The 111,746-nt window shown below is 70.2% G+C and carries 112 protein-coding genes and 3 pseudogenes (2 of these 115 cut by a window edge); 80 read left to right on the forward strand and 35 right to left on the reverse strand.

The genetic code is table 11. From position 1 onward, the window contains the following. The 3 genes in view from FG385_RS02270 to FG385_RS02280 are tightly spaced (each overlapping or abutting the next) and all read left to right on the forward strand, a layout consistent with a single transcriptional unit that may run on beyond the window. On the forward strand, window positions 1-751 hold the 3' portion of the coding sequence (locus FG385_RS02270; protein WP_139094908.1) for an MCE family protein. 506 nt of this gene lie to the left of the window's left edge; the window shows 751 of its 1,257 coding nt (coding positions 507-1,257); its start codon lies off the left edge, out of view; the stop codon is at window positions 749-751. Continuing rightward, on the forward strand, window positions 751-1,245 hold the full coding sequence (locus FG385_RS02275) for a hypothetical protein (RefSeq protein WP_139094909.1): 495 nt from the start codon (window positions 751-753) through the stop codon (window positions 1,243-1,245). Before FG385_RS02270 ends, FG385_RS02275 begins: the two co-directional genes overlap by 1 nt. Next, window positions 1,242-1,835, forward strand: coding sequence for a hypothetical protein (locus FG385_RS02280; protein WP_327436812.1), 594 nt, complete (start codon window positions 1,242-1,244; stop codon window positions 1,833-1,835). Before FG385_RS02275 ends, FG385_RS02280 begins: the two co-directional genes overlap by 4 nt. 2 nt (window positions 1,836-1,837) lie before the next feature. Here the strand turns inward: FG385_RS02280 and FG385_RS02285 are convergent, their stop codons facing one another. Then, the gene (locus FG385_RS02285) at window positions 1,838-3,640 is read right to left on the reverse strand and encodes an AMP-dependent synthetase/ligase (RefSeq protein ID WP_139094910.1); all 1,803 of its coding nucleotides are present in this window, start codon (window positions 3,638-3,640) and stop codon (window positions 1,838-1,840) included. A gap of 93 nt (window positions 3,641-3,733) precedes the next feature. Here FG385_RS02285 and FG385_RS02290 point away from each other — a divergent pair, with 93 nt between their 5' ends. Genes FG385_RS02290 through FG385_RS02320 form a run of 7 tightly spaced genes read left to right on the forward strand, consistent with a single transcriptional unit; the run spans window position 3,734 to window position 8,805 of the window. Then, window positions 3,734-4,147, forward strand: coding sequence for a polyketide cyclase / dehydrase and lipid transport (locus tag FG385_RS02290; RefSeq protein WP_139094911.1), 414 nt, complete (start codon window positions 3,734-3,736; stop codon window positions 4,145-4,147). Between the two features lie 49 nt (window positions 4,148-4,196). Then, on the forward strand, window positions 4,197-4,988 hold the full coding sequence (locus FG385_RS02295; protein WP_139094912.1) for a metallophosphoesterase family protein: 792 nt from the start codon (window positions 4,197-4,199) through the stop codon (window positions 4,986-4,988). Window positions 4,989-5,016: 28 nt separating this feature from the next. Further along, entirely contained in the window at window positions 5,017-5,460 is a 444-nt protein-coding gene (locus FG385_RS02300) for an SRPBCC family protein (protein ID WP_139094913.1), read from the forward strand. Between the two features lies 1 nt (window position 5,461). Continuing rightward, window positions 5,462-6,604, forward strand: a complete 1,143-nt coding sequence (locus FG385_RS02305; RefSeq protein WP_139094914.1) for an ArsA family ATPase — start codon at window positions 5,462-5,464, stop codon at window positions 6,602-6,604. Beyond that, complete coding sequence (locus FG385_RS02310) at window positions 6,604-6,981, forward strand: hypothetical protein (RefSeq protein WP_139094915.1); 378 nt, start codon at window positions 6,604-6,606, stop codon at window positions 6,979-6,981. Before FG385_RS02305 ends, FG385_RS02310 begins: the two co-directional genes overlap by 1 nt. Before the next feature lie 15 nt (window positions 6,982-6,996). Beyond that, window positions 6,997-7,932 carry an ROK family protein gene (locus FG385_RS02315; protein WP_139095184.1) on the forward strand — a complete coding sequence of 312 codons (936 nt, stop codon included), beginning with the start codon at window positions 6,997-6,999 and terminating at the stop codon, window positions 7,930-7,932. A 15-nt stretch (window positions 7,933-7,947) separates the two neighbouring features. Then, window positions 7,948-8,805 carry an NUDIX domain-containing protein gene (locus FG385_RS02320; RefSeq protein WP_139095185.1) on the forward strand — a complete coding sequence of 286 codons (858 nt, stop codon included), beginning with the start codon at window positions 7,948-7,950 and terminating at the stop codon, window positions 8,803-8,805. A 37-nt stretch (window positions 8,806-8,842) separates the two neighbouring features. Here FG385_RS02320 and FG385_RS02325 read toward each other — a convergent pair whose 3' ends face one another. Next, entirely contained in the window at window positions 8,843-9,490 is a 648-nt protein-coding gene (locus FG385_RS02325) for a dihydrofolate reductase family protein (protein ID WP_139094916.1), read from the reverse strand. 105 nt (window positions 9,491-9,595) lie between these two features. On the opposite strand from FG385_RS02325, the gene FG385_RS02330 reads away from it, so the two are divergent. Then, a complete protein-coding gene (locus tag FG385_RS02330) occupies window positions 9,596-10,495 on the forward strand; it encodes a LysR family transcriptional regulator (protein ID WP_139094917.1) in 900 nt (299 codons plus the stop codon). On the opposite strand, the gene FG385_RS02335 is transcribed toward FG385_RS02330, so the two are convergent. Beyond that, window positions 10,476-11,288 carry a class I SAM-dependent methyltransferase gene (locus FG385_RS02335; RefSeq protein WP_235022335.1) on the reverse strand — a complete coding sequence of 271 codons (813 nt, stop codon included), beginning with the start codon at window positions 11,286-11,288 and terminating at the stop codon, window positions 10,476-10,478. The genes FG385_RS02330 and FG385_RS02335 overlap by 20 nt on opposite strands. Before the next feature lie 52 nt (window positions 11,289-11,340). Here FG385_RS02335 and FG385_RS02340 point away from each other — a divergent pair, with 52 nt between their 5' ends. Continuing rightward, on the forward strand, window positions 11,341-12,171 hold the full coding sequence (locus FG385_RS02340; protein WP_235022336.1) for a DMT family transporter: 831 nt from the start codon (window positions 11,341-11,343) through the stop codon (window positions 12,169-12,171). 1 nt (window position 12,172) lies between these two features. Here the strand turns inward: FG385_RS02340 and mftR are convergent, their stop codons facing one another. Next, window positions 12,173-12,763 carry a mycofactocin system transcriptional regulator gene (gene mftR, locus FG385_RS02345; protein ID WP_139094919.1) on the reverse strand — a complete coding sequence of 197 codons (591 nt, stop codon included), beginning with the start codon at window positions 12,761-12,763 and terminating at the stop codon, window positions 12,173-12,175. A gap of 82 nt (window positions 12,764-12,845) precedes the next feature. On the opposite strand from mftR, the gene mftA reads away from it, so the two are divergent. From mftA to FG385_RS02420, 15 genes are all read left to right on the forward strand, one after another. Next, a complete protein-coding gene (gene mftA, locus FG385_RS02350) occupies window positions 12,846-12,944 on the forward strand; it encodes a mycofactocin precursor MftA (RefSeq protein ID WP_139094920.1) in 99 nt (32 codons plus the stop codon). Window positions 12,945-12,948: 4 nt separating this feature from the next. Then, window positions 12,949-13,215 carry a mycofactocin biosynthesis chaperone MftB gene (gene mftB / locus FG385_RS02355; RefSeq protein WP_139094921.1) on the forward strand — a complete coding sequence of 89 codons (267 nt, stop codon included), beginning with the start codon at window positions 12,949-12,951 and terminating at the stop codon, window positions 13,213-13,215. A gap of 10 nt (window positions 13,216-13,225) precedes the next feature. Next, window positions 13,226-14,398: a mycofactocin radical SAM maturase gene (gene mftC / locus FG385_RS02360; RefSeq protein ID WP_139094922.1), complete on the forward strand. Its 1,173-nt coding sequence runs from the start codon at window positions 13,226-13,228 to the stop codon at window positions 14,396-14,398. Then, entirely contained in the window at window positions 14,395-16,272 is a 1,878-nt protein-coding gene (locus tag FG385_RS02365) for a mycofactocin system FadH/OYE family oxidoreductase 1 (RefSeq protein ID WP_139094923.1), read from the forward strand. Before mftC ends, FG385_RS02365 begins: the two co-directional genes overlap by 4 nt. Then, complete coding sequence (locus tag FG385_RS02370) at window positions 16,269-18,227, forward strand: mycofactocin system FadH/OYE family oxidoreductase 2 (RefSeq protein ID WP_139094924.1); 1,959 nt, start codon at window positions 16,269-16,271, stop codon at window positions 18,225-18,227. Before FG385_RS02365 ends, FG385_RS02370 begins: the two co-directional genes overlap by 4 nt. After that, window positions 18,227-19,114, forward strand: a complete 888-nt coding sequence (locus tag FG385_RS02375; protein WP_139094925.1) for a mycofactocin-associated electron transfer flavoprotein alpha subunit — start codon at window positions 18,227-18,229, stop codon at window positions 19,112-19,114. Before FG385_RS02370 ends, FG385_RS02375 begins: the two co-directional genes overlap by 1 nt. Then, on the forward strand, window positions 19,111-20,463 hold the full coding sequence (locus FG385_RS02380; protein WP_139094926.1) for an FAD-dependent oxidoreductase: 1,353 nt from the start codon (window positions 19,111-19,113) through the stop codon (window positions 20,461-20,463). The genes FG385_RS02375 and FG385_RS02380 overlap by 4 nt, the downstream gene beginning before the upstream one ends. Continuing rightward, window positions 20,460-20,759, forward strand: a complete 300-nt coding sequence (locus tag FG385_RS02385) for a ferredoxin family protein (protein ID WP_139094927.1) — start codon at window positions 20,460-20,462, stop codon at window positions 20,757-20,759. Before FG385_RS02380 ends, FG385_RS02385 begins: the two co-directional genes overlap by 4 nt. 2 nt (window positions 20,760-20,761) lie before the next feature. Beyond that, window positions 20,762-21,589 (forward strand): mycofactocin-associated electron transfer flavoprotein beta subunit, encoded by an 828-nt coding sequence (locus FG385_RS02390; RefSeq protein WP_139094928.1) that lies wholly within the window; start codon window positions 20,762-20,764, stop codon window positions 21,587-21,589. Continuing rightward, window positions 21,586-22,368 (forward strand): mycofactocin-coupled SDR family oxidoreductase, encoded by a 783-nt coding sequence (locus tag FG385_RS02395; RefSeq protein ID WP_139094929.1) that lies wholly within the window; start codon window positions 21,586-21,588, stop codon window positions 22,366-22,368. The genes FG385_RS02390 and FG385_RS02395 overlap by 4 nt, the downstream gene beginning before the upstream one ends. Continuing rightward, window positions 22,365-23,636, forward strand: a complete 1,272-nt coding sequence (mftF, locus tag FG385_RS02400; protein ID WP_235022337.1) for a mycofactocin biosynthesis glycosyltransferase MftF — start codon at window positions 22,365-22,367, stop codon at window positions 23,634-23,636. The genes FG385_RS02395 and mftF overlap by 4 nt, the downstream gene beginning before the upstream one ends. Continuing rightward, a complete protein-coding gene (gene mftE, locus FG385_RS02405) occupies window positions 23,636-24,304 on the forward strand; it encodes a mycofactocin biosynthesis peptidyl-dipeptidase MftE (protein ID WP_235022338.1) in 669 nt (222 codons plus the stop codon). Before mftF ends, mftE begins: the two co-directional genes overlap by 1 nt. Before the next feature lie 38 nt (window positions 24,305-24,342). Further along, window positions 24,343-25,458, forward strand: coding sequence for an NDMA-dependent alcohol dehydrogenase (locus FG385_RS02410; RefSeq protein WP_139094931.1), 1,116 nt, complete (start codon window positions 24,343-24,345; stop codon window positions 25,456-25,458). A gap of 103 nt (window positions 25,459-25,561) precedes the next feature. After that, window positions 25,562-25,933, forward strand: a complete 372-nt coding sequence (locus FG385_RS02415; RefSeq protein WP_139094932.1) for a cold-shock protein — start codon at window positions 25,562-25,564, stop codon at window positions 25,931-25,933. A gap of 138 nt (window positions 25,934-26,071) precedes the next feature. Then, a complete protein-coding gene (locus FG385_RS02420; protein ID WP_139094933.1) occupies window positions 26,072-27,139 on the forward strand; it encodes a DNA polymerase ligase N-terminal domain-containing protein in 1,068 nt (355 codons plus the stop codon). Between the two features lie 47 nt (window positions 27,140-27,186). Here FG385_RS02420 and FG385_RS02425 read toward each other — a convergent pair whose 3' ends face one another. After that, complete coding sequence (locus FG385_RS02425) at window positions 27,187-28,344, reverse strand: carotenoid oxygenase family protein (protein ID WP_407645449.1); 1,158 nt, start codon at window positions 28,342-28,344, stop codon at window positions 27,187-27,189. A gap of 124 nt (window positions 28,345-28,468) precedes the next feature. On the opposite strand from FG385_RS02425, the gene FG385_RS02430 reads away from it, so the two are divergent. Together FG385_RS02430 and FG385_RS02435 are read left to right on the forward strand one after the other, a co-directional pair. After that, window positions 28,469-28,642, forward strand: a complete 174-nt coding sequence (locus FG385_RS02430; protein WP_139094934.1) for a hypothetical protein — start codon at window positions 28,469-28,471, stop codon at window positions 28,640-28,642. A gap of 88 nt (window positions 28,643-28,730) precedes the next feature. Beyond that, the gene (locus FG385_RS02435) at window positions 28,731-29,438 is read left to right on the forward strand and encodes an MBL fold metallo-hydrolase (RefSeq protein WP_139094935.1); all 708 of its coding nucleotides are present in this window, start codon (window positions 28,731-28,733) and stop codon (window positions 29,436-29,438) included. 80 nt (window positions 29,439-29,518) lie between these two features. On the opposite strand, the gene FG385_RS02440 is transcribed toward FG385_RS02435, so the two are convergent. From FG385_RS02440 to FG385_RS02450, 3 genes are read right to left on the reverse strand one after another with little or no spacing between them, the layout of a single operon-like run. Further along, a complete protein-coding gene (locus FG385_RS02440; protein WP_139094936.1) occupies window positions 29,519-30,601 on the reverse strand; it encodes a glycerate kinase in 1,083 nt (360 codons plus the stop codon). A gap of 20 nt (window positions 30,602-30,621) precedes the next feature. Continuing rightward, on the reverse strand, window positions 30,622-31,098 hold the full coding sequence (locus tag FG385_RS02445; RefSeq protein ID WP_139094937.1) for a hypothetical protein: 477 nt from the start codon (window positions 31,096-31,098) through the stop codon (window positions 30,622-30,624). Continuing rightward, window positions 31,095-31,850, reverse strand: a complete 756-nt coding sequence (locus FG385_RS02450; protein WP_139095188.1) for an alpha/beta hydrolase — start codon at window positions 31,848-31,850, stop codon at window positions 31,095-31,097. The genes FG385_RS02445 and FG385_RS02450 overlap by 4 nt, the downstream gene beginning before the upstream one ends. A gap of 181 nt (window positions 31,851-32,031) precedes the next feature. On the opposite strand from FG385_RS02450, the gene FG385_RS02455 reads away from it, so the two are divergent. Both FG385_RS02455 and FG385_RS02460 read left to right on the forward strand, forming a co-directional pair. Beyond that, on the forward strand, window positions 32,032-32,787 hold the full coding sequence (locus FG385_RS02455) for a lysophospholipid acyltransferase family protein (RefSeq protein ID WP_139094938.1): 756 nt from the start codon (window positions 32,032-32,034) through the stop codon (window positions 32,785-32,787). Between the two features lie 14 nt (window positions 32,788-32,801). Beyond that, window positions 32,802-33,284, forward strand: a complete 483-nt coding sequence (locus FG385_RS02460) for a polyadenylate-specific 3'-exoribonuclease AS (protein WP_139094939.1) — start codon at window positions 32,802-32,804, stop codon at window positions 33,282-33,284. A 66-nt stretch (window positions 33,285-33,350) separates the two neighbouring features. Here FG385_RS02460 and FG385_RS02465 read toward each other — a convergent pair whose 3' ends face one another. Continuing rightward, on the reverse strand, window positions 33,351-34,433 hold the full coding sequence (locus FG385_RS02465; RefSeq protein ID WP_139094940.1) for a 3-deoxy-7-phosphoheptulonate synthase: 1,083 nt from the start codon (window positions 34,431-34,433) through the stop codon (window positions 33,351-33,353). Window positions 34,434-34,680: 247 nt separating this feature from the next. On the opposite strand from FG385_RS02465, the gene FG385_RS02470 reads away from it, so the two are divergent. Continuing rightward, window positions 34,681-35,706 (forward strand): 6-phosphofructokinase, encoded by a 1,026-nt coding sequence (locus FG385_RS02470; RefSeq protein WP_139094941.1) that lies wholly within the window; start codon window positions 34,681-34,683, stop codon window positions 35,704-35,706. Here FG385_RS02470 and FG385_RS02475 read toward each other — a convergent pair. Beyond that, the gene (locus FG385_RS02475) at window positions 35,676-36,155 is read right to left on the reverse strand and encodes a group II truncated hemoglobin (RefSeq protein WP_139094942.1); all 480 of its coding nucleotides are present in this window, start codon (window positions 36,153-36,155) and stop codon (window positions 35,676-35,678) included. The genes FG385_RS02470 and FG385_RS02475 overlap by 31 nt on opposite strands. Window positions 36,156-36,225: 70 nt before the next feature. Between FG385_RS02475 and FG385_RS02480 the strand changes: the two genes are divergently transcribed. The 5 genes and pseudogenes from FG385_RS02480 to FG385_RS02500 all read left to right on the forward strand — a co-directional run bounded on the left by FG385_RS02480 (window position 36,226) and on the right by FG385_RS02500 (window position 40,052). Continuing rightward, window positions 36,226-36,573 carry a winged helix-turn-helix transcriptional regulator gene (locus FG385_RS02480; protein WP_235022340.1) on the forward strand — a complete coding sequence of 116 codons (348 nt, stop codon included), beginning with the start codon at window positions 36,226-36,228 and terminating at the stop codon, window positions 36,571-36,573. Between the two features lie 119 nt (window positions 36,574-36,692). Then, window positions 36,693-36,933: pseudogene (locus FG385_RS34650) on the forward strand (hypothetical protein); the annotation flags it as partial. A gap of 54 nt (window positions 36,934-36,987) precedes the next feature. Next, entirely contained in the window at window positions 36,988-37,653 is a 666-nt protein-coding gene (locus tag FG385_RS02490) for a DUF2461 domain-containing protein (protein WP_139094944.1), read from the forward strand. 56 nt (window positions 37,654-37,709) lie between these two features. Continuing rightward, window positions 37,710-39,134, forward strand: a complete 1,425-nt coding sequence (pyk, locus tag FG385_RS02495; protein WP_139094945.1) for a pyruvate kinase — start codon at window positions 37,710-37,712, stop codon at window positions 39,132-39,134. Between the two features lie 9 nt (window positions 39,135-39,143). Then, window positions 39,144-40,052, forward strand: a complete 909-nt coding sequence (locus FG385_RS02500; protein ID WP_139094946.1) for an acyl-CoA thioesterase — start codon at window positions 39,144-39,146, stop codon at window positions 40,050-40,052. Here the strand turns inward: FG385_RS02500 and FG385_RS02505 are convergent, their stop codons facing one another. Continuing rightward, the gene (locus FG385_RS02505) at window positions 40,053-40,409 is read right to left on the reverse strand and encodes a hypothetical protein (protein ID WP_139094947.1); all 357 of its coding nucleotides are present in this window, start codon (window positions 40,407-40,409) and stop codon (window positions 40,053-40,055) included. It lies immediately after the preceding gene. 228 nt (window positions 40,410-40,637) lie between these two features. Here FG385_RS02505 and FG385_RS02510 point away from each other — a divergent pair, with 228 nt between their 5' ends. From FG385_RS02510 to FG385_RS02525, 4 genes are all read left to right on the forward strand, one after another. After that, the gene (locus tag FG385_RS02510; protein WP_139094948.1) at window positions 40,638-41,492 is read left to right on the forward strand and encodes a helix-turn-helix domain-containing protein; all 855 of its coding nucleotides are present in this window, start codon (window positions 40,638-40,640) and stop codon (window positions 41,490-41,492) included. 40 nt (window positions 41,493-41,532) lie between these two features. After that, a complete protein-coding gene (locus FG385_RS02515; protein WP_139094949.1) occupies window positions 41,533-41,724 on the forward strand; it encodes a DUF397 domain-containing protein in 192 nt (63 codons plus the stop codon). Window positions 41,725-41,890: 166 nt separating this feature from the next. Further along, a complete protein-coding gene (locus FG385_RS02520) occupies window positions 41,891-42,085 on the forward strand; it encodes a hypothetical protein (protein ID WP_139094950.1) in 195 nt (64 codons plus the stop codon). 88 nt (window positions 42,086-42,173) lie between these two features. Then, complete coding sequence (locus FG385_RS02525) at window positions 42,174-45,188, forward strand: helix-turn-helix transcriptional regulator (protein WP_139094951.1); 3,015 nt, start codon at window positions 42,174-42,176, stop codon at window positions 45,186-45,188. A 102-nt stretch (window positions 45,189-45,290) separates the two neighbouring features. Here FG385_RS02525 and FG385_RS02530 read toward each other — a convergent pair whose 3' ends face one another. The 3 genes from FG385_RS02530 to FG385_RS02540 all read right to left on the reverse strand — a co-directional run bounded on the left by FG385_RS02530 (window position 45,291) and on the right by FG385_RS02540 (window position 48,231). Continuing rightward, the gene (locus FG385_RS02530; RefSeq protein WP_139094952.1) at window positions 45,291-46,895 is read right to left on the reverse strand and encodes a succinic semialdehyde dehydrogenase; all 1,605 of its coding nucleotides are present in this window, start codon (window positions 46,893-46,895) and stop codon (window positions 45,291-45,293) included. 55 nt (window positions 46,896-46,950) lie between these two features. Continuing rightward, window positions 46,951-47,565: a hypothetical protein gene (locus FG385_RS02535; protein WP_139094953.1), complete on the reverse strand. Its 615-nt coding sequence runs from the start codon at window positions 47,563-47,565 to the stop codon at window positions 46,951-46,953. Window positions 47,566-47,637: 72 nt separating this feature from the next. After that, window positions 47,638-48,231: a TetR/AcrR family transcriptional regulator gene (locus FG385_RS02540; RefSeq protein WP_139094954.1), complete on the reverse strand. Its 594-nt coding sequence runs from the start codon at window positions 48,229-48,231 to the stop codon at window positions 47,638-47,640. 71 nt (window positions 48,232-48,302) lie between these two features. Here FG385_RS02540 and FG385_RS02545 point away from each other — a divergent pair, with 71 nt between their 5' ends. From FG385_RS02545 to FG385_RS02570, 7 genes are all read left to right on the forward strand, one after another. Then, complete coding sequence (locus tag FG385_RS02545) at window positions 48,303-49,451, forward strand: acyl-CoA dehydrogenase family protein (protein ID WP_139094955.1); 1,149 nt, start codon at window positions 48,303-48,305, stop codon at window positions 49,449-49,451. Between the two features lie 93 nt (window positions 49,452-49,544). Then, entirely contained in the window at window positions 49,545-49,772 is a 228-nt protein-coding gene (locus FG385_RS35540; RefSeq protein ID WP_407645450.1) for a hypothetical protein, read from the forward strand. 89 nt (window positions 49,773-49,861) lie between these two features. Next, entirely contained in the window at window positions 49,862-50,029 is a 168-nt protein-coding gene (locus tag FG385_RS34240) for a hypothetical protein (RefSeq protein WP_200834266.1), read from the forward strand. 285 nt (window positions 50,030-50,314) lie between these two features. Then, window positions 50,315-50,797 (forward strand): helix-turn-helix transcriptional regulator, encoded by a 483-nt coding sequence (locus FG385_RS02555; RefSeq protein ID WP_139094956.1) that lies wholly within the window; start codon window positions 50,315-50,317, stop codon window positions 50,795-50,797. A gap of 69 nt (window positions 50,798-50,866) precedes the next feature. Beyond that, the gene (locus FG385_RS02560) at window positions 50,867-51,721 is read left to right on the forward strand and encodes a lysozyme family protein (RefSeq protein ID WP_139094957.1); all 855 of its coding nucleotides are present in this window, start codon (window positions 50,867-50,869) and stop codon (window positions 51,719-51,721) included. A 26-nt stretch (window positions 51,722-51,747) separates the two neighbouring features. Next, window positions 51,748-52,131: a hypothetical protein gene (locus FG385_RS02565; protein WP_139094958.1), complete on the forward strand. Its 384-nt coding sequence runs from the start codon at window positions 51,748-51,750 to the stop codon at window positions 52,129-52,131. Between the two features lie 12 nt (window positions 52,132-52,143). Then, a complete protein-coding gene (locus FG385_RS02570) occupies window positions 52,144-52,485 on the forward strand; it encodes a DUF3817 domain-containing protein (protein ID WP_139094959.1) in 342 nt (113 codons plus the stop codon). Here FG385_RS02570 and FG385_RS02575 read toward each other — a convergent pair. The 5 genes and pseudogenes from FG385_RS02575 to FG385_RS02590 all read right to left on the reverse strand — a co-directional run bounded on the left by FG385_RS02575 (window position 52,451) and on the right by FG385_RS02590 (window position 56,803). Continuing rightward, window positions 52,451-53,341, reverse strand: a complete 891-nt coding sequence (locus FG385_RS02575; protein WP_235022371.1) for a spermidine synthase — start codon at window positions 53,339-53,341, stop codon at window positions 52,451-52,453. The two genes, FG385_RS02570 and FG385_RS02575, sit on opposite strands and share 35 nt — an antisense overlap. Then, a pseudogene (gene speD, locus FG385_RS35410) lies at window positions 53,327-53,731 on the reverse strand (adenosylmethionine decarboxylase); the annotation flags it as partial. The pseudogene speD and the gene FG385_RS02575, both read right to left, overlap by 15 nt. Next, window positions 53,658-54,764 (reverse strand): type III PLP-dependent enzyme, encoded by a 1,107-nt coding sequence (locus tag FG385_RS02580; RefSeq protein ID WP_139094961.1) that lies wholly within the window; start codon window positions 54,762-54,764, stop codon window positions 53,658-53,660. The gene FG385_RS02580 and the pseudogene speD, both read right to left, overlap by 74 nt. Window positions 54,765-54,777: 13 nt before the next feature. Further along, window positions 54,778-56,373, reverse strand: coding sequence for a solute symporter family protein (locus FG385_RS02585; protein ID WP_139094962.1), 1,596 nt, complete (start codon window positions 56,371-56,373; stop codon window positions 54,778-54,780). Between the two features lie 4 nt (window positions 56,374-56,377). Continuing rightward, window positions 56,378-56,803, reverse strand: coding sequence for a DUF485 domain-containing protein (locus FG385_RS02590; RefSeq protein WP_139094963.1), 426 nt, complete (start codon window positions 56,801-56,803; stop codon window positions 56,378-56,380). A gap of 788 nt (window positions 56,804-57,591) precedes the next feature. On the opposite strand from FG385_RS02590, the gene FG385_RS02595 reads away from it, so the two are divergent. From FG385_RS02595 to icmF, 5 genes are all read left to right on the forward strand, one after another. After that, window positions 57,592-61,287: a nitrate- and nitrite sensing domain-containing protein gene (locus tag FG385_RS02595; protein WP_456061867.1), complete on the forward strand. Its 3,696-nt coding sequence runs from the start codon at window positions 57,592-57,594 to the stop codon at window positions 61,285-61,287. Further along, entirely contained in the window at window positions 61,284-61,727 is a 444-nt protein-coding gene (locus FG385_RS02600; protein ID WP_139094965.1) for a roadblock/LC7 domain-containing protein, read from the forward strand. Before FG385_RS02595 ends, FG385_RS02600 begins: the two co-directional genes overlap by 4 nt. Before the next feature lie 7 nt (window positions 61,728-61,734). Beyond that, window positions 61,735-62,475, forward strand: coding sequence for a DUF742 domain-containing protein (locus tag FG385_RS02605; protein WP_139094966.1), 741 nt, complete (start codon window positions 61,735-61,737; stop codon window positions 62,473-62,475). Next, window positions 62,456-63,073: a GTP-binding protein gene (locus FG385_RS02610; protein ID WP_200834267.1), complete on the forward strand. Its 618-nt coding sequence runs from the start codon at window positions 62,456-62,458 to the stop codon at window positions 63,071-63,073. The genes FG385_RS02605 and FG385_RS02610 overlap by 20 nt, the downstream gene beginning before the upstream one ends. Window positions 63,074-63,196: 123 nt before the next feature. Next, window positions 63,197-66,430 carry a fused isobutyryl-CoA mutase/GTPase IcmF gene (icmF, locus tag FG385_RS02615; protein ID WP_139094967.1) on the forward strand — a complete coding sequence of 1,078 codons (3,234 nt, stop codon included), beginning with the start codon at window positions 63,197-63,199 and terminating at the stop codon, window positions 66,428-66,430. Between the two features lie 40 nt (window positions 66,431-66,470). Here the strand turns inward: icmF and FG385_RS02620 are convergent, their stop codons facing one another. After that, the gene (locus FG385_RS02620; RefSeq protein WP_235022342.1) at window positions 66,471-67,193 is read right to left on the reverse strand and encodes a class I SAM-dependent methyltransferase; all 723 of its coding nucleotides are present in this window, start codon (window positions 67,191-67,193) and stop codon (window positions 66,471-66,473) included. 88 nt (window positions 67,194-67,281) lie between these two features. Here FG385_RS02620 and FG385_RS02625 point away from each other — a divergent pair, with 88 nt between their 5' ends. Continuing rightward, window positions 67,282-68,103 (forward strand): LLM class F420-dependent oxidoreductase, encoded by an 822-nt coding sequence (locus tag FG385_RS02625; RefSeq protein WP_139094968.1) that lies wholly within the window; start codon window positions 67,282-67,284, stop codon window positions 68,101-68,103. On the opposite strand, the gene FG385_RS02630 is transcribed toward FG385_RS02625, so the two are convergent. Further along, window positions 68,093-69,019: a serine hydrolase gene (locus tag FG385_RS02630; protein ID WP_235022343.1), complete on the reverse strand. Its 927-nt coding sequence runs from the start codon at window positions 69,017-69,019 to the stop codon at window positions 68,093-68,095. The genes FG385_RS02625 and FG385_RS02630 overlap by 11 nt on opposite strands. 117 nt (window positions 69,020-69,136) lie before the next feature. Beyond that, entirely contained in the window at window positions 69,137-69,766 is a 630-nt protein-coding gene (gene kstR, locus FG385_RS02635; protein WP_139095192.1) for a cholesterol catabolism transcriptional regulator KstR, read from the reverse strand. A gap of 94 nt (window positions 69,767-69,860) precedes the next feature. On the opposite strand from kstR, the gene FG385_RS02640 reads away from it, so the two are divergent. The 3 genes from FG385_RS02640 to FG385_RS02650 all read left to right on the forward strand — a co-directional run bounded on the left by FG385_RS02640 (window position 69,861) and on the right by FG385_RS02650 (window position 75,766). After that, window positions 69,861-71,879, forward strand: a complete 2,019-nt coding sequence (locus FG385_RS02640; protein ID WP_139094969.1) for an acyl-CoA dehydrogenase — start codon at window positions 69,861-69,863, stop codon at window positions 71,877-71,879. Between the two features lie 81 nt (window positions 71,880-71,960). Further along, on the forward strand, window positions 71,961-74,693 hold the full coding sequence (locus FG385_RS02645; protein WP_139094970.1) for a DEAD/DEAH box helicase: 2,733 nt from the start codon (window positions 71,961-71,963) through the stop codon (window positions 74,691-74,693). After that, window positions 74,690-75,766: an SWIM zinc finger family protein gene (locus FG385_RS02650; RefSeq protein ID WP_139094971.1), complete on the forward strand. Its 1,077-nt coding sequence runs from the start codon at window positions 74,690-74,692 to the stop codon at window positions 75,764-75,766. The genes FG385_RS02645 and FG385_RS02650 overlap by 4 nt, the downstream gene beginning before the upstream one ends. Here FG385_RS02650 and FG385_RS02655 read toward each other — a convergent pair. Beyond that, window positions 75,752-76,985 (reverse strand): annotated as a pseudogene (locus FG385_RS02655) (alpha/beta hydrolase fold domain-containing protein). The gene FG385_RS02650 and the pseudogene FG385_RS02655 sit on opposite strands and share 15 nt — an antisense overlap. Before the next feature lie 137 nt (window positions 76,986-77,122). Between FG385_RS02655 and FG385_RS02660 the strand changes: the two are divergent. From FG385_RS02660 to FG385_RS02685, 6 genes are read left to right on the forward strand one after another with little or no spacing between them, the layout of a single operon-like run. After that, window positions 77,123-78,517, forward strand: a complete 1,395-nt coding sequence (locus FG385_RS02660; RefSeq protein ID WP_139094972.1) for a WS/DGAT/MGAT family O-acyltransferase — start codon at window positions 77,123-77,125, stop codon at window positions 78,515-78,517. A gap of 56 nt (window positions 78,518-78,573) precedes the next feature. Then, window positions 78,574-79,587 carry an acyl-CoA dehydrogenase family protein gene (locus FG385_RS02665; protein ID WP_139094973.1) on the forward strand — a complete coding sequence of 338 codons (1,014 nt, stop codon included), beginning with the start codon at window positions 78,574-78,576 and terminating at the stop codon, window positions 79,585-79,587. Then, a complete protein-coding gene (locus FG385_RS02670) occupies window positions 79,572-80,717 on the forward strand; it encodes an acyl-CoA dehydrogenase family protein (protein WP_139094974.1) in 1,146 nt (381 codons plus the stop codon). Before FG385_RS02665 ends, FG385_RS02670 begins: the two co-directional genes overlap by 16 nt. Further along, window positions 80,714-81,577: a bifunctional MaoC family dehydratase N-terminal/OB-fold nucleic acid binding domain-containing protein gene (locus tag FG385_RS02675; protein ID WP_139094975.1), complete on the forward strand. Its 864-nt coding sequence runs from the start codon at window positions 80,714-80,716 to the stop codon at window positions 81,575-81,577. Before FG385_RS02670 ends, FG385_RS02675 begins: the two co-directional genes overlap by 4 nt. Continuing rightward, window positions 81,559-81,954: a MaoC family dehydratase gene (locus FG385_RS02680; protein WP_327436813.1), complete on the forward strand. Its 396-nt coding sequence runs from the start codon at window positions 81,559-81,561 to the stop codon at window positions 81,952-81,954. The genes FG385_RS02675 and FG385_RS02680 overlap by 19 nt, the downstream gene beginning before the upstream one ends. Then, window positions 81,951-83,120, forward strand: coding sequence for a lipid-transfer protein (locus FG385_RS02685; protein WP_139094976.1), 1,170 nt, complete (start codon window positions 81,951-81,953; stop codon window positions 83,118-83,120). Before FG385_RS02680 ends, FG385_RS02685 begins: the two co-directional genes overlap by 4 nt. 38 nt (window positions 83,121-83,158) lie before the next feature. Here the strand turns inward: FG385_RS02685 and FG385_RS02690 are convergent, their stop codons facing one another. The 5 genes from FG385_RS02690 to kstD are packed head-to-tail and all read right to left on the reverse strand — an operon-like array spanning window position 83,159 to window position 88,128. Then, window positions 83,159-84,016, reverse strand: a complete 858-nt coding sequence (locus FG385_RS02690; protein WP_139094977.1) for a MaoC/PaaZ C-terminal domain-containing protein — start codon at window positions 84,014-84,016, stop codon at window positions 83,159-83,161. A 9-nt stretch (window positions 84,017-84,025) separates the two neighbouring features. Beyond that, window positions 84,026-85,033 carry a ferredoxin--NADP reductase gene (locus FG385_RS02695; RefSeq protein WP_139094978.1) on the reverse strand — a complete coding sequence of 336 codons (1,008 nt, stop codon included), beginning with the start codon at window positions 85,031-85,033 and terminating at the stop codon, window positions 84,026-84,028. After that, the gene (locus FG385_RS02700; protein WP_139094979.1) at window positions 85,026-85,292 is read right to left on the reverse strand and encodes a hypothetical protein; all 267 of its coding nucleotides are present in this window, start codon (window positions 85,290-85,292) and stop codon (window positions 85,026-85,028) included. Before FG385_RS02700 ends, FG385_RS02695 begins: the two co-directional genes overlap by 8 nt. Then, complete coding sequence (locus FG385_RS02705) at window positions 85,289-86,419, reverse strand: Rieske 2Fe-2S domain-containing protein (protein WP_139094980.1); 1,131 nt, start codon at window positions 86,417-86,419, stop codon at window positions 85,289-85,291. The genes FG385_RS02700 and FG385_RS02705 overlap by 4 nt, the downstream gene beginning before the upstream one ends. Continuing rightward, window positions 86,416-88,128, reverse strand: a complete 1,713-nt coding sequence (kstD, locus tag FG385_RS02710; protein ID WP_139094981.1) for a 3-oxosteroid 1-dehydrogenase — start codon at window positions 88,126-88,128, stop codon at window positions 86,416-86,418. Before kstD ends, FG385_RS02705 begins: the two co-directional genes overlap by 4 nt. A 113-nt stretch (window positions 88,129-88,241) precedes the next feature. On the opposite strand from kstD, the gene FG385_RS02715 reads away from it, so the two are divergent. The 6 genes from FG385_RS02715 to FG385_RS35240 all read left to right on the forward strand — a co-directional run bounded on the left by FG385_RS02715 (window position 88,242) and on the right by FG385_RS35240 (window position 93,952). Further along, window positions 88,242-89,834, forward strand: a complete 1,593-nt coding sequence (locus FG385_RS02715) for an FAD-binding protein (protein WP_407645447.1) — start codon at window positions 88,242-88,244, stop codon at window positions 89,832-89,834. 45 nt (window positions 89,835-89,879) lie between these two features. Beyond that, window positions 89,880-91,055 carry a 3-hydroxy-9,10-secoandrosta-1,3,5(10)-triene-9,17-dione monooxygenase oxygenase subunit gene (hsaA, locus tag FG385_RS02720; RefSeq protein ID WP_139094983.1) on the forward strand — a complete coding sequence of 392 codons (1,176 nt, stop codon included), beginning with the start codon at window positions 89,880-89,882 and terminating at the stop codon, window positions 91,053-91,055. Between the two features lie 4 nt (window positions 91,056-91,059). Next, window positions 91,060-91,908, forward strand: coding sequence for a 4,5:9,10-diseco-3-hydroxy-5,9,17-trioxoandrosta-1(10),2-diene-4-oate hydrolase (gene hsaD / locus FG385_RS02725; RefSeq protein WP_139094984.1), 849 nt, complete (start codon window positions 91,060-91,062; stop codon window positions 91,906-91,908). Continuing rightward, complete coding sequence (gene hsaC, locus FG385_RS02730; RefSeq protein ID WP_139095194.1) at window positions 91,908-92,807, forward strand: iron-dependent extradiol dioxygenase HsaC; 900 nt, start codon at window positions 91,908-91,910, stop codon at window positions 92,805-92,807. The genes hsaD and hsaC overlap by 1 nt, the downstream gene beginning before the upstream one ends. Beyond that, window positions 92,804-93,343 carry a 3-hydroxy-9,10-secoandrosta-1,3,5(10)-triene-9,17-dione monooxygenase reductase subunit gene (hsaB, locus tag FG385_RS02735; protein ID WP_139094985.1) on the forward strand — a complete coding sequence of 180 codons (540 nt, stop codon included), beginning with the start codon at window positions 92,804-92,806 and terminating at the stop codon, window positions 93,341-93,343. Before hsaC ends, hsaB begins: the two co-directional genes overlap by 4 nt. A 477-nt stretch (window positions 93,344-93,820) precedes the next feature. Further along, the gene (locus FG385_RS35240) at window positions 93,821-93,952 is read left to right on the forward strand and encodes a hypothetical protein (RefSeq protein WP_268815895.1); all 132 of its coding nucleotides are present in this window, start codon (window positions 93,821-93,823) and stop codon (window positions 93,950-93,952) included. Window positions 93,953-94,323: 371 nt separating this feature from the next. On the opposite strand, the gene FG385_RS02740 is transcribed toward FG385_RS35240, so the two are convergent. Further along, the gene (locus tag FG385_RS02740) at window positions 94,324-95,349 is read right to left on the reverse strand and encodes an Lrp/AsnC family transcriptional regulator (protein WP_139094986.1); all 1,026 of its coding nucleotides are present in this window, start codon (window positions 95,347-95,349) and stop codon (window positions 94,324-94,326) included. 108 nt (window positions 95,350-95,457) lie between these two features. On the opposite strand from FG385_RS02740, the gene FG385_RS02745 reads away from it, so the two are divergent. The 7 genes from FG385_RS02745 (at window position 95,458) to FG385_RS02775 (ending at window position 102,366) form a co-directional block, all read left to right on the forward strand. Continuing rightward, complete coding sequence (locus FG385_RS02745; protein WP_139094987.1) at window positions 95,458-96,648, forward strand: M20 metallopeptidase family protein; 1,191 nt, start codon at window positions 95,458-95,460, stop codon at window positions 96,646-96,648. Window positions 96,649-96,669: 21 nt separating this feature from the next. After that, window positions 96,670-96,867, forward strand: coding sequence for a hypothetical protein (locus FG385_RS02750; RefSeq protein WP_139094988.1), 198 nt, complete (start codon window positions 96,670-96,672; stop codon window positions 96,865-96,867). Then, the gene (locus tag FG385_RS02755; RefSeq protein WP_139094989.1) at window positions 96,864-98,303 is read left to right on the forward strand and encodes a sodium:solute symporter family protein; all 1,440 of its coding nucleotides are present in this window, start codon (window positions 96,864-96,866) and stop codon (window positions 98,301-98,303) included. The genes FG385_RS02750 and FG385_RS02755 overlap by 4 nt, the downstream gene beginning before the upstream one ends. 518 nt (window positions 98,304-98,821) lie before the next feature. Further along, on the forward strand, window positions 98,822-99,550 hold the full coding sequence (locus tag FG385_RS02760) for an LPXTG cell wall anchor domain-containing protein (protein WP_235022344.1): 729 nt from the start codon (window positions 98,822-98,824) through the stop codon (window positions 99,548-99,550). A gap of 83 nt (window positions 99,551-99,633) precedes the next feature. Then, the gene (locus FG385_RS02765) at window positions 99,634-100,677 is read left to right on the forward strand and encodes a zinc-dependent alcohol dehydrogenase (RefSeq protein ID WP_139094990.1); all 1,044 of its coding nucleotides are present in this window, start codon (window positions 99,634-99,636) and stop codon (window positions 100,675-100,677) included. A gap of 10 nt (window positions 100,678-100,687) precedes the next feature. After that, window positions 100,688-101,704 carry a DUF2235 domain-containing protein gene (locus FG385_RS02770; protein ID WP_139094991.1) on the forward strand — a complete coding sequence of 339 codons (1,017 nt, stop codon included), beginning with the start codon at window positions 100,688-100,690 and terminating at the stop codon, window positions 101,702-101,704. A gap of 41 nt (window positions 101,705-101,745) precedes the next feature. Continuing rightward, window positions 101,746-102,366: a TetR/AcrR family transcriptional regulator gene (locus FG385_RS02775; RefSeq protein WP_139094992.1), complete on the forward strand. Its 621-nt coding sequence runs from the start codon at window positions 101,746-101,748 to the stop codon at window positions 102,364-102,366. Between the two features lie 15 nt (window positions 102,367-102,381). Here FG385_RS02775 and FG385_RS02780 read toward each other — a convergent pair whose 3' ends face one another. Next, complete coding sequence (locus FG385_RS02780) at window positions 102,382-103,263, reverse strand: NAD-dependent protein deacetylase (protein ID WP_139094993.1); 882 nt, start codon at window positions 103,261-103,263, stop codon at window positions 102,382-102,384. Between the two features lie 98 nt (window positions 103,264-103,361). Here FG385_RS02780 and FG385_RS33750 point away from each other — a divergent pair, with 98 nt between their 5' ends. Further along, entirely contained in the window at window positions 103,362-103,505 is a 144-nt protein-coding gene (locus FG385_RS33750; RefSeq protein ID WP_160148706.1) for a hypothetical protein, read from the forward strand. Window positions 103,506-103,515: 10 nt separating this feature from the next. Here the strand turns inward: FG385_RS33750 and FG385_RS02785 are convergent, their stop codons facing one another. Then, entirely contained in the window at window positions 103,516-103,938 is a 423-nt protein-coding gene (locus FG385_RS02785; protein WP_139094994.1) for a hypothetical protein, read from the reverse strand. Window positions 103,939-104,031: 93 nt separating this feature from the next. Between FG385_RS02785 and FG385_RS02790 the strand changes: the two genes are divergently transcribed. Beyond that, window positions 104,032-104,763 carry a TetR family transcriptional regulator gene (locus tag FG385_RS02790; RefSeq protein ID WP_139094995.1) on the forward strand — a complete coding sequence of 244 codons (732 nt, stop codon included), beginning with the start codon at window positions 104,032-104,034 and terminating at the stop codon, window positions 104,761-104,763. Between the two features lie 195 nt (window positions 104,764-104,958). Next, a complete protein-coding gene (locus FG385_RS02795) occupies window positions 104,959-106,311 on the forward strand; it encodes a M14 family zinc carboxypeptidase (protein ID WP_160148707.1) in 1,353 nt (450 codons plus the stop codon). On the opposite strand, the gene FG385_RS02800 is transcribed toward FG385_RS02795, so the two are convergent. Then, the gene (locus FG385_RS02800; RefSeq protein ID WP_139094997.1) at window positions 106,296-107,099 is read right to left on the reverse strand and encodes a DUF1295 domain-containing protein; all 804 of its coding nucleotides are present in this window, start codon (window positions 107,097-107,099) and stop codon (window positions 106,296-106,298) included. The two genes, FG385_RS02795 and FG385_RS02800, sit on opposite strands and share 16 nt — an antisense overlap. 9 nt (window positions 107,100-107,108) lie before the next feature. Then, a complete protein-coding gene (locus tag FG385_RS02805; protein ID WP_139094998.1) occupies window positions 107,109-108,224 on the reverse strand; it encodes an alpha/beta fold hydrolase in 1,116 nt (371 codons plus the stop codon). Window positions 108,225-108,271: 47 nt separating this feature from the next. Between FG385_RS02805 and FG385_RS02810 the strand changes: the two genes are divergently transcribed. Next, complete coding sequence (locus FG385_RS02810; protein WP_139094999.1) at window positions 108,272-108,766, forward strand: EXPERA domain-containing protein; 495 nt, start codon at window positions 108,272-108,274, stop codon at window positions 108,764-108,766. On the opposite strand, the gene FG385_RS02815 is transcribed toward FG385_RS02810, so the two are convergent. Together FG385_RS02815 and FG385_RS02820 are read right to left on the reverse strand one after the other, a co-directional pair. Beyond that, window positions 108,750-110,105 carry a uracil-xanthine permease family protein gene (locus FG385_RS02815; RefSeq protein ID WP_139095000.1) on the reverse strand — a complete coding sequence of 452 codons (1,356 nt, stop codon included), beginning with the start codon at window positions 110,103-110,105 and terminating at the stop codon, window positions 108,750-108,752. The genes FG385_RS02810 and FG385_RS02815 overlap by 17 nt on opposite strands. Window positions 110,106-110,122: 17 nt before the next feature. Then, a protein-coding gene (locus tag FG385_RS02820) for a xanthine dehydrogenase family protein molybdopterin-binding subunit (protein ID WP_139095001.1) crosses the window boundary here: on the reverse strand, window positions 110,123-111,746 show its 3' portion. Its footprint extends 683 nt past the window's final position; the window shows 1,624 of its 2,307 coding nt (coding positions 684-2,307); its start codon lies off the right edge, out of view — the gene reads right to left on this strand; the stop codon is at window positions 110,123-110,125.

Raw genomic sequence — 111,746 nt, forward strand, 5'->3', positions numbered from 1 at the left:
CGCCGGCACGGGCCTGGACCTGCAGCAGCTGCTCGATTCCGCGGGCTCGTTCACCTCGGCCGCGACCGAGAACCTGCCGCAGACGACGAAGCTGCTCTCCGACGGCCGGCAGGTGCTCGCGACCCAGGAACGGCAGTCGCAGAACATCACGTCGTTCGCGACCGGCCTGAACCGGATCGCCGGGCAGCTCAAGACCTCCGATCCGGATCTGCGCAAGGTGATCGACGAGACCCCGCAGCTGGCCCAGGATGTGGACAACATCCTGTCGGTGTCGGGGAGCGATCTCGGGGTGCTGATCGCGAATCTGCTGACCACGATGCAGATCACCTCGGTGCGCACCGACGCGATCGAGGAGGAGCTGGTCGCGCTGCCGGTGATCTCGGCGTTCTCGCGGTCTGTCGCGTCGAACGGTGAGGGGCATCTGGGGCTGGTGCTCGACTTCTTCGATCCGCATTCGTGCACGAAGGGCTACGAGACGACGAAGCAGCGTCCGGCCAACGACACGAGTAACCAGCCGGCGAACACGCAGGCCTACTGCGCCGAGCCGCCCGGCAGCCCGACGGACGTGCGTGGCGCGGAGAACGCGCCGTACGCGGGCAAACCGGTCTCGCCGGCGCAGGCGCCCCAGCAGCAGCCCGCGCCGGGGTCGTCGTCTCAGCAGCCGCAGCAACAGTCCCAGTTGCCCGGTTTGCTCGGCTTCGTGCAGGGGCCGGGTGCGAAGGGAATCGGGCAGCTGCTGGGATTGCCGTGATGAAGTCTCGGGAAATGGTGGCCATGGGCGCGCTGGCCGCCGTGTCGGTGCTGGTCGCGGCCTGGTTCGGCTGGTCGTGGTGGAACGCCGCGCACGACGACGCCGCGACGCGCGCGCAGGAACGGGACGCCGTGCTGTCCGCCGCGGATGACGCGCTGACTGCGCTCAACACGATCGACTATCACGATCCCGATCCCTCGGTCGACCGGTGGGTCGACTTGACGACCGGGCAGTTGGGTAAGACGCTCAGCGGCGACCGGCAGCTCCAGCTGGACCGCGCGACGCAGAGCAAGACGGTCGCGAGCGCGCGGGTGAACCAGTCGGCCGTGGCCGAGCTGGACCCGGCGGCCGGGACGGCGCGGGTGCTCGCGGTGCTGGACGTGCAGCTGAGCACGAACGGCTCGCCGTCCGCGCCGTCGCGAACCCGGCTCAACGCGACGCTGGCGCGGACGGACCGCGGGTGGAAGGTCGATTCCGTGCAGGCGGCGTCGTGACCGGGCGGCGGCGCGCGGGCCAGGGCATCGTGCGTCCCTCACCGCGGCCCCGCCCTTCCCCCCATCCGCGCGCCGAAGAACCCGTTGCTCCGCGCGACCGCCGGGCCACCGTGCTGGCGGCGCTGATGGCCGTGGTGGTGCTGATGGCCGGGTTCGCGGTGTTCGCGGCGCTGCGGGTGGGTTCGCTGCACGGGGGGAACCGGGCGCTGGCCGACACGGCGGCGACCACGCAGGTCTCGGACCAGGTCGGCGCCGGGATCAAGGCGATCTTCTCCTACGACTACGACAATCTGGGCCGCACGGAACGCGCCGCGGCGAGCGTGCTCGTCGGTGACGCGGTCGGGCAGTACCAGTCCGGGTATGCGGCGGCCGAACAGCAGGCGGTGGACCAGAAACTCGTCCGCACCACGACGATCAGCTCGATCGCGGTCTCGCAGCTGAACGGCGACACGGCGCAGCTGCTGATCTTCGTCGACCAGCAAACCCTTGCCACGACGTCGAACCAGCAGTCCTCGGCGTCGGCCGCCCTGTCGGTCTCGGCCAGAAAGATCGACGGCACCTGGAAGATCTCGAACCTGACCGCCCTCTGACGTCAGCGCTGGTAGAGGGCGTCGATCGTTTCGGCGTAGTTCTTGCTGACGACGTTGCGCTTCAGTTTCAGGCTCGGCGTGATCTCGCCCGTCGCCTCGCTGAAGTCCCTCGTCAAGATCACGAACTTCTTGATCGACTCAGCGTGCGAGACCTGCTTGTTCGCCTCGTCGACCGCCGACTGGACCGCCGCGTCGAGGTCCGGGTCACCGGCCAGCTCGGCCACCGTCGCCGAGGCGGGCTTACCGTGCTGCGCCTTCCACGCCGGGAAGAACTCCTCGTCGATCGTGACCAGCACGCCGATGAACGGCCGCCGGTCGCCGACCACCATCGCCTGGCTGATCAGCGGGTTCGCGCGGATCGTGTCCTCGAGCCCGGATGGCGCGACGTTCTTGCCGCCCGCCGTCACGATGATCTCCTTCTTGCGACCGGTGATCTTGAGGAATCCCTCCGCGTCGAGTTCGCCGAGGTCGCCGGTGTGGAACCAGCCGTCGTCCAGCGATTCCTTCGTCGCCTGCTCGTTGTTGTAGTAGGCGTCGAACACCACGTCGCCCTTGAGCAGCACCTCGCCGTCCTCGGCGATGCGAACCGACGTCCCGGCCACCGGGCGGCCGACCGTCCCCACGCGGAAGGCGTTCTGCGTGTTCACGTTCGCCGCGGCCGACGTCTCGGTCAGCCCGTAGCCCTCGAACACCGGGACCCCGATGCCGCGGAAGAAATGCGCGAGCCGCGGCCCGAGCGGGGCGCCGCCCGACACCGCCGCGACACACCGCCCGCCCAGCGCCGCCCGCAGCTTCGCGTACACCAGCTTGTCGAGCACGAAATGCTGCGCCTTGAGCGGGAGACCCGCGCCGCCACCGTCCTGCGCCTGGCTGTACTGCACAGCGACCGACTCGGCGAGGTCGAAGATCCGCCCCTTGCCTTCGCCGTGCGCCTTCTGCTTCGCCGTGTTGTACACCTTCTCGAACACGCGCGGCACGGCCACCACGAACGTCGGGCGGAAGGTGCCGAGGTCCGCGACCAGGTTCTTCACGTCCGGCGTGTGGCCGAGCGTGACCCGGGCGGCGATCGCGGTCAGCGCGATCGCGCGGGCCAGCACATGCGCGAGCGGCAGGAACAGCAGCAGCGAGTTCCCCGCGTCCATCAGCTGCGGGAACGCGTTGATATCGGCGCGGATCTCGGCGAGCAGGTTGCGGTGGGTCAGTTCGACGCCCTTGGGCCGGCCGGTGGTGCCCGAGGTGTACACGATCGAGGCCAGCTCGCCGGCGCCGACCCCACGGCGCCGCTCGTGCACCACGTCGTCGGCGACCTTCGAGCCGAGCGCGGTCAGTTCCGCGATCGCGCCGCCGGTATGCGTGCTCTCGATCTGCCAGGCGAACTGCAGCGCGCCGAGCCGGCCGCGCACCTGGTCGACCTCCGCGAGATGTTCGTCGGTCTCGACGAACACGCCCTTGGCGCCCGAATCGGACAGGATCCACTCGACCTGCTCGGCGGAGGAGGTCTCGTAGATCGGGACGGTGGCCGCGCCGGCCGCCCAGATCGCGAAGTCGAGGAGCGTCCACTCGTACCGGGTCTTGGACATCAGCCCGACCCGGTCACCGTGTTCGATCCCGGCCTCGATGAGGCCCTTGGCCACCGCCATCACCTGCGCGGCGAACTCGCGGGCCGTGACATCCAGCCATGAGCCCTGCGACTGGCGGCGGAAGCTGACCGAATCCCCGAAGCGCTCGGCGTTCGCCCACAGGATGTCGCTCAGGTTCTCGTTGTCGGCAACCGGCCGCATCGCCGGGGCGCTGTACTCGCGCACGGGGAACCTCCGCGTTCTGGGTGTTACTCGCCGGTTAACTTACGTCAGTACCACCTTACGACCAAGGGCCATAAGGCATGACATTCTGGACCAGTGAGTACCCGAGGCGGCGCCCCACCCGCGGTCGACGTGGTCGACGAGACCTTCCTCGCTGTGCCGCCGAGCACGGTCAAGGCGGCTTTCGGCGATCCGGCGGCCTGGCGGCGGTACTGGCCTGACCTGCTGCTGGAGGTCTACAAGGACCGCGGTGACGAGGGCCTGCGGTGGACGGTCCGGGGCGCGCTCGTGGGCACCATGGAGGTGTGGCTCGAGCCGATGCTCGACGGCACCCTGCTGCACTACTTCCTGCGGGCGACCCCGCCGGCCGCGCTGCGCCCGCCCCAGCTGCGCCGCGAGCTGGACCGGCGCTCCCGGGCGGCCAAGGCGATCGCGCTGGAGCTGAAGGAGGTCCTCGAAGACGGCCGCGAGCCGGGCCTCCCGCCCCGAACGTCGAACTCACGGTCCTGAACGCAGATCTCTGCGTCTTGGGTGTAGATCTCGGGGATAGGGTCGGGGTATGCGGGTTCATGTCGTCTCCGACGTGCATGGCAACGCCGAGGCGCTCGCCCGGGCCGGGGAGGGCGCCGACGCGCTGGTCGTGCTGGGGGACCTCCTCGACTTCGTCGACTACAACCAGTACGACAAGGGCATCCTCGGCACGCTGTTCGGCGAGGAGAAGGTCTCGACCTTCGCCCGCCTGCGCCGTGAAGGCACCCGCGACGAGACCATCGCCTTCTCCCGTTCGCTGTGGGCGAGCCTCGACGATCCGGGCGCGGCCGTGGAGGAGGCCATCCGCGCGCAGTACGCGGAGCTGTTCGCCGCGATGAGCGCCCCGACGTACGCGACCCCGGGCAACGTCGACTCCCCGAACCTGTGGGCGGAGTTCGCCGGCGGCGGCGTGACGGTCGTGGACGGCGAGGTCACCGAGATCGGCGGCCTGCGGTTCGGGTTCGTCGGCGGGGTCGTCCTGCCCGAGGGCGCGACGCTGCGCCGCACCAACCCGGTGTGGCGGCCGTACCTGCGCACGCGCGACGAGTTCGACGACGCGGTGGGCAAGCTCACCGACATCGAGGTGCTGTGCTCGCATATGCCGCCCGCGTTTCCCGAGCTCACCTACGACGTGGTCGCGCGGCGGCACGAGATGGGCTCGGCCGCGCTGGCCGGGCTGATCGCCACGCAGCAGCCGCGCTGGTCACTGTTCGGTCACGTGCACCAGCCGCTCTCGCCGCGGCTGCGGGCCGGCCGGACCGAATGCCGGAATGTGGGACACTTCAAGGTCACCGAGCGCCCGTACGTCTTGCGCTGGTGACCGCCGGGGGCCCTGTAACCTCTGCGCCATGGCCGACGAGTCCACGCAGTCCATCGAGGTCGACGCGCCGCCTGAGCGGGTCATGGCGGTGATCGCGGACTTCGCCTCCTATCCCGAGTGGGCGAAGCAGGTCCGCGAGACCGAGGTGCTCGTCACCGGTGACGAAGGCAGGCCCAAACAGGTTCGGCTGACACTGGACGCCGGGCCGATCAAGGACGTCTACACCCTCGAGTACGACTGGGCGGCCGACGGCCGCGCGGTGAGCTGGCACCTGGTCAAGGGCCAGATGCAGAAGGCGCAGGACGGCCGGTACGAGCTCACGGACACCGCCTCCGGCGGGACGAAGGTGACGTACACGTTGTCGGTCGAGCTGGTGCTCCCGATGATCGGCCTGCTGCGCCGCAAGGCGGAGAAGATGGTGATGGACACCGCGCTCAAGGAGCTCAAGCGCAGGGTCGAGGATCTCCGCTGACATGCGGCTGCTGCTGTTCACCGGCAAGGGGGGCGTCGGGAAGACGACCCTCGCGGCGGCGACCGCGGCCGGGCTCGCGGCACGGGGGCACAAGACGCTGGTGGTCTCGACCGATCCGGCGCATTCGCTCGGTGACGCGTTCGCGAAGCGGCTGGCCGCCGAACCGGCCGAAGTGGATCATCTCCTGCACGGCGCGCAGGTGGACTCGCGCGGTCTGGTCGACGGCATGTGGCAGGAGCTGCGCGGCAAACTGCGCGCCGCGCTCGCCGGGGCTGGTATCGACGCGCTCGACGCCGAGGAGCTGACCGTGCTGCCCGGCGTGGACGAGTTGCTCGCGCTCACCGAGGTGCAGCGCCTGGCCGAGTCCGGCCGCTGGGACACCGTCGTCGTCGACTGCGGGCCGACCGCGGAAACACTGCGGCTGCTGGCGCTTCCCGAGGCGGTTTCCGGGTATCTGAACCGGATGTGGCAGGTGAAGCTCGCCGGCCCGCGCGGCACCGTCGAAGCCGTCCGGCGCCTCGGCGCGCATCTGGAGTCCCTGCGGGAGTTGCTCACCGATCCCGCGGTGACCGGGGTTCGGCTCGTGCTGACGCCGGAACGGGTGGTCGTCGCCGAAGCGCGCCGCACGCTCAGTTCCCTTGCCCTGCGCGGGATCCGGATCGAGGGCGTGATCGTGAACCGCCTGATGCCCGCGCCCGGGATGTGGCGCGGCGCCGCCGCGTCCTGGCTGCGGACGCGGCGGCGCCAGCAGGATCAGGTGCTGGACGAACTGGCCGGTTCGGGGCTCTCGGATTTCGCGCGGGTGGAGCACCGGGCGACCGAGCCGGTCGGCCTGTCCGCGCTGCTGGAGATCTCGCGCGAACTCTACGGCGAGTCGGATCCGTTGTCCCCCAACGAGACCGCAGTCACACCGCTGCTCGACGTGTCCGAGCGGGACGGTGGGTTCGAGCTGCGGATCGCGCTCCCGCTCGGGCCCGAAGCCGCGGTGGATCTGGCCAGAGTGGACGATGACCTGGCGATCACCGTCGACGGGTTCCGCCGCCTCGTCGCGCTGCCCGAGGCTCTGCGTCCCTGCCGCATCACCGGTGCCGTGTCGGACGTGCGCGGGCTGGTCGTGTCCTTGACCCACCCCGGGAGGCCCTGATGACCGACACCGAGGCCACGAGTCTGGCCGAGGAGATCCGGTTGCTGGTGGAGATGGTCGCCGAACGGGCCGCGCCGTGGCTGGAGGGGATCGTCGCCGCGGGGCATGGCACTGACGAGCGCGCGGAAGGCGCGGGCTGCGGGTGGTGCCCACTGTGCGCGGTGGTCGCCGTCGTGCGCGGGGAACGGCCGGAGTTCGTGGCGCGGCTGGTGGAGCAACTGGCGCAACTGGTCGCGTTGCTGCGGGCGGTGCTCGCGGACCGCTGGGACCCCGAGCACGGCTTCCACATGCCGGGTTTCTCCCCGGAGCCCAAGCCCGAGCCGGCCTCGCCCCGGGTGCAGCACATTCCCGTGCAGTGGCGCGGCGAGGAGCCCTGAGTGCCGGCGATCGGACTGGACGTCGGCGGAACGAGCGTGCGCGCCGCGGTGGTCGACGCGCAGGGGTCCATTCTGGACACCGCGAGGGTCGGCACGCCGAGCGACGAGAATGCCTTGGAAGACGCCATTTCCGGCGTGATCGACGAGCTGCGCAACCGGCACGACGACGTGACGGCGGTGGGGCTGGCGGTGGCGGGCTTCGTCGCCAGCGACCGGCGCACGGTGATGTTCGCGCCGCATCTGGCGTGGCGGGCGGCGCCGGTCTCCGACCGCATCGCGAAACGCGTCGGCCTGCCGGTGACCCTCGAACACGACGCGAACGCCGCGGCGCTCGGCGAACACCGGTTCGGCGCGGCGCGCGGCGCGCGGGTGGCCGCGCTGGTGGCGATCGGCACCGGGATCGGCGCGGGCCTGCTGCTGGACGGCGAGATCTACCGCGGCGCCTACGGGGTCGCGCCCGAACTGGGGCATCTGACGGTCGTGCCGGGCGGGCGCGCGTGCCCGTGCGGCAAGTACGGCTGCTGGGAGCGGTACTGCAGCGGCACCGCGCTGGCCGCGACGGCGATCGAACTGCTCGCCCGGTATCCAGGGCAGTCGACGGTGCTGGCGCGCGAGATGTCGGAAGATCCGGGCTCGATCACCGGCCGCCGCGTCGCCGGTGCCGCCCGCGACGGCGATCCCATCGCGCAGCGTGCGGTCGCGGAGCTGGCGAAATGGCTCGGGGAAGGGCTCGCGCTGGTCGCGGACGTGTTCGACCCGGAGATCATGGTGATCGCGGGCGGGGTGTCCGGTTCGGCGACGCTGTTCCTCGACGAGGCTCGCGAGCATTACACGGCGGCGATCACCGGAGCCCGGCACCGGCCGCTGGCGCGGATCCGTACCGCGCATCTGGGCGAGGATGCGGCCATGGTCGGTGCCGCCGCGCTGGCCCTGGACGCCCCGTCCATGTGACAAGGTGGGGGAATGCTGAGGCCGGACGACGGGGACGGGTTCGTCGAATGCCTCGGCGGGCACCGGCACTGGGGCCGGTTCGGCGCGGCGGGACTGCTGCTGGCCGATCCGGAGCGCGGAGTGCTGTTGCAGCGCCGGGCGTGGTGGACCCATCACGGCAGTACCTGGGCACTGCCGGGTGGCGCGCGGCAAAGCCACGAAAACGCCTGGCAGGCCGCGACCCGCGAGGCCGGGGAGGAAGCCGGGATTCCCGGTGACGCCGTGCGGCCGCTGTCCTCGTGGACCGTCGATCACGGTGGCTGGACTTACACGACGGTGCTCGCGCGGACCGTGCGGCCGGTGCGTGAGCAGGTGATGAACACCGAGAGTGAGGAGCTGCGGTGGGTGCCGCCGGCGACGGTGGCGGACTACGAACTGCACCGGGACTTCGCTTCGGCCTGGCCGCGGTTGCATCCGGAACTGGGCCGCGAACTGGTCCTCGTCGTCGACGGCGCGAACGTCGTCGGCGCTCGCCCGGACGGCTGGTGGCGTGACCGGGCGGGAGCGGCCGGCCGGTTGCGGGATCAGCTGGCCGGCCTGGTGTGTCAGGGCTTCGCCACGTCCGTGGACTGGTCGTGGTGGCCGCGCATCGTGCTGGTGGTCGAAGGGCAGGCGCGTGGTGTCGGCGCGGTCGAGAACGTGGAGATCGTCGCCGCGCCACGGGACGGCGACACGGCGATCGTCGAGACGGTCCGGGCCCTGCGCGCCGACCGGCCGGAAGACCGCGTCGCGGTGGTGACGGCCGACCGCGAACTGCGCGGCCGGGTCAGCGCGGAGGGCGCGGAGTACCTGGGCCCGCGCACCCTGCTGACCGCGCTGGACCTCCACCACTGACGGGCGGGCTGTCCCAAGGTACCCGCCCTCATCGCGCTCACCGGTTCTTCGCCGTGAAGGTGAGGTGCGTGACGCCGCTCGGGGTCGAGACCGCCTCGATGTCGTAGCTCTCCTCGAGGGATTCCAGGCCGTCCCACAGCCGGACACCGCGGCCGAGCACGATGGGCACCTGGACGACATGCATGCAGTCGACCAGCCCGGCGGTCACGAAGTCGCGCACGACGGTGGGCCCGCCGCCGATCCGCACGTCCTGCCCGTCGGCTGCTTTACGGGCCTGCTCGAGCGCCTCGCCGGGGGTGGCGTCGAGGAAATGGAAGGTGGTGCCGCCCTCCATCCGCATCGACGGCCGCGGTCGGTGGGTCAGCACGAAGACCGGAGTGTGGAACGGCGGGTTGGGCCCCCACGCGCCCTGGTAGCCGGGATCGTCCTGCCAGCCGGGCGGGCCGAACTTTCCGGCACCCATGATCTCGGCGCCGATACCCGGGCCGTACCGTTCGGCGAACGCGTTGTCGGCGCCGGCGCTCCCGCCCGGGCCGCCGACCATCTCATGCCAGAACCGGGTGGCGAACATCCACTCGTGCAGCCGTTCGCCGGCGTGCCCGAACGGGGCGTCGGCGGCCTGCCCTTCGCCGGTGGCGAAGCCGTCGAGCGAGATCGAGAAATTGTGGATGCGGACCTGGGACATCGCAACGCTCCTTCCGGCGAACTGGCTGTCGGAGACCAGCCTGGATCCTCAGACCCATGACGTCTAATGCCAATAACCGGACAAAAGCATTGATAATCTCGATGCATGCTGAACCTGGTCCATCTCAAGGTGCTGGCCGTGGTGGCGCGCCACGGGTCCGTGACCGGAGCGGCGAAGGAACTGCACTACTCGCAGCCGTCGGTCAGCCATCACCTGTCCCGCTTGGAAAAGGCCACCGGCGCCAAGCTCGTTCAGCGCGTCGGCCGTGGGATCCGGTTGACCCCGGAGGGGCGGCTGCTGGCCAACCGCGCCACCGAGATCGTGGGACGGGTCGACGCGGCGACCAAGGAACTGGCATCACAGGTCGGGTTGCAGGCGGGGCGGGTTCGCCTGGCCGCGAACGCGTCGACGCTGAGCACGATCGTGCCGACGGCCGCCGCCACGCTGGCCGGCGCGTACCCAGGACTCGAGCTGCACCTGATCGACCGGCACCCGGTCGAGGCGTTCCAGATGCTGCGACAGGGCGAGATCGACATCGCACTCGTCTTCCGGCACGCCGGGGACCCGGCCGACGAAGAAGGGTTTCGCCTCCTCCACCTCGGCGAAGACCCGATCTACCTGGTGAGCCGACGACCGGGCGACAGCCTCGCCAACCATCGCGAGTCCCCCTGGATCGGCGGATGCGAACGGTGCCAGCAGGAGCTGATCACGGTGTGCCGGCACGAAGGCTTCGCCCCGCGCACGGCCTCGCTCAGCGACGACATGGTCGTCGTGCAAGCTTTCGTCGCGGCGGGCGTCGGCGTCGCGATCCTGCCCGGGCTCGCGCTCCAGGCTCACCACCGGCCCGACGTCCACGCCGCCGAACTCACCGGCCACCCGCGCCAGCTTTACGCCGCCACCTACGGCGAGCCACCAGACCCGCCCGCCGTCGCCGCCGTACTGGCCACGCTGGCTGAGGCGGCCACCTCGGCCATACGCCGCGGCATCACGTCCACGCGTCGATGACGTGCACCATCTTCGCGCCGGGGTCGTCGGTGCCCGCGGGCATGAGGTCCGCCGCCGGGAAACCAGCCGCGCGCAGTGCGGTCGCCGCCTCCTCCGGCGTGTCGAAATGCAGGTGCACGCGGCCGCGGACGGTCGCCGCGATCAGGCCGGCGCCGACCCGCGAGGGAAACGAGTCACCGTGCGGGCGAAGGACGACGTCCGCGAAGTAGGCGCCGGTGGGGAAGCGCCGGAGCACCTCGGCGAACCGGTGCCACATCCCGGTGACCGTGTCGAAGTCGAAGTAGTTCAGCAGGCCCTCGGTCACGATCGCGGTCCCGGTCGACGGATCCAGCGAATCGGCCAGTGCGCCGATGCTCGACGGGCCGTCCGTGGCGAGTGCGTCGACCGTGGCGACGCGCGGGGCGGGGCCGTTCAGCCGCTCGAGGAGCCGTTGTTTACGCGCGGCCATCCGAGGCAGGTCGGCCTCCACATAGGTCAACCCGTCGTAGCGCCGCGAAAACCGCCAGCCGCGCGCCGACAGCCCGGCCGCGATCTCGATGACCTGCCCGACCTCGCCGCGCTCGATGGCGCCCGCGAGCAGCCGGTCCAGCATCCGGTGCCGCGCCACGAGCAGACCTTCGAACGTGGGCTGCCCCAGCAGCCGGCTGACCCGCATCGCCGGTTCGACGGCGTGGAACAGCACCCGCCCCTCCGGGGTCGCCAGCTGCCGCGGAGCGAGCCCGTTGCGCACCCAGACGTACCCGGTGTAGTGGCCGGTCGGGCTGATGGCCTCGGAACCGCGCGGGAGCAACACACGGGGGATCCTAGAGATCGGGACGGCCCGGCGCGATGGAAGGCGGTCGAGGATGCTGCTCGGTGTGGTGTTCGCGGTACTCGCCGCGGCCACGAACGCGGCCGGGTCGGTCATGCAGCGCACGGGGGCCCGCAAGCAGCCCGAGGGCAGCCGTCTCTCCCGGGACATGCTCCTGCATCTGGTGACCCAGCGGGTGTGGATCGCCGGGGTGCTGACCACGCTCGCGGGCCTGGGCCTGCAGGCACTCGCACTGGCCAACGCGCCGATCGTGGTGGTCCAGTCGTTGCTGGTCAGCGAGCTCGGGTTCGTCCTGGTGCTCTCCAGCGTCGTGTTCCGCACCCGCCTGCCGGCGCGGGAGTGGGCCGCGCTCGCCGGGCTGGGCGCCGGGGTCGCGCTCCTGCTGGTTTCGCTCTCGCCGGGCGGCGGGCGGCCGCACGTGCCCGTGCCGACGTGGCTGCTCGCCAGCGGGGTGACGGTCGCGACCGTCGCGGTGCTCGTCGCGATCGGCGTCCGGTATCGGCATGTGCGGCGGGCGGCGTACCTCGGCATCGCGGCGGGAATGTGGTTCGGGTTCACCGCCGTGCTCATCGACGGGATCACCGCGGACGGGCTGTTCTCGGCCTGGCAGACCTACGCGATGGTGGTGGCCGGACCGGCGGGATTCTTCCTGCTGCAGAACGCCTTGCGGGCCGGGCCGCTCGTCGCGTCGCAACCGGGGCTGACGCTCGCCAACCCGCTCGTCGCGCTCGGCTGGGGCGTCGCGGTGTTCGGCGAGCAGGTGCGCGGCGGCCCGTGGCTGGCCGGTTCGCTGATCGCGGCGGCGCTCATCGCCGCCTGCACGCTGCAGCTCGCCGGTTCCCACCTCCTGGACGATGCCGAATGAGTCACGCGACGGCGGCGCTCAGCTCGAGCACGCCGGCGTCGAGCAGCTCCCGCAGGTCGCTGCCGGGGTTGCGCAGCCACTGCTCGTACGCCGCCAGGGCAACCCCGAGCGTGGCGTACGCGATCGCTTGCGGCGCAAGGGAATCCGGCGGTGTCCCGAGCCGCTTCGCGACGAACTCGGCGAGCACCTGGCGCCAGTCCGCGTAGCGCAGCGTCGAATGCGCCTGCAGCGCGGGCGTGGTGAGGATCAGCTCCATCCGGCGGCGGTGCCACGGCGCCTCCGCCGGGTCGACCCGGTTGAAGTCCACCAGCGCGCCCCGGATCGCGTCGACCAGCGGCACGTCCGGTGGGTACTCGGCGAGTTGCCGGCGCATCCGGCGCAGCTCGCGGTCGAAATCGCCCCAGGCGACGTCGTTCTTCGACGGGAAGTACCGGAAGAACGTGCGGCGCCCGATCCCGGCGGCCTGCGCGATGTCGTCGACCGTGGTGCGCTCGAAACCCTGGCGTGCGAACAGTTCGAACGCGGCGTGCTCCACTTCGGAGCGCGACGTGATCGGCCTGCGCCCGGCACGCGGGGTGCCCTGATCGGTCATTGCCTCTTCCATTCGGCACTCGGTGCCATTATTGTCTGTGGCGCGGGCCGCGCCGTGGCGGCCGTCACGAAGGGAGCATCCCATGTCCGAGGCGCAGCAGGTTTCGCAGGACGAGGCTGTGGTGGAAGACGAGCTGCTCGTCGAAGAGGTCTCCATCGACGGTATGTGCGGCGTGTACTGAGCTCGTGTTCGCACCCGAGAAGCCCTACCGGTGCTCGCCGCGGGTCGCGCTCCGGCCGGAACCCTTCGGCGCGCTGGCCTACGACTTCGGCACCCGCAGGCTCTCCTTCCTCAAGACGAAGCTGCTGGTCGAGGTGGTACGCACGCTCGAGGCCCAGCCCAACGTGCACACCACCCTCGCCGCCGCGGGCGTGCCGGACGAGCAGCGGTCGTCGTACCTGAAGGCCCTCGAAGGCCTGGCCGAGAACGGAACCATCGAGCGACGGAACTGAAGGGCGTGCGATGAAGCTCGTCGAGCATTTCAAGGAAGGGCTCACCTCGCCCATCTGCCTGACCTGGGAACTGACCTACGCCTGCAATCTCTCGTGCGTGCACTGCCTCTCGTCGTCCGGGCGACGCGACCCGCGCGAGCTGAGCACCGGGGAGTGCAAGGCGGTCATCGACGAGCTGCAGCGGATGCAGGTCTTCTACGTGAACATCGGCGGCGGAGAGCCCACCGTGCGGCCCGACTTCTGGGAACTGGTCGAGTACGCGGTCGCGCACCAGGTGGGGGTCAAGTTCTCCACGAACGGCGTGAAGCTGACCCCGGAGCGGGCCCGCTGGCTCGCCTCGACCGACTACGTGGACGTGCAGATTTCGCTCGACGGGGCGACCCCGGAGGTCAACGACGCGGTTCGCGGGCCGGGTTCGTACGACACGGCGATTCGCGCGATGACCAACCTGCGCGAGGCCGGGTTCCGCGGCTTCAAGCTCAGCGTCGTGATGACCAGGCAGAATGTGGGCCAGCTGGACCAGTTCGCCGACATCGCGGACACCTACGGCGCGCAGCTGCGGATCACCCGGCTGCGGCCCTCGGGTCGCGGCGCCGACGTCTGGGACGAGCTGCATCCCACCGCCGAGCAGCAGCTGCGCCTGTACGACTGGCTGGTCGCCCGTGGCGAGAAGGTGCTCACCGGCGACTCGTTCTTCCACCTCAACGCGCTCGGCTCGGATCCGTTGCCCGGCCTGAACCTCTGCGGCGCCGGCCGCGTGGTGTGCCTCATCGACCCGGTGGGCGACGTCTACGCCTGCCCGTTCGCGATCCACCAGGAGTTCCTGGCCGGAAACGTCCGCGACGAGGGCGGGTTCGCTCGCGTGTGGACGGATTCGGAGCTGTTCACCGAGCTGCGCGGGCCGCAGACCGGCGGCGCCTGCACGTCGTGCTCGGCGTATGACGCGTGCCAGGGCGGGTGCATGGCCGCCAAGTTCTTCACCGGCCTGCCGCTCGACGGGCCGGATCCGGAATGCATCAAGGGCCACGGCGAGCTGGCGTTACAGGGCGCCGGCGCGGCGCCTCGGTCCGATGTGGACCATTCACACCGGAAGAGCCGCAAGGTTCCTGTGAGCATCGGCTTCGGCCCGCCTTCGCGGCCGGATCGTGCCTGCGACACGAGTCCCCTCGCTGATCTGCGATGAGCGACATCACCGGCCCGGTCGAGATCGCGGGACGGACCGCACCGAGCCGCGTCCTGTTCGGACCGCACGAGACGAACCTCGCGCGCGGGCGCGTACTGTCCGACCGGCACGTCGCCTACTACGCGGCACGAGCCGCGGGCGGGGCGGGCGCCATCGTCACCGAAACGGCGAGCGTGCACGACTCCGACTGGCCCTACGAGCGCGCGCCGCTGGCCGCGCTGTGCGGGCCCGGTTGGTCGGCAACGGTCGAGGCGTGCCGCCCGCATGGCGCGCTGGTGCTCGCCGGTCTCGGGCATGCCGGTTCGCAGGGGTCCTCGGCGTTCGGGCAGTCCGCCCTCTGGGCGCCTTCGCGGGTGCCGGACGTGGCGAGCCGCGAGCTGCCGATGGAAATGGAGGGCGGCGAGATCCGGGCGCTCGTCGATGGCTTCCGGGAGGCCGCCGCACTCGCGACGGAGTCCGGAATGGACGGTGTCGAGCTGGACGCCGGGCAGTACTCGCTGCTGCGGCAGTTCTCCTCGGCTCTGACGAACCAGCGCGCCGACGACTACGCCGACAAGACCTTGCTGCTGAAGGAAGTCCTGGCCGCCGTGCGGGAGGCGGTCGGTGACCGCATCATCGGGCTGCGCCTGTCGTGCGACGAGCTGGCGCCGTGGGCGGGGATCACGCCGGAACAGGCCGCCGAACTCGCCGCGGGGCTCGCGCCGGGCGTCGATTACCTCGTGCCGGTCCGGGGCTCCGCGATGAGCGCGTCGGCCACCCGGCCGGACCTGCACACCGAACCGGGGTTCAACCTCGACCTGTGCCGCCGCATCACCGAAGCCGTGGCTGGGCGGACGCTGACGGTGCTGCAGGGCAGTGTGGTCGATCACGCGCAGGCGCAGCGGGCGCTCGACGACGGTGTCGCGAACCTGGTCGAGATGACCCGCGCGCAGATCGCCGAACCCGGGCTGGTCGCGAAGGTGCGCGCGGACGAGAAGCCGCGCCCGTGCGTGCTGTCCAACCAGAAATGCCGCGTACGGGACAACCGCAACCCGATCGTGAGCTGCGTCGGCGAGCCCCGCAGCGGGCACGAGACCGAGGACCCGGCGCTCGAAGGCCGTGACACGCCGCGCGACGTCCTGGTGATCGGTGGCGGCCCGGCCGGGCTGGAGGCCGCGCGCGTGCTCGCGATGCGCGGGCACCGGGTCGAGTTGCGGGAGCGCGCCGATCGCCTCGGCGGCATGCTGCGGCTCGCGGCGAACGTCGGCGGCCGGGCGCGGCTCGGGCGCCTCGCCGACTGGCTGGAGAGCGAAGTTCTCCGGCTCGGCGTCCGGGTGGTGACCGGGGCCGAGGTGACCGCGGTGCCCGGCGGGGCGATCGTCGCGACGGGATCCGTTGCGGGGCCTCGCAACTACTCCGTGCACGGTGGGACGGTGATCGATGTCGTCGATCTGCTGGCGGGGGCGTCGCTGCCGGACGGCCCGGTCGTGGTGGCCGACCCAGTCGGGGACTTCGTCGGTGTGGGCGTGGCGGAACTGCTGGCCGCACAGGGGAAAGCGGTCACGATCGTGAGCCAGGACCAGGTGATCGGCACGCAGCTGGCGCTGACCGGCGACCTCGCCGACGCGAACACGCGGTTGCAGCAGGCCGGGGTCACCCTCGCCAAACGGTCGGTGCTGCGGGAGGTGCACGCGGGGCACGTGGTGGTCGAGGACGTGTTCACCGCCGAGCGCCGCGAGCTGGAGGGTGCCGCCGTGGTCCACTGTGGACATCGGTTGCCGAACCCGCTGCCCGGTGAGCGCCGCGCGGGTGACTGTGTCGCCCCGCGGACGGTGCACGAAGCGATTCTCGAAGGGCGTCGCGCGGCGATGGCACGGGAAAGAGTACTGGCATGAGCGGCGGACGGTACCGGTACCTGTTCTCGCCCCTGCGGGTCGGGCCGCTGGTGGTGCGCAACCGGATCGTGTTCTCCGCGCACCTGACGAACTACGCGCGGGACGGGCTGCCGAGCGAGCAGCACGCCGAGTACTACGCGGCGAGGGCGGCCGGAGGCGCGGGCCTGATCATCACCGAGGAGCACTCGACCCACCGCACGGACTGGCCGTACGAGAAGCTCATCCACGGTTTCCACCGCGAGGTCATCCCCGGCTACCGGCGCATCACCGAAGCGGTGCACGCGCACGGCACGCCGATCCTCGCCCAGCTCAACCACAACGGTGGCCAGGCGTCCTCGATGTACTCGCGGCTGCCGGTATGGGCGCCGTCGCCGGTGCCCGATCCGATGTTCCGCGAGGTGCCCAAGGCGATCGACACTCGTGAGATCGCAGAAGTGGTCGCGGGCTACGGCACCGTCGCGGGTCACTGCGCCGAGGGCGGGTTCGACGGCGTCGAGCTGCAATGCTCGCATTCGTCGATCGTGCGCGGTTTCCTTTCGCCCGCCACGAACAAGCGCACCGACGCCTACGGCGGTGCGCTGGAGAACCGGGCTCGGATCCTGCTGGAGATCATCGATGCCGTCCGCGAGGCGATCGGGCCGCAGCGCGCGCTCGGCGTGCGGATCTGCGGCGACGAGCTGATCGAGGGCGGCACCACGATCGACGAGGCCGTCGAGGTCGCGAAGCTGGTGGAGGCGACCGGGAAGGTCGACTACATCAACACCTCGATCGGGGTGGCCACCTCGACGCTGTTCATGATCGAGGCGTCGATGGCCATCCCGCCGGGCTACGCGCTGTTCATCGCGAACGCGATCCGCGACGCGGTGCGCCTGCCGGTGATCGGCGTCGGCCGGATCAAGGACCCGGTCCAGGCCGAACGCGCGCTGGCGGAAGGGCACTGCGATCTCGTCGGGGTGGTGCGCGGCCAGATCGCGGACGCCGATTTCGTCGCGAAGGCCCGCGCCGGGCATGCCACGGAGATCCGAACCTGCCTGTCCTGCAACCAGGAGTGCGTCGGCCGGATGGGCCTGAACCGCTGGCTCGGCTGCATCGAAAACCCGCGCACGGGCAAGGAGGCAGTGCCGTTACCGATGCCCGGCCCGCAGCCGAAACGGGTGCTCGTCGTCGGCGGCGGACCGGCGGGCCTGCAGGCCGCGTCCACCGCCGCGCAGCGCGGGCACCACGTCACGTTGTTCGAGCGGAACGACGCCACCGGCGGACAGGTCGCGCTCGCCGCGAGCGTGCCCGGCCGCGCGGAATTCCTTGACGTGGTACGCAATCTGCTCGCCGAATGCCAGCGGTACGGGGTCGATGTCAAGACCGGCGCCGAAGCCTCAGCCGAGCTGCTGCTGGCCGAGTCGCCCGACGCGGTCGTGCTGGCGACCGGGGCCAAGCCGCAGTCGCCGTACTGGGCGGGCGATCTGGATCGCGTCGTGGACGTGCGCGACGTGCTGGACGGCCGGGTGTCGCCCGAAGGCGAGGTCGTCCTCCTCGACGATCTCGGGTTCCACCAGGCGACCTCGGTCGCCGAACTGCTCGCCGACCGCGGCTGCTCGGTGCGGATCACCACGTCGGGCATGGTCGTCGGGCAGGATCTCGGGGTGACGCTCGACATGGAGACGTTCAACGTGCGGGCGCACGCGAAGGGCATCCGGCAGCACACCGACGAGGTGATCCTCGGTGCGTCCGAAGTGGACGGCCGGATCACCCTGCAGGTGCTGACCCACACGACCGGTGCGATGCGCGAGGTCCGCTGTGACTGGGTGGTGTGCGCGACTCATCAGGAGCCCGAGGACGAGCTGTGGCAGGAGCTGAAGGGCGCACCGTTCGAGGTGTACCGCGCGGGTGACTGCGTGACGCCACGCCGGGCGCACGCCGCCGTCATCGAGGGCCACCGGATCGGGGTGGCGTTGTGATGATCGCGGTGATCGTGGTCCGGGACGGGATGCTGCCGCTCGGCGCGGACGAGACCGTCGCCGAGGCCGGTGGCGCGGCTGTGCTGGTCGGCACCGGGGTGAAGGAGGCGGCCGGCGAGCTGCCCTCGCTGAGCACCGGGCGCCTGGCCGAGAACGGGACGTTCGCGCCCGGCCGGTGGGCGCGGCAGCTGGCGGCGGTTCTCGACGAGGAACAGATCCTGCTCCCGTCGTCGCCCGATGGACGTGATCTCGCGCCACGCCTGGCCGCCGAACTCGGCCGCCCGCTGCTCGCGGGCGCGATCCGAATGACCGAGCAGGGCGCCGAGGTCGCGCGCTGGGGCGGCCGGGTCTGCGTCGATCTCATCGCCGGAGGACCGTTCGTCGCGACCCTGCAACCCGGCGTGCGGGGCAGCGCGCCCGTTCACCAAGCGATGCTGACCGAGATCGAACTGCCCGACGCCGAGGCGCCGGACGTGACCGTGATCGAGGTGCTCGACCCGGAACCAGGCACGGTCGACCTCGCCGAAGCGCCGAGGATCTTCGGCGCCGGTGCCGGGCTCGGCCGCGCGGAAGCCGTGGACCTGCTGGGAAAGGTTGCGAACGCGATGGGTGCGTCCCTCGGCGCGACCCGCGTGGTGACCGACGCGGGCTGGACCGGCTACCAGCGCCAGATCGGCACGACCGGCGTCGTGGTGCGTCCCGAACTGTACGTCGCGTTCGGGGTTTCCGGTGCCGCGCAGCATCTCGGCGGGCTCGGTGACCCGGCGCACGTCGTCAGCGTGAACACCGATCCGTCCTGTCCCATGACCGCGATGGCCGATCTGGGCATCGTCGCCGACGCGCAGGCGGTGCTCGCCGAGCTGGCCCGGACGCTGGAGGTGCGATGACCCACACCGGACCCGGCTCACAGTCCACTGTGGTGGATGAATCGACAAGGACCTTCGACGTCGTCGTGGTCGGTGCGGGTCCCGCCGGCTCGGCCGCCGCTCTCGAAGTCGCGCGGGCAGGGCATTCGGTCGCGCTCGTCGAACGCGGGCCGTTCCCCGGGGCGAAGAACGTGTTCGGCGGGGTGGTCTACGGGCGCATCCTCGACGAGCTGGTGCCGAACTGGTGGGAGCACATCCCGGTGCAGCGCTGGGTGACCCGCCGCCAGACCATGGTGATGACCCCGGCGCAGGCGCTCACCATCGACTTCCGCACGCAGGACTGGGGGAGCCCGCCGTACAACGGGGCCACCGCGCACCGTGCCGACCTGGACTCGTGGCTGGCCGAGCAGGCCGTCGAAGCCGGTGCCGTGCTCGTACCGTCCACTGTGGCCACCGGGCTGCTGCGCGATCACGCGGGCGCGGTGGCCGGGGTGCGCACCGACCGGCCCGACGGCGACCTCACCGCGGGGGTGGTGATCGCGTGTGACGGGGTGAACTCGTTCCTGGCCAAGGAAGCCGGGATGTACCCGACCGGTCACGAGGCCGAGCACCTGACGCTGGGGGTCAAGCAGACCCTCGCGCTGCCACGGCAGGTGATCGAGGACCGGTTCGCCGTCACCGGGCGCGACGGCGTGGACATAGAGATGCTCGGCTGCACCCGGGGCATCCCCGGCGGCGGTTTCCTCTACACCAACCTGGATTCGATCAGCATCGGCGTGGTGCTGGGACTTTCCGCGGTGAGCAAGGCGAAGACGCGGCCCGAGGAGCTGATCGCCGAGCTGAAACGGCATCCCGCGATCGCGCCGCTGATCAAGGGCGGGGAGCAGATCGAATACTCCGCGCACCTGATCCCCGAGGGCGGTTACCACGCGATGCCCGAACTGGTCGGTGACGGGATGCTGGTCGCGGGCGACGCGGCCGCGATGTGCCTCGCGGCCGGGATCTGGCTGGAGGGCGTGAACTTCGCGCTCGGCGCCGGGATGTACGCGGGGCGTTCGGCGGTGAAGGCACTGGAGTCCGGCGACGTGTCGAAGCGCGGGCTCGCCGGGTACCGCACGATGCTCGAGGAGTCGTTCGTGCTCACCGACCACCGGAAACTGCGCGACTTCCCGGACCTGGTGCTCTCGGACCGGGTGCAGCGCAACTACCCGGGGCTCGTCTGCGATCTCGTGCAAGGACTGTTCCAAGTGGATAATCCGCTGCCGAAACCGGGACTCCGCAAGCTCGCCATGCGCAGCGCGAAGGACAACGGGGTGCGCTGGCGTGATCTGCTGCGCGACGGCTGGACCGGACTGCGGGGGTTGAAATGACCGATCAGCGATACCAGGAACGGGCCTTCGAGGACGTGATGTCCACGGTGGAGTTCCGGGTCTCCGAGCGCCCGCACATTACCGTGGACACCGAGGTGTGCCGCTCGTGCACGACCCGGGCCTGCGTGTACGCGTGCCCGGCGGACCTGTTCGTGCCGACGAGCGAGGGCGGCATCCTGTTCAACTACGAGCAGTGCTTCGAATGCGGGACCTGCTACCAGGTCTGCAACGGTGAGGGCGCGATCAGCTGGAGCTACCCCGACGGGGGCTACGGCGTCGTGTTCAAGAGGGGATAGCCATGCTGGTCGTCGCCGCCCTGCGCTGGAGCGATCAGCGCGCCGCCGTGGATCCGCTCACCGGTGAGGTGCGCACCGACGTGCACACGAGCGGCGCGAGCGCCGCCGACAGGGCCGCGCTCGAACACGCGCTGCGCATCGCCGAAGCGTTCGGCGCGCGCTGCCTCGCCGTGACCGTGGGCCCGGCCGAGGCGGACGACATGCTCCGGGATGCGCTTTCGTCCGGCGCGCACGAGGTGGTCCGGGTCGATGGCCCCCCGGCGACGGTCGCCGAGGACGGCAGCGCGACCGCACGCCTGTTGCTGGCCGGGCTCCCCGAACGCCCGGACGTCGTCGTATGCGGGGATCATTCGGCGGATCGCGGGACCGGCAGCACCCCGGCCTTCCTGGCCCAGCGGCTCGGTGCCTGCCAGGCGCTCGGCCTGATCGAACTGTCGGCCGCCGACGGTGCACTGCACGCCGTGCGGCGGCTCGACGGCGGGCGGCGGGAACGGCTCAGGTTCGGCCTGCCCGCGGTGTGCTCGGTCGAGCCGGCCGGCGTCGTGCTGCGCCGTGCGCCGCTGCCCGCGACGATCGCCGCCCGGACGGCCGAGATCCCGGTCGTGCGAGCGGGTGTGCTCGAGTCGCTGAGCGCGGGTGCGGTGAAGGCGTACCGGCCCCGGCCACGTGCCTTACCCGCGCCGGTGGGCGCCGAACCGCATCAACGGGTGCTCGCGCTCACGGGTGCGCTCGTCGAGCGAACGCCGCCGAAGGTGGTGCGGCCGGAGACGGCCGAAGAGGCCGCGCGCGAACTGCTCGACTACCTGCGGCGGCATGGGTACGCGCCATGAGCCGCGTCGCGCTGGTGACCGGGGCCGCCCGGGGAATCGGCGCGGCGGTGGTGCACGGGCTGGCCGCCGAGGGGTGGCGAGTCCTCGCTCTTGATCTGTGCGCCGATCTGCCGGGCGTGCCGTATTCGCTGGGGCGTAAGGAAGAACTGGGCGCGCTGGTGAAGCGGTGGCCGGGTCAGGTGCTCGACGTCGCCGCCGACGTACGAGACCAGGAGTCGCTGGCCGAGGCCGTGGCGCTTGCGGAACGGGAGTTCGGCGGGCTCGACGCGGCGGTCGCCGCGGCCGCGATCATGGCGGGCGGCGAACCGTTGTGGGAGACCACGGACGCCGAATGGGACGCGCTGTTCGACACCGGGGTGCGCGGGGTCTTCAACCTCGCCCGCGCCGCCGTGCCCGCGCTGCTACGGCGGCCGGAACCGCGCTCGGGCCGGTTCGTCGCGCTCGCGTCCGCGGCCGCGCACAAGGGGTTGTGGCATCTCGCGGGGTACAACGCGGCGAAACATGCGGTCGTCGGGCTGATCAAGGGGCTCGCCACCGATCTGCGCGGGACCGGCGTGACCGCGACGGCCGTCTCACCGGGTTCGACGCGGACCGCGATGCTCGACGCCACTGCCACGTTGTACGACCTGGCCGACGTCGAGGAGTTCTCGCGGCACCAGCTTGCCGAGCGATTGCTGGAGCCCGAGGAGGTCGCCGCCGCCGTGTGCTGGCTGTGCGGTGAGCAGTCGTCCGCGATCACCGGAACGGTCGTGCACGCCGACGGGGGGTTCACGGCGTGAAGCTGTGGGTTCGCCTCGATCCGGGGACGCGCGTCCTCGGTCAGGTGCTGATCGGCGGCGCCCCGCTGCGGGTCCTGCGGCTTTCGAAGGCCGGTGCCCGGCTGGTCCTCCAGTGGCGTGACGGGGCCGAGGTCGGGGACACGCCGCAGCAGCGCAAGCTCGCGGACCGGCTGATCGAGGCGGGTATCGCGCATCCCGAGTACGGCGAGGCCCACCTGACGCCCGCGGACGTGACGGTCGTCGTGCCGGCGCGTGACCCGGTGGCATTGCCCGCCGCGGACGTGGTGATCGACGACGGCTCGCGCACCCCGATTCCCGGTGCCACCGAGCGGCATCCGGTCTCTCGCGGGCCCGCCGCCGCCCGCAACACCGGTCTCGCACACGTCACGTCGGAGTTGACGGCTTTCCTCGACGCGGACACCGAACCCCAGCCCGGCTGGCTTGACGCGCTCCTGCCGCATTTCGAGGATCCGTCGGTGGTCGCTGTCGCCCCGCGAATCCGCAGTGCGCCGGGAAGTTCGGCACTCGAGCGGTACGAACGCGAGTGCTCCGCCCTGGATCTCGGCGACGCCCCGGCGCAGGTGGGGCCCGGCCGTCGCGTGACCTACGTGCCGACCGCCGCGCTCGTCGTGCGCACCGCCGCGGCGCGCGAGGCCGGGGGCTTCGACGAGCGGCTGCGCTTCGGCGAGGACGTGGACTTCGTGTGGCGGCTGCGGGGCCGCGTGCGCTACGAACCACGGTCGGAGGTGCTGCACGCGCCCCGGAAAACCTGGCGTGCCTGGGTGAAACAGCGGTTCGACTACGGGACTTCGGCCGCACCACTGGCGAAAAGACATGGTCACAAGGCCATGGCGCCGCTGCGGGTGTCCGGGTGGACGGCACTGGCCTGGGGACTCGTGGCCCTTCGGAAGCCTGGCCTCGGTGCCGCCGTCGCGCTCGGCACGGCCGCGCTGCTGCCCCGCAAGCTCGAACCGCTCGGCGTGCCGGCGCGCGAAGCCCTGACCATCGCGCTGCGCGGGCACCTCGGTGCCGGCCGGTACTTCGCGGACGCGCTCACCCGGACGTGGGGGCCGGTCGCGCTGCCGCTGCTGGCCACCACGGCGAGCGGCCGGATCATCCTCGCGCTCGCGCTTGCGCGGCACCTCCGTGAACCGCGCCGGATCGCCGACGACCTCAGTTACGGCGCGGGAGTCTGGTACGGCTGCTGGCAGGAACGGACGATCACGCCGCTGGTCCCGGACTTTTCCAACTGGCCTGGGAAAAGATGATGAAAGACCACACCTGGACCGAACTCACCCCGCGCCTGCTCGTGGTGCCGCTGGGCGCGACCGAGCAGCACGGTCCGCACCTGCCGTTCACGGTGGACACGGAGATCGCCGTCGCACTGTGTGAAAGCCTTGCGCGGCAACGAAACGATGTCGTGGTCGCGCCCGCGCTGCCGTACGGATCCAGCGGCGAACACGCCGGTTTTCCCGGCACGCTGTCGATCGGGCAGGAAGCGACCGAGACGGTCCTCGTGGAACTGGGGCGTTCGGCCGGCGCGTTCGCCGGGGTGCTGCTCGTCTGCGCGCACGGCGGAAACGCCGGACCACTCGGGCGGGCTGTCGCGAAACTCCGTTACGAGGGAAGGAGTGTGCGCGCCTGGAGCCCGAGGGGACCGAGCGAGGACAGCCACGCCGGCCGGACCGAGACCTCGGTGATGCTCGCGCTGCGCCCGGAAGCCGTGCGGCTCGACAAGCTCGAAACCGGCAACACCACGCCGCTGCCGGACTTGATCGATCCGTTGCGGGCCGGCGGGGTGCGTGCGGTGAGTCCCAATGGGGTGCTCGGTGACCCGTTCGGCGCGAACGCGAAGGAAGGGCGGGAAATCTTGCACGGCTGGGGGAAGAGTCTACTTAACTCTGTCGCGGCGCTTGCGGCGGATGTCATGATGTAGCGGTCCCATACTGCGACGTCACAAAGAGGTGGAGCGTAGTGAAGACGAAAGCCGCTGTTCTGCACGACGCACACAAGCCGTTCGAGATCGAGGAACTGGAGCTCGACGGGCCGCGCGCGGGCGAAGTCCTGATCAAGTACACGGCCGCCGGGCTGTGCCATTCGGATCTGCACCTGATCGACAACGACCTCGTGCCCAGGTTCCCGATCGTCGGCGGGCACGAGGGCGCCGGGATCATCGAGGACGTCGGCCCCGGGGTCACCAAGGTCAAGCCCGGTGACCACGTGGTCTGCAGCTTCATCCCCAACTGCGGGACCTGCCGCTACTGTGCCACCGGCCGGTCCAACCTGTGCGACATGGGTGCCACCATCCTCGACGGCTACATGCCCGACGGGACTTTCCGGTTCCACCGCGGCGGGACCGACTACGGCGCCATGTGCATGCTCGGCACGTTCTCCGAGCGGGCCACCATCTCCCAGCACTCGGTGGTCAAGGTGGACGACGGGCTGCCGCTGGAGACGGCGGTCCTCGTCGGCTGCGGCGTGCCCACCGGCTGGGGCACCGCCAACTACGCCGGCGGCGTCCGCGCTGGGGACACCGTCGTCGTCTACGGCGTCGGCGGGATCGGGATCAACGCGGTGCAGGGCGCCGCGCACGCCGGCGCGCTGAACGTCGTCGTGGTCGACCCGGTGGAGCTCAAACGCGCGACGGCGCTGAAGCTCGGCGCCACGCACGCGTTCGCCACCGCCGACGAGGCGCTCGCCACGGTCAGCGAGCTGACCTGGGGCCAGATGGCCGGCCAGGCGCTGATCACGGTCGGCACGGTCGACGAGGACGTGGTGACCGCGGCGTTCAACACGGTCGGCAAGGGCGGCACGGTCGTCATCACCGGCCTGGCGAACCCCGAGAAGCTCACCGTGCACGTCTCGGGCGGGGTGCTCACCCTGTTCGAGAAGACGATCAAGGGCACGCTGTTCGGCTCGGCCAACCCGCAGTACGACATCGTGCGGCTGCTGCGGCTGTACCAGGCGGGCGCGATCAAGCTCGACGAACTGGTCACCCGCCGTTACACCCTCGAGCAGGTCAACGAGGGCTACCAGGACCTCCGCGACGGCAAGAACATCCGCGGCGTCCTGATGCACGGCGGCGAGTGACCGCCCCCGCACCGCCGTTTGTGCCTGCACCGTCCCACGCGGTACCTTGTCGCGATATCGCGTGGGGCGGTTCTCGGCCCTCGATGCAATGCGGGGTTCACTGGTGGTCACGGGTAAGGTCGTCCGGTTCGACGAAATCCGCGGTTACGGTTTCGTAGCGCCGGAAAACGGGGGCGAGGACGTGTTCGTGCACGTCAACGATCTCGACGTGGACAAGCGGCTGATCGCGCCCGGCGCGATCGTCGAGTTCACTATGGAGGATGGCGAACGCGGGCCGAAGGCGTCGAATGTGCGGGTCGTGCGCAACGCCAGAGCCGCGGTCGAGGAGGAGTTCGTGCCGGTGGGCCTGGACTTCCGCGAGGAACTCACCGAGGCGTTGCTGACCGGAGCGCCGACGCTCACCGCCGAACAGGTGCTGCGCGTGCGAAAAACCGTCTTCGACCTGGTCCGCCAGCACGGCTGGCTCGACGAGTAGGCTGCCACTGGTCTGGACCACTGTCGGAATGCTCGGCGAGGCTCTCCGCCCAAAGTGGACGGAAGGCGGCTGCCCGCACCGAGCCGCCGGCCGGAGGTCAGGTCGTCGAGCACCTCCGGCCGCCAGTACCCTGTGTCTGTGCCCGATCTCGGTGAGTACCGGCGGAAGCGGGATCCGAAGCGGACCCCCGAGCCCGTGCCTGCCGGCGACCCGGTGCCGCGCGGCAACGACGACACGTTCGTCATCCAGGAACATCACGCCCGGCAGCTGCACTGGGACGTGCGGTTCGAGCGCGGTGGGGTGCTCGTGTCGTGGGCCGTGCCGAAGGGGCTGCCACCGCTGCCGGACACGACGCGGCTCGCCGTGCACACCGAGGACCATCCGCTGGAGTACGCGACGTTCGAGGGCGAGATCCCGGCGGGCGAGTACGGCGGCGGGCTCATGAAGATCTGGGACCGCGGCCGGTACGAGACGCTGCACTGGAACGACCACAAGGTCGAGGTCGTCCTGCACGGCTCGCGGGTGCGCGGCAAGTACCTCTTCGTGAACCGGCGCAAGGACGACCGGGACTGGATCGTGCGCCGGGTGGATCCGCCGCAGCGGCGCGGGTTCGCCGAACTGCCCAGATTCGTCCAGCCGATGGTGCCCCGCAAGGGAAACCTCCCCGAAGACGACGGCGCCTGGGGTTACGAGTTCACCTGGGACGGGCTCCGCGCGCAGGTGCGCGTGGAGGGCGGCCGGGCCGAGGTCCGGGACGCCGAAGGCGACGAGATCACCGGCCGGTACCCGGAGCTGAAAGGCCTCGGGGAGCAACTGGGCGCCACCGAGGTCCTGCTGGACGGGGAGCTGATCGCCCTGGAAGGCGCGAAGCCCAGCGCGGCGGCGTTGCGGCGCCGGGCGGGCGCGGATCACCGGCAGGCCAAGCGCCTCATGGACCGGACTCCCGTGCTCTACCTGCCGTTCGACGTCCTGCATCTGGACGGCCGCGCCCAGCTCGATCAGCCCTATCAGCGGCGGCGGCAACGGCTGCGCAGGCTCGGCCTCGAGGGCGACAGCTGGCGAGTGCCGCAGCACTACACCGGAGGCGGTGCCGACGTCCTGGCTGCCGCGCTCGAGAACGGGCTGACCGGGATCATCGCGAAACGGCTCGACTCGGTGTACGAACCGGGCCGCCGCAGCGACGCCTGGCGCGTCATCACGCGCTAGGTTCGCCGGCACAGGTCACCGCCGCCGGCGGCGACCTGTGCCGAACCTCAGTCCGCGATCCAGCTGCCGTGGAAGCCTTCCGGCACCCGGGCGGGCAGCTTGACCGAGGCGACCTCGCGCATGTCCGTGGCGTCGAGGACGACGAGGTCGCTGCCGTCACGCGAGCGGTCGTACGCGTAGGTGATCAGCCAGTTCGGTGGGGCGAACACGGCTTCGCCCGGCGTTCGGCCCGGGCCGAACTCATGCGCCCGCGAGCCGCCGGCATGCAGGTCGTACCGGATGAGCGCGTCGTGGGTGGTCACCTGGCCGTAGCGGGCGTCGAGCCCCGCCAGCCGGTCGTCGATGCGCGGGAACTCGCACCCCCGGTCGTCGAGCTGCTCCTCGCGGACCGTCCCGGTGCGCAGGTCGATGGTCCACCGCCACAGCGTCGAGGGCGAGTCCTCGTGGCCGTCCCACCACAGGTGCTCGTACCGCACGACGTGCAGCACGATCGCGTCCCCGGCCTCGTGCCCGTTGAGCGTGTGGAAGACGTAGCACGGGTCGATCGACAACCACCGCACGTCACCGAACGGGTCTTCCCGCGACAGCACCCCGATCCGCGCCCCGTTGCTCGCGTCCCAGTGGAACGGCATGCCGGGGCCGGGGGCGAACACGACCGGAAGGTCGAGGAACACCACGTGCCGGCGGGTGAGCGTGAAGTCGTGCACCATCGTCGGCCCCGGCACGGTGACCGGCCGGGAGACTTCGAGGTCGCCCGCCGCGCTCGCCCGGTGGTAGGTCACGTACGGCTCTCTCACGTCGTAGCCGAAGAAGTGCAGCTCGCCGGTTTCCGGGCAGATCTTGGGATGCGCCGTCATCGACGTCCGCAGCTTGCCGTCGAAGTCATACGGCCCAACGGTTTCCAGTTCGTGCGTCACCTCGTACGGCAGCGAGGACTCGACGAGCGCCAGGGTCCTGCCCGCGTGGTTGACCACATGCGTGTTGGCGAGAGACGCGGTGAGGTCCCGCGTCCCGTCCTCGTTGCGCACCCGCACCGACGGGTCCTCGAAACTGCGCGTGCGCACCCAGCGGTTGCGGTACCAGGCGGCGCGCCCGTGCTCCAGCCGGACCCCGTGGATCATGCCGTCGCCGGTGAACCAGTGCTGCGATTCATCCCGCGGATTCGGGCCGTTGCGCAGGTACCAGCCGGTCAGTTCGGGCGGGATCGCCCGGTGACGGGCAGGTCGAACGCGGTCAGCTCATCGTGGACGGGTGCGTAGTTTCCCGTCAGGTGGAACGAAGTGGTGGTCATGACAGGCCCTTCAGCCCCGTGGCTTTCTCGACCGCAGCGTGGCACGCGTGACCGAGCGGCGTGACGAGTTGCGCAGACTAGAAGAGCAGATCGACTGGGGCGACGACGCGCTGTCGGTGTACGGCGGACTCGCCCTCGAATGGGGGCTCCGGTTCACCGAGATGCACCGTGCGTGGGCCGAATGGGCACTGACCCAGTTGCCTGAGAAATAGCCCCGCCACGCTCGTGTTCGCTCGCAGAAGCCCGTTTCCGCCGTGGCTGCCGCCGGATTGGTCACGAACGACGCAGTAGGGTCGGGGCATGCAGGACCGCCTCTACTTCCGCCAGCTGCTGTCCGGCCGTGACTTCGCGGCCGGCGATCCGGTCGCCACGCAGATGCTCAATTTCGCTTATCTGATCGGTGATCGCGAGACGCGGGAGGCGGTGGTCGTCGACCCGGCGTACGCCGTCGGTGACCTGCTGGACGTGCTCGCGGCCGACGACATGCGCCTCGCCGGGGTGCTCGCGACGCACCACCACCCCGATCACGTCGGCGGCAGCATGATGGGCTTCACCCTGGCCGGGCTCGCGGAACTGCTCGCGCGCGAGCCGGTGCCGGTGCACGTCAACCGGGACGAGGCCGAATGGGTGCGGCGCGTGACCGGCCTGTCCGCCACCGACCTGACCGCGCACGACCACGACGACGTCGTGCGTGTCGGCGAGATCCCGATCCGGCTGCTGCACACCCCCGGGCACACCCCGGGCAGCCAGTGCTTCCTGCTCGACGACCGGCTCGTCGCGGGGGACACGCTGTTCCTGGAAGGGTGCGGCCGCACCGACTTCCCCGGCGGGGACGCGGAAGCGATGTACCACAGCCTGCGCGCGCTCGCCGAACTCCCCGGCGACCCGGTGGTCTACCCGGGGCACCAGTACTCGCCCGCCCCCTCGGCGGCGCTGTCGACCGTACGCCGCACGAACTTCGTCTACCGCCCGAAATCCCTCGACGAATGGAAGACCCTCTTCGCCTAACCCGCCCGCGAGTCCGGCTCTCACCGCCCGCGAGTCGGAATTCGCCGCGCGCGAGTTCGGCTTTCAGCCCGTCCGCCCGGCTACAGCCAGTCCTCCGCGACCTTCGCGGCCAGCCGCTCCAGGAGGGGGGCCGTCTCGGTCATGCACCGGTCCACATCGGACTCGATCTCGGTCAGCCCGTACCCCGCGGCGAACCCGTGCCGCTTCAGGGTTTCCTGCGTCAGCGCGATCCGCCCGGCCACCGCGATCACCGGGATTCCCGCCACCCGCGCGGCGATCCCGGCCGGCCCCTTGCCGTGCAAGGTCTGCTCGTCGAACGACCCCTCGCCGGTGATCACCAGATCCGCGCCGGGCAGCATCCGCGCGAATCCCGTCATCTCGAGCACGACGTCGATCCCGGGCCGGAACGTTGCGCCCAGGATCGACAGCGCCGCGAACCCGGTGCCGCCCGCGGCACCCGCACCCGGCGCGTCCGCCATCCCGGTCCCGGCTATCTCCGCGAAATGCGCGAGCGCCCGGTCCAGCAGCACGACGTCCTCCGGTGTGGCGCCCTTCTGCGGTCCGTACACCGCCGCCGCACCGTGCTCGCCCAGCAGTGGATTGTCCACGTCGCTCGCGACCACGATCTCCGCCTTCCGCAGCGCGCTGAGATCGATACTCGCCAGATCGAGCAAAGCCTTGCCGCCCAAGGGAATCTCAGCGCCGTTCGCGTCCAGCAACCGGGCGCCGAGCCCGCGCAGGAGCCCGGCCCCGCCGTCCGTGCTGGCGCTGCCGCCGAGCCCCAGCACGATCTTGGTGCACCCGTCGTCGAGCGCCCGCGTGACGAGCTCGCCGACACCGAGCGTGTTCGCCGTCAACGGCGCGAGCTCCGCCATCATGCTCAGCCCGGACACGGCCGCCAGTTCGACGATCGCCGTGCCGTCCTTGCGTGCGTACCCCGTCCGCACCCGTTCGCCGGTGGGCCCGGTCGCCTCGGCCAGCACGTACTCGAACCCCGCCGCGACCGCTGCCGCGACCGTCCCGTCCCCGCCGTCCGCGATGGGGCACTCCAGCGTCTGGACCTCGGGACGTACCCGCCGCAGGCCCGCCGCGATCGCATCCGCGACCTCGGTGGCGGGCAGGCTTCCCTTGAACTTGTCCGGGGCGATCACGACTCTGGGCATGCCGGGAAGACTAGCCGCCGCTAGACCTGCGCTCCGTTGCTCGGGTCGGCGCCGTCGGGCGGGCCCTGCTTGACCCGGAGCAGCAGCAGCGCGAGCGCGGTGGCCAGCGACAGGATGCCCAGGGGCGTGCCCAGCGACTGGGTGATCCCGATCAGGCCGGGCGCGATCAGCAGGAACAAGCCCACCAGGAAGAACAGCAGTACGATGAACGCGCCTTTACCGGGCCGGGGTAGCGGGGGCGGCTCCGGCGGGACGTAGTGCTCGTCCTCCGCCGGATCTTCGCCGAAGACGGTGTCCTCCCAGGTCGTGCCCCCGCCACGCCACGACGGGTCGGCCGGTTCGGGCTCGGGGGGAGGCGCGGGCTCGGGCGGGATCCTGTCGGCCCTGGGCTCGGCCGGTTCGTCCACGAACTCCCCGACGCCCTCCGCACGCAGGTCGGCGACGATCGCCGCGAAGGTCGCGTCCACGTCCTCGGGGTCGGTGCCGTGCGAGCTCATCGGGATCCCACCTGCTCCTGTGCGAACTCCACGCTGCGCTCGAAGATCAGCGGAGCGTCACGGTCGAGCGTAGCCACGTGGAAGCTGTTCTCGAGCACCACCTCTGCGACGTTCTCGCTCCGCACGCCTTCGAGCACGATCCGCGCGTTGACCGGTTCCACCACATGATCCACCCGCGAGTGGAACAGCAACAGCGGTTGCGTCACCTTCGGCAGGTCGGCGCGCACGAGCCGCCACAACTGCGCGAGGCTCGCCGCCGCGCGGACCGGGGTGCGCGGGTACGCCAGCTCCGTCACGCCGGGCTTGGCGATGTCGCTCGCGATCCCGGCGACCGACGGCAGCACCCGCGACAGCACGGGCAGGAGCTTCGCGTCCCACCGCAGCGTGGTCACCGAGGGATTGACCAGCACGAGACCCGCGACCTGCTCGCCGAAGTCCTGCGCCAGCCGCAGCGCGAGCGTGCCGCCCATGGACAGCCCGAACACGAACACCGATTCACAGTGCTCACGGAGCGCGAGCAGCTCCCCGCGCACGCAGCCGTACCAGTCCGGCCAGCTCGTACGGTTGAGCTCGGGCCAGGACGTGCCGTGGCCGGGCAGGAGCGGGCAGCGGACGGTGTACTCGCGCTCGGCCAGGTACTCGGCCCACGGCCGCATGCTCTGCGGCGTGCTGGTGAAGCCGTGGCAGAGCAGCACCCCGGCCTCGACCGATCCGGTGTGCGAGAACGGTTCCGCACCGGCGAGCACGGGCATGTCCATCCGCCCTTCTCCGTGATCCGACCCACCCCATCGTCGCACGCTGACCGGGCTGAGGACATGCCCGGCGCACCTGTGAGATCGCGCCCAAAGGCGGGGCCCGCATTGTGCTCGGCCGGTCACGGTTCGTACCCTGCAGGGGCAGGCTGGTCGGGCAGGTGTTGAGGGGCAGGTCTTCGTGCTGTACCGGTTGCTCAAATGGGTGCTGCTCGGCCCGTTGCTGCGGACGCTGTGGCCGACCAAGGTCTCCGGCACCGAGCACATCCCGGCCACCGGCGGTGCCATCCTCGCCAGCAACCACCTCGCGGTCGCCGACTCGTTCTTCATGCCGCTGCGCGTGCGCCGGCGGGTCACGTTCCCCGCCAAGTCCGAGTACTTCACCGAAAAGGGTTTCAAGGGCCGGCTGAAGAAGTGGTTCTTCACCGGGGTCGGCCAGATCCCCATCGACCGCTCCGGCGGGAGCGCGGCGCAGGCGGCGCTGGACACCGCGATCCGGCTGCTGCGCGAAGGCAACCTGCTGGGCATCTACCCCGAAGGCACCCGATCGCCCGACGGCAGGCTGCACAAGGGCAAGACCGGGGTCGCGCGGATCGCGCTGGAGGCCAGGGTGCCGGTGATCCCGGTCGCGATGATCGGCACCGAGAAGGTCAACCCGATCGGCTCGAAGATGTGGCGCCCGCGCCGGCTGGAGATCCGCTTCGGCGAGCCGCTGGACTTCTCCCGGTACCAGGGCCTGCAGGGCGACCGGTTCGTGGAGCGCTCGATCACCGACGAGATCATGTATGCCCTGATGGAGCTGTCGGGCCAGGAGTACGTCGACATCTACGCGGCACGGGCGAAGGAGCTGCTCGCGGCCGAGGCCGCCGGCGTGCGCGCCGCGGTTCCCGTACAGGCCGGCGCGGTCGACCGGATACCGGAGACCAAGGCCGGTTAGCCTAGGGTTCTGCGGTGCGATTCTTCTACGACACCGAGTTCATCGAGGACGGCGTGACGATCGACCTGGTGTCGATCGGTGTCGTGGACGAGCGGGGCCGGGAGTTCTACGCCGTTTCGACTGATTTCGATCCGGGTAAGGCCGGCCCGTGGGTGCGCGAGAACGTGCTGCCGAAGCTGCCCGCACCCGCCGATCAGGCCTGGCGCAGCCGCGAGAAGATCCGGGCCGACCTGCTGGAGTTCTTCGGCAAGCCGCCGGGCGGCATCGAGCTGTGGGCCTGGTACGCGGCCTACGACCACGTCGCGCTCGCCCAGCTGTGGGGCCCGATGCCCGCCCTGCCCCGGCAGCTGCCCCGGTTCACCCGCGACCTGCGGCAACGCTGGGAGGACGCGGGCAAACCGAAGCTGCCCGCCCCTCCCACCGACGCCCACGACGCCCTCGCCGACGCGCGCCACAACCTGGAGCGCTGGCGCGTGATCGAGCGCGTCCGCCGCTGAGCATCCGTGGTGCCGTGAGGGGGTCCCTCATGGCACATAAGGGCATGAGGGACCCCCTCACGGCATTCAGCGGTTCGCGACCGCCGCGGCCAGCTCGTCGAGCAGGTCCGCCGTGGACGCCCAGTCCAGGCAGGCGTCGGTGATGGACTGCCCGTAGGTCAGCTCCGAAGCCTTGCCCAGCACGAGGTCCTGCCGCCCGGCCTCGAGGAAGCTTTCGAGCATCACGCCGACGATGCCGCGTTCACCGTCGCCGATGCGCCCGGCCACCTCCCGTACCACCTCGGCCTGCCGCACGTGGTCCTTGCCGCTGTTGCCGTGCGACGCGTCGATGATCACGCGTTCCGGCAGGCCGCTCTTGGCCAGCCGTGCGAGCGTGTCGCGTACGGTCTCCGCGTCGTAGTTCGGCCCACCGGTGTGACCGCGCAGGATGACGTGGCAGTCGGGGTTGCCCGACGTGGTGATCAGCGCGGCCAGCCCGTCGGTGTTGATCCCGGGGAACACGTGGCTCGCCGCCGCGGCACGCGCCGCGTCGACCGCGACCTGCACGTCGCCCTCGGTCGAGTTCTTGATCCCGACCGGCATCGACAGCGCGCTGCACAGCTGCCGGTGCACCTGGCTCGCCGCGGTCCGCGCACCGATCGAGCCCCAGCTCACGGTGTCGGCGATGAACTGCGGGGTGATCGGGTCGAGGAACTCGCACCCGACCGGCAGCCCGAGCCGGGAGATGTCGAGCAGCAGCTTGCGCGCCATCCGCAGGCCCTGGTTCACCGCGTAACTGCCGTCCAGCGCCGGGTCGTTGATCAGCCCTTTCCAGCCCAGGGTCGTGCGCGGCTTTTCGAAGTACACCCGCATGATCACGTGCAGCCGGTCGCGCAGCGTTTCGGCCTTCTCGGCCAGCCGGATCGCGTAGTCGACGGCGGCCTCCGGATCGTGCACCGAGCACGGGCCGACGACGACGAGCAGCCGTTCGCCGGTGCCGTTCAGGATGTCGGCGGTCGCGGCGCGCCCGGCCGCGACGGTCTTCGCCACGGCCGTGTCCATCGGGTGTTCCTGCCGCAGCAGGGCGGGGGAGATCAGCGGGCTGATGCCCACGGTGCGCTGGTTGTCCAGCGACTCCAGGGGTTCCGCGGGGCCTGCGGGGATCTGCATGGCGGTCCTTTCGTGACCGGCCCGCCGTACCCGCCGAGCCGGTCTTTCATCCGGCTCGGGTGGAAGGTTCAGCGCGCGGCGATCTCGCCGGCTGGCCCACCCAGGGCCGGCCCGCTAAACCAGAAATACCGCTGCACGGGCGTGACCCTATCAAAGGCGACGGGCGCTTAACCGATCAAGGCCCGGCGCCGCTACGCTGGCGGTCGAGAACTGTGACGAGACCGACTTTTCGAAAGGGCTGGTTCCCATGCGAGTGGGGGTGCTGACCGGTGGCGGCGACTGCCCCGGGCTGAACGCGGTGATCCGGGCCGTGGTCCGCAAGGGGATCGAGATCATGGGCTGGGAGGTCGTCGGCTTCCGCAACGGCTGGCGCGGCCCGATGACCGGCGAGAGCCGGCCTCTCGGCCTCAGCGACGTCGAGGAGATCCTGACCAGGGGCGGCACGATCCTCGGCTCTTCGCGCACCAACCCGTACAAGGAGGACGGCGGCGTCGACAAGATCAAGGCGACGCTGGCCGACCAGCGGATCGACGCGCTGATCGCGATCGGCGGCGAGGACACGCTCGGCGTGGCGAAGAAGCTGACCGATGAGGGCATCGGTGTCGTCGGCGTGCCGAAGACGATCGACAACGACCTCGCGGCGACCGACTACACGTTCGGTTTCGACACGGCCGTGCACATCGCGACCGAGGCCATCGACCGCCTGCGCACGACGGCCGAATCGCACTACCGCGCGATCGTCGTCGAGGTGATGGGCCGGCACGCGGGCTGGATAGCGCTGCACTCGGGTCTGGCCGGCGGGGCGAACGTGATCCTGGTGCCGGAGAACCCGTTCTCCATCGACCAGGTCGTCGAGTGGGTCGAGCGGCGCTTCGAGCGCATGTACGCGCCGATCATCGTGGTCGCGGAGGGTGCGCTGCCCGAGGGCGGCGCAGAGATGCTGACCAGCGGCGAGAAGGACGCGTTCGGGCACGTCCGGCTCGGCGGCGTCGGCACCTGGCTGGCCGACGAGATCGCCGCGCGTACCGGCAAGGAGTCGCGCGCGGTGGTGCTCGGGCACGTCCAGCGCGGTGGCACGCCGACGGCGTACGACCGCGTGCTCGCGACCCGGTTCGGCCTGCACGCCGTCGACGCGGTCAAGGACGGCGACTTCGGCACGATGGTCGCCCTGCGCGGCACGGACATCGTGCGCGTCAAGCTCGCCGAGGCGACGGCCGAACTGAAGACCGTGCCCCCGGAGCGCTACGAAGAGGCCGAGGTCTTCTTCGGCTGAGGTTCCCACGGGGGCATCGGCCAGTCCCATTTCGGCATCGGCTCGTCCGTGCTCGGTTCCGCGCCAGGACGCGAGAACAGCACGGCGAGCCGGCTGCCCCATTCCACGTACCCGGCGAAGGCCGCGCGGAACTCCGGGTCGGCCGGAAGGCCGACCTCGTCGGCGGCGTCCATCAGCAGCGAAACCCACCGGCGGCGCTGCTCTTCGGTGATACCGCGGCCGAGGTGCCGGGAGATCATGTGCGCGTGCCCGCCGCGTTCGGTGCTGTAGTGAGCGGGTCCGCCGAACACCTCCCCGAGCCAGTCCGCGACATGCCGCGGGTGCCCGGGGTCCATGCCGCGGAACACCGGTTCGAGCAGGTCGTCGGCGAGCACCTTGCCGTAGAACACTTCGAAGAGCTTGACGAGCGCCGGCCGGCCACCGGCCCACTCGTACAGGCTGGGTGTCATGAGCCAAGGCAACACCGGCTGCAGGCGGTGGGCAAGTACGCACCTTCCGGTGCGTGGTGAAGGAGGACCGGTGGCGCGGCGCTACTACTGCCCGGTCGAGCTGACGCTGGACGTCGTGGGCGGCCGGTGGAAAGCGGTGATCCTGGCGCATCTGAAGGAAGGCGTGCACCGCTACGGCGAGCTGCGCCGCCGGATGCCGGGCATCAGCGAGAAGATGCTGACCCAGCAACTGCGCGAGCTGGAGTCGGACGGCCTGGTGGAGCGCGAGGCCTTCGACGAGCGGCCGCCGCGCGTGGAGTACCGCCTCACCCTGGACGGCGGCGCGCTCGGCCCGGCGCTGCAGGCCCTGTACGAGTGGGGTGAACGCCGGGCGGCCGCGGAGGGGATCGCGTTCGCGCCGCTGCCTGACGCACCGTGAGCGCGTTGCACCAGTGCCGACGGCGTCGCCGACACGTGGGACGGGGGCGCCCTTCGCGGGAACTTCGGGCAGCTCAAGTGGTTCAAGGTGATGTATCCCGGCCTGAAGGTCATCTACTCGGCAGCGAGGTGGTGACCGCGGCGATCACCGCCGACGGCACCTCCGGCGGCAAGATCGACGCGGCCGACTACGGCGGCGCGGCGCAGTACGCCGACTGGTACAACGAAGTACGAGGCGGGTATCGAGGACTACAAGATCCTCAAGACCCGCTGCCCGGCGAACGGCACCGTCGCGGGCACGGCGTACAGGTTCTGCGGTGGCGAATGGTGGAGCTACGACACCCTCAGCGCGATCGCGGGGTGACGGCGACGCGCCTCGGCCACCTTGTCGGTGACGCTGGCTATCGTCAGACCCGTGACGTTCGCCGGATTCGGGGAGCACGCCATCGAGTTCTACGACGGGCTGCTCGCCGACAATTCGAAGCCCTACTGGGAAGACCACCTGAAGATCTACCGCGAGCACGTCCGCGGCCCGATGGAGGCGCTGCTCGCCGAGCTGACGCCCGAGTTCGGCCCGGACTTCGGCGAGGGCAAGGTCTTCCGCCCGCATCGCGACGTCCGGTTCGCCAAGGACAAGAGCCCGTACAAGACCCATTGCGGTGCCGTGATCGAGCAGGGTCGCGGCGGGGGCGCCTACTACGTCGAGGTGTCCTCCGCCGGGTTGCGGGTCGGCGGTGGTTGCTTCCATCTGCAGTCCGACCAGCTGGCCCGGTTCCGGCAGGCGGTCGACACCGACCTCCACGGCGGCGTGCTCGAGCGAATTCTCGCCAAACTCCGCAAGGCCGGCTGGCAGATCCTCGGCGACACCTTGCGCACGAAACCACGCGGGTTCGCCGAGGATCACCCCCGGCTCGAACTGCTCAAACACCGCTCGCTGTACGCGGTCCGCAGCTGGGAACCCGACGACACGCTGCACGAACGCCGTTGCCTGGACCGCGTGCGGAAGGCGTGGCGGCAGGTGCGTGACTTCAACGAGTGGGCCCGGGATCACGTGGGGGTAAGCGAGCAGCCGCGTCGCTGACTCGATCTCGGGATCGGTAAAGACGAAACGGCCGCAAGGGGCTACGCTGTTCAAACGTGAGCCGACGCGCGAAGATCGTTTGTACGCTTGGTCCCGCCACCGCGACAGCGGAGAAGGTGCGGGCCCTCGTCGATGCCGGGATGGACGTCGCGAGGATGAACTTCAGCCACGGCAGCCACGGTGACCACAAGCAGGTCTACAACCTGGTCCGTGACGCCGCCGCGGCGACTGGGCGCGCGGTCGGCATCATGGCCGATCTGCAGGGCCCCAAGATCCGGCTCGGCACGTTCGCCGGCGGGCCCGTCGAGTGGCGCGCGGGCGACATCGTGCGCATCACGGTCGAGGACGTCGCCGGCACGCACGACCGCGTGTCGACCACGTACAAGGGCCTGGCCAAGGACGCCAAGCCCGGGGACAGGCTGCTCGTCGACGACGGGAACATCGGCCTGGTCGTGAAGGGCGTCGAGGGCTCCGACGTGGTCTGCGAGGTCACCGAGGGTGGCCCCGTCAGCAACAACAAGGGTGTCTCGCTGCCGGGGATGGACGTGTCCGTGCCCGCGATGTCGGACAAGGACATCGAGGACCTGGAGTTCGCGCTCGAGCTCGGGGTGGACTTCGTGGCGCTGTCCTTCGTGCGCTCGCCCGCCGACATCGACCTGGTGCACCAGGTGATGGACCGGGTCGGCCGCGGCCGGCTGCCGGTGATCGCCAAGCTCGAGAAGCCCGAGGCGGTCTACAACCTCGAAGCCATCGTGCTGGCCTTCGACGGGGTCATGGTCGCCCGTGGTGACCTGGGCGTCGAGCTGCCGCTGGAGCAGGTGCCGCTGGTGCAGAAACGGGCGATCCAGATCGCGCGCGAGAACGCCAAGCCGGTCATCGTCGCCACCCAGATGCTCGACTCGATGATCAACAATTCTCGCCCGACCCGCGCCGAGGCCTCCGACGTGGCCAACGCGGTGCTCGACGGCACCGACGCGGTGATGCTCTCCGGGGAGACCAGCGTCGGCCGGTACCCGATCGAGACGGTGCGCACGATGGGCCGGATCGTGGAGGCGGTCGAGACCGACTCGCCGACCGTGCCGCCGCTGTCGCACGTGCCGCGGACCAAGCGAGGCGTCATCTCGTACGCGGCGCGGGACATCGGGGAGCGGCTCAACGCCAAGGCGCTCGTCGCGTTCACGCAGTCCGGTGACACAGTGCGCCGGCTCGCGCGGCTGCACACCCGGTTGCCGCTGCTGGCCTTCACGCCCGAGGAAGGGGTGCGCGCGCAGCTCTCGATGACCTGGGGCACGGTCACGCATATCGTCGCGAAGGTCGACTCGACCGACAAGATGATCGAGCAGGTCGATCACGCGATGCTGGAAATGGAGCGATACCAGCCTGGTGATCTGGTGGTCATCGTGGCCGGTTCGCCGCCCGGCACGGTCGGCACCACGAACCTCATCCGCGTGCACCGCCTTGGCGAGGACGACCACGCCTAGAGTGGGCCGATGACAGACCTGGCGAAAGACGCCGCGGCCGAGCTCGACATCACCGGAGGCGCCGGCGGGCAGGCCGTGCTCGACCATCTGGTCGACCTGCTGGATCTGGAGAAGATCGAGGAGAACATCTTCCGCGGCGTCAGCCCCGCGAACTCGCCCGTGCGCGTGTTCGGCGGCCAGGTCGCCGGCCAGGCGCTCGTCGCCGCCGGGCGCACCGTGCCGAGCGAGCGCAAGGTGCACTCTCTGCACGCGTACTTCATCCGCCCGGGTGATCCGAGTATTCCGATCGTCTACGAGGTCGATCGCATCCGGGATGGCCGTTCGTTCACGACCCGGCGGGTGACCGGGGTGCAGCGCGGTAAGGCGATCTTCGCGCTGTCGGCCTCGTTCCAGCGGCCGGAGCCGGGGCTCGAGCACGCCGACGAGATGCCGGACGTGCCCGCCCCCGAGACGCTCCTGACGTTCGCCGAGCGAATGCGGGACTTCCCGGACCTGTCCGGCACCCGCCGCCGGCCGCGCCCGATCGACGTCCGCTACGTCAACGACCCACCATGGGTGACCCGGCAGACCGGGCGGGCCGAGGCGCGAAATCAGGTGTGGATGCGCGCGGACGGCCGCCTTCCCGACGAGGACCTGCTGCACGTCTGCGTGCTGACCTACGCCTCGGACATGACGCTGCTGGACTCGCCGCTCGCGCGGCACGGGATCTACTGGGAGCTGGACGAGGTCAGCGGCGCGAGCCTCGACCACGCGCTGTGGTTCCACCGCCCGTTCCGCGCGGACGAATGGTTCCTCTACGACACGACCTCCCCTTCGGCCTCCGGTGCGCGCAGTCTCGCCACCGGCCGCTTCTTCGCCGCGGACGGCACCCTCATCGCGACCGTGGTGCAGGAGGGGCTCCTGCGCGTGCCCTCCTGATCAGCCCACCGAATGCAGATGCGCGGCGCGGTGCCGGGGCCGCGGGAGGCCGGGCATCGCCGCCTCGACCGTGCCGAGCCGCAACTGGATGGCGAGGTACACGCGGCAGGGCAGGGGGCCGCGGCGCCGGAAGCGGAACCGCGATGTCCGTGGCCAGCACACCGCGCACCGGCCGCGCTCGTCGGGCGCGTGCTCGGCGAGCACGGCCCGCAAGGTCTCCACGAGCAGCGGAATCTCGTGGCGCGCCAGGTCGGCCGCTCTGCCGGTGTCGGCCAGCCCGGCGGTGCGCCGCAGATCGTCCAGGCGCCGGTGTACCGACCGCTGGAGTGGTCCGGTTGGTGAGCAGTCCCTGTGCACGCCGCCTCCCGCGAAACCGCCCGTGTCGGGGCTGGATTGCCGGAAACAGGCGCAGGATGCCACTCTATAACAGCAATATGCAATTTGCAGTCCGCCATCCGGGGAAAAGTAACCCAGTTGGGTAGGTTGTGGGTCGGTCCGCCGAGAGAATTGGCTGGTTAGATGTAGAACGCGTGGACAGGCAACCACAACCGGAGAATGGGCGCGGGCCAACGCGGAGGTGTAACAGTGAAACGGGGTCAGGGTCCCACCATTCGCCGCCGGCGGCTGGCCAGCGAGTTGCGCCGGTTGCGCGAAGCCGCGGATCTGACCATCGACGAGGTCGGCGAAAAGCTGGAATGCTCGGCTTCGAAGGTGAGCCGGATCGAAACGGGACATGTCGGGGTCACTCCGCGTGATGCGCGGGACATGCTTGAACTCTATGGACTTACCGGCGACGAACGGGAAGCGCTCGTTCAGCTCGCTCGTGAAGCCCGCAAACCGGGCTGGTGGCACGCCTACAAGGAGGTCTTCACCGGCACGTTCGTGGGTCTCGAAGCGGATGCCAGCTCACTGCGCGCGTTCCAGGCGCTGCTTGTTCCCGGGCTGCTGCAGACCGAGACCTACGCCCGCGCGGTGATCAGGGCGATGCGGCCGGACTCGGACGAAACGGAGATCGAGCGCCGGGTCGCCGCGCGCACGGCCCGCCAGCGGCTGCTTTCGGATCCGAACCCGCCCGAGTACTGGGCGGTCATCGACGAGGCGGTGCTGCACCGCGTGGTCGGCGGGCCCGAGGTCATGGTGCAGCAGGCGAACCGCCTGCTGGAGCTCGGGCAGTTACCGCATGTGACCATTCAGGTGGTGCCGTTCACGGCCGGCGCGCATCCGGGGATGGAGGGACCGTTTCTGATCCTCGGTTTTCCGGAGCAGGCCGATCAGGACGTCGTGTATGTGGACAGCACATCCGGTGGCTTCTTTCTCGAGCTACCCCCCGATGTGCGCCGCTATTCGCTCATGTTCGATCATCTCCGTGCCGCGGCGCTCAAACCGGATGACTCGCTAGGTCTGGTCGCCGAAGCCGCGGAACGGTATTCGGCCGAATAGAAAGAACACCATCGCGGGACGACTCAAGGAGTGGGGAGCTATGACGAACGGTGAATTTGCCGGGGGCACCTGGCGCAAGAGCAGCTACAGCGGCGGCGGCAACGACTGTGTCGAGGTCGCCCTGCTCGCCGACCGGATCGGTGTCCGCGATTCCAAGAATCCCGGCGCGGGCGCCCTGAGCGTCTCCCCGTCGGGCTGGCGCGGGTTCCTGCGCGTGCTCGACCGGGACTGAGCGTCTCACCCGACCCCTTACACCGCTGAGCAGGGCCGACGCGGGGTAAGGGGTCTTCTGCTGTCCGGCGCCGCCGTGGACGGCGTGATCTGCCGATGCCGGGGCACCTCCCTCAGGACGACTCTGAGGTTCGCAACGAACCACCGGAGCGGAAGAGGGATTCCCGATGCGAAACGACTGGATCTTCGACGCGGTGCAGGCCGAGGTGGCGTACCGGACCGAGGAGCTGCACAAGGCCTGGCCGGCCGGGCGCAAGCGCCGGCGCTGGCGGCTGGGCAGAAGGATCCCGGAGGTGCATGTGCCGCAGCAGCGGCGCCCGAGCCGGGACGAGGCACCCCTTACCCAGGCTCGGGCGCGGTAGCGGGGGACCAGGGGGCCTGCTTACGAACGTAAGCAGTATGCGGCCGAGAGCGAAAACCGTTCCGGGACTGTCGGTGGGGTAGGTAAGAATGCGTCTTGTGCCTCGTTTGGGTTCCGGTATCCCCCTGGTCGCGCGTGTCGACGAAATGCGCCGTCTGCGTGCCGGCTTCACCCGTGCGGAACGTGGTGAAGCCGGCGCCGTCCTGCTGTCGGGGGACGCGGGCGTCGGGAAGACGAGGCTGCTCGCGGAACTCGCGGAGTTCGCGGGCACCCGCGGCGCGCTGGTGCTGACCGGCCGCTGCCTGGACGTGCGCGAGGGCGGCCTCCCGTACCTGCCGTTCGCGGAGGCGCTGGGCCCGCTGGCCACGGCGGACGACGCGGCCATCGCCGACGCGGTGCGGATCCGCCCGGCGCTGGGGCGGTTGCTCCCGCTCGCGCAGCCCGGGCCGGTGGCCAGCGCGGAGCATGCGCCGGTCACCTCCGAGCGCGACGTGCCGTACCGGCCGCCCGTGGAACAGGATCTGGGGCAGCTGCAGCTGTTCGACGGGGTGCTGGGGGTGCTCACCGAGATCGCCGAGCACCGCCCGGTCCTGCTGCTACTGGAGGATCTGCACTGGGCCGACGGGTCGACCCGGAACCTGCTGTCGTTCCTGCTTTCGCGGCTGCGCGCGCAGCGGCTGCTGATCGTGGCGAGCTACCGCGAGGAGGACGTGCACCGGCGGCATCCGCTGCGGGGCCTGCTGGTCGAGCTGGTGCGGCTGCCCGCGGTCGGCCAGATCGAGCTGCACCCGCTGAAGGAGGCCGACGCGCGAGCGTTCGTCGAAGCCCTCGCGGACAGCCCGCTCGCCCCCGAATTAGTCGCCAACGTGGCCGAACGGTCCGAGGGCAACCCGTTCTTCGCCGAGGAACTGCTCGCCTCGTGTGCCGACCACGAGGATCTCCCGGCCGGGCTCGCCGAAGTGCTGCTGGCGCGGCTGGAACGGCTCTCCACCGACGCGCGGCGAGTGCTGCGGGTGATCTCCGTCGCCGGCGAGTCGGTCTCGCACGCGGCGCTCGCGGAGGTGTCCGGGCTCGGGGAGGACGAGCTCGACGAGGCCTTGCGCGAGGCGGTGCAGCACCACGCCCTGGTGGTGGAGAAGGGCGCGTACGCGTTCCGCCACGCGTTGCTGCAGGAGGCGGTGTACGGCGATTTGCTGCCGGGGGAGCGCACCCGGATGCACGCGGCGTACGCGGCCCGGATCCTGCGCACCCCGCAGGGCCGCGGGCACGACGCGAAGCTGGCGTACCACAGCCTGCAGAGCCGGGATCTCACCGCGGCGTTGCCCGCGTTGCTGCGCGCGGCCGACGAGGCGGAGCGGCTGGGCGCGCCTGGTGCGGCGCTGCGGCACGTCGAGCAGGCGCTGGAGATCTGGGACGCGGTCCCGGCCCCGGCGCGCCCGCCCGGAGCCGACGAGCTGCGGTTACTGCATGAGGCTTCGTACTTCGCCGGCACCTCGGGCGAGCCGGAGCGCGCGATCGCGTACGCGCGCTCGGCCGTGCAGGAGCTGACCGCGGAGACGAACGTCGAGCGTGCGACCAAGACGTGGCGGCGGCTCGCTGAGGCACTGATGAACGTCGAGGGTTCGATCGACGAGGCCCACGAGGCGATCGACCGTGCCTGGGAGCTGATCGCCGCGGCCGAACCGAGCAAGACCCGGGCCTGGGTCCTCGCGACCAGGGCGGCGATCCTGCGCGGTATCGATCGTCCGGAGGAGTCGCTGGTCAGCGCGCAGACGGCGGTCGCGGACGCGCGGTCGGCCGGCAGTGCCGGAGCGGAGGCCTCGGCACTGATCACGCTGGGCGCGCTCGCCGACAACGTCGCCGACTTCGCCGAGGCGCGGGACAGGCTGCGCAGTGCCGAGCGCAAGGCCGGCGAGGCGGCGGCGCCGAACGTCGAGCTGCGGGCGTTGTGCTTCCTGGCGCTCAGTTATGACGACCAGGGGGAGATCTCCGCGGCGATCAAGGTGTACGAGCGCGGCATAAAACGGGCTGAGGAGACCGGGCTGACGTGGAGCGCCTACGGGCTCGAGCTGCGCGCCCGGCACCTGTCGCTGCGCTACCAGCGTGGAGACTGGCCCGGCGAGTCCGTCACCGGCACGCCCGCGCGCGGAGTGTCCAGTGTGCTCACGGCGCGGATGACCGCGAGCTGGCTGCCGATCGTGGTGTCGAAGGGCGGGTTCACCGCCGCGGGCAAGCTCCTGGCCGAGCTGCGGCCGCACTGGTGGGCCGAACCGATGACGGCGATGGCGGCCGGGAGCGCGGGTACCGAGTTGGCGTACTGGCAAGGTGATCACGAAACGGCGGTCAAACGGGCCAACGAGGCGATCGACTTCCTCGACGCGCTCGACGCGGAGTACCGGTTGAGCTGGATCCGGATCGGCGCCGCCGCGCTGCCCGCCGCTGCCGCGCAGGCCGCGGCGGCCCGCCTGCGCGGGGACGACGAGGCGGCCAAAGCCGCGGTCGAGGCGGGCAGACAGCTCGTCGAGAGAGTCCGCTTCGGGGCCGAACACGGCAAGCCACGCGCGGGTGTCCTGGGGCCGGAGGGCCGGGCCTGGCTCGCGCGCGCCGAGGCCGCCGCGAGCGGGCTGGAGGGCGCGGCGGATCCGGCGCTGTGGGCGAAGGCGGTCGCGGAGTTCGGCTACGGGCAGGTGTACGAGCAGGCCGTGTGCCGGTGGCAGCACGCGGAGGCGCTGCTCGCCGCGTCGGAGCCGGGGCGCGCGGCCGAAGAGCTGGTCAAGGCGCATGAAACCGCGGAGAAGTTGCGGGCCGCCCCGCTGCGCGACGCGGCGCGTGAGCTGGCGCGCCGGGCGAGGATCGAGCTGCCGGGCGTCGTGGAGGCGGTGCTGCCCCAGCGGGACACGGTGGATCCGCTGACGGAACGCGAGCGGGCGGTGCTGGAGCGGGTCGCGCTGGGCAGGACGAACCGGCAGGTCGGCGAGGAGCTCTACATCAGCGAGAAGACGGTGAGCGTGCACCTGTCCCGCGTGATGGCGAAGCTCGGCGCCACCCGCCGCGCCGAAGCCGTCGCGATCGCCTACGACCGGGGCCTGCTGGTGCGAACCTGATCGACGTGCAGCGGGCGGCGCCGTGGGAGCGAAGCCGCGATCCCGGTGCAAGCCGACCAGGCCGGTGGGAAAACCTACAAGCCGGTTGACCTGTCCTGCGGATCAGCGGATCCGGCGCAGCAGGCGGATGCCCGCTGTCATCCCGCGCGCCCACAGCTTCGGCGGTACCGGGCGCGGCGGCCGCAGCCGCAGCCCGCGCTGCACGGCGATCGACTGCGATTCCGTGTACTTGAGCAGCCCTTCGGCGCCGTTGCGGCGGCCGTAGCCGGACTCCTTCATCCCGCCCATCGGCAGCGCGACCGTGCCGAACGTCGCGGCGTAGCCCTCGTTCACGTTGACGGTGCCTGCCTTGATCCGCGCGGCCACCGCCCAGCCCGCGGCGGTGTCACCGGTCCACACGCTGGCGTTGAGTCCGAACGCCGAGTCGTTCGCTCGCTCGATCGCGTCCTCGACATCCGCGTACCCGTAGATCGAGACCACTGGGCCGAACGTCTCGCCCGCGAAGAGGTCGACGTTCTCCGGCACGTCCGCGAGGATCGTCGGTTCGTAGAACAGCGGGCCGAGATCGGGCCGCGCCCGCCCACCGGTGAGCACGGTGGCGCCCTTCGCGCGCGCGTCCTCGACGTGCGCGGACACCGACGAAAGCTGGTTCGGCGAAGTCAACGAGCCCATGTCCGCCCCGTAGCCGAGATCGCCGCCGAGCCGCAGCGCCTGCGCCCTGGCGACGAACGCGCGCGTGAACTCCTCGCGGATGCGTTCGTGCACGTAGATTCGCTCGACCGAAACGCACAGCTGGCCCGCCGAAGCGAAGCAGGCCGTCACCGCCCCCGCGGCGGCCTTCGCGACGGGCGCGTCCGGCAGCACGATCATCGGGTTCTTCCCGCCCAGTTCGAGCGAATAGCCGGTCAGCCGGCCCGCGACCTTCGCCGCGAGATGCTTCCCGGTCGGGGTGGAACCGGTGAAGCACAGGTAGTCCGCCTCCTCGACGAGCGCGTCGCCGATCACCGACCCGCGGCCGAGCACGATTCGCCACAGGCCCGCGGGGAGCCCGGCTTCTTCGGCCAGTTCGTGCAGCCACAACGCGGACAGCGCGGTCTGGTTGTCCGGTTTCTGGACGACGGCGTTGCCCGCGACGAGAGCGGGAAGCACATCCATCGCGGTCAGCGCGAGGGGATAGTTCCAGGGCGAGATCACGCCGACGACACCCTTCGGATGCCGGAGCTCACCGGCCTTCGTCAGCACGGGCAACGCCCCGGCCACCCGTTTCGCGCCGAGGATGCGGGCACTGTGCTTGCCGTAGTAGCCGGCGACGAGCGCGGTCGAGGCGACCTCGTCGAACGCGTCGAGCCGGGCCTTGCCCGCTTCGAGCTGGATGAGGTCGAGGATCTCGTCCTGGCGGCCGAGGATCAGATCGTGCAGGCGGGTCAGGACCTGCTGGCGCTCGCGCACCGGCCGGGCCGCCCACGAGCGCTGCGCCTGCCGGGCGTCGCCGAACACCTTGCGCACGTCCGCGTCGGTCGCCTGCGGGATGGTCGCGCTCGCGAGCCCGGTAAAGGGGGCGACGATTTCCACGGGCGCCGAGTCCTGGCCCCCGGCCGCGCGGCGCACCAGCTGAGTGGCGCGCGCGGCGGACGGCGCGCCGACGACCCCGCCCACGGTGGTCGGTTTGCTGGCTTCGTGCCCGCTGGTCGCGGCAGTGCTCGTCATGGTCCCTCCGTTGGCGCGGTTACCGACGAGTACACCATACCGCCGGTATGGCAGGTCAACTCCACGTCGGCGGAGACCCCTGCTCCGGCGGTAGCTGATGGATCACCGTCGACGGGAACCCCATCGGCGGCGTGGCATCCGAGGACGGCGACCGCGGCTGGGCCACCGCCAGGGCGCCTGCCACCAGGGCGACCACCGCACCACCCACGACGACCCAGAACCCAGGCCGATCTCGTAGACGGTCCGCGAGACGCCGCTGCCGGCCGCGGGGTTCGAGTAGCTCTGCGCCGCCTGGACCACCATCGCCAGCATGAAGGCGACCGCGACGGGCGACCGCGACGGCGGCCGCTGCGGCCGCGACCAGCGCGATCCGTGCCGCGGCAGGGGATCGGAGCGCCGCCACCGCCGCGCCCAGGAGCGCGGCGGCCGTCACCGCGATCGGGAGCCCGAAGTAGGGCACATGGCCGGCGCTATAGGCGAGTGCCAGATCCCCTTGCGGCGGTGGATCGAAGGTGCGGGTCCAGGAGGTCACCACCATCTGCTGGTCTCGGACGCCGCGCGCGAAATGGGCCGTGACGGTCAGGGGCAGGATGCTGCCGGCGATCAGCAGCCCGGCGGCGACGGCGGCCGGCGCCGCGGTGACCGGGCGGGGAAGGGACCGCGTGTCCATGACGGCACTCCGTCCTCCAGATGTCCCTCCAGCATGGCGCGCCCAGGTGGGGTAGGTAAACGCCGGCCGGTGTCAGAACGCCGCGGCCACGCGCTTCCACTCCTCCAGCAACTTCTTCCGGCGCGCGGGCGAGCCGCCCAGTTCGGCGTCCAGCGCCAGCCCGCGCATGAGGTTCACCGTCAGCCAGAACAGGGTTTCGGCCTGCTCGGCGGGGAGTCCGTCGGCGAGGAAGCGGATCTTCTCCAGCGCGGCGCGGCCCATCGCGCGGTCGACGGGACGGATCGCGGCGCGCAGGGCCGGGTCGGTGCGCGCGGCGATCCACAGTTCGGTCGAGGCCGTGGCCAGCGCGCCCGAGTAGCCCGCCCACAGCATGTCGATCGCGGCCGGGATGGCGTCGGCGCCCCGGGGCAGCTTGCCCAGCGATCCGGCGAGCGCGTCCATCCGCTTGGTGGTCAGATGCCCGACCGCGGCCGCCATCAGTTCGGCCTTGGCCGCGAAATGGTGCTGTGCCGCGCCTTTCGACACCCCGGCGCGCGTGCAGATCTCCTGCATCGAGGTGCGCGCGTACCCGAGTTCGACCAGGCAGTCGATCGTCGCGTCGAGCAGCGCCGTCCTGGTCTGCTCGCGGCGCTGCGCCTGGGTGCGGTGCCCTCGGGGCTCGACCACGGTGCCTCCCGGATGTACATTCTGGTCAGAACTTACCTTCCAGCTGTAATGTATTTCTAGGAGGCCCAGCCGTGCCACTGCCGACACCGAACAGCGCCTGGGGGCGGGAGCTGGCCGACTTCCGTGAGCTGGCAAGGACTTTCTGCCAGAAGGAACTCGCGCCCAATGCCGAGCGGTGGAGCGAGCAGAAGCAGGTCGACCGGGAGCTCTGGCGCAAGGCGGGGGAGGTCGGCCTGCTCGCGATCTCGATCCCCGAGGAGTACGGCGGCGGTGGCGGCACGTTCGCGCACGAAGCCGTCCTCTTCGAGGAGCAGGCGCGCTCGGGCGACAGCGCGTGGGGCGTCGCCGTGCACAACGGGATCGTCGCGCACTACCTGCTGGCCTACGCGAGCGAAGAGAAGAAGCGCGAATGGCTGCCGAAGTTCGCCAGCGGCGAGATGGTGGGCGCCATCGGGATGACCGAACCGGGCACGGGATCCGACCTGCAGGGCATCACCACGCGCGCCGTCCGCGACGGAGACCACTACGTCATCAACGGCGCCAAGACGTTCATCACCAACGGCGGCCTCGCCGACCTCGTCGTGCTCGCCGTCAAGACCGATCCCGACGCCGGCGCGCAAGGGGTGTCGCTGATCGGCGTCCCGGCCGACACCCCCGGCTTCCGCCGTGGGCGGCTGCTGGACAAGATCGGGCTCAAGGGGCAGGACACCGCCGAGCTGTTCTTCGACGACGTGCGCGTGCCCGCGGCCAACCTCCTCGGCGCGCGCGAGGGCGAGGGCTTCATCCAGATGATGCAGCAGCTGCCGCAGGAAAGGCTCATCATCGCCATCGGCGCGATGGCCGGGATGGAGGCGGCGATCGAGCAGACCATCGCCTACACCAAGGAGCGCACCGCGTTCGGGCGCCCGATCTTCGGTTTCCAGAACACCAAGTTCACCCTCGCCGAGGCCGCCACGGAGGCCGCGGTCGCGCGCGCGTTCGTCGATCAGTGCATCGAGCGGCACCTCGCCGGCGAACTCGACGTGCAGGGCGCCGCGATGGCGAAGCTGTGGACGACCGAGCGGGTCAACAAGGTCGTGGACGACTGCCTGCAGCTGTTCGGCGGCTATGGCTACATGACCGAGTACCCGATCGCCCGCGCCTGGACCGACGTCCGTATCCAGCGGATCTTCGGCGGTACCAGCGAGATCATGAAGGAGATCATCTCCCGCACCCTGTAGCGGCGGCTTCGCTCAGTGGACTAAGGTTGCGGGCTCCGCCTCGGCGCCGGACCTGCCGCGGTGATCGGCTACTGCATCGGCGGTGCCTTGGCGATGCGCACCGCGGCCGCCCACCCGGGCCAGGTGGCGGCCGTCGCCGGATTCCACCCCGGCTTCTTGGTCACCGCACCACCAGCCCGACGCAGCTTCGCTGAAGCCACAACCGCTTCTTGCCGCTCGCAAATCCCGTTACACCGGCCGCTCGCGGCATGTCCTGGACGGGGGAGCGACGGCCGGAAGTTACCCTCGGGACGCATACGGAGAGTCAGGAGTGACCGCTGAGCGGGTGAAAGCCTGTCGGAATGCCTGTTCGTTGGGCAGGATGGCGGGGTATCCCGGGCAGCGGCCCGCGAAACGAACGGATGGAGCGCATGTCGGCGAACGCGAAGAAGGTCGCCATCGTCGCGGTGGTCGGGCTCGTCCTGTTCTTCCTGATCACCAAGCCGACCCAGTCGGCCGACGTCGTGCACAACGTCCTCGGCTGGCTGCGCGACGGCGCCGAGGCGATCGTGACCTTCGTGCGCGCCCTGTTCTCCTGACCCCAGACCGAGCCTGCCGGCACCGCGGACCCGCGGTGCCGGCACCTCGTGTACCCGGGGACTAGCGGTAACGGAAAGTCACGAAATCCGGAATTTGGGGCGCTCCATTCCACCATCCGGGTGGATCAACGTGATTAACCCCCTGGTCGTCGAATTCGTCGGCCGAAGGGTCTGGCGCACCGGCATGAATTCCCTCTACGGTGCTCACATTGCGTGACCAGCTGGTTCTGGCGCGCTCGATCGCTCGATCATCACGACTTGTCGTTGGGGCACAAGGAGGCAGGGATGACCGGAGATCCCGGAGTTGATGCGGTTATCCGCCAGTGGGCGGCGGAACGCGAGCAGACGGCCGAGGAGCAGGAGACCGACCGGATCGCCTCCGCGTGGCTCGCCGAAGTACCGCAGCAGCCACCAGGGATTCCCGGCCAGCGCGCCCGGTCCGGAGCCCGCGGCTGGGCCCCGGTCGAATCGGCCGATCCCGACTACCTCGACGCGATGCGCGAGCGGCTCCCGGGAGTACCGCACGATCTGCTGGTCGCCGCCGCCGGCTGGTGGCAGATGATCGGGGACGTGACCGAGGCCGCCAAATGGTGGGACGCCGGGATCAGCCCGCTCGACCAGCGCGCACTCGACTACCGCGCGGCCGGTCTGGCCCCCGCCGACCTGAGCCGCCGGCTCGGCCCGATGACCGTGCTGCAGCACCTGCGCCGCGGCAGCGCGCCCGCGTGGTGCGTCGCCCGGCTCGCCCGCCAGCAGCGCGCCAGCTAGCTCAAGCCGCCGTAACGTCGGGTCGCGTACGGTCGTTGGACCTACAGGCGCCGGCGGGAGGCAGGATTCTTGGGCACGGAGCAGGTCGAGCAGGAAACCGGCGAAGTGCCCGCCGAGCCGGACGGGCCGGGACGCGCCGGGCTCGCGGCGCTCGGCCGGCTCGGCATAGTGGTGGCGGTCCTTGCGGCGGCGGCGGTCGGCGTGCTGGTGACCACCCGGGTCAGCACCCCGGCACCCGGCGAGACGACCACCGACATCCCGGCGCTGTCGGTCAAGGCGGCGGATGTCGCGCCAGGGTCGACGGCCCCCGCCAACGCCACGGTCAGCGGCGCCCCCGTCGTGCACCAGAAGCAGGAGACCGGCCCGGACCTGCTGTCGGTCTGGGCGGGCAAGGTGTCCGACGTGACCGGGATCCCGGCCCGCGCGCTCGTCGCCTACGGCAACGCCGAGCTGGCGCTGCGCGAAGACCAGCCGCGCTGCCGGATCTCGTGGGCCACGCTGGCCGGTATCGGGCGGATCGAGTCGAACCACGGCCAGTACGGCGGAGCGGTGCTGCAGGCCAACGGCTACCCGTCGAAGCCGATCGTGGGCGTGCCGCTCGACGGTTCCGGCGGGGTCAGGGCCATCCCCGACACCGATCACGGGCGCCTCGACGGTGACCCGAACCACGACCGCGCGGTCGGCCCGATGCAGTTCATCCCGTCGACCTGGGCGAAGTGGGGCGGCGGCTACGATCCGCAGCAGATCGACGCCGCCGCGCTCGCCGCGGCGAAGTACCTGTGCGCCGGCGGGCGCGACATGTCGACCCCCGCGGGCTGGTGGCAGGGCGTGCTGTCCTACAACAACTCGGTCGACTACGCGCAGAAGGTGTTCGGGCTCGCCGACTCCTACGCCAGGGCCGCGCAGGTGGTAAAGGTCTCGTGAAGCGCGCCGAGTGCTAGCGTCGAGGTGTGCCAGCCGGGTTCCTCACGCCACGCCGTCTCACGATCGGGGTGCTGTGCGTGCTGAGCCTGATCGGGTCGGTCGGGCTGGCCTGGTGGCAGTGGGACCGGTTCGAGTCGGCCTCCGGCACCTTCCAGAACCTGGGCTACGTGCTGCAGTGGCCGCTGTTCGGCCTGTTCCCGGCGTTCATGGTGCTGCGCATCCGCAAGCTGCGCCGGGAAGCGGCGGACAAGGCGGAGACCGCCGATTCGGAGCCGGACCGCGCGCCTGTCGTCGAGGTGCCCAAGCCCCGGCCCGTCTCCCGGCCGGGCGTCGAGGACCAGGACGACGAGCTGGTGGCCTACAACCGCTACCTCGCCGAGCTCTACGAACGAGACCAACAAGAGCGCTAGGAGATAGACCGCATGGTGAGCACTGAAGGCACCGCGAAGGCCGCGACTTCGCTGCGGGGGCCACTGCTGCGGTACCGGGTGCTGGCCTACGCCACCGGTGTCGCGCTGCTGTGCCTGACCGCCGCGTTCATCCTCAAGTACGCGTTCGACTCGCCGGGCATGATGAGCTGGGCCGGGGTCACCCACGGCGTCTTCTACATGGTGTACCTGGTGATGGCGGTGGATCTGGCGCTCAAGGCCCGCTGGTCGATCAAGGGCACGGTGTTCGTGCTGCTCGCCGGCACCATCCCGTTCCTGTCCTTCGTCGCCGAGCGCGCGGTCACGCACCGGGTCGGTTCGGGCCGGAAGCTCTGACCAGCAGCGGCGGCACGGTGTTGCCCCGCAGGGCGGACGCGTCGATCGTCTCCGGGCGGTAGTTCGCCTTCTCGAGCCTGCCCTCCAGGCCCGGTTCGCCCGGTGCCACGCGGCCGGACAGGAACGCCCACTCGTGCTCGTCGGAGCCGTAGTAGACGACGGTGCCGAAGGCCCCGGTGAACCGCCGCCACGCGCTGATCAGCGTTTCGTTGCGCCACATCGTCGGGCAGCCTGCCTGGCTCGACACCACGCCGCCGGGCGCCAGCAGCGCCGTGCAGCGGGCGAGGAACTCCGTGCCGTACAAGCGGTTGTGCTGCGCCGACGGGTCGTCGTTCTCGTCCGGCAGATCGATGACGACGACGTCGTACCCCGGTTCTGCACCCGCCAGGAACTCCCAGCCGTCGCGGTAGTGCACGCGGACCTGGCCGTCCCCGCGCTCGGCGGCGGCGAGCTCGGCCGGGGTGTAGCCGTAAGGCAGATGCTCGGCGCAGGCGCGCACCGCGACCTGGTCGATGTCGACGTGATCGACGATCTCGGCGCCCTCCGCGACGGCCAGCCGGCTCGCGACGCCTTCGCTGGAGCCGATGATCAGTACACGCCGGACCCGCGCGGCGAGCAGCATCGGCGGCACCATGAGCGCCTCGTGGTAGGTGAGCTGGGTGGCCTCGGTGCTCTGGCGCTCGCCGTCGCAGAACAGCGAGATTCCCTGCGCCGTGCGCCCGATCAGCAGGTGCTGGAACTCCGTCCGGGTTTCGAACAGGACCTCCGAAACCTCCCACGACCGGGAAAGCCCGCGCCCGACCGGCTCGGTCAGCTGCCGGGCCCGGTGCCCCCGGCTGGCGGCGCTGGTGCGCAGCGACCGCGTGCCGAGCGCCCGCGCGAGCAGCCGCACGGCCAGCTCGGGATCGGCGCGCGCACCGCAGGTGAACACGTCCGCGAACGCGGCGCCGAGCTCGGGATAGGTGTGCACCGACGCGTGCGATTCGGCGAGCAGCGCGAGGACCGTGACCCCGCGCGGGGAAAACTGGTGCGCCAGCACGTCGATCACTGTCGCGCCTGCCTCCGCGACCGCCGTGCGCAGCGTCTCGCGCAGGAACTCCGGGTCGTCGAGCAGGTGTGGTTCGATCCCGTCCAGCTCCGCGAGCACGTGCCGGCCGGAGAAGGCGCCGATCTCAGTCAAGGCAGTAGGTCCGCAACGGCCCGATCCCGTTGAACGACACCGACGAATAGCTCGCCGTGTACGCACCGGCGTCGAGGATCTCGACCGGGTCGCCCGCCTTCAGCGAAAGCGGCAGCTCGTACGGCGTGTGTTGATAGAGCACGTCGTCACCATCGCATGTCGGCCCCGCGATGACGACCGGGCCCCGCTCGCCGGGGCCCGCGTCGACGCGGTACGGGATCGCCTCGTTCTCCGTTTCGGCCAGGCCGTTGTAGCGCCCGATGTCCAGGTAGACCCACCGGTGCTCGCCGCGCTGGGCGACCAGCACGATCTCGGCCCGGATCAAGCCGGCTCCGGCGACGATCGCGCGGCCGGGTTCGAGCGCGGTTTCCGGCGCGCCGGCGGGAAAGTGCGCGGCCAGCGAGGCACGGATGGCGGCCGAGTACCGCGCGAGCGACGGGACCGGGGCGCGGTAGGTGACGCCGAAGCCGCCGCCGAGGTTGAGGCGCCGGAACGGGAACTCGGCGAAGATCTTGGCCGCGGCCGCGATCCCGGCGTCCCAGGCGGCCGGGTCGGCCTGCTGCGAGCCGACGTGGAAGGCCACCCCCGCCGGATCAAGGCCGAGTTCGGCGGCCCGGCGCAGCAGCCCGGCGGCCTCGGCGGGCGAGCAGCCGAACTTGCGGCCGAACGGGGTGGCCGAGGCGGGAGCGTCCACCAGCACCCGCACGGTGACCGACGCCCCCGGGGCGTGCTCGGCCAGATGTGCCAGGTCGGACGCGGCGTCGGTGACGAACTCGCGGACCCCGCGGTCGAAGGCGAACGCGATGTCGGCCGGTTTCTTGATCGGGTTGCCGTACGAGAGCCGGTCCGGCGCCACGCCTTCGGCAAGGCAGGCGGTGATCTCCGCGGGGCCGGCGACGTCGAAGCCACCGCCCGCGGCCAGTACGGCGCGCAGCACGGCGGGCTCCGGATTGGCTTTCACCGCATAGAAAAGGAGCGAGTGCGGGAGTTCGCGCGCGAACTCCCGCACTCGCTCGGTCACCACGGCCGGGTCGATGACGAGGAAGGGCGACGGCGGGTGCTGCCCCGCCAGGAAGCGGCGGATCCGTTCGAGGCTCACGCCCTACAGCGTGTCAGGACCCGATGCCGGTCAGCGCCCGGACCTCCATCTCCGCGTACTTCGCCGGATCGCCCTTGCGCCCGCCCACCAGCGTGCCGACGAACCCGCACACGAACGAGAACGGGATCGACACCAGACCCGGGTTGGTCAGCGGGAACCAGTGGAAGTCCACGCCCTTGATGATCGCCGTCGAACTGCCCGAGACGACCGGCGAGAAGATCACCAGCACCACGGACGAGATCAGCCCGCCGTACATGCCCCACAGCGTTCCGGTCGTGTTGAACCGCTTCCAGAACATCGTGTACAGCAGCGTCGACAGGTTCGCCGAGGCCGCGACCGCGAACGCCAGCGCCACCAGGAACGCGACGTTCTGGCCGTTGGCGAGGATGCCGCCGAAGATCGACAGGACACCGATCGCCAGTGCCGTCCGGCGGGCGACGCGCACCTCGTCGGCCGGCTCGGCGTGCCCGTGCTTGAAGACGTTGGCGTACACGTCGTGGGCGAAGGACGCCGAAGCGGTGATCGTCAGGCCCGCGACCACCGCGAGGATCGTCGCGAACGCCACCGCGGAGACGATGCCCAGCAGCACCGTGCCGCCGATGTGCAGCGCGAGCAGCGGCGCGGCGGAGTTCTCGCCCCCGGGCGCGGCCTTGATCTCGGCGGTGCCCACCAGCGCCGTAGCGCCGAAGCCGATCACCAGCGTGCACAGGTAGAAGACGAACACGCACGCGGTCGCCCAGACCACCGAACGCCGCGCTTCGTGGGAGTTCGGCACGGTGTAGAAGCGCATCAGCACGTGCGGCAGGCCGGCGGTGCCGAGGACCAGCGCGACGGCGAGGGAGACGAAGTCGAGCTTCGTGGTGCCGCTCTTGCCGTACGCCGCGCCCGGTTGGAGCAGCTTCTCCCCGAGCGGGCTGTGGTAGGAGGCCTGGGAAAGCAGGTTGGACAGGCTGAACCCGAACTTGCCGAACAGGAACACCGTCATCAGCACCACGGACAGGATCAGGATCCCGGCCTTGATGATCTGCACCCAGGTGGTGCCCTTCATGCCGCCGACCAGCACGTAGAAGATCATGACCAGGCCGACGACCGCGATCACGACCGCCTGACCGAACTTGCCGTGCACGTTGAGCAGCAGCGCGATCAGCGCGCCGGCGCCCGCCATCTGCGCGAGCATGTAGAACAGCGAGATGACCAGCGTCGAGGTGGCCGCGGCGGCCCGGACCGGGCGCTGCTTCATCCGGAAGCTGAGCACGTCGCCCATCGTGAAGCGGCCCGTGTTGCGCAGCAGTTCCGCGACCAGCAGCAGGTCGAGCAGCCAGGCCACAAGGAAGCCGATGGAGTAGAGGAAGCCGTCGTAGCCGTTGATGGCGATCGCGCCGGCGATGCCGAGGAACGACGCGGCGGACAGGAAGTCGCCGGACAGCGCGATTCCGTTCTGCCTGCCGGTGAACGAGCCGCTCGCCGCGTAGTAGTCGGACCGCGAGGACCGCCCGCTGCTGGCGCGGTACACGACGAACAGGGTGATCGCGACGAACACCGCGAATACCGAGGTGTTGAGAATCGGGTTGCTGTCCGGGCTTTCACCGGCCGCGAACGTGTGGATCATCTGACTACCGCACTCCTGCCTGCTGCCGCACGGTTTCGACCTGGGGGTCCAGGCTGCGCTTCGCGAACCGCAGATAGGCGAACGTGATCAGGGCCGTCGAGACGAACTGCAGCACCCCCATCACGATCGCGACGTTGATCTCGCCGACGAGCTTCGTGCTCATGAACGCGGGCGCGTACGCGGCGAGAAGGACATATACGAGGTACCAGGCGATGAACAGCAGGGTCATCGGGAACGCGAACCGGCGGAACCGGCTGCGCAGGGTCCCGAACTCGGCGCTCCGCTGGATCGCCAGGTAGTCCACGTCGGCGCCGCGCTTGCGAGACTTCTGGGCCTCGTCGGCCGCCTCGAACAACGCGGGTATCTCACCGGTGTCCTCGGGTGAAGTCCGCGGCGCGGACCCTGGGACGTGCTGGACGACGTTCTGCATGGCTTGCCTCCCCGGGCGAGCTGGCGAACCTTGAGCGGCACATGCTAGCCACGGGTCAATACGGCCCCTGCGGCAGGCTGGGTTCATTCTGTAAGCGTCAATTACTACGTTCACCAGGTGTAATGCGCCGTTCAGGCTAGAAGTGCGCGAGCGCGACCCGGAGTGATGTCACGGCGAGTAGCGATAGTCGAGAACTGTCACTCTACGGAGTGGATGGGTAGGAATTAACGAATTCGCAGCGTTAAGAGGGAAAAGATTGTCCGCTTTGCGCGTTTCGTCGTTAATTCTCTCGGATCGACCAGCCGGCGAAAGCCACATCATCGGGCGTTATTCTTCTGTAACTCGGGCGTCCGAAACACGGTCGGTGCGCCTTTGTGGCAGAGTTCAGGCAACCCCTGGGCTATGTGGGTGAAAGTGGACGAACGTGGTCCCACCAGGGTCGTCACGTATCCGAACGGGTCAGCACGAGTGATCCACACGGTCGCGTCAACCCGTTGTTACAACGGGTATTTCCCCTGGTCGAAGCCATAATTCGTGGCGGGTTCAGTTGCTGCCCCATTGGTGTAAGCTCCCCTCGCCACGTTGACTCGCTGTGACCGAAGGCAGCCGACCCTGTTCGGACCATGCTGCACATCGCATCATGCGAGAACATCTGGGGGCGGCGGGTCGACGAGGCTGGGGACAACGCCGTCGGCCCGGGCAGGGCACGCACAGACGGACGTCGCAGGACGCGCACACGAGATGCCGGACAGGGAGTCACTTTCGTGACCGTTGCAGGAGAAGGCCAAGTGCCGGTGGGACAGCTCCTAGGCCAGCAACCACGGCGAACCGCCAAGTGGCGCGCGATCAGCAGATGGCGCGACTGGCGGCTGTCGGTCAAACTGGGCGCCGTCACGCTGGTGCCCATCCTCATCGCGCTGGTGCTCGGTGGGATCACCATCAGCAACCAGGTCCAGCGGTCGGACGACTTCGACCGCATCGACCGGCTGGTCGTGCTCAGCACGGACGTGCGGGGGCTCGTGGACGCGCTGCAGACCGAGCGCACCCGCACCGCGGCCTTGCTCACGCAGGGCACTGTCGGCAGCTCGCCGGATCTCGACGCCGCCCGCGCCGCGACCGACAAGGCGCTCCAGCCGCTGAACATCGACACCGACCGCGTCACCGAGGTCGACAGCGCGGTCGCCGCTCCCGGCACCGCCAGCAAGAACGCCCTCGCCCGGCTCGCCCAGGTCCGCCAGCAGGTCGCGGCCGGCCAGCTCGACTCCGTCCAGGCACTCGACGCCTACTCCGCGATGACCACCGCGCTGCTGAGTCTCGACACCTCGCTCGTGGCCGGCATCAGCGACCCGTCGATCAGCGGCACCGCGAACGCGCTGCACGATCTGCAGGTCGCCAAGGAAGAGGTGTCGACCTCGCAGGCACTGCTCGGCTACGGCATCGCACGCGGCAGCCTCACCCCGATCCAGCTCAACCAGGTGCGCACGGCCGAGGTCCGCCTCACCGACCGGCTCGAGGACTTCCGCGCGGCCGCCAGCGGTGCGCAGAGCCAGGACTTCGACCGGACGGTCACCGGGCAGAACTTCGACACCCGCGGCCGCCTGGTCCGCAGCGTGCTCGACGCGCAGGGGCCGACCGCGAGCGGCGCGCTCGACGGGATCTCCGGCGAGCAGTGGAACGCCGCGTCGACCTCCGTCGTGGACTCGCTGCGCGCGCTCAGCTCACGCCTCGGTGACTCGGCACTGACCACGTCCGGTGAGCTGGTCGACAGTTCGGGCACCGACGCGGGCCTGCTGGCCGTGCTGCTGTTCGCCGCGCTCGTGCTCACCGCCGCGGTCGTCTTCCTGATCACCCGCCAGCTGCTGCGCTCGCTGCGGATGCTGCGCACGAGCGCGCTGGACGTCGCCGACCGGCAGCTGCCGGCGGCTGTCGCGAACATCCAGGAAGGCCGCGAGCAGAGCGCCGAGGTCACGCCCGTCTCGATCGGCACGGCCGACGAGATCGGCCAGGTGGCCAAGGCGTTCGACGCGGTGCACAGCCAGGCGCTGCGCCTGGCGATCGAGCAGGCGGCGATGAGGACCGGCTACTCCAGCGTGTTCATCAACCTCTCCCGCCGCAGCCAGAGCCTCGTGCAGCGGCAGCTGCAGATGATCGAGCGGCTGGAGCGGGACGAGGAGGACGCCGACCAGCTGGCCACGCTGTTCCAGCTCGACCACCTCGCCACCCGGATGCGGCGCAACAACGAGAACCTCATGGTCCTCTCCGGCGCCGAGCCGGGCCGCCGTTCCGGTCAGCCGGTGACCGTCACCGACGTGCTCCGGGCCGCGGTGTCGGAGATCGAGCAGTACCAGCGCGTTTCGGTGCAGACCCCGCCCACCGCGAAGATCGTCGGGTACGCCGCGAGCGATCTGATGCGCCTGGTCGCGGAGCTGCTCGACAACGCGACCGCGTTCTCCGCGCCCGAGACGCAGGTGACGGTGTCGACGCGGGTGGCCGAGACCGGTGGTCTCGTCGTCGACATCATGGACAAGGGCATCGGCATGAACGAGGCCGAGGTCGCCGAGGCCAACGCCCGGCTGACCGAGGCCGCGACGGTCGACCTCGCCACCTCGCGCCGGATGGGCCTGTTCGTGGTCGGCCGCCTCGCCGGGCGCCACCACATCGGGGTGAGCCTGCACGGCGGCAAGGACATCGCCGGTGTCCGCGCGACCGTGCACGTCCCCGCCGAGCTCGTGATGGACCTGCCGGAGTCGGCCATGCCCGCCCCGGCACCGGCGCAGCAGCCGGATCCGGCGCTGCCGCGCCGCCGCACCGTCAACGGCACCGGCCGCGCCGGCGCTCTGACCAGCCTCGCGGGTACCACGTCCGGCACGCTCGGCGACGGCGCCGCCCAGCCGGGGCCGTGGAGCCAGAACGGTCACTCGGGCATGCTGCCGCCGCGGCCGCCGTCGGACGTGGAGGTGTCCGGCACCGCGCTGTTCAGCCCGATCCGGCCGGATGACGAGATGGACCGCCCGCCGGCCGACCCGCAGCCCGGCGATCTGCCGGGTGACGTCCTCCCCGCGGGCTCCGCGCTGTTCGAGGCGAACACCAGCGCGGGTGCGCTCACCGAATGGTGGAGCGCGGCCGCGGCCGAACCCGCGCCGCCGCCCCCGCCCCCCGAGACGACGCCGATCTTCGACGAGACCCTCTCGGCCTGGTTCCGCAGCGACAAGCCGGCGCCGAAGCCCGGGAAGGCCGACGACGCGGAGAAACCCGCGGAAACCGGGGAAGCGGAGAAGGGCGAGCCGGAGCCGCAGGAGGAAGCGGAGACCAGGGCCACCACGGGCTGGGACTTCGCGGCCGACGAGAGTTTCCGAGCCGTGCGTGCCGCGTCGCAGGCTTCGCCGACCAGCTTCACCGAGGCCGGTCTGCCGCGCCGTCGCCGCGGTGAGCAGCTCATGCCCGGCAGCGCCGCTCCGGCTGCCTCCGCGCAGCCGGAGACCACCGGGGAGACCGCCCCGCCGTTGCCGGCGCGCGACCCGGCGGACATCCGTGGCCGGCTCAGCAGCTTCCAGCAGGGCCTCAGCCGGGCCCGGCATGCGGCGCACCAGCCCGCCGAGCCGCAGGCGCCGGCCGAGGAGCAGGCGCCCGCCGAGGAGCCGAAGAGCCAGGCGCTGCCGCGGCGGCGTCCTTCGCCCGGCCCGTCCGGGCTCCCGCAGCGCGCGGCGCGTGAGGAAGCCTGGCCGGACGCCAGGGCGGCCGAGACCGCGGCACCGGACACGCAGTGGCCGCAACCGGAGGACAACCCGCTGCCCTGGCGACAGCCGGCCGCGGAGTCCCCGTTGCCGCAGCGTCAGGCTGGGGCGGACGGCTCGTTGCCCCGGCGTCAGCCGGGTGCGGAAAGCCCGCTGCCCCGGCGCCAGCCGGCGCCGCCGCGACCGGCCGCGGAGGAGTCACGGCAGCCGACGGGCGAGTACCCGTTGCCGCAGCGCAGGCCCGCGGCGGAGGCGAATCCGCTGCCCCAGCGCCGTCCGGCGGACCCGCCGCGCCGGCTCGAACCGCCGGAGCAGCCCGCGGAGACCTCGGGGTCGTTCCTGTGGCAGAAGCCGCGGTTCCTCGACGAACCGGCGATGGAGAGCCCCGAGTCGCAGGCTCCGTTGCCGGGCAGGCAGCACCACGAGCCCGAGGGGACCATGGCCGAACCCGTCGCCGCGGCGGGCGAGTCGTCGTGGTCCTTCGCGACGGACGAGAGCTGGCGGACGGTGCAGGCGGTTTCGCAGGCAGCTCCGTCGGGCTACACGGCGGCGGGCTTGCCGCGCCGCCGTCGTGGCGAGCAACTCATGCCAGGTAGTGCGTCTTCCGTGGGCGCGGCGGGACCCCGCACCCAGCGTGACCCGCGGGATGTGCGTGGCAGGCTGAACAGTTTCCAGCAAGGTGTCCGGCGTGGACGGCACCGCACAGGTCAGCCGGCCGAGTCTGAACACGAAACGATGGAGGGTGAATGACCTCGCCGCAGCCACAACAGAACCAGTTCGGATGGCTGGTCAACGATTTCGCTGAGCGTGTACCGGGGGTCGCGCACGCCGTGGTCGTGTCCGCCGATGGGCTGCTGCTGACCGCGTCGAACCGCTTGCCCCTCGACCGGGCCGACCAGCTCGCCGCGGTCGCGTCCGGCCTCGTCAGCCTCACGCAGGGGGCGGCGCGCTGTTTCGAGGCCGGGGCGGTCAACGAGACCGTCGTGGAGATGGAACTCGGCATCATGGTGCTGATGTCCATCAGCGACGGCTCGTGCCTCGCGGTGCTCGCGGCGCCGAACTGTGACATCGGGCAGGTGGCCTACGAGATGACCATGCTCGTCGATCGCGTCGGTCAGATCCTCACCCCGGAGCTGCGTGCGCAGCTGCAGGGCTCCGGTGGTGCCCTGATCGGTGAACCGGTGGGATGATGCCTCGATGACCCCTCCCGACGAGGACGACGCAACGTTCGCGGACGTCCTCAACGGCTTCACCTTGGATTCGGGACGTGGCCGCCGGAAGCGGAAGAAGGCCAGGGAACCCGAAGCCGGGGCCGAGCCGCGCCAGGAAGAGCCGGGTCCCGGCTCACCCGCGCCGCCGGGCCAGCCGAGCCCGTCGCCGCGGGTTCAGGAACAGCCGCCGGGCCCGCCCCGGTTCGCGGCCGAGCCCGCGCACGGCACGGGTTATTTCGAGCCCCCGTCCAGCCAGGGTTCGGGGTACTTCGAGCCCGCGCAGGGCACGAGCTTCGGTACCGGCTACTTCGAGCCGGCGGTCAGCAACGCCGGCCCGGCGCTGCCGGCGAGACCGGAACCGGCGCCGGCCGAGGACGAGACGGCAGCCGTCCGTCCGTATGCGCTGACCGGTGGCCGGACCAGGGCGAACTACGCACTGGAACTGGAGACGCTGATCTCCGTGAAAGACGTCGACGCCGCCCGCATGGACGCGGGGGCGACGATGCAGTTCGAGCACCGTCAGATAGTGGAAGAGTGCCGGTCGCCACGGTCGGTCGCGGAGATCGCGGCGCTGCTGCGGGTTCCGCTCGGCGTGGCCAGGGTGCTCATCAGTGACGCGGCCGACGCGGGCTTGGTCACCGTACACAAGACCGTGTCCGGCAGCGAAAACGCCGAGGCGCATCTCATGTTGATGGAAAGGGTGTTGAGTGGACTCCGTCGGCTTTAAAACACCGCGGCCGGCCGCGCCGCAGACCATGACCTCGGCCAAGATCGTGGTCGCCGGTGGCTTCGGCGCCGGCAAGACGACCTTCGTCGGGTCCGTGTCGGAGATCGTGCCTCTCACCACCGAGGCCATGATGACCGACGCCAGCCGCGGCATCGACAACCTCGACAGCACCCCGAACAAGTCGACCACCACGGTGGCCATGGACTTCGGCCGGGTGTCGCTGGACGCGGATCTGATCCTGTACCTGTTCGGCACCCCGGGCCAGCAGCGGTTCTGGTTCATGTGGGACGACCTGGTGCGCGGGGCGATCGGGGCGGTGGTGCTCGCCGACACGCGCCGGCTCGCGGACTCGTTCGCGCCGATCGACTTCTTCGAGGACCGCAGGCTGCCGTACATCATCGGCGTGAACACGTTCGACGGTGTGATGCATCACGACATCGACGACGTGCGCGAAGCGCTCGCGATCGACCCGAGCGTGCCGATCGTGCGCTGCGACGCCCGTGACCGTGAGTCGACGAAGCAGACGCTGATCACGCTGGTCGAGTACGCCATGCGCCAGTGGATCTCGCTACGCGCGGCCAACGCGAACGCTCGCTGAGTACGCCGGGATCGCGCGTGCCGTGCGGTTGTGCGCGCTCCTCGGACTGTGCCGTTTCACGGTGGCCCACGTCACGTTGACGGTTGGGTGTGAAATAGTAGGAAGTCCGAGTATTTTGGGGGTATGAGCGCGCCCCTGTACAAAGCCGTGCACCCGGTCCGGTTCGTCACCGCGTCGAGCCTGTTCGACGGCCACGACGCCTCGATCAACATCATGCGCCGCATCCTGCAGTCGCAGGGTGCGGAGGTCGTGCATCTCGGGCACAACCGGTCCGTCGACGAGGTTGTCACCGCCGCGATCGCCGAGGACGTCCAGGGCGTCGCGATCAGCGCGTACCAGGGCGGGCACGTCGAGTACTTCTCCTACCTGGTCGAGCTGCTGCGTGAGCGCGGCGCCGGGTACATCCGGGTCTACGGCGGCGGGGGCGGGGTGATCGTGCGCGAGGAGATCGAGCTGCTGCACTCGCGAGGGGTCGCGCGCATCTTCTCCCCGGATGACGGCCTGGAGCTGGGGCTGCCCGGGATGATCAACCTGATGATCAAGGAGTGCGACGTCGATCTGGCGGCGCGGCAGGCGGGTTCGGTCGACGAGTTGCTCGCGGGCGACGTGCGGGTTCTGGCGCGGGCGATCACGCAGCTGCAGGCGGGGGTGCTGCCCGGTGACTGGCATGAGGCGATCGCCGAGACCGCGAGGAAGTGGACGGTGCCGGTGCTGGGCATCACCGGCACGGGCGGTTCGGGGAAGTCCTCGCTCACCGACGAGCTGATCCGCCGGTTCCGCCTCGACCAGCAGGACAAGGTGCGTGTCGCGGTGCTCGCGGTGGACCCGACACGCCGCCGCGGCGGCGGCGCGCTGCTGGGTGACCGCATCCGGATGAACAGCCTCGGCTCCGCGGTGTACTTCCGTTCGCTGGCAACGCGCACCAAGAGCGGCGAGATTCCGGAGGGGCTGGACCAGGCGATCGGAGCGTGCAAGGCCGCCGGGTACGACCTGGTGATCGTGGAGACCCCGGGCATCGGCCAGGGCGACGCGGGCATCGTGGACCATGTCGATCACTCGCTGTACGTGATGACGCCGGAGTTCGGCGCGGCCTCGCAGCTGGAGAAGATCGACATGCTCGACTTCGCGGACGTCGTGGCGATCAACAAGTTCGAGCGGCGTGGCGCGGAGGACGCGCGCCGGGACGTCGCGCGCCAGCTGGTGCGCAACCGCGAGGAGTTCGGCGCGTCGCCGGACGACATGCCGGTCTTCGGGACCAGTGCGGCGAAGTTCAACGACGACGGGGTCACCGCGCTGTACCAGCAGCTGCGGGATGCCTTGGCGGACAAGGGGCTTTCGGTTTCCGCGGGCACGCTGCCGCGCGTCGGGGGCAAGGTGTCGACGTCGGCGGACACGATCATCCCGTCCTCGCGGGCGCGGTACCTCGCCGACATCTCGGACACCGTGCGCGGCTACCACCGGCGCACGCTGGAGCAGGTCGAGGCGGTGCGCGAACGCGACCAGCTCGCGGCGGCGAAGGCCGCGCTGGAGCGGGCCGACGCGGACACCGCGGCGATCGGCGAACTGCTCGACGAGGCGGAGTCGCGTGTGGACTCCTCGACCCGGCGCCTGCTCGACGAGTGGGCGGCGCTGTCCGAGTCCTACCGCGGCGAAGAGCTGGTGTTCAAGGTGCGGGACCAGGAACTGCGCACCCAGCTGTGGCGGGAGACGTTGTCGGGCAACAAGATCCCGCGTGTCGCGCTGCCGAGGTACACCGAACGCGGGGAGCTGTTGTCCTTCCTGCGTCGCGAGCACCTGCCGGGCTATTTCCCTTACACCGCCGGGGTCTTCCCGTTCAAGCGGCAGGGTGAGGACCCGGCGCGCATGTTCGCGGGCGAGGGCGACCCGTTCCGCACGAACCGTCGCTTCAAGTACCTTTCGTCGGAATCGGCGGCGAAGCGGCTCTCGACCGCGTTCGACTCCGTGACGCTGTACGGCCACGACCCGGCGACCAGGCCCGACATCTACGGCAAGGTCGGCACCTCCGGCGTTTCGATCGCGTCGCTCGACGACATGAAGGCTCTTTACGACGGGTTCGATCTGACCGCGCCGTCGACCTCGGTGTCGATGACGATCAACGGTCCGGCGCCGACGATCCTCGCGTTCTTCCTCAACACGGCGATCGACCAGAAGATGGCGGCCTTCCGCGCCGAGCACGGCCGCGAGCCGAGCACCGAGGAGGCGGCGGACCTGCGTGAGTGGACGCTGCGCAACGTCCGCGGGACGGTGCAGGCCGACATCCTCAAGGAGGATCAGGGGCAGAACACCTGCATCTTCTCGACCGAGTTCTCGCTGCGGATGATGGCCGACATCCAGGAATGGTTCATCTCCCATGGGGTGCGCAACTTCTACTCGGTGTCGATCTCGGGCTACCACATCGCCGAGGCCGGCGCGAACCCCATCTCGCAGCTGGCGTTCACTCTCGCCAACGGGTTCACCTATGTCGAGTCATACCTCGCGCGCGGTATGCACATCGACGATTTTGCACCGAACCTGTCGTTCTTCTTCTCCAACGGGATGGACGCCGAGTACTCGGTGCTGGGCCGGGTCGCGCGGCGTATCTGGGCCACGGCGATGAAGGAGCGGTACGGCGCCAACGAGCGTTCGCAGAAGCTCAAGTACCACGTGCAGACCTCGGGCCGGTCGCTGCACGCGCAGGAGATCAGCTTCAACGACATCCGCACCACGCTGCAGGCGCTGTGCGCGCTGTACGACAACGCGAACTCCCTGCACACCAACGCTTTCGACGAGGCGATCACGACGCCGAGCGAGCATTCGGTGCGCCGTGCGATGGCCATCCAGATGATCATCAACAAGGAGTGGGGCCTGTCGATGAACGAGAACCCGTTACAGGGGGCGTTCATCATCGACGAGCTGACCGATCTGGTCGAGGAGGCCGTGCTCACCGAGTTCGACCGGATATCGGAGCGCGGCGGGGTGCTCGGCGCGATGGAAACCGGGTACCAGCGCGGCCGGATCCAGGACGAGTCGATGCTGTACGAGCGGCGCAAGCACGACGGCTCGCTGCCCATCGTCGGGGTCAACACGTTCCGCAGCCCGCATCCGGAGGAGGACGAGGCCGAGGTCGAACTGGCGCGCGCGACGGAGGAGGAGAAGCAGTCGCAGTTGCGGCGCGTCGCGGACTTCCAGCAGCATCACCGTGACGACGCCGAGCAGGCGCTCAAGGCCCTGCGCGACGCCGCCACGAGCGGCGAGAACGTGTTCGCGGTCCTGATGGACGCGGCGCGGTTCTGCACGCTCGGCCAGATCACCGACGCCTTCTTCGAAGTCGGCGGCCAATACCGCCGCAACGTCTGAACGTCGACCGAGTTCGACGGTCGGCGGCGTGGGTCGACGGTTAGGGGCGGATCCGGGTCGCTTTGAGTTGCCAGACCGGCATGAGGAAGCGGCCCTGCTCGTCCACGGTGGGCGGGCCCCCGGCCGCCGCCTCCCCGGCGGGCGCTTCGGGCAGGCTCTCCCGCAGCCTGGTCAGCAACTCCGGGGTCATCGCGGTGGTGTAGTGCCGGCGCTCGAGGCGCGTGATACGCCAGCCCTTGCCGAACGTCTCGTGCAGGTTGTCGGCGCTGATCGCCCACGGCCCCGGGATCGGTCCCATCCTCTCCGCCAGGCAGAACAGGTGCAGCGTCGCGCCGGGCTTCGTGGCTCGGTGCAGGGCGGCCGCATACTCGTGCCGCTGCTCCTCGTTCAGGCAGTGATACAAGGCGCTGTCGAGCACCGTGTCGAACCGGTCGTCGAAGCCGTCGAGCCGGGTCGCTTCGGCGACGGCGAACTCCGCCCGCAACCCGCGCTCGGCCGCCTTCGCCCGCGCCCGCTCGATCGCGGTCGGCGCGCCGTCGATCCCCGTCACGTCATGGCCCTTGCTCGCAAGGAACAGGGCGTTCTCCGCGAGACCGCAGCCCGCGTCCAGCACCGCGCCGTGGACCTCGCCCGCCGTCTCGATTTCGACCACGAGCGGCTGCGGCCCGCCGATGTCCCACGGGACGAGCGAGAGCCCGTCGACCAGCTCCCTGCCGCGGTACACGTCGTCGAAATCGACGTCGTCCACGTTCGGCATGTTCATGGGCCCTCCCAGCTATTCAACGGTTGATGAGTTCGATGCTCCTCCGGCCTGGGAATTTCTGTCAAGGGACCGGCTGTTGCCCTGAGCTATGAAGTTCGGAATCGCCACCTTCGTGACCGACGACAGTATCCGGCCCGTCCCGCTGGGCCGCGCCCTGGAAGAGCGCGGGTTCGACTCGCTGTTCCTCGCCGAGCATTCGCATATCCCAGCCAGCCGCGAGACCCCGTACCCGGGCGCCGACGAGATGCCGTCGCGCTATTACCGCACGCTCGACCCGTTCGTCACCCTGTCGGCGATCGCGTCCGTGACGACCGATTTGCTCCTGGCCACCGGGATCGCCCTGATGATCCAGCGAGACGTCATCCACACCGCCAAAGAGGTAGCGAGTCTGGACATGATCTCCGGCGGGCGCATGCTGTTCGGCGTCGGCGTGGGCTGGAACCTCGAAGAGATGCGCAATCACGGCGCCGACCCGCGCACTCGCGGGGCGCTGCTGAACGAGCAGATCGAAGCGCTGAAAGAGATCTGGACGAACGACGAAGCCTCTTACGCCGGCACGCACGTCCGGTTCGACCCGATCTTCCAGTGGCCGAAACCGGTCCAGACACCGCACCCGCCGATCTACGTCGGCGGCGAGAGCCGGGCCGCCCTCGACCGCCTGCTCAAGCACGGCGACGCGTGGTTGCCGCGCGGCGGTACCAGCGTCGAGGAGATCAAGCGCGTGCGCGCGTGGCTCGCGGACAACGGCAGGCCGGATGTGCCGTTCACGATGTTCGCCGGCCGCGCCGACAAGGACCAGATCCAGGCCTACGCCGAGGCCGGCATCGACCGGTACACGTTCCTGCTGCCGGATCTGCCCGAATCCGAAGCGCTCGCCGAACTCGACCGCTTCGCGGCGCTCATCCCCTGACCAGCGACGCAAGTTGCTGGGTGCCCGTCGTCAATGCCTTGCTCAGCGCCTGATAGTGCGACAGTGGGGCGGAGGTCAGCACGACGACGACGTACCGCGCGTCCTTCCCGACCAGGCCCGTGGTGTTGAAGTACGCCGTCGAACCGCTGCTGCCCCAGCCCTGCTTGATTGCCCACGTGCTGCCCGGGAGGCCGTCGGGGATCCCGAAGTACTGGTCGGTGCCGTCGGCCGCGTCCTCGGACGCGTGGTACATCGCGTTGTACAGCAGCGCACGTGCGCTGTCGGGGATCTGGTCTTCGACATAGCGGTACACGGCCACGAGGTCCCGCGCGGTGATCTTGGTGTCGCCCCATTCGCCGGGCGTGGCCGGCGGGTTCGTCCCGGTCAGCCCCATCAGCGCCACGTCGCGGGTGATGATCGACGTGCCGCCGTCGGAGGCCCAGAACGAGCTCGCGATCGCGTCGTCGCTCGCCGAAAGCATCTGGGTGATCCGGTTCTGGGTCGTGGTGTCCGGCGGTGCCCAGTTGTCCCGCGCCAGCAGGTCCACCGCGATCAGCAGTTTCACCACCGACATGCTGGAGAACTGCTGGTCGGGTGCGAGGCTGGTCAGCACCGAGCCGGTCTGCCGGTCGTAGACCTCCATGCCGACCCTGGCGCTGGACACCGTCCCGCGCACGGCGGCCTGCACGCGTGCGGCGACTTCCTGCGAGTCGGGCGACGGCGCGGGTATGGGCGCCGACTGGGTCGCCAGCTGCGGGGCCGTCGTCTCGGTCGTCGTCTCGTCCGGCGCCGTCGCGGCATGGGCGCTGGCCACCGCTGCGGGGCCGCGGTCATGAACGACCGACACGACCACCATGAACGCGGCGCCCGCGGCGACCGCTGAGAGTACGGCCCGTCCGGCCGTAGCGTGCTTCACGAACGCAGAAACGTCGCGCCGGTACCGGTTGTTGCAGATTTTCCCGACGCAAAGAAAACCTTCAGGTCATTGACAGCGGACGCACAGGCAAGATCAACGACCGGTGACCAGCCGTGTTCACTCCGCAGCGGAGCGGTCCAGCAGCAGGTGCACGGACAGCTCGAGCCGGTCGGCCACGTCGGCCGCCGAAGCGCGGCGGGTGACCCACGCGACGAGGTTCGCCATCCACACGTCGGCGATGAGGTGGAACACCGCCCGGTCCCGCTCCGTGGGCTCCTCGATCCGCATGGCCTTGGCGAACATGTCCTCCATGAGCCGCCCGACCTGCTCGACCTCGGCCGCGGCCGTGGTATCGGCGAACATGAACGCGCGCACCATCGCCTCGGTCAGATGCGGGTCGCGCTGCATCAGCCGGGTGTTGCGCTGCAGGACGAAGATCAGCCGCTCGACCGGGGTCTCGCCGGGGATGGTGCTGCGGTCCATCTTCTCCCTGGCACGCTCGAACTCCCGCGCCAGACCGGACACCAGCAGATGGATCTTCGACGGGAAATAGCGGTACAGCGTGCCGAGCGCGACGTCGGCCCTGTCGGCCACCGCGCGCATCTGCACGGCGTCGTAACCGCCCTTCGAGGCGAGCGCGAGCGTGGCGTCGATGATGCGCCGGCGCCGGTCCCGCTGCGCCGCGGAACCCAGCTCGTCGCCCAGCCCGTTCCTGGTCTGGGCCGCTGCCCTCGACTTACCAGCCATCGCCTGCCACTCCGAAACTTGTTTCACCGACATCGCATACCTTACCTAAGGGCCATCCTGCCAAAAAACTGAAACACGTTCTATAGTGGCCGCCATGGCCATCGCGGTAACGGCAGAACAGCGGGCATGGGCCGAGTCGATCAGGGCGCGTGGCGGCGAGCCTGCCGAGCTCGCCGCGGTCGCGCTGCCGGAGGATCTCGGCGGCGCCGGGGGCGAAGTCGTCGATCTCGCGGTCGGGCTCGCCGAGGCAGCGGCCGCGCTGGCGCCGGGACCGCTGTTCGGCACGGTCCTGGCCGGGCTGGTCCTCGCCCGCCGCCCGGATTCCGCACTCGCCAAGGAACTCGCGCCCGCGCTCGCCGACGGGAGCGCGCGGGCGGCGGTCGCGCTGGGGCCCGGGTCGGTGGTCGCGACCCCGACCGAGACCGGATTCCTCCTGCGCGGGCGGACCGAACCGGTGCTCGACGCCAACGACTCGGCGCACCTGATCGTCGCCGCCGACCTCGGGTGGTTCGTGCTGCCGCCGCAACCCACAGCGCGGGCCGAAGGTTTCGACCTGTCCCGGGACGTCGGGTTTTTCGAGCTGGCGCTGGAAGTTCCGCGCGGCGCACTGCTCGACGATCCGCCCGTGCTCGAGTTGGCCGCGACCCTCGCCGCCGCCGAAGCCGCTGGGATCGCGGGCTGGTGCGTGCGCACGGCGAGCGAGTACGCGAAGGTGCGGGAGCAGTTCGGCCGGCCAGTCGGCTCGTTCCAGGCGGTCAAGCAGCTGTGCGCGGAGATGCTGTGCCGGTCCGAGGTCGCCGCGGCGCTCGCCTGGGACGCGGCACGCGCGGGCGGGGAGCACGCGCTGGCCTCGGCCGTGGCGGCGGCCGGTGCGCTCGACGCCGCCGTGGACAACGCGAAGGACTGCATCCAGGTGCTCGGCGGGATCGGGTTCACCTGGGAACACGAGGCCCACCGGTACCTGCGGCGCGCGGTCACCCTGCGGCAGCTGCTCGGCGGTTCCGGTCGCTGGCGCCGGCGGGTCGCAGAGCTCGCGCTGGCGGGTGAGCGGCGCGAGCTGAGGCTGGAGGTCGGCGAGGATGCCGAGGTGCGTGCGGCGGTCGCCGAAATCGCCGCGCTGCCCGAGGACCAGCAGCGCCGGCGGCTGGCCGAGGCGGGCTATCTCATGCCACACTGGCCGCGACCGTACGGGCTCGACGCGGATCCCGCGCGGCAGCTGGTCATCGACGCGGAGCTGGCTCGTGCCGGTGTGCGGCGCCCGGATCTGGTGATCGGCGCGTGGGCGGTGCCGACGATCCTCGAACACGGCACACCTGAACAGCGCGAACGCCTCGCCGGGCCCACGCTGCGGGGCGAGATCGTCTGGTGCCAGCTGTTCTCCGAACCCGAGGCGGGCTCGGACCTCGCCTCGCTGCGCACCAAAGCGACCAAAGTGGACGGTGGCTGGTCGCTGTCCGGGCAGAAGGTGTGGACCTCGCTCGCCCGCGAGGCGGACTGGGCGATCTGCCTGGCGCGCACGGATCCGGCCGCGCCGAAGCACAAAGGGATCACGTATTTCCTTGTCGACATGCGGTCTGCCGGGCTCGAGATCCGCCCGCTTCGCGAGATCACCGGCGACGCCGTGTTCAACGAAGTGTTCCTCGACGACGTGTTCGTTCCCGACGCCCACGTCGTCGGGGAGGTCAACGGCGGCTGGCGCCTCGCGCGCACGACGCTCGCCAACGAGCGGGTCGCGATGAGCGGCGGCTCGTCCGTCGGCGAGGGGGTCGAGGCGTTGCTGGCCTCGGTCCGCTCACCGGACGCGGCGACGTTGGAACACCTCGGGGCTCTCGTGACCGACGGCTCCGCCTGTTCGCTGCTCGATCTGCGGTCGACGCTGCGGCGGCTCGAGGGTCAGGATCCGGGGCCGGAGTCGAGCGTGCGCAAGCTCGTCGGCGTGCGGCACCGGCAGGAGGTGGCCGAGGCCGCGCTGGACCTGCTCGGCCCGGCGGGCGTCGTCGACGCCGCGGCGCAGCACGAGTTCCTGCTCACCCGGTGCCTGAGCATCGCGGGCGGGACGACTCAGGTGCTGCGCAACGTCGCGGCGGAGCGGCTGTTGGGGCTGCCCCGTTGACACCGCGGCGCGGAGCGCCTCCGTGAGGGGTGATGGTCGGGCGAAGGGCTGGCTGTCGGTGGGCGCCTCTATCGTTGGAGCGTGGAGCTGACACCGGACACGCGGGCGATCTTCGTGCCCTCGGACCCGCCGCGCGATGGCGTGCTCGCGCTGTGGGGTGACCAGGCCGGCCCGACCCCGGTCGAGCTGGTGCTGCCGAAGGGAAAGTCCTTCGGGCGTACCAAAGTGGACGCCCATGTGCTGCCGCTGGGGGAGGCGATCCCGCTGCTGCTGTCCGCGCCGGAGGGCAGCGGCACGGCGATCGCGGCCTGGTCGGCGGCCCTCAGCGCGGCACTGCAGCTCATCGCCCGCGGCCGGGTGCTGCCGGCCGCTACCGCCAGGGGCGTGGACACCTGGCGCGTCGGGCCGCTCGACGGCGCGGACGAGACGTTGTTGCGTGACCTCGCCGCCGCGCTCCCGCCCGAGGCGCATGCACTCCCCTTGTCGGGCTTGAAAAAGGTGCGCCTGCACTCGCCGGAGACGCTGGTCCGCGCGCTGTGGGACGCCACGGCCGACGTCCTGGTGCGTACCCCGGCGGCCCCGGTCGTCGCGGGCGGTCCGGCGTTCGCCGCGCCGGAGCCCACGCTGCTGGACGCGGCGGACGCCGAATGGCTCGCCGCGCAGCAGCCCAGCGGGGCGCAGCTGCAGTTACGGATCGAGATCCGCGGCGAGGAGGAGCCCGAGTTCGCCGGGGTGCTCGCGCTGCGCAGCGCGCTCGACCCGAGCCTGGTGGTCGACGCGGCCACGCTCTGGGACGCCCCGGACGCGGTGCTCGCACGGCTGGGGGACCAGGTCGAGGCGCAGCTGCTGATCGCGCTACGGCGCGGCGCGCGGGCGTGGGCGCCGCTGGGCCGCGCGCTCGAAGCCGCCGCGCCCGCCGAGCTGATCCTGACCGACGACGAGCTGGTGGAGCTGCTCGGTCCCGGTGGTGCCAACCTGAGCTCGGCGGGCGTGGAAGTGTTGTGGCCCAAGGGAATGTTCAGCGACGGTATCCGGGTGAAGGCGAGCGCGACGCCGGCGCCGGGCAGCGAGGCCGCGGCCGCGTTCCGGATGACCGATCTGCTGAAGTTCCGCTGGCAGCTGTCCGTCGGCGGCGAGGACCTGACCGACGCCGAGATCTCGGCGCTGGCCGAGGCGAAGCGGCCGATGGTGCGCCTGCGCGGGCAGTGGGTCCGGGTGGATCCGGGCATGCTCGCGAGGCTGCGGCGGCGGTCTTCCGACGAGGTGACGGCGGCCGAGGCGCTCGCGGCGGCCCTGTCCGGATCGATGGAGGTCGACGGCGAGCGGCTGGAGTTCTCCGCGCCCTCGGCGCTGTCCGGCCTGCTCGACCGGATCCGCCTCGGACCATCCACAGTGGATATCCCGAGCGACCTGAAGGCGACGCTGCGGCCGTACCAGCACGCCGGGCTGGGCTGGCTCGCGGAGATGACGGAACTTGGCCTCGGCGGGATCCTCGCCGACGACATGGGCCTCGGCAAGACGATCCAGCTCATCGCACTGCACCTGCACCGCCGTTCGCTCGCGGCCGGGCCGACGCTCGTGCTGTGCCCGACTTCGCTGCTGGGCAACTGGGAACGCGAGTTCGCCAAGTTCGCGCCCTCGACCCCGGTGCGTAGGTTTCACGGCGGCCGGCGCCATCTGGACGAGGTCGCGCCGGACGAGGTGGTGCTCGCGACGTACGGGGTGCTCAGGCGGGATCGCGAGGCGCTGGCCGAGGTCGGCTGGGGGCTGCTGGCCGCCGACGAAGCACAGCACGTGAAGAACCCGCTTTCGGTGACGGCGAAGCAACTCCGCCGTATCCCGGCCGCCGCGCGGGTCGCGCTCACCGGCACCCCGATGGAGAACCGGCTCACCGAGTTGTGGTCCATTATGGACTGGACGACGCCCGGGCTGCTGGGCTCGCTGGAGCATTTCCGCCGCACGATCGCCCGCCCGGTGGAGCGGGACCGGGACGAGGCGAGCACCCGGCGGCTCGCCGCGACCGTCCGCCCGTTCCTGTTGCGCCGCCGCAAGACCGATCCGGATATCGCGCCCGAGCTGCCCCGCAAGACCGAGACCGACCGGTTCGTCCCGCTCACCACCGAGCAGGCGACCCTGTACGAAGCGGTGGTCCGGGAGAACCTGGCGGTGATCAGGGAATCCCAGGGCGTGCAGCGGCGCGGGCAGGTGCTCAAGCTGCTCACCGAGCTCAAGCAGATCTGCAACCATCCGGCGCAGTACCTCAAGCAGACCGGCCCGCTCACCGGGCGCTCGGGCAAGCTCGCGGCCTTCGAGGAGCTGCTCGACGTGATCCTCGACGAAGGCGACAGCGTGCTCGTGTTCAGCCAGTACGTGCAGCTGTGCAAGCTACTGGCCGCGCGGCTGGGCGAGCGCGGGCTGCCCGTCGAGCTGCTGTCCGGCGCGACTTCGGTGAGCCGGCGCGAGGACATGGTGCGCCGGTTCCAGTCCGGCGACGTCCCGGTCTTCCTGCTGTCGCTCAAGGCGGGCGGGGTCGGGCTGAACCTCACCCGCGCGACGCACGTCATCCACTACGATCGCTGGTGGAACCCGGCCGTCGAGGATCAGGCGACCGACCGCGCGTACCGGATCGGGCAGGACAGGCCGGTGCAGGTGCACCGGCTGATCGCCGAGGGCACCCTGGAGGACCGGATCGCGACGGTGCTCGAGAGCAAGCGCGGCCTGGCCGAGGCCGTGGTGGGCTCAGGTGAGGACTGGCTGACCGAACTGTCGGACGAGGAGCTCACCGAGCTCGTGCGCCTGGGTGAGGCGCCGTGAGCCCGCGCCGGACGTTCGGCGCGACCTGGTGGGGTCGCGCGTGGGTCGAGGCGCTCGAAGGCCGCGCGAAGCTGGATCCGAACCGGTTGCCGCGCGGGCGGACGTATGCGCGGAAGGGGCGGGTGAGCGCGCTCGACGTGACGGCAGGGGAGGTCCGGGCGTTCGTGCAGGGCAGCCGGTCGGTGCCGTACCGCGTGAAGGTGCGCTGCCGGAAGTTCTCCGGCGACGAGTGGTCGGCGCTGCTGGACAAGATCGGCCAGCAGGTCGGGTACATGGCCGCGCTGCTCGACGGCGAACTGCCGCCGGAACTGGCCGCGGCGGTCGATCTGCTGCCCGGGCCGGGGGATCTGACGCCGCGGTGCTCATGCCCGGACAGCGCGGATCCGTGCAAGCACGCGGCGGCGGTGTGCTACCTGGTCGCGGACGAGGTGGACGCGGATCCGTTCGTGCTGTTCCTGCTGCGCGGTCGGGGCCGTGAGCCGGTGCTGGGACAGCTGCGTGCGCGGCGTTCCCGGGCGAAGGTGGTCGTCGAGGAACCCGGTCTGACGCCGAAGGAAGCCTTTGCCCGTAAGCCTTCCGCGCTTCCCGCGCGGCCCCCGGCGCCGCCGGAGCCCGGGCACCCGGCGGCGCTGGGCGAACCGCCTGCCGGGTCGGGACTGCGAGCGGAGGTCCTGTCGTCCCTCGCCGCCGATGCCGCGGTCCGCGCCCTCGACCTGCTGACCGGCGGGGACTCGGCACCGCTCACGCGTGAGGAGGACCTGGCCAGGCGCGGGTCGTCCGAGGTACCCGAGGCATGGGTGGCCGCGTGGCGCAGGGCAGGACGTGGCGGCCTGGCCGCGCTGCGCGAGTCGTGGCAGCCTCCGCGTGCGGCGCTGTACGAAGCCCGGTCCGAATTGGACGATGCCGATCTGCCGGGTGAGACGCGTATCTGGCGTAACAGGCTGACGCGCGGTGAGATCCAGCTGAGGCTGGGAAAGGACCATCTGTGGTACCTGTTCCGGCAGGGGGCGCACGGCTGGCTTCCGGTCTCGCCCGGGGCTCGCAGCCCGCTGGACGTGCTATCGGGCCAGTGAGCGCAGGTAGCTCCACTCGAGGAACCGCTCGACCCCGCGGACGACGTGCGCGCTGCGGATGGACGGGAAGACGTCGAACGCGTGCTGTGCGCCGGAAAGCTCCGCATACGCGACCGGATTGGGCGAAACCTCGCGTAACCGGCGCACGAACTCACGCGCTTCCCGTGCCGGAACCATCGTGTCGCGCTCGCCGTGGATCACGAAGAACGGGGGCGCCTTGTCGTTGACCCGGTCGAGTGGCGAGGCCGCGATGTAATCGTCGAGGTAGGCCACCGGGTCCTTGCCGACGACGTACCGCGCCAGCACGGTCTTGAGCCGGTGTTCGCTGGCGGCCGCGCCGCTCGTCGCCGCGAAGTCGTAGACGCCGTAGTGCGGGGCGCAGGCGTCGATCGTCGTGTCCACGTCTTCGAAGCCCGGCTGCAGCGCGGGATCGTTCGCGGTGAGCGAGCAGCGCCGCGAGATGCCCGCCCGCGGAACCACCGGTGGCGGCGAGGAAGGACGGATCCCCGCCGTGCTCCGTGATGTGCTCACGGATCCACGAGACCGCGCGCTTGACCGCGACGATGTGGTCCGGCCAGCGTGCCGACGGCGAGAGCGGGTAGTTGATCGCGACGCACACCCAGCCGCGCCCTGTCATGTGCAGCATGAGCGGGATGCCCTGGTGGTCCTTGCTGTCGACCATCCAGGCGCCGCCGTGGATCTGCAACAGCACGGGCCTGCCCCGGCCGGGCTCCTTCGGGCGGTAGATGTCCAGGAGGAACCGCTTCCCGCCCGGCGCGTACGCCACGTTCCGGTCGCGGCTTACGTCCGGATCGCGCATCCGGAACGGCAGCATGAGCTCGCCCCACGGGGTCGCGAGGTCCTTCGGGTCCGGCGGGCGCCGCAGATCCCGGACGTACTTCTCGCCCAGCGCGTCGGCCAGCGCGTGCTCGACCTGGCCGCGCGCCCGCTGCGCGTCGGCGATCAGGGCCCCGAGCCCCACCGCGGACGCGCCGGCCAGCGCGAGCCCGAGCCGGTCGGCGCGGGTGCGGACGCCGTGCCGCGCGACGTGCGACGCGGTGTCCGCGGCCGTCAGCGCGAGCAGGTGCGGCGCCAGTTCACCGGTGAGCCAGCCGGCGAAGAACGCGGGGATCGCGGCGCGCTCGCCCGGCACCGGCCGCAGCGCGTTCGCGGTGAGCGCGAGCTGGATCGCCCGTCGGGTGACGAAACGCGGTCGCATCCCTCGATCGTACTGTGCTGTTCGTGACCAATCCGGCGGCAGCCACGGCGGAAACGGGTGGCTGCGCGCAGGTCGGTTGGGGACCGCGTCCGCCTGCCTTCGGCCGGATCGGCCATTCGCGGCCGTACCCTGGTCATGTGCAACCGCTCAGTGGGCTCGACGCCAGTTTCCTGTACCTGGAAACGCCTTCGCAGGTGCTGCACGTGTGCGGCCTGCTCACGCTCGACGGTTCGACGATGCCCGGCGGATACTCGTTCGCCACGTTCCGGGAAAGGCTGGCCGAACGGATCGCGGCCATTCCGGAATTCCGCCGGAAACTGCACGATTCGCCGCTGAACCTGCTGCACCCGGTCTGGGTCGAGGACGAGTCCTTCGACGTCGACCGCCACGTGCACCGGGTCGCCGTGCCGAGTCCTGGCGACCGGGAAACCCTTGCCGAGCTGTGCGCGCATTTCGCCGGGCAGCCACTGGATCGCGCGCGCCCGCTGTGGGAGATGTACGTCGTCGAGGGCCTGCCGGGCGACGGCGTGGCGGTGCTGCTGAAGATGCATCACGCGACCGTCGACGGGGTCAGCGGCGCGAACCTCATCACGTACCTGTGCGGGCTCGAACCGGATTCACTGCTGCCCCTGCCCGAAACCGCGGCGAACCCGGCGCCGCCGAGCGATCTCGACCTGCTGCGCACGAGTGTCGAGTCGCTGGCCCGCCGCCCCGCCGAGATCGCGAAACTCCTGCCCGACCTGCTCGGCATGGGTTCGCGCTGGATAGCCCGCGCGCTCAAGCGCACCGGGATGCCGGTGCCGTTCACCGCCCCGCGCACTTCGTTCAACCGCACGATCACCGGCTTGCGCACCGTCGCCTACACCAGCGTCGACCTCGACGAGGTCAAGAAGGTGAAGAACGCGTTCTCGGTCACGGTCAACGACGTCGTGCTGGCACTGTGCGCGGGCGGGCTGCGGCGCTACCTCGACGAGCGCGGCGAACTCCCGGCGGAGCCGCTGGTGGCGACGGTACCGGTGTCGGTCGCGGACCGCAGCGATAAGGACGAGGGCAGCAACCAGCTCTCGGCGTTCTTCGCGTCGCTGCCCACCCAGCTGGCGGACCCCGCCGCCCGCGTGTACGCGATCGCGGAGAGCAACCGTGTGTCGAAGGAGCACCACTTCAGCATCAAGGCCGACATGCTGCAGGACTGGGCGCAGTTCGCCGCGCCCCGCCTGTTCGGTCTCGCCGTGCGGGCGTATTCAGCGCTGAACCTGGCCGAGCGCCATCCGGTGGTGCACAACCTGGTCATCTCGAACGTGCCGGGTCCGCCGATGCCGCTGTACCTGCTCGGCGCGAAGATCACCGGGCTGTACCCGCTCGGTCCGGTGTTCCACGGCGCGGGCCTCAACATCACGGTGATCTCCAACGCCGGGCGGGTCGACGTGGGCCTCCTCGCCGCGCGAGAACTTGTTCCAGAACTGTGGGCACTAGCCGACGCGATCGCGGCCGAGCTGAAAGATCTGCAGAAGGCTGCCACCGGGGTTGCCTGAGCGGCTTCGCTCCGCTAAGACTAGAACGTGTTTCAGTCTTAGTCTGAGGAGCCTGTGTGGACTTCATCCTCGACGAGACCCAGCGGGAGATCGCGGGCCTCGCCGCCGAGATCCTCGGCCGGGAGATCGACTTCGAGCGGCCGCCGGGTGAGCGCGGCTTCGACGAGCAGGTGTGGCGAGCCCTGGGCAAGGCGGGCCTGCTCGGCGTGGCGCTGCCGCCCGAACTGGGCGGGGACGGGCTGGGCCTGGCCGAGGTCGCGGTCCTGCTCACCGAACTCGGCCGTGCCGCCGCGCCGGTCCCGGCCCTCACGCTCGCGTTCGGCCTGCTGCCGCTTGACCGCCTCGGCACGCCTGACCAGCGCGCGGAGCTGCTGCCGGAGATCGCGGCCGGCGAAGCCGTGGTCACCGCGGCCGTCCACGAGCCCTCCGCGCCGCTGACCGCGGATCCGTCGACGCGGGCGGTCGCGGACGGCGGCCGGTGGCTGCTGACCGGTGTGAAGACGTCTGTGCCCTCGCTGGCCGCGGCGACCCGGGTACTCGTACCGACCACGGCCGGGGTGTTCCTGGTCGATCCTCGCGCGGACGGCGTCACCATCGCGGGCACGACGATGCGGCTCGACGGCGTCGCGGTCACCGAAGCCAACCAGGTGCGTGACCGGGAGTCCGGCGAAGCGCTCGCCACCCTGCGCCGGTACGCGCTGGCCGGGATGCTCGCGCTGGGCGACGGCGCGCTGGCCGGAGCACTCGCGCTGACCACGAAGCATGTCGGGCAGCGGGAGCAGTTCGGCCGCCCACTGGCCACCTTCCAAGCGGTCGCGCAGCAGATCGCCGACGTCTATATCGCGTCCCGCACGGTCCACCTCGCCGCGCTCTCGGCGATCTGGCGGCTGGCGAGCGGCCGTGACCCGTATCCCGACCTCGACATCGCCGGGTACTGGTTCGCCGGCGAAGCACCGAAGGCGCTCGCGATCTGCCATCACCTGCACGGCGGGCTCGGCGTCGACATCACCTACCCGCTGCACCGGTACTACGCGATGGTCAAGGAGCTGAGCGTATGTACATCGAACTGACCGCGCGGCAGGAGCGCCTGCGCGCCGAGCTACGGAGCTACTTCGCCGACCTCGTTTCGCCCGGGGAGCGCACGGCGTTGCTGCGGGAGCGTCACGGCGAGGTGTACCGGCGGATCGTGCGGCGGATGGGCCAGGACGGCTGGCTCGGCGTCGGCTGGCCGAAGGAGTACGGCGGGCGCGGGTTCGGCGATCTCGAACAGCACATCTTCGCCGACGAGGCCGCGCGCGCGGACGTTCAGCTGCCCTCGGTGACGCTGCAGACCGTCGGCCCGACGCTGCAGCAGTACGGCACCGAAGCGCAGAAGAAGGAATTCCTGCCCCGGATTCTGGCCGGTGACGTGCATTTCGCGATCGGATACACCGAGCCGGACGCGGGCACGGACCTGGCTTCGCTGCGCACGACCGCCGTTCGTGACGGAGACACGTACGTGGTCAACGGGCAGAAGATCTTCACGACGGGCGGGCACGACGCGGACTACATCTGGCTCGCCGTGCGCACCGATCCCGCGGCGCCGAAGCACAAGGGGATTTCGATCCTCATCGTCGACACCAGCGACCCCGGGTACTCGTGGACGCCGATCATCACCTGCGACGGCGCGCACCACGTCAACGCGACCTACTACTCCGACGTGCGGGTCCCGGCGGACATGCTCGTCGGCGAGGAGAACCGCGGCTGGAAGCTGATCACCACGCAGCTCAACCACGAGCGCGTGATGCTCGGCCCGAGCGGGCGCGTCGGCGGGCTGCACGACCGGGTGCACGCCTGGGCGTCGGCGCGCGGCCTGCTCGATGTCCCCGACGTGCGCACCGCGCTGCGGGAGACGGAGGCGACGGTGCGGATCAACGAACTGCTCAACTGGCAGGTCGCGGTGACGCAGCCGGTGAACGTGGCGGACGCGTCGGCGACGAAGGTGTTCGGGTCCGAGCGCATCCAGCGCATCGGCCGGCTGCTCGAAGAAGTCGTTGCGCGCCACGGAGATCTCACCGACCCCGAGACCGCGGAGCTGGCCGGATGGCTCGATGTGCTGGCCCGCCGCAACCTCGTGCTGACCTTCGGCGGCGGGGTGAACGAGATCCAGCGCGAGCTGATCGCGATGATGGGACTGGGATTGCCGAGGGTGCCACGATGACGATCGAAGAAGCCGCGGCCCGTATCGCCGCGCGGGGCGAGTCCAAACCACGACTGGCCCGTGATCCGGTGAACCCGGCGATGATCAACAACTGGCTCGAGGCACTCGGCGACGAGAATCCGCGCTACGCGGCCGAAGGCGTGGCACCGGCCGCGATGGCCCAGGTGTGGACGATGGGCGGTCTGCACGGGCAGCGCGCGGACGACGACCCGCTGGGCGCGATCCTCGCCGTTCTCGACGAGGCCGGGTACACCTCCATCGTGGCGACGAACTCCGAGCAGAGCTACCGGCGGCTGCTGCAGCACGGCGAACGCGTCGCGTCGACCACGAAGCTCGAGGGTGTCGTCGGTCCGAAAAGGACGGCGCTCGGCGAAGGGTACTTCGTGACCACGACGACCACCTGGTACGTGGGCGACGAGGTGGTCGCGGACATGCTGTTCCGGGTGCTCAAGTTCACGCCGAAGCCCGCGCAGACCGGCGTGCTGCGGCCGGTGATCAGCAAGGACACCGAGTTCTTCTGGGACGGCACGAAGGCCGGGGAGCTGCGGATCCAGCGCTGGGGCGACAAGCTGCGGCATCCGCCCGGGCCCATGCCGCCGGACGGGGATCTCGACGCGAAACCGGACTGGGTGGTCGCGAGCGGCCGTGGCACGGTGTACAGCTACATCGTGCACCACCGCCCGGCCGTGCCCGGCAAGCAGCTCCCGTTCGTGATCGCGCTGGTCGAACTGGAGGAGGGGGTGCGCATGCTCGGTGAGGTGCTGGAGGTGACCACCGTCGAAATAGGACAGCCGGTCGAGGCGGCGTTCGTGAAGGTCGACGAGGAACTGACGCTCCCCGCGTGGCGGGTGATCGCGTGATCGGCATCGAACTGCCGCCGCTGCGGATCGACGTCACCCCGACGTTCGTGATCAGCTCGGCGATCGCGACGCGCGATTTCCAGGACGTGCACCACGACCGCGACGCGGCGATCGCCCGTGGCTCGCAGGACATCTTCGTCAACATCCTCACCGACACCGGTCTCGTGCAGCGGTTCGTGACCGACTGGGCGGGGCCGGAGGCGTTCGTGCGCTCGATCAAGATCAAGCTCGGGGTGCCGTGCTACGCCTACGACACGCTCGTGCTGACCGGCGAGGTGATCGCGCAGGACGGCGACGAGGTGACGGTTCACGTGACCGGTAAGGGAAATCTGGGCGAGCACATCGCGGGCACGGTGACGGTCGGAGGTGTGTCGTGAAGCTGTCGGGCGCGGCGGCGATCGCGGGGATCGGCGCGACCGAGTTCTCCAAGGACTCCGGGCGCAGCGAGCTGCGGCTGGCCGCGGAGGCGGTGCAGGCGGCACTGGCGGACGCCGGACTTTATCCGTCCGATGTGGACGGACTCGTCTCGTTCACCATGGACTCCAACGCCGAGGTCGCGGTCGCACGCGAACTGGGCATCGAGGAACTGACGTTCTTCAGCCGCATCCACTACGGCGGGGGAGCGGCGGCCGCGACGGTCCAGCAGGCGGCGATGGCGGTGGCGACCGGGGTCGCGGACGTCGTGGTGGCCTACCGCGCGTTCAACGAGCGGTCCGGGATGCGGTTCGGCCAGGTGTCGAGCGCCGCGGCGGGGCAGGTCAACTCGTCCGGAGTGGACAACAGCTTCCACTACCCGATGGGCCTGGGCACCCCGGCCGCGACGGTGGCCATGGTGGCGCAGCGGTACCTGCACGAGTACGGCGCGACGAGCGAGGACTTCGGCCGTGTGGCGGTGGTGGACCGCGAGCACGCGGCGACGAACCCGGCCGCGTGGTTCTACGGCAAGCCGATCACGCTGGCGGAGCATCAGGCTTCGCGCTGGATCGCCGAGCCGTTGCACCTGCTGGACTGCTGCCAGGAGACCGACGGCGCGGTCGCGCTGGTCGTGACCAGCCTGGAGCGGGCGCGCGACCTGCCGAACCCGCCGGCCGTGGTGACGGCCGCCGCCCAGGGCAGCGGACCGGACCAGTACGTCATGACCAGCTACTACCGGGACGAACTCGCTGCGCTGCCCGAGATGGGCGTCGTCGGGCGGCAACTGTGGGCCCAGTCAGGCCTGCGTCCGGCGGATGTCGACGTCGCGGTGCTGTACGACCATTTCACCCCGTATGTGCTGATGCAGTTGGAAGAGCTGGGTTTTTGCGGGCGGGGCGAGGCGCCCGGGTTCATCGCGGGCGACACACTGACGCTGGAGGGCTCGCTGCCGCTCAACCCGCACGGCGGCCAGCTCGGCGAGGCGTACGTGCACGGCATGAACGGCATCGCCGAAGCGGTCCGGCAGGTGCGCGGCACCGCGGTCAACCAGGTCCGCGACGTTTCCCACGTCCTGGTCACCGCCGGCACCGGCGTCCCCACCAGCGCCCTCATCCTCGCCGCCCCCTAACCCGCGAGTCGGGCTTTCGCCGCGCGCGAGTTCGGCTTTCACGCCGTCGTGAGCACCGCGTCCGACAGCGCCGGAGCGTCACGTTCCACAGTGGACGTCCGGACCAGCAGGCGCGAACCGTCCTGCCACACCTGGGTCCGCAGCGTCTCGCCCGGCAGCACGATGCCCGCGAACCGCGCCGAGAACGACTTCACCCGCGTGACGTCGGCGTCGAGCATCGCGTCGGTCACGGCCTTCGCCACAATGCCGTAGGTGCACAGGCCGTGCAGGATCGGCACGTCGAACCCGGCGGCGCGGGCGAACTCCGGGTCGGCGTGCAGCGGGTTCCGGTCACCGCACAGCCGGTAGAGCAGTGCCTGCTGCGGCAGCGTCGCCGTGATGATCGTCTCGTCCGGCTCGCGGCCGGGCAGCTCGATCTTGTCGGAGGTGCCGCGCTTGCCGCCGAAGCCGCCTTCACCGCGGGCGAAGATGCTCGACTGCGCTGTCCACAGTGGATTACCATCGGCGTCGTGCACCGTTGTCTCGTTGAGGACGACGGCCGCCTTGCCCTTGTCTTGCACGTCCACGATACGGGTGCGGGCGACAGCCTTGCCTTCGACCGGGATCGGCCGGTGCACGGTGACGGCCTGCGTGCCGTGTACGACCTTCGCCAGGTCGATGTCGACGCCCGGCATCCTGACGGCCGGCGGCTCGAAGGTCCGCAGGTTCGCCGCGACGGTCGCGAAGGTCGGCAGGACCCGCAGCTCCCGCTCGTAGGCGTAGCGCAGCTCCTTCGGGTCCACCGGGTTCGAGCCGGCGCCGAGCGCGAGGTGGTACAGGAGCACATCGGACGGTGTCCAGGCGAAGGTCACCTCGCCGAGGTCGGCGCCGATGGCGCGTTCGGGGTCGATGGGCACGCGGGGCTCCTACTCGTAGCTGACCGACACGTCGTCGGTCAGCGGAACGGACTGGCAGGCCAGCACGATACCTTCGGCGATGTCGTCCGAGTCCAGGATCTCGTTGTTCAGCATCTTCACCTCGCCGGAGACGATCCGGCACGCGCAAGCGCTGCACTGGCCCTCGCGACAGGAATAGGGCGCGTCGAGGCCCTTGTCCAGCAGGAAGTCGAGAAGTTTCTGCTGGCGAGGCCAGGCGAACTCGTGTTGCTCGCCGTCCAGGTCGACGCGCAGTCCGGTGGTCTCGCCGCAGTCTGGTTCGGGCGGTGCGGTGGCGAACGGGTTGCCGCCGAGCGAGACGAACTTCTCCAGGTGGAGCCGCTTCCTGCTCCAGCCGAGATCCTTGAGCGCACCCTTCGTGGTCGACATGAACGGCGCCGGTCCACAGACGAAGGCCTCGAACCCGGTGAACGGCCTGGCCAGCGTCTGGAGTTGGTCCTGGCTGGGCAGGCCTTGCACGGATTCGAGCCAGTGCAGCACCACGAGCCGTTCTGGGCGCTCCTTCGCGAGCGCGGCCAGTTCCTCGCGGAAGATCACCGACCGTTCGTCGCGGTTGGCGTAGATCAGCACGATTCGTCCGCCTCCCTGGCGCAGGGCGGTTTTCAGGATCGACATGACCGGGGTGATCCCGCTGCCGCCCGCGAACAGCAGCAGGTTCTCGTCGAAATCCGCCGGGGTGAAGATCCCGGCGGGCGGGAGGACGTCCACGGTCGCCCCGGACCGGATGTTGTCGCAGATCCAGTTCGACCCGTAGCCGCCTTCGGTCCGCTTCACCGTGACCTTGAGCCGGGTGCCCTCGTGCGGTGCGCTCGACAGCGAGTAGCACCGGGCCGCCGTGCCGATCCGCAGCGTGAGGAACTGCCCCGGGCGGTAACGGAAGGCCTCGGCCTGCTCCGGCTTCAGTTCGAACACGACCGAGCGGGCGTCGGCGGTTTCGGCGATGACCTCGGCGACGGTCAGGGTGTGGATCTCAGGCATCCAGTACCCCGAAATCCCCGTCGCGCACCGATTCGGCGATGCTCACGTCCAGCTTTTCGCACGTGTCGAGCAGCGCCGTGCTCTCGCCGGCCCCGACCTGCTCGGCGAACACCGGGCAGCTCGCGGCGGCGGCGGTGGTCCACTGGATGCTCGTGTGCTTCCAGCTGTTCTTCTTGACCAGGACGCGGTTCCCGCAGGCCGAGCAGGTGTGCGGGCGCAGGCCGCCGGAGAGGAACTCGGTGCGCTCGGTGGTCGTCACGTCGACACCTCTTCCTGCTGGCGGGCCAGGTTCTCGGCCACCTCCTGCGCCCACGCCTCGTTCGCCTTCGTGGTGTCCACTTCGAACTCGAAGCGGCGCGTCATGTCGTCGGTGACGTCCTCGACGTCCACATAGAACTGGTCGTACCAGCGGCGCAGCTGGTACACGGGCCCGTCTTCCTCGCACAGCAAGGGATTGTCGATGCGCGTCTTGTTCTTCCAGATCTCCACGTCCTGCCGGAACCCGACGCCGACGCCTTTGGCGAACTTCGCGGCGATCTTGTCCGCGTGCTCGTCGCTGACCCCGGGCGGCTTCTTGACGCTGACGCCCCACTGCAGCACGAACGAGTTCGGCGTGACCGGGTAGTGGCAGTTGATCAGCACGTCCTCGATCTCGAAGCCCTTGAACGTCTGGACATGCTTGTTGATCATGTACGACGGTCCGAAGTACGAGGCCTCGGAACGCAGCAGATTCTCTTCGCCGCCGTAGTTCGAGGCGACGCCCATGTCGGGGCGGCCCTTGGTGTTGAGGTACTGCGTCGCGATATGGCCCTCGAACACGTTCTTGAAGTAGGTCGGGAACGCGTAGTGGATATAGAAGAAATGGGCCATGTCGACCATATTGTCGATGATCTCGCGGCAGTTCGAGCCCTCGATGAGCACCGAATCCCAGGTCCAGTTGCTCCACTCGCCGGTGAAGACCGCGTCGATCCGCGGGATCACGACGTTCTCGGGCGGCGGGTTGCCCTGCGGATCGTGCCACACGAACAGCTGCTTGTTCTCTTCGAGCGTGCGCCATGAGCGGGTCCGCGCGCGGAGCGGAACCCTTTTGGCGTAAGGGATCGAGACGCACTTGCCGTTGCCGCCCCAGCGCCAGTCGTGGAACGGGCAGGCGATCTCGTTGCCCTTGACGGTGCCCTGGGTCAGGTCGCCGCCCATATGCCGGCAGTAGCCGTCGAGGACGCTGAGCGTGCCGTCCTCACCCTGGAACACGACGAGTTTGGTGCCGAAGGCGTTGACGGCATGCGGTTTGCCGTCCTTGAACGAGTCGGCGAGGCCCAGGCAGTGCCAGCCACGGGCGAAGCGTTCGGGCGGGGCTCCCGCGTCGATCGTGCGGACTTCTGTCATCGTCGACCTCCGGTGCGATTCTGGGCGGCCAGGTGGGTGGCCGCAAGGTAGCCGAAGACCATCGCCGGCCCGATCGTGGCGCCCGGGCCGGCGTAGGTGTGGCCCATCACCGCCGCGCTCGTGTTCCCGGCGGCGTAAAGCCCGGCGATCACGGAACCGTCCTCGCGCAGGACGCGGGCGTGCGTGTCGATGCGCAGGCCGCCCTTCGTGCCCAGGTCGCCGGGCACGATCTTGACCGCGTAGAACGGGGCGCGGTCCAGTGGGCCGAGGCTCGGGTTGGGCCGGTTGCGCGGGTCGCCGTAGTAGTGGTCGTACGCGCTCTGCCCGCGCTGAAAGTCCTCGTCGACGCCCGCCCGCGCGAAGCCGTTGAACCGGTCGACAGTCTTCTCGAGCGCTTCGGCCGGCACGCCGATGCGCTCCGCGAGCTTGCCGAGGCTCCCGGCCTTGGCGGCGATCCCGGCCTTGAACCAGCGTCCGGGCAGCGGCTGGCGAGGGCCGATCCCGGTGAACATGTAGCGGTTGCGGTAGCGCTGGTCGAACACCAGCCAGGTGGGGATGTGCTCGCCCGGTCCGTCGCCGGGGCCGTACATCGCGTGCACCGCCTCGACGTAGGGCGCGGACTCGTTGACGAACCGCTCGCCCCGCCCGTCGACCATCAGGCATCCGGGCCGCGACCGCTCGGCGAGGGCGAACCAGGGGCCGCCGGTGAGCGGGATCGTCGGGCCCCACCAGGCGTCGTCCATCAGATCGACGGCGGCGCCGAGTTTCATCCCGGCGGTGATGCCGTCGCCGGTGTTGGCCGCCGCGCCCACGGTCCAGGCGGTGCCGATGGGCTGGCGCTGGTACTTGGTGCGCATCTCCTCGTTGCGCTCGAAGCCGCCGGCGGCGAGGATCACCCCTCGCCTCGCGTGGATGACTTCGCCGTTCGTGGTGACCACGCCCGTGACCCGGTCGTTCTCGGTGACGAGGTCGACGAGTGGCGTGTCCAGCCGGACGGTGACCCCGGCCTGCTGGAGACCGGCGCGCAGCCCCGCCGCGAGGGCCTGCCCCATGGCGAGCAGGTGCTTGCCCGTGAGCCGCCCCGCGAGCCACCGCGTGCCGAGGCCGAACAGGCGGGCGACGCCCCGCGGATGCCGCGCGATGAGGCTCAGCCAGCGGTAGTCGGCCTGCGTGATGGGCACGCCCAGGGGCGAGGCGCTGTACGGCGGTTCGAGGCGGGCGAGTTCGTCCCCGAGAACATGCCCGTCGAACGGCTTGGGCTCCATCGAGCGGCCGGCCGCGCGCCCACCGGGCGCCTCGGGGTGGTAGTCCGAGTAGCCCGGCACCCACTGGAAGCGCAGCGGCGTCTCATGCTGGACGAAGGCGACGACCTCCGGGCCGTAGTCGAGGAACGCGTCCCGCAGTTCGGCGGGAACGACGTCGCCGACGATGGCCTCGAGGTACGCACGAGCCTGCTCGGGCGTGTCGCCGTCGTCGGGCAGGGCTTCGTTGCCGGGGATCCAGACACCGCCGCCCGACCGGGCCGTCGACCCGCCGAACTTGGCCGCCTTCTCGAGCACGACGACCCGCAGCCCGAGCCGCCTCGCCGCGAGGGCGGCGGTCATGCCGGCGGCCCCGCTCCCCACGACGACGACGTCGTGGGCCTCGTCCGTGGCGCTCACTGTTCCGCCCGTTTCGCCGGGCGTGCGTTCGCCGCGTTCGCCGGTCATGTCACCTCCGGAGTGAAACGCGTTGCACTCGAACGCGTGCCTGCTCGAAGCCTCCGTGGTCACCATAGACGAGAACGTGTTTCAGTTCTAGGGTGGGCAAGGTGGGCGCACCTGTGGATGTCATTGTGATCGGTTTCGGCGCGGCCGGCGCGTGCGCGGCGATCGAGGCCGCCGACGCGGGCGCCTCCGTGCTCGTACTCGACCGGTTCGCGGGCGGCGGGGCGAGCGCGCTGAGCGGAGGCGTCGTCTACGCGGGCGGCGGCACCGAGCACCAGCGGGCGGCCGGGGTGGACGACTCCGTGGACGCGATGTACGACTACCTGCGCCTCGAGGTCGGCGATGCCGTGTCCGAGGAGACGCTTCGCCGGTTCTGCGAGGGCAGTTCGGACATGATCGGCTGGCTCGAGCACAACGGTGTGCCCTTCGAGGGCAGTCTGTGCCCATACAAGACGTCGTATCCAAACGACGACTACTACCTGTATCACTCGGGCAGTGAGACGGCCGGTGGCTTCCGTGAGATCGCGAAGCCGGCCGCGCGCGGGCACCGGGTACGTGGTCCCGGGACATCGGGCAAGCTGCTGTTCGCGCGCCTGTCCGTGGCCGCGCGCCGCAGGGGCGTGCAGGTGCTGCCCGGAACGCGGGCGACCGAGTTGATCACGGACGCGACGGGCGCGATCGCCGGGGTGCGGGTGCGGACGCTGCGCGACGCGCCGAAGTGGGTCCGCCGGACGCATAGGCTGCTGGGGCGCTACTCGGCGAAGCCGGGAATCTACGTGCCCATGGTGCGCAAAACGTTGTACCGCCAGGCGGAGCGACTCGAACGGCGCTACGCCCGTGAGGCGGAGTTCGTCGCCCGCAACGGAGTGGTGATCTCGGCAGGTGGTTTCATCGCGAACCGTCCGATGGTCCGTGAGCATGCGCCTGCCTATCGTGGCGGCCTCGCTCTCGGTACCTCCGCCGACGACGGTTCGGGTATCCGCCTCGGTGTGGCCGCCGGCGGGGCGACAGGTTTCCTGGACCGGGTGACCGCCTGGCGTTTCGTGACCCCGCCCAGCGCTTTCGTCCGGGGCCTGATCGTCGACGGCAACGGAGGGCGTGTCATCGATGAGTCGCGCTACGGCGCTGCCGTCGGCGAAGCATTGATCCTCCGCCACGACGCCAAAGGCTGGCTGCTGGTCGACGAGGAGATCGTCGCCACAGCGAAACGATCCGCCCGCGGGGAAGCCCAGTGGTTCCAATGGCTCCAAGCGCTGTACATGCTGCGACGCGGTCGCGTCACCGGATCCTCGCTTGCCGAGGTGGCGAAACGGGTCGGCATGGACCCGGCGGGGCTTCAGGCGACCGTTGACGCCTACAACGCCGCTGCGGCTTCCGGCGCCGCGGATCCCGCCGGAAAGCCGAGCGAATACGTGCAGGCACTTCGCACGCCGCCGTATTCGCTGCTGGACATTTCGATCAAACCCAGCCTGAGTTTCCCGTGCCCGATGCTCACGCTCGGCGGGCTTGCCGTCGACGAGGCGACCGGTCAGGTGCGCGGCGAGGACGGCGGCCTGGTTCCCGGTCTCTACGCCGCCGGCCGCTCCGCGGTGGGAATCTGTTCCAGTTCCTACGTCAGTGGCCTCTCCTTGGCTGATTGTGTGTTCTCAGGGCGACGAGCGGGTGTCTCGGTCGGGCGGAATGATGACAAAAACGAGAACGTGTTCTAGTCTTGGCGACGAGAACGCAGGTCTGACGAGGACGGGGCAACGCCGATGAGCGAGCGGGACGCGCAAGGAGTGATCGCCGGAGTCGCTGAACTCCTGCCGGTTCTGCGGGAGCGGGCTCAGGAAACCGAAGACACCCGCCGTATCCCCGACGAGTCGATCAAATCGTTGCAGGAAACGGGATTCTTCAAGCTTCTGCAGCCCAGGACCTACGGTGGGTACGAAGCCGACCCGGTGACCTTCTACACCGCGGTCAAGATGATCGCGAGCGCATGCGGCTCGACCGGCTGGGTCGCCTCGATCCTGGGGGTGCACCCGTGGCATCTGGCGCTGTTCGAGGCGCAGGCACAGGAAGACGTCTGGAGTGAGGACTTCGACGTCCGCATCTCCTCGTCTTATGCCCCCATGGGCAAGGCCACGGTCGTGGACGGCGGCTACCGGCTTTCGGGGCGCTGGAGCTTCTCGTCCGGGTGTGATCACGCCACCTGGGTGCTGCTCGGCGCACCGGCTTTCGCCGGTGACAAGCCCGTCGACTTCTGCACCTACCTCCTTCCCATCGCGGACTACCGGATCATCGACGTGTGGGACACGGTCGGTTTGCGGGGTACCGGGAGCAACGACATCCTCGTCGAGGATGTCTTCGTTCCCCAGCACCGCGCGCTGAGCTTCCAGCTGACCTCGAAATGCAGGACTCCGGGTCAAGAGGTCAACCCTGGGCCGCTGTACAGGCTCCCGTACGGTTCGGTACATCCGTCGACGATCACCGCGCCGATCATCGGGATGGCCCAGGGCGCCTACGAAGCCCACGTCGAGCATCAGCGCCGGCGCGTCCGCGCCGCCTACGCCGGCGAACAGTCCAAAGAGGACCCGTTCACGAGGGTGCGCATCGCCGAGGCGTCCAGCGAGATCGACGCGGCCTGGCTCCAGCTGACCCACAACATCGATGAGCTCTATCAGCTCGCGTGTCAGGGCGAGAAGCTCCCGCTGGCCACCCGGCTGCGAGTGCGGCGAGACCAGGTTCGCGGCACCGAGCGGGCGATCGCGGCCGTCGACCGGCTCTTCGAGAACTCGGGCGGCCGAGCGCTCAAAGTGGGCACACCGATCCAGCGGTTCTGGCGTGACGCCCATGCGGGGCGTGTGCACGCCGCCAACGATCCCGAGCGCGCCTACACCATGTTCGGCACGGGCGAGTTCGGCCTGCCGGTCGAAAACGCGATGGTGTGATGACATGACCGAGGGCAAGTACATCGAGGTCCGCGAGGGACTGCGGCTGCACTACCACGAGTCCGGCGCCGACCATTCCGAGACGGTCGTGCTGCTGCACGGCGGCGGCCCCGGTGCCTCCGCGTGGAGCAACTTCGCGCGCAACATCCCCGTGTTCGCCAAGACATACCGCACGATCGCCGTTGACCAGCCCGGGTTCGGCCGGTCGGACAAGCCGACGGAACATCCCCAGTACTTCACGCACAGCGCGCGGGCGGTGGTCGGCCTGCTGGACCGCCTCGACATCGAGAAGGCGCACCTGGTAGGGAACTCACTCGGCGGCGGCACCGCCGTGCGACTCGCCCTGGACCATCCGGGCCGAGCCGGCCGGCTCGTGCTCATGGGCCCCGGAGGCCTCAGCGTCAACGTGTTCGCGCCCGATCCGACCGAAGGCGTCAAGAACCTCGGCAGGTTCGCCGCCCCGCCCGGGCCCAGCAAGGAAAAGCTCGAGGCCTTCCTGCGCGTGATGGTCCACGACCAGTCGCTGATCACCGAAGAACTCGTCGAAGAGCGGTTCGCCGCGGCCAGCACCCCGGATTCGTTGGCCGCGATGCGTGCGATGGGCACTTCGTTCATGCACCCGGACACGTTCGAACAGGGCATGTTGTGGCGGGACGCCCATCGCCTGCGCCAGCGCGTGCTCCTGGTCTGGGGCCGAGAGGACCGGGTGAATCCACTCGACGGCGCCCTCGTCGCGCTGAAGATGATCCCGCGCGCGCAGCTGCACGTGTTCGGCCAGTGTGGACACTGGGCCCAGCTGGAGAAGTTCGACGAGTTCAATCGGCTGACCCTCGATTTCCTCGGGAGCTCATGATGGGTATCAGGTCATTGGGATACCTCCGGATCGAAGCCACTGACATGGACAAGTGGCGGGAGTACGGGCTGAAAGTGCTCGGCATGGTCGAGGGGAAGGGGGCCGACCCCAACGCCCTGTATCTCCGCATGGACGACTTCCCGGCCCGTCTGGTGATCGTCCCCGGCGAGGCCGACCGGCTGGCCCAGGCGGGCTGGGAGGTCGCCAACGCCGCGGAGCTGGCCGAAGTGCGGGCCAGCCTCGAGTCGCATGAAGTGCCCTACAAGGAGGGCACGGCCGAACAGCTGGCCGACCGTCTGGTCGCAGAGTTGATCATCTTCGAGGATCCGTCGGGGAACACTCTCGAGGTGTTCCACGGCGTCGCTCTCGAGCACCGTCGCGTGGTGAGCCCTTACGGGCACAAGTTCGTCACGGAGGAACAGGGCCTCGGCCACGTCGTGCTGTCCACTCACGACGATGACGCTTCCCTGCGTTTCTACCGGGACGTGCTCGGCTTCCGGTTGCGTGATTCGATGCGTCTCCCTCCGCAGATGGTCGGCCGCCCGGCCGACGGCTCGCCTGCATGGTTGCGTTTCTTCGGGTGCAACCCCCGGCATCACAGCCTCGCCTTCCTGCCGATGCCGACACCCAGCGGCATCGTGCACCTGATGGTCGAGGTCGAGAACAGCGACGATGTGGGGCTGTGCCTGGACCGCGCGAAGCGCCGCAAGGTGCCCATGTCAGCGACGCTCGGGCGGCACGTCAACGATCTGATGCTGTCGTTCTACATGAAGACTCCTGGTGGGTTCGACGTGGAATTCGGTTGTGAAGGCCGCCAGGTCGACGACGGCCGCTGGGTCGCGCGCGAGAGCACGGCGGTCAGCCTCTGGGGTCACGATTTCAGCGTGGGCATGCAGTGACCGTCGAGGCGGTCGACCATGCGCGGTTCCGTACCGTGCTCGGGCATTTCTGTACCGGCATCACGGTCGTGACCGCGCACGACGGCGTGAATCCCGCTGGCTTCGCGTGCCAGTCGTTCGCCGCGCTGTCGCTGGACCCGCCACTGGTCCTGTTCTGCCCCGGCAAGCATTCGAGGACCTGGCCGGTCATCCGGGAGGCCGGCCGGTTCGCCGTGAACGTCCTCGCCGAGGAACAGCGCGAGGTGTGCGCGACTTTCGGCGCCCGCGGCGCCGAAAAGTTCGGCTCCGTGGACTGGACCCATGCCCCTTCCGGCTCGCCCGTCCTGGCCGGCGCGCTGACGTGGATCGACTGTGAGCTGGAAGCGGTGCACGAGGCGGGTGACCACTTCATGGCCGTGGGCCGGGTGACCGCGCTGGGCGAACCCTCGACCGCCCGCCCGCTTCTGTTCTATCAAGGCCGTTACGCCGCAACCGAACCCTTGCGAGCGGATCTCGGCGGACTGCTCACGTGGGCCGACCCTGACGACTGGCTCTGATCACCATAGCGCGTCCGGCGGGATCGGTAAATAACCAATTCGGGAGATGCGCGGGAACGTCCGTTCGATTACAGTGGTGGCATGTGCGGGGCGCCGAGATCGGCGATCTTCCCCGAAAATCCCGGTGCACCAACGAATTCTGTGATCCTGAGTGGAGGACTCATGATATCCGCATCTGTTGTCGCCATGGTCGGCGCGGCTCGCGACGGGCTCGAACCAGCCGCGGGCGGCGGAAGAGCCCGCAGCAAGAACGATTGCGGGCCGCCAGGGCGGCTGACGCGTGCCCGTGGACGCGCGGCACTCGTGCGCTGAACCCGGGCTGGCCTGGCCCGGCGTCTTCTCGCAGCACCTCGTGCACAAGGTGAAGCACGTCAACACTTCCCGATTGCGCGCGCGGGGACGTGTTTTCGGGCTTGCTGAGTGTGGTGCCGCGTGTGTACCCGTCGCGCCGACGTCAGGTCGTGTTCGGTGCCCCACATGCTGGCCGTGGCCGGCATGACCCGCCGAGTTCGCGGCGAAGGCGACCCGTCGCGCCGTTCGCTTGTGGACAAACGCCGGATGGGGAAGCGCCGTCTGAACGAGCTTCGGAACGACATGGAGGTGGTGTGATTGACCTAAGAGCTGGGCCGTGCCGTGCGCCCGTGGGCGCGGGCGAGAGTCCACTGTCGACAGAACCGCTGGCGCGCCACTCCATCCGGGTGCCGCGTGCCATCTCGAGGAGTCCATGCGAGTTCTGCTAGCCGGCTGTCGGCGAGGCCGCGACAGCAGACGAGCTGCAGCCGCATGGTCCCCGGCCTCGAGAATGGCATCGGTAACGGGTGCGGCGGAGCCGGGGAATTGGTCAGGAGCGAGTGCCCGGCCGATTCCCCGGCCACCCGCCGACACCGGAGCGCGGCGTGGCGTGGCGCGGGGCGGCGCGGCGCGGGTCTGGGCGGGGCTGGGCGGCACAGCGCTGGGCTGGGCTGGGCTGGTCCGCACGATCACCGGTCGGCCATGAGCCTGGGCAACACCGGCGCCCAGAAGTCCAGCGGGACATGGGAACGGGCATGCCCGGACTCGTCGAGGAGCGCGCCCATCAGTTTGACCGTGCGCAGGGTGACCGCGCGGTCGATGATGTCGACCCAGGGCAGCTTCGTGACCAGTGAGCTCTCCAGTGCGACCCCGTCCGCAGGTCCGCGTACCCAGCCGACCACGAGAAGGTTGGCCGGCCCGCTGATCGCCGCGCACATGCGGACCTCGGGCAGCGTCGCGAGCGAACGGGCAGTGGACTCCAGCCGGTCCGGTGGCACGCGCAACCACATCGTGGTGGTCACCGGGGCGGGAGAAAGCGACCGGGCGAGCTCGCACCGCAGCCGCACCGCGCCGCCCGCGAGCGCGGCGTCCACCCTGCGCCGGGCCGTGCTCGTGCTGACGCCCAGCCGCGAGGCGATCGTCGAGCAGGACATTCGCCCGTCCTCACCGAGCAGCAGGATCAAATGGCGGTCCAGTTCGTCGAAGCGCACTGGTGCGGGCGGCTGTTTCGCCCGTACTGCGAGAGTTTCCCGTTGGCGCGGCGAGATCGCATGTACCTGCCAGCGACTGCCCTCGCTGAACATCCGCGCGGAGACGAGCGTTCGCGTGCCCGCGACACCGGGCAGGGCCGCGAGCCGGTGCACCACGTAGTCCGTCAGCCCGCGCAGATCGGGCGCGACGACATGGACGAGCAGATCGCACGGGCCGGCGACGTAGTCGACCGTGGGAATGTGGGGGTCGGCCGCGAGCGCCGCGCCCACTTCGAGCGGTTTGCCCGGTGCGCAGTCGATCTGCACGAACGCGATCGCGAGGCGGGAGGCGACGCTGCCGGCCGGATAGGCCGAAAGCCAGGCCTTGCCGTCGCTGACCAGTTGTGCCCAGCGCCGGGCCGCGGTCACCGGGCCGATGCCGAGCGTCTCGCCGACGAGCGACCACGGGGCGCGCGGGCCGACCTGCAACACGTTCACCAAACTGAGGTCGGTTTCGGTCAGCATGATCGATCTCTCGTCTCAGTCGCCGTTTGATGACGGAATCCTCGCATCCGCCGTGTTGCGGTGCCCGGTTACCGCAATATCGGAGCTCAAGCCTACGGGAGGAGACGGATGGATCTGCGGGAAGAGGCCACGGCCCTCGCCGGCGACCTGATACAGCTGCGCAGGGAACTGCACCAGATTCCCGAAGTCGGCCTGCAGCTGCCGCGGACGCAGGAGAAGGTGCTCGAAGCGCTCGACGGGCTGCCGCTCGAGGTCTCGACCGGCAAGGATCTGACGTCGGTCACCGCCGTGCTGCGCGGTCAGGGCGGGAACGGCGAGGTCGTGTTGCTGCGCGGCGACATGGACGCACTGCCGGTCACCGAGGCGACCGGCGTGGACTACACGTCGCGGCACGAGGGCATGATGCACGCATGCGGCCACGACCTGCACACCGCCGGACTCGCCGGGGCGGCGCGCCTGCTGTCGCGGCACCGCGACCGCCTGGCGGGCGATGTCGTGTTCATGTTCCAGCCCGGCGAAGAAGGCTGGGACGGGGCGGGCCACATGATCGAAGAAGGCGTGCTCGAAGCCGCGGGCCGGCCGGTCGACGCGGCGTTCGGCATCCACGTCACGTCGTCGACGATCCCCAACGGCATGTTCACCTCCCGCCCCGGGCCGCTGATGGCGGCCTCCGACGGCCTGTTCGTGCGTGTCGTCGGCGCGGGCGGGCACGGCTCGCGCCCGTCCCAGGCACTCGATCCGGTGCCCGTGGCGTGCGAGATGGTGACCGCGCTGCAGACCCTGGTCACGCGACGGTTCGACGTGTTCGACCCGGTCGTGGTCACCGTCGGCGTGTTTCACGCGGGCACGCGGCGCAACATCATCCCGGACGACGCCACCTTCGAGGCGACGATCCGGAGCTTCTCGCCCGAGGCACGGGACAGGATGGCGAAGCTGTCCGTGCGGCTATGCCAGGAGATCGCCGCTTCGCACGGGCTCGAGGCGGAAGTCAGCTATCAGCCGGAATATCCGGTCACCGTCAACGACGCTTCGGCCCATGAGTTCGCCGCCGAAACGGTCCGCGAGGTCTTCGGCGAGGAGCGGTTCCAGCCGCTGGCCGATCCGATGACCGGTTCGGAAGACTTCTCGCGCGTGCTCGGCCACGTTCCGGGCGCGTTCGTGTTCCTCGGCGCGACCCTCGCCGAGGATCCGGCCACCGCCGCCTACAACCACTCACCCCGGGCGGCGTTCGACGACAACGTGGTCGCGGACGCCGCCACCCTGCTGGCCGAGCTCGCGGTGCGGCGGCTCGCACCCTGAAAGAAACCGTGGAGGCACCCGTTGCGTTCGTACTACCTCGTGCCCTTGATCCCCGCGCTGGCGCTGGCGATCATGCCGTTCCTGCCGTTCGTCAACACGACCGGACTGTGGTTCGGGCTGCCGAGAATGATCGTCTGGGGTGCGGTGTGGTGCGTGCTGTGCACCCCGGCGCTGCTCATCGCCGAGCGCATGATGGCCAAGCGGGGTGAGGACGAATGACCGTCACCCTGATCTTCACCTTCGCCGGCATCGTGCTGATCGGTGTACTCGGCTTCGTCGGCCGGCGCAAACCCGCACCGGACCTGTCGGAATGGGCGGTCGGCGGCCGGAAGTTCGGCTCCATCACGATGTGGTTCCTGCAGGCCGGCGAAGTGTTCACCACGTTCACCTTCCTCGGTATGGCGGGCCTCGCCTTCAGCGGCGGCGTCGCCGCGATGTACGCGTTGCCCTACATCCCGATCGGCTACATGGTGCTGTTCTTCCTGGCCAAACGCTTGTGGTCGCTGGGAAAGGAACGCGGATACCTGACGCAGGGCGACTTCCTCACCGATCGCTTCGGCAGTCCGGCCCTCGGCGCGCTCTCGGCCGTCCTCGGCGTGCTGTTCGTACTCCCGTATCTCCAGCTGCAGATCACCGGCCTCGGTCTCATCGTCAAGCTGGTGACCGGGAACGCGGTGTCCTCGACCTTGTCGATGGTGGTGGGCTGCGCGCTCGTGGTGGCGTTCGTGCTGTGGGCGGGGCTGCGTGGCGTGGCGACGACCTCCTACTTCAAGGACGTCGTGATGCTGATCGTGCTGGTGGTGCTGCTGGTCGCGGTGCCGACGCATTTCGCGGGCGGCGTCTCCGGGGTGTTCCACCGGATCGAGCAACTGCACCCGCAGGCGCTGACCGTGCACGCGGGGACGAACGACCACACCTGGTTCATCACGAGCATGGTGGTCAGCGCGATCGGGGTGGCGCTGATGTGCCTGCCGCATACGTGGCCCGCGCTGATGTCGGCGCGGAATCCGAAGGTGCTGCGCCGCAACTACACCTGGATGCCGATCTACGAGCTGTGCCTGCTGCTGCCGATGATCATCGGATTCGCCGCGATCCTGGTGGTACCCAAGGGAACAGACTCCAACGGCGTGCTGTTGAGCCTGAGCAAGGGCGTGCTGCCGAGCTGGGCGACGGGCCTGGTCGTAGTGGCCGCGATCGCGACCGCGATGGTGCCCGCGGCCGGCATCCTGATCGGTATCTCCTCGCTCGTCGCCCGCAACATAGTGCGGGTACGCGGCCAGCGCACCCAGTTCTGGGTGAACCACGGCACGGTGGTGCTCGCGTGCGGGCTGGCGTTGCTGCTCGGCATCTTCCGGCCCGACCTGCTGGCGAACATGCTGCTGCTCACCTTCAGCGGTTCGGTGCAACTGGCCCCGGCGAACGTGATCGGCTTCACCCGGCGCGTCCCCGTCGGCAAGGTGCCCGTGCTGGCCGGGCTGATCGTCGGCGAGATCGTGGTCATCTGGTTGACGTTCATCGACAAGCACCTGGCGGGGCATGTCAACGTCGGGCTGGTCGGGCTCGCGGCGAACGTGGTGGTGCTGCTGGCGGGCGCGCTGATCGAGCGTGCCGTCGCTCGCACACCTGAACGGGAAGCGGAGGCGGTGCGCGCGTGAGCCGGGTTCCTCTTCACGGGAGGACAGGTTTTCGACGGCACGGGAAGCGACCGGGCCGCCGGTAACGTGGTGGTGGAAGAAGTCGGGTCGTCGAGGTCGGCACCCGGCTCGACGGCGATGTGGCCGTCGATTGCCCGGGATTGACCGTCCTGCCCGGCTTCTTCGACCGTCACGGGCGCGTGGCGCTATCGAGGATCGACGTGCTCAGACAGCTCCATCGCCGTTCTCGTACCAGTTCTACGATATGTCGAACAAAGCCATGAACTGACGTTCGAAACAACGGTGAAAAACTCCCGAAGTGCGACCCGGGGACCCTGGCCTGGTTGGTTAATCGCTCACCGGGGTCTGAACGGTGCTCATCTTCAGTTTCCGTTCGCCTCGGAACGGGCACCGAAAGGTCTCGATACGGACACTCCGGTCAATCAGGTTGCGCCATTCGAGGTATTGTCCACCCGCTCGCTGCGCAGGGGCGGCGCCGGGCGTATCTGGAATACCCCGACGTTCTGGAGTTTTTCGCAATGACCCTCATGCGAGGCAGGCCGCTGCGCGCGGTCTTCACTGTGGCCGTGCTGGCCCTCGGCGTCGTTCTCGGCGGCGTGGCGACCGCACAGGCCGCGAGCGAGGACCCACGCGCCGCCGTCAAAGAAGGCAACGTCACGACGTGTGAAGGCGCGGGTCTGGCCGGTGACATCCTCAGCGCGCCCGCTGACTACACCTACACGCGCGGCAAGGACAATGTGGACCAATACGTCGACATCCTGACCGTGACCCCGGGAATCACCGTGACCGGCATCGTCGTCAAGGGCGGCGACGCGTACAACCTGTACGTGCCGGGCGAGCAGGGCCTCGCGGCGACGCCGCCGTGGACGGCTCTGCGCTCACCCTTGGTGGCGGGCAAGAACATCCCGCAGATCAGCCACTGGTTCGTCTGTGGCACGAAGACCACCACGACCACCATCGCGAGGAGTGGGGGTTCGACGACGACCACGGCGACGAGCGAGACCTCGACGGCCAAATCGTCCTCGTCGGGCGGCGTGACCACAACCTCCAGCCCCGCGGCCTCCTCCAGTTCGTCCGCGGCGGGTGTGGTCGTGACCGGCACCACCGGTCCGGGCGCGACGGCCGCGAACGCCTCGAAGCTCGCTTACACGGGCTTCAACAGCGGCTGGCTGGTCGGCCTCGGCGCCGCGTTGCTGCTGGGCGGTGCCGCACTTCTCTTCCTGGTGCGTATGCGCCGCAAGGCCTGACGCCGTAGGACGGTGGGGGCGCCGCCCGGCGCCTCCACCGTCCTAAGAGGACGAGGTAGCATCGGAGCCGGGAGGAGGCTCTGATGCGCGCGTTCGTGGTCACCGCTCCGGGAGAGGCGGGCGTGCTCGAGGTCGAGCCTCCGGTCGCCGCCCCGGGAGAGGTCGTCGTCGACGTCGAGCGGGCCGGTGTGTGCGGCACCGACATCGAGTTCTTCACCGGCGAGATGCAATACCTCCACGACGGGCACGCCCACTTCCCGATGCGGCTCGGCCACGAGTGGGCGGGCACCGTGAGCGCAGTCGGTGCGGGGGTCGATCCGGGCTGGCTCGGGCGCCGGGTCACCGGCGACACGATGCTCGGCTGCGGGAACTGCCGCCGCTGCCGCACCGGACGCCAGCACGTGTGCGAGTTCCGCGCCGAGATCGGGGTCCGCGGCGGACGTCCGGGTGCGCTGGCCGAGCAGCTGCCGGTACCGGTCAGGGCACTGCATCCATTACCCGCCACCGTCGACGCCGTGAGCGGGGCGCTCGTCGAGCCCGGCGGCAACGCCCTGCGCGCCGTGCGCGCGGCGAACCTCGAAGCCGGTGACCGGCTGCTCGTCCTCGGCCCGGGCACGATCGGGCTCCTCGCGGCGATGTTCGCCCGTGCCGCCGGTGCCGACGTGCACCTGCTCGGCCTGCCCGGCTCGCGGGATTTCGCGCGTTCGCTCGGTTTCGACCAGGCGTGGACCGAGGATTCGTTGCCACGGCTACCGTTCGACGCGGTGATCGACGCGTCGAACGCGCCATCCCTGCCTGCGAAGGCGATCGAGCTGGTCGAGCCGGGCAAGCGAGTTGTCTACATAGGACTGTCCGGCAGCCCGAGCCTCATCGACAGCCGCTCGCTCGCGCTCAAGGACCTGACCGCAGTCGGCGTGCTCAGCGCCTCGCCGGGGCTCGCCGGAGCGATCGAGCAGTACGCTCGCGGCGCGGTGGATCCCCGGCCGCTCGTCGCGGCGACCGTGGGTCTCGGTGAAGTCGCGGCCGTGCTCGCCGGCCGGCGCGCCGGGCCGGGGCCGAAGGTCCACGTCGACCCGAGGCTGACCGATCGTCCGGAAATCGTGTGGCGGAACGGGGGACCGTGCTAATTTCGCCGGGATGTCCAAGCGCATAGTGATCTGTTGTGACGGCACCTGGAACACGCTGAAGCAGCCCAACACGACCAACGTGGTCAAGATGGCCGAGGCGGTCGCGAAACAGGACGACCAGCTGGTCTTCTACCACCCGGGCGTCGGCACCAGGCCGTTCGAGCGCATTCTCGGCGGTGCGTTCGGGTTCGGCCTGTCCCGCGACGTCCGGTCGGCGTACCGGTTCGTCGTCGAGCATTACGAGCCGGGGGACGAGCTGTTCTTCTTCGGGTTCAGCCGTGGCGCGTACACCGCGCGCAGCACGGTCGGGTTCATCCGGAACTGCGGGGTCCTCCGGCGCGAAGAGGTGGCTCGCGTGAACGAGGCCTACCGGCTCTACCGCGACCGCCGTCCGGGCACGCACCCCGCGCGGGACCAGTCGGCCCGGTTCCGCAAGGCGCATGCGTGGGAGGACGTGACGCCGATCCGGTTCATCGGCGTCTGGGACACCGTGGGCTCGCTGGGCATCCCGCTCAGCGGGTTCCGGCTGGTCAACCTCGTCAACCGGCGCTGGCGGTTCCACGACACGAGGCTGACCAAGACCGTGTCCTCGGCGTTCCAGGCACTGGCCATCGACGAGCGGCGCGGCCCGTTCCGCCCGGCGATCTGGGCGCCCGACCACGCGCCCGAGCAGGAACGCGAGCAGGTGTGGTTCGCCGGGGTGCATTCCGACGTCGGCGGCGGCTACGCGGACCCTACGCTCGCGCGGATCACGTTGCTGTGGATGGCCGAACGCGCCCAGCGGTGCGGGCTCGCGTTCACCCCGCACGCGTTCCCCGAACTCGATGCCGGTGCGGTACTCGACCCGGCGCACGATTCGCGGACCTTCTTCTACAAGCTGCTGCGCCCGTATGTCCGGAAGCTCGGCGTGACCGACACTGCCCACGAGTTCGTGTCGGCCAAGACGATGGAGCGCAACAAGCTCGACCCCGCCTACGCACCCGCCAACCTGCTCGAGTACCTGGCCGCGGAGCCGCAGTTCAGGTAAGCCACGTTGCGCGAGTTACTTGACTGAGTTATTTTCTACTCATGCAAGTGGAAGTGGACCTGCAGCCCGAACTCGGCCTGAGCGTCACGGAGGCGGCGCGGCGCGCGCAGATCGTCTCCGTGACGATCGCGGCGATCGCCGAACTGGGGTACCGCAAGACGACGTTCGCGCGGATCAAGGAGCGGGCCGGCCTGTCCAGCACGCGGATCATCGGGTACCACTTCGGCACGAAGGCCGGCCTCCTGCAGGCCGTCGTGACGACCATCCTCGGCATCAAGGAGAAGTTCCTCGAGGAACGTGCGGCGGGCACCAGGGACCGCGGCGAGATGCTGCGCGCGCATATCGAGACCGAGGTCGCGTTCCTGCGCGACTGCCCGGAGTGCGTGCGCGTGCTGCGCGAGGTCGCGGCCAACGCCGACGACCCGGACGGCTGGGCGGTCGCCGGCCCGATGCTGAAGGACCTGCAGACCGGGCAGGTCGAGCGGTTGCTGCGGCAGGGGCAGCGTGAGCGCGCCTTCGGTGAGTTCGCGCCGGACGTGCTGGCCCGGACGATCACGCACGCGATCGACGGCGCCGCCGACGCGTTCGCGGCGGACCCGTCGCTCGACCTGGACGCCTACGCGAGCGAACTGGTCACGACGTTCCGGCGGGCCACCGCCTGAGTCCACAATGGCCGGTCAGGAGCAGCCCAGCCGGCCGGTCAGCTCCGTCAACGCCTTGCCCAGCGGGAGATCCACCCGGACCTGGGCGTGCGCGTCGCCGCGGGTCTGGCCCTTGTTGACGATCAGCACGGGTTTGCCGGACCTGGCCGCGTGCCGGACGAAACGCAGGCCCGACATCACGGTCAACGACGAACCCAGCACCAGCAGCGCGCGACCTTCGTCCACCGTGCGGTAGCACCGCTCGACCCGGTCCCGTGGCACGTTCTCGCCGAAGAAGACGACGTCCGGTTTCAGCACGCCCGACCCGCACGCGACGCACGAGACCAGCCGGAACTCCCGGACCATCTCGTCGGCCAGATCGACGTCGCCGTCCGGGTTGATCCGCGTGGTGGCCGCGGCGAACGACGGGTTCGCCGCGCGCAACCGCCGGTCGAGCGCCTCGCGCGCGCTCGTGCGCCGGCAGCCCAGGCACACCACGCGATCCAGGCTGCCGTGCAGGTCGATCACCGGGGCCGTGCCCGCGGACTGGTGCAGCCCGTCGACGTTCTGCGTGATCACCCCGGAGACGAACCCGTGCGCCCGCAGCGCCGCCACCGCGCGATGCCCGGCGTTCGGCCGGGCCCTCGCGATCGTCCGCCAGCCGAGATGGCTGCGCGCCCAGTACCGGCGGCGGCCCTCCTCACTGGTGACGAACTCCTGGTACGTCATGGGGGTGTGCCGCCGCAGGCTGCCCTCCTCGCCGCGGTAATCCGGAATGCCCGACTCGGTGGACAACCCGGCGCCGCTGAGGACCACGACATCACCCTCGGAGAGGACACGCTCGACCTCGGCCAGATCGGTGGTCCGCGGCGCGGGTTCGCCCTCGGGCGTCCAGGTCAGGGTCGGTTTGGTCCGCACCGGACCAGCTTACGGCCGGTCGCGGCAGCGGCGCGGGAAAGATCGCGGGCCGGTTCTTCACCGTGCGGCCTGCCGCGGTTGGGGTGACAATTTTCGCCATGGCAGGTGGGGAGCAATCAGCGCAGGAACCCACGCCCGTCTTCGACGCGGTGGTGGCCAGCGTGCGAGCGGCCGCTCAGGCGCAGCCGGAGCCTGAGGGGGAAGAACAGGGCAGCGCCAGCGAGGCGGTCGCCGCGGTGTGAGCCGTCCGGTTCACCGGCAGCCGCGGATGCTCGCCAGTACGGCGGTCAGGCTCGGCAGCCAGCGCTGATGCGTGTCCGGCGGGACGATCCAGTGGGTCAGCGCATGGGGGCTGCGGTCGCCGGGCAGCGGGATCGTCGTGCCGGCGGTGAGCACACGCACGCCGTCGGGCAGTGAACCTGGGGCGAGCACATCGGCCTCGACCAGCAGCATCACGACGGCGCCGTGCTTGGTGGGCACGGATACCGCGGGGCCCGCACAGCCCTGCCGCGCGACGCCGGCCAGCACGGGTTCCGCCATGGCACGGGGCACGGCGACCGCGCCGATGCCGGAGCCGGTTTCCAGGGTCAGGGCGCCGCCGTGCCAGTGGACCGGCCAGCCGAAGACGCGCCGGTAGTCGAGAGTCTCCGGACCCGCAGTCTCCTGAACGGTCATCGCCCATCCCTCCGGCCAGCGTCGTCGGTTCGCCTGCTCACACTCTAACGGCACTGAGTGCCCTTAGCAATGGGCCCTGCTAGCTTCGATGGCATGTCCGTCGAATCCCGGCAGCAGCCGCGTCCCCGTGCCGGCCGCACCACGGCCGGGCGCCGCCGGCTCCGGCACGCGCTCACCGTCGCGGCGATCGACCTGTTCCTCGCTCGCGGCTACGACACCACGACGGTAGACGAGATCGCCGCGGCCGCGGGCGTTGGCCGGCGCACCTTCTTCAGGTACTTCCGGTCGAAGGAGGACGCGATCTTCCCCGACCACGAGGAGGTGCTCGCCGAGGTCGAGCGCTCGCTCGCCACCGCGGTGCCCGCGCAGGACCCGGTCGCGGTCGCGTGCACGGCCGTGCGCCTCGTCCTCGAGCACTACCTCGCCGATCCCGACGTGTCGGTGAAACGCTTCGACCTCACCAGGACCGTCCCGTCCCTGCGTGATCGCGAAGTCGCCATGGTCGACCGCTACCAGCGCGTGTTCGCCCGCTACCTGCGGGGGCGGTTCGAGGAGGTGGGCGACCCGATGCCCGATCTGCGCGCGTCCGTCGCGGCGGCCGCGGTCGCGGCGGCGCACAACCACGTGCTGCGGAGGTGGCTGCGCAGTGGTGGCAAGGAGGACGTCCAGGCCAACGCGACGGCGGCGTTCCGGCTCGTGACCGGCGCGTTCTCGGCGCCGGTCGACCCGCGCGGCGAGGGGCGGACCGTGGTCGCGGTGATGGAGGCGTCGGCGCCGATGGCCGAGGTCATGCGCCAGATCTCGGCGGCCCTCCGCGAGAACTGAATGGCACTGCGTGCCGTTAGCTCCAATACTGGACCGGCGGCTGCTTGCGGGCGTACGGTGCTATGAGAGTTTTCGAGGCCGTACCAGCCGATCGGTGGAATCTGGGGATTCGGGGTCACGGCACTCATCCAGCAGGGCACGTGGCGCCCGGGACCGCCGTTCGACGATGCCTGCGGGCGTCGAGGAGGAAACCGGGTGTTCGCACAGATTTCCCGGCTCGCGGCCGAGGTTCCGCCGACAGCGGACTTCGCGGGGGTCGACCGGTTGTACGCGCAGACCGGCGAGCTCGCGCGTGCGCATCCCGGAACCGCCGTGGTGCGCCGGATCGGCACGTCGCGGCTCGGTGAGCCGCTGTGGTGCCTGACTGTCCAAGGTGGACCGGAGCAGGTCGTGGTCGTCGCCGCGGTGCACCCGAACGAGCCGGTCGGCGGGCTCAGTTCGGTGCGGCTGGCCCGTGTCCTGCTCGCCGACGCGGGCCTTCGCGAGGAGCTGGGCTGCACCTGGCATATCGTGCCGTGCATCGACCCCGACGGCACCCGGCTCAACGAGCCGTGGTTCACCGGGCCGATGACGCTCGAGTCCTACGGCCGCTCGTTCTACCGGCCCGCCCCGGATGAGCAGGTCGAATGGAGCTTCCCCCTTTCGTACCAGGGGATCTTCTTCGATCGCGTGCTGCCGGAGACGGTCGCGCTGATGCGGCTGATCGACGAGACGAAGCCGATGCTGCTCTGCTCGCTCCACAATGGAGAGTACGGCGGGGTCTTCTACTACCTCAGCCGGACCACGCGCGCGCTCGACGCGCAGCTCGCCGCGCTCCCCGTGGGCCTCGGCCTGCCCTTGCACACCGGCGAAGCCGAGGCACCGTTCATCGAGCAGATCGCGCCCGCGGTCTTCCGGAACTTCACCGCGGAGCAGGAGCTCGATTTCATGCTGGAGCTGGGCCTCGACCCGGCGCGGCGGACGGCGGGCGCGTCCAGCGGGGCGTACGCCGCTCGGTACGGGACCGCTTACCTGGCAACGGAAGTACCCTACTGGGCCGACGCGAGAGCGGACGATCACGCGCCCATCGAGATGTCGTACGCGACCGTGCTCGCCAAACGGGGCGAGTGCGCGCACGGGACGGTGGACAGGCTGTCCGGGATACTCGGCTCCGTGCGGGCGGAACTCACCGTGCGCACGCCGTTTCTTCGTGCGACGGAAGCGTTCCTGCCGTACCTGGCGGACGCGGCGGAAGCAGATCTGGCCAGGGCCGAGCGGCCCGGAACCGAGCGGCCCGCGGTCGTCGCCGAGCGGTTCCACTCCATATCCGGCGTCCAGTCCGCCCGCATCCGCCTCGGCGGCATGCTGCTGCGGGCGCTGGCCGCGGAGATCGCCGTCGGGCACGGGACCCCGGCCGTCCGTGCCGGGCACGGACGGCTCACCGAGACCTACGCCGGCTGGCTCGCCGAAGCCGAGATGCCCCAGCCGATCCCGCTCGCCAAGCTCGCCGGGGTCCAGCTTGGCGCGATCCTGTCCACGGCCGTGGCGATCCGCTACGCCGCGCGGTGACCGGGCCGCCACGGCACCTGCGCCGAGGTGCGGCGCTGGTACTCGGCGTACTCCGGGTACCGGCTCAGGCTGATGCTCTCGGTGAACCGGGTCGAACCGACGAACAGCAGGGTGAGCAGCACCGCGCCGGCCACGGTCCACTGCCACGGTGAGCCCGCGGCCGCCGTGCCGAAGCCGAACACCACCCACCACTGGGTCTGCTCGCAGAAGAAGTTCGGGTGCCGGGAGTAGCGGAACAGCCCGGTCTGCACGAACCGCGCGGCGGGTTCGCGGCCCGCGTCCAGTTCGGCGCGCTTGTGCTGCTGGAACCGCCACTGCTGCTCGTCGGCCACCGTCTCGCCGGTGAGGAAGGCCAAGAACAGCACGGCCAGCACGGCGTCCCAGGCGCCGAACGGCGTGCGATGCTCCAGCGCCGTGTACGCGGGCAGCGTGATCAGCAGCAGGATCACGTTCTGGTACAGCGAGATGAAGAAGAAGTTGAACAGCTGGAACTGCCACGGCTTCAGGCGCGCCCGCAGCACGGCCCAGCGGTAGTCCTCACCGCCGCGCGCGTAGCCACGCTTGCGGGCGAAGTTGAAGGTCAGCCGCGCACCCCACAACGCGACGAGCGCGAGCAGCACGTCCAGCCGGGCGTCGGCGAACCCGGCGCCGGCGGCGAACACGGCGACGTACCCGATCGGGATCAGTGACCAGATCCGGTCGACCCACGAATACTCCCTCGTCACGAGCGAGAGCAACCAGGTGCCGAGCACCGCCCCGGCGAAGATGTACAGGCAGATCAGGAGCACGCTGGGAGGCTACTCCGGTACGCGCTTCGTGAAGGCCAGGACGAGCCGGGTGAACCGGCGCGGGTCTTCGAAATGGAAGTTGTGCCCGCTGCCGACCTTGTGGAACTCGACGTCGCGCAGGAGCGAGCGGGCCCGCTCGGCGTCCTCCCCGCTCATCGCGGCCAGCAGGATGCCGTCGGCGTCGTAGCTCCAGTTGGTGTGGATCAGCAGGGCCGGGACGGTGATCCGCGACAGCACCGCGGCGTGGTCGAAGTCCCGGTGGAAGCTGTTGTCGTAGAAGGCGTCGCCGAACCGGGGATCGTAACAGTCCATGGCGCGGAACAACTCGTTGAAGGCGGGCGGCAGGTAGCACAGCTCGACCGGTTTGCCGGGATGTTTCCGCCGGTAGGACAGAGCGCTCTTTCTGATCTTCTCCCCGAAGGAGTCCAGCATCTTGCCATGCTGGAGGTAGTAGGCCGTGAAGTCCCGCTCGCCGCTGTGGAGGTACTCGTGGGCCGGGGTGGCGAGGTCGACGTCGTTGAAGGTCTTCTCCGCGCGTGGCAGCACCGAGGAGAAAAACGGCGGATCTTCCAGGACGACTCTCGACACGAGGGCGGGTGCGTCGGCGGCCAGACTCGCCGCGATCAGCCCGCCAGAGGAGTGGCCGGCGACGATCGCTGGCCCGCCCACCACCTGGGTCAGGAACTCCCGCAGGTCGGCGGCCAGTGCCGTGGCGCGGTACTTCTCCGGCACGCGGGCGGATCGGCCGTGGCCGTAGCAGTCGACCGCGAACACGTGGTGCCGGCGGGACAGCTCCGGCAGCACGCGGTTCCAGCCGCGCCAGTCCATCACCTGACCGTGGATGAGCAGCAGCGCCGCTCCGGTGTCCGGGCCCTCGGCGTAGTTGAGCTCGGAACCGGCGATCGTGGCCTGCTTCTGGATGAACCCGGCCTCGGCCACCGCCTCCTTCTCACGGTCGGAGTAGGTCAGGTTGTTCCACACGTACCAGCCGGCCGCGACCGCCGGGACGGCGCCGCCCACGGACAGCAGCGCGACGCGGGTCCATGGTGCGCACTGTTCGTCCCCATGTCGGTTCCCCCACGGTCGGCGGTCGCCGCGCGGGTGCGGCAGGGAGAACGATGCCACCGGCCAGGACCTTCGTCCCCGGCACGAGAATCCTAAGATCGGCTCCCATGGACAATCTGCCGCTGCTCCGGCGCGGGGTCGACGTGTTCTTCGCGATCGCGTTCGCGGCGTTCACGGTGACCTCGCTCATCAGCGATCTGCTGCCCACGGTCGGCGTCGACTTCTCGCATCCGTCGTCGAACTTCTTCGTGAACTCGAACTACTGGTACGCGCACGACACCGACCCGCTGTTCATGGATCCGCCGACGTGGATGCGGATCGTGACCGGGTTGTCCGCGTTCGGGTACATGCCGTTCTACGTGGTCTTCGTATACGCGCTGATCACCGGCCGCAACTGGATCCAGCTCCCGGCGGTGATCTACGCGACGATGATCGTCACGCTCACCGGGATCGTGGTGTTCGGCGTCGAGTTCTTCGGCGAACCGCAGTGGCGCACCCCGAACCCGGCGAAGTTCCTGGCGTTCAACTCCCCGTATGTGCTCGTGCCGCTGGTGCTGCTCGTCCGCATGCGCAAACCGGCGCCGTTCACCCGGCGGTTCTGATCCGGCGCAGGCGGAAAGCGGTTTTGAGCGCCACGAGCAGGAGGGTGCCGAGGATCAGCGGCTGGCCGAGCACGAGCTGCACGGTCAGCGGCATCGCCTTGAGCGTGGCCGCGGGGATGAACAAGCCGCCGATCGCCGTGATGAACGGGATCCCGGCGAGCATGATGTTCTCCTGATGCCACTCGGCGTGCGAGAGCACCTCGACGGCGCTGGCGAACAGGACACCGAACAGCACCGTGCCGGCGGCCGCGAGCACCGGCAGCGGGACGGCCTGCAACAGCCGGTCGAACGGTCCGAGACCGCCGAGCACCAGCAGGATCACCCCGGTCGCGAGCGTGACGTAGCGAGAGCCGACGCGGGTCGTGCGCAGCAGGCCGATGTTGTCCGGGTAGGCCAAAGTGGACAGACCACCGAACGCGGCGCCGATGGTGCTGCCCACCACTTCGCCGAACACGCCCTGCGAGACTCGGTACGGGGTGAGCTCCTGCCCGCCCCAGCCGGCCACGATGTCGTAGGTGGCGATGCTTTCCGCGACCGCGGGCAGCAGGGTGATGAAGAAGATCACCACCAGTTCACCGCGTACCCCGAAACCGAACGGGAACGGTCTCGGCACGGTGATCGTCGCGTGCCGGCCGATTTCGCCGAACGTGGTGGGCTCGAACACGGCGAACACGAGGGTGCCGGCGACGATCGCGACCAGCACGGCGCCGCGGCGGAGCGTCCTGCTCCACCGTTTGCGCCGGGGCAGCAGCGTCAGCACGAGCACCAGCACGCCCGCGATCGCGCCCGCGCCGAGGTTCATCCCGGGGAAGCCGGGGCGGCCCGGCGTGCCGAGCCAGTTGGGCAGCGCGGTGCTGGTGAGCTGGGTGGCCAGGATCAGCACGATGACGCCGGGGATGACCGGGTCACGCACGAACTTCCCGAGGCGCCCGATGAGGCTGAACCGCCTGATCGGCAGCGCGAGCACGCACCAGACCGCGCCGGCGACGACCATCGAGCCGAACGCGGTGCCGAGCCCGGCCTCGTGCCCGACCGCGAGCAGCGCGGCGAGGGCACCCGCGTACGGGCCCTGCACGATGGGCAGGCGCAGCAGGAACACCGACTGCAGGATCACCACGAGGCCCGAGGTCATGAACGTGATCCCGTACAGGTAGGCGGTGTCCTGCGCGGGCAGGTGGAACGCGGAACCGATCAGCGCCGGGAAGATGAGCAGCCCGGCCATCCCGAGGATGTTCTGCACCCCGAGCCCCACCGCCGTCGGGATCGGGACCCGTTCGTCGATGCCGACGTCGAAGACGCCGGTGACCTCGGACTTGGTGGCGGAGGTGGTGGCAGTCATCGTCGGCTCCAGTGGGTTCAGCGGGCGTCGGCCACCGCGTCGGAGACTCTCGGCGGGGTCACGGGTGCGCGGTCGATCCGGGCGCGCAACGGCCGCAGCGCGTCCTCGACCGCGTTGGCGATCGCGGCCGGGGCGGGGATCGTGCCGCCTTCCCCGGCTCCCTTGGCGCCCAACGGGTTCAGCGGGCTCGGGGTGTGCAGGTGGAACAGTTCGACTGGCGGTACCTCTGTCGACGAGACGAGCGCGTAGTCCAGATAGGACGCTGCCTGCGGCTGGCCCTCGTCGTCGTAGAACGGCTCTTCGTACATGGCGTTGCCGATGCCGTGCGCGAAACCGCCGAGCACCTGCCCGTCGACGAGGCGCGGGTTGATGACGTTGCCGCAGTCGTGCCCGATCACGTAGTCCAGCACGTCCATCGCGCCGGTTTCCGGGTCCACCTCGACGACGGCGGCGTGCGCACCGCTGGCGTACGCGGCGCGTTCGGGCGCGAAGTAGCTGACCGTCTCGATGCCCGGTTTGATGCCCGCGGGCAGCGTGATGCCGTGCTTGCCGATGTTCGCCACCCGCGCGATGTCCAAAAGCGACATCGACTTCTCGGGGTCGCCGTCCAGCGTCGCGCGGTCGCCGTCGAAGACGACGTCCGCCGGGTCGCAGCCGAGTAGCTGTGCTGCCGTGTCGGCGAGCCGTTCGCGCATCTGCAGCGCCGCGTCGAACACCGCGGGCCCGGCCGTCGCGGTGATGCGGGAGGCGAAAGTGCCCTGCCCGAACGGGATCCGGCTGGTGTCGCCGGTGACGACCTCGACGTAGGCCATGTCGATGCCGAGCGCTTCCGCGGCGATCTGGGCGTACACCGTCTCGTATCCCTGGCCCTGCGGGGCCGCGGCGAGTGTCACAAGCAGCTTGCCCTCGTTGGTGAGCCGCACTTTCGCGCCCTCGTACGGTCCGAGACCGCAGCCCTCGACATACACGGCGATGCCGATGCCGACGTAGCGGCCTTCGGCGCGCGCACGCTCCTGCATCGCACGCGCCTGCTCGTAACCGAGGCGGTCGAGGGTTCCTTCCAGCAACGCGGGGAAATCGCCGCTGTCGTAGGTGAGCGGGCTGCCGTCGCGGAACATGATCCCGACGCGGTACGGGAACTCGTCGGCCTGAACCAGATTGCGGCGGCGTACCTCGGCCGGGTCGAGGCCGAGGTATTCGGCGACGCGGTCCATCATCCGTTCCATCGCGAACACCGCCTGCGGCCGGCCGGCGCCGCGCACCGACGAGGTCGGCACCATGTTCGTGTAGCACGCGTACAGTTCGGTGTGGATGTTCGGGATCCGGTACGGTCCCGGCACGGTGCTGGTGGTGATCGACGGCACCTGCAGGCCCGCGCAGTACGCGCCCTGGTCGTGTTCGATGCGGTCGCGTACGGCCAGCAGCTTCCCGTCTCCGTCGAAGCCGACGTCGATCCGGTGGGTCTGCGAGCGCTCCATCATCGTGGCGACGAAGTTCTCCTGCCGGTCCTCGACCCATTTCACGGTGCGGCCGAGTTTGATCGCGATCCAGGGCACCACGACTTCTTCGCCGTAGAACTGTGCTTTGGGCCCGAACCCGCCGCCGACGTCTGCCGGCGCGATCACTCGGATGTCGTCCTCG

The organism is Amycolatopsis alkalitolerans (genome assembly GCF_006152065.1).
GTDB lineage: Bacteria > Actinomycetota > Actinomycetes > Mycobacteriales > Pseudonocardiaceae > Amycolatopsis_E > Amycolatopsis_E alkalitolerans.

What these genes read in the sequence shown, in the direction of transcription:
- FG385_RS02380 (WP_139094926.1), top strand. Translation starts at nt 19,111, where the DNA reads ATGACCCACACCGGACCCGGCTCACAGTCCACTGTGGTGGATGAATCG.
- FG385_RS02305 (WP_139094914.1), top strand. Translation starts at nt 5,462, where the DNA reads ATGCGGCTGCTGCTGTTCACCGGCAAGGGGGGCGTCGGGAAGACGACC.
- FG385_RS02740 (WP_139094986.1), bottom strand. Translation starts at nt 95,349, where the DNA reads ATGCTGACCGAAACCGACCTCAGTTTGGTGAACGTGTTGCAGGTCGGC.
- FG385_RS02325 (WP_139094916.1), bottom strand. Translation starts at nt 9,490, where the DNA reads ATGTCCCAGGTCCGCATCCACAATTTCTCGATCTCGCTCGACGGCTTC.
- FG385_RS02450 (WP_139095188.1), bottom strand. Translation starts at nt 31,850, where the DNA reads ATGCCCGTGCTCGCCGGTGCGGAACCGTTCTCGCACACCGGATCGGTC.
- FG385_RS35540 (WP_407645450.1), top strand. Translation starts at nt 49,545, where the DNA reads ATGCGCACCGCGGCCGCCCACCCGGGCCAGGTGGCGGCCGTCGCCGGA.
- hsaC (WP_139095194.1), top strand. Translation starts at nt 91,908, where the DNA reads ATGGGTATCAGGTCATTGGGATACCTCCGGATCGAAGCCACTGACATG.
- FG385_RS02525 (WP_139094951.1), top strand. Translation starts at nt 42,174, where the DNA reads ATGCGTCTTGTGCCTCGTTTGGGTTCCGGTATCCCCCTGGTCGCGCGT.
- FG385_RS02295 (WP_139094912.1), top strand. Translation starts at nt 4,197, where the DNA reads ATGCGGGTTCATGTCGTCTCCGACGTGCATGGCAACGCCGAGGCGCTC.
- icmF (WP_139094967.1), top strand. Translation starts at nt 63,197, where the DNA reads ATGAGCGCGCCCCTGTACAAAGCCGTGCACCCGGTCCGGTTCGTCACC.
- FG385_RS02300 (WP_139094913.1), top strand. Translation starts at nt 5,017, where the DNA reads ATGGCCGACGAGTCCACGCAGTCCATCGAGGTCGACGCGCCGCCTGAG.
- FG385_RS02775 (WP_139094992.1), top strand. Translation starts at nt 101,746, where the DNA reads ATGCAAGTGGAAGTGGACCTGCAGCCCGAACTCGGCCTGAGCGTCACG.
- FG385_RS02790 (WP_139094995.1), top strand. Translation starts at nt 104,032, where the DNA reads ATGTCCGTCGAATCCCGGCAGCAGCCGCGTCCCCGTGCCGGCCGCACC.
- FG385_RS02590 (WP_139094963.1), bottom strand. Translation starts at nt 56,803, where the DNA reads ATGCAGAACGTCGTCCAGCACGTCCCAGGGTCCGCGCCGCGGACTTCA.
- FG385_RS02785 (WP_139094994.1), bottom strand. Translation starts at nt 103,938, where the DNA reads ATGACCGTTCAGGAGACTGCGGGTCCGGAGACTCTCGACTACCGGCGC.
- FG385_RS02370 (WP_139094924.1), top strand. Translation starts at nt 16,269, where the DNA reads ATGAGCGGCGGACGGTACCGGTACCTGTTCTCGCCCCTGCGGGTCGGG.
- FG385_RS02375 (WP_139094925.1), top strand. Translation starts at nt 18,227, where the DNA reads ATGATCGCGGTGATCGTGGTCCGGGACGGGATGCTGCCGCTCGGCGCG.
- FG385_RS02310 (WP_139094915.1), top strand. Translation starts at nt 6,604, where the DNA reads ATGACCGACACCGAGGCCACGAGTCTGGCCGAGGAGATCCGGTTGCTG.
- FG385_RS02365 (WP_139094923.1), top strand. Translation starts at nt 14,395, where the DNA reads ATGAGCGACATCACCGGCCCGGTCGAGATCGCGGGACGGACCGCACCG.
- FG385_RS02625 (WP_139094968.1), top strand. Translation starts at nt 67,282, where the DNA reads ATGAAGTTCGGAATCGCCACCTTCGTGACCGACGACAGTATCCGGCCC.
- FG385_RS02530 (WP_139094952.1), bottom strand. Translation starts at nt 46,895, where the DNA reads ATGACGAGCACTGCCGCGACCAGCGGGCACGAAGCCAGCAAACCGACC.
- FG385_RS02755 (WP_139094989.1), top strand. Translation starts at nt 96,864, where the DNA reads ATGACCGTCACCCTGATCTTCACCTTCGCCGGCATCGTGCTGATCGGT.
- FG385_RS02340 (WP_235022336.1), top strand. Translation starts at nt 11,341, where the DNA reads ATGCTGCTCGGTGTGGTGTTCGCGGTACTCGCCGCGGCCACGAACGCG.
- FG385_RS02390 (WP_139094928.1), top strand. Translation starts at nt 20,762, where the DNA reads ATGCTGGTCGTCGCCGCCCTGCGCTGGAGCGATCAGCGCGCCGCCGTG.
- FG385_RS02465 (WP_139094940.1), bottom strand. Translation starts at nt 34,433, where the DNA reads ATGCAGATCCCCGCAGGCCCCGCGGAACCCCTGGAGTCGCTGGACAAC.
- FG385_RS02810 (WP_139094999.1), top strand. Translation starts at nt 108,272, where the DNA reads ATGGACAATCTGCCGCTGCTCCGGCGCGGGGTCGACGTGTTCTTCGCG.
- FG385_RS02535 (WP_139094953.1), bottom strand. Translation starts at nt 47,565, where the DNA reads ATGGACACGCGGTCCCTTCCCCGCCCGGTCACCGCGGCGCCGGCCGCC.
- mftA (WP_139094920.1), top strand. Translation starts at nt 12,846, where the DNA reads ATGTCCGAGGCGCAGCAGGTTTCGCAGGACGAGGCTGTGGTGGAAGAC.
- mftR (WP_139094919.1), bottom strand. Translation starts at nt 12,763, where the DNA reads ATGACCGATCAGGGCACCCCGCGTGCCGGGCGCAGGCCGATCACGTCG.
- FG385_RS02745 (WP_139094987.1), top strand. Translation starts at nt 95,458, where the DNA reads ATGGATCTGCGGGAAGAGGCCACGGCCCTCGCCGGCGACCTGATACAG.
- FG385_RS02520 (WP_139094950.1), top strand. Translation starts at nt 41,891, where the DNA reads ATGCGAAACGACTGGATCTTCGACGCGGTGCAGGCCGAGGTGGCGTAC.
- FG385_RS02760 (WP_235022344.1), top strand. Translation starts at nt 98,822, where the DNA reads ATGACCCTCATGCGAGGCAGGCCGCTGCGCGCGGTCTTCACTGTGGCC.
- FG385_RS02330 (WP_139094917.1), top strand. Translation starts at nt 9,596, where the DNA reads ATGCTGAACCTGGTCCATCTCAAGGTGCTGGCCGTGGTGGCGCGCCAC.
- FG385_RS02470 (WP_139094941.1), top strand. Translation starts at nt 34,681, where the DNA reads ATGCGAGTGGGGGTGCTGACCGGTGGCGGCGACTGCCCCGGGCTGAAC.
- FG385_RS02620 (WP_235022342.1), bottom strand. Translation starts at nt 67,193, where the DNA reads ATGAACATGCCGAACGTGGACGACGTCGATTTCGACGACGTGTACCGC.
- FG385_RS02765 (WP_139094990.1), top strand. Translation starts at nt 99,634, where the DNA reads ATGCGCGCGTTCGTGGTCACCGCTCCGGGAGAGGCGGGCGTGCTCGAG.
- FG385_RS02605 (WP_139094966.1), top strand. Translation starts at nt 61,735, where the DNA reads ATGACCCCTCCCGACGAGGACGACGCAACGTTCGCGGACGTCCTCAAC.
- FG385_RS02500 (WP_139094946.1), top strand. Translation starts at nt 39,144, where the DNA reads ATGACAGACCTGGCGAAAGACGCCGCGGCCGAGCTCGACATCACCGGA.
- mftE (WP_235022338.1), top strand. Translation starts at nt 23,636, where the DNA reads ATGAAAGACCACACCTGGACCGAACTCACCCCGCGCCTGCTCGTGGTG.
- FG385_RS35240 (WP_268815895.1), top strand. Translation starts at nt 93,821, where the DNA reads ATGCTGGCCGTGGCCGGCATGACCCGCCGAGTTCGCGGCGAAGGCGAC.
- FG385_RS02600 (WP_139094965.1), top strand. Translation starts at nt 61,284, where the DNA reads ATGACCTCGCCGCAGCCACAACAGAACCAGTTCGGATGGCTGGTCAAC.
- FG385_RS02555 (WP_139094956.1), top strand. Translation starts at nt 50,315, where the DNA reads ATGACCGGAGATCCCGGAGTTGATGCGGTTATCCGCCAGTGGGCGGCG.
- FG385_RS02705 (WP_139094980.1), bottom strand. Translation starts at nt 86,419, where the DNA reads ATGACAGAAGTCCGCACGATCGACGCGGGAGCCCCGCCCGAACGCTTC.
- FG385_RS02440 (WP_139094936.1), bottom strand. Translation starts at nt 30,601, where the DNA reads ATGCCCAGAGTCGTGATCGCCCCGGACAAGTTCAAGGGAAGCCTGCCC.
- FG385_RS02670 (WP_139094974.1), top strand. Translation starts at nt 79,572, where the DNA reads ATGTACATCGAACTGACCGCGCGGCAGGAGCGCCTGCGCGCCGAGCTA.
- FG385_RS34240 (WP_200834266.1), top strand. Translation starts at nt 49,862, where the DNA reads ATGTCGGCGAACGCGAAGAAGGTCGCCATCGTCGCGGTGGTCGGGCTC.
- FG385_RS02385 (WP_139094927.1), top strand. Translation starts at nt 20,460, where the DNA reads ATGACCGATCAGCGATACCAGGAACGGGCCTTCGAGGACGTGATGTCC.
- FG385_RS02445 (WP_139094937.1), bottom strand. Translation starts at nt 31,098, where the DNA reads ATGAGCTCGCACGGCACCGACCCCGAGGACGTGGACGCGACCTTCGCG.
- FG385_RS02585 (WP_139094962.1), bottom strand. Translation starts at nt 56,373, where the DNA reads ATGATCCACACGTTCGCGGCCGGTGAAAGCCCGGACAGCAACCCGATT.
- hsaA (WP_139094983.1), top strand. Translation starts at nt 89,880, where the DNA reads ATGAGCGAGCGGGACGCGCAAGGAGTGATCGCCGGAGTCGCTGAACTC.
- kstR (WP_139095192.1), bottom strand. Translation starts at nt 69,766, where the DNA reads ATGGCTGGTAAGTCGAGGGCAGCGGCCCAGACCAGGAACGGGCTGGGC.
- hsaD (WP_139094984.1), top strand. Translation starts at nt 91,060, where the DNA reads ATGACCGAGGGCAAGTACATCGAGGTCCGCGAGGGACTGCGGCTGCAC.
- FG385_RS02395 (WP_139094929.1), top strand. Translation starts at nt 21,586, where the DNA reads ATGAGCCGCGTCGCGCTGGTGACCGGGGCCGCCCGGGGAATCGGCGCG.
- mftC (WP_139094922.1), top strand. Translation starts at nt 13,226, where the DNA reads ATGAAGCTCGTCGAGCATTTCAAGGAAGGGCTCACCTCGCCCATCTGC.
- FG385_RS02570 (WP_139094959.1), top strand. Translation starts at nt 52,144, where the DNA reads ATGGTGAGCACTGAAGGCACCGCGAAGGCCGCGACTTCGCTGCGGGGG.
- kstD (WP_139094981.1), bottom strand. Translation starts at nt 88,128, where the DNA reads ATGACCGGCGAACGCGGCGAACGCACGCCCGGCGAAACGGGCGGAACA.
- FG385_RS02815 (WP_139095000.1), bottom strand. Translation starts at nt 110,105, where the DNA reads ATGACTGCCACCACCTCCGCCACCAAGTCCGAGGTCACCGGCGTCTTC.
- FG385_RS02475 (WP_139094942.1), bottom strand. Translation starts at nt 36,155, where the DNA reads ATGACACCCAGCCTGTACGAGTGGGCCGGTGGCCGGCCGGCGCTCGTC.
- FG385_RS02275 (WP_139094909.1), top strand. Translation starts at nt 751, where the DNA reads ATGAAGTCTCGGGAAATGGTGGCCATGGGCGCGCTGGCCGCCGTGTCG.
- FG385_RS02770 (WP_139094991.1), top strand. Translation starts at nt 100,688, where the DNA reads ATGTCCAAGCGCATAGTGATCTGTTGTGACGGCACCTGGAACACGCTG.
- FG385_RS02695 (WP_139094978.1), bottom strand. Translation starts at nt 85,033, where the DNA reads ATGCCTGAGATCCACACCCTGACCGTCGCCGAGGTCATCGCCGAAACC.
- FG385_RS02675 (WP_139094975.1), top strand. Translation starts at nt 80,714, where the DNA reads ATGACGATCGAAGAAGCCGCGGCCCGTATCGCCGCGCGGGGCGAGTCC.
- FG385_RS02435 (WP_139094935.1), top strand. Translation starts at nt 28,731, where the DNA reads ATGCAGGACCGCCTCTACTTCCGCCAGCTGCTGTCCGGCCGTGACTTC.
- FG385_RS33750 (WP_160148706.1), top strand. Translation starts at nt 103,362, where the DNA reads ATGGCAGGTGGGGAGCAATCAGCGCAGGAACCCACGCCCGTCTTCGAC.
- FG385_RS02515 (WP_139094949.1), top strand. Translation starts at nt 41,533, where the DNA reads ATGACGAACGGTGAATTTGCCGGGGGCACCTGGCGCAAGAGCAGCTAC.
- FG385_RS02640 (WP_139094969.1), top strand. Translation starts at nt 69,861, where the DNA reads ATGGCCATCGCGGTAACGGCAGAACAGCGGGCATGGGCCGAGTCGATC.